This window comes from Variovorax sp. 22077 (assembly GCF_052044195.1).
GTDB lineage: Bacteria > Pseudomonadota > Gammaproteobacteria > Burkholderiales > Burkholderiaceae_C > Variovorax > Variovorax atrisoli.
Genome location: NZ_JBQEQC010000002.1, coordinates 96,236 through 206,891 on the forward strand (window position 1 = coordinate 96,236; position 110,656 = coordinate 206,891).

A 110,656-nucleotide genomic window follows, 5' to 3' on the forward strand; every position below is an offset into this window, starting at 1 on the left:
GGGGGGGGCGGGGGTGCGGCCTTCCCCCCTCCCCCCCCCCACCGCGGGCGCGACCGCCGGAGCCGGCCTGGGCGAAGAAGCCGGAGCCGGCGACAGCTCCGCCTGCACGAAGCGCTGCACGCCCGCATTGCGCTCGCGCAGCCCCGTCGCCCGCACCGCCTGCGCATAGGCCTGCGCCAACTCGCGCCGCGTGGCGGCATCGGGCTTCCAGTAGTTCAGCCGCACCGCGTCGAGCATGCGCTCCAGGGTCTGCGCGAAGGCCGCGCGGTTGTCGCCTTCCAACCATTCGCGCGTGCCCAGCCCATAGCGGTCGCGCACGTACACGTCGTGCAGCGACTGCCACTGGTCCTGCCGGACCGCCTGCGGCGCGGTGACCTGCCAGCCCCAGAGGAACTGCGCGGTCTTCAGCACCTGCAGCGTGCCGCTGTAGCCCTCGGCCTTCTGCGCCTCGATCCACTGCGGGTGCAGGTAGCGCGTCTGCATCTCGCGCGCGATGGCCCCGGCCGCCGTGTCGGTGCGCACCTCGGTGCCGTCGCGCAGGTTCTGCACGTACAGGGCCGGGTCCTTGCCGGTGAGATGCCGCACCGCCTGCGCGATGCCGCCGAGGTACTGGAACGGATCGTCGTTGGTCAGCACGCCGTACAGGTTGGAGCTGCGCGCCATCAGCGCCGCGTCCACCTGCGCGAGATTGCCGGCATACGCGCCCGGACGCGCTGCGCCGTCGAGGCCCTTGCCGTAGGCGTGGCCCATGCGATCCATGTAGAGCTGCGCCATCTGCGCGTCGCCGCCGCCGCGCTGCTGCTTCTTCCATACGTCGCTTGCGAGCGCGGCTTCCTCCAGCCCGGCGCCGTAGCTGCCCTGCTCGTTCGAGAACACGCGCGCCGTCGACCAGCGCTGCGCCTCGTCCGCGGCGGTGCCTTCCGAGCGAAGCCTGCGCGCCATCGCCTCGCTGTTGCGCGCCACCGCATTGCCGGGCTCTCGCAGCGCCGACACCTGCTGCACCGCTTCGTCGAGCCAGCGCATCACGGCCGGGAACTGGTCGCGGTAGGAGCCGGTGACGCTGACCAGCACATCGATGCGCGGCCGCTTCAGCTGCGACGCGGGAATGACCTCGATGCCCGCCATGCGCCCGCCCTCGTCCCAGCGAGGCTTCACGCCCATCGCGTAGAGGGCCTGGCTCTCCAGCACGCCCTGGTGGCGCGAGGCCTCGCCGGCCCAGAGGGTGAAGGCGATCTTCCCGGGCGGCTTGCCGGCATGCGTCTTCGTGTGCTGCGCGATCCAGGCATCCATGGCGGCGACGCCGGTCTCCCAGGCCGCGCGCGTGGGCACGCGGCTCGGGTCGAAACCGTAGAGGTTGCGCCCGGTGGGCAGGCTGTCGGGGTTGCGCACCGGGTCGCCGCCATAGCTCGACCTGAGGTAGCGGCCGTCGAGCGCAGTCAGCAGGCCCTCGATTTCCTCGTTGTGCGCGAGCACCTCGTCGAGCTTTAGCGCGCGCCCGGCCAGCTCCAGCAGCTTCTGCCGGTCGGCAGGCGTCCTGCCCATGGCGCTCGCGGCCTGCGCGTCGACGAGCGCCTGCTCCACCCAGCGCGCGGGCCGCGAGGCGGAGACGCTCTTCGCATCGATCAGGAAAGCCTCGTCGATGTCCTCGCCGAGTGCTTCGACCAGTGGCTTGCCGAGGATCTGCAGGATGGTCATGCGCCGGCGCTGCGCGTCGGGCGCCTGCCCGAAGGTCGCGAGGCCCAGCGGCTGCGCGGTCTGCGCGAGCTCGTCGAGGTAGGGATGCAGCACGGCGATGAAGCCCGCGAAATCGGCGCGGATGCGCGCGGGCGTCCAGCCCAGGTCGCGGTCGTAGCGGTGCTCGGCGAACTCGGCCGCGAGCTGCTTCTCCAGTGCGGTCTTCACGGCGCCCGGCGATAGCGTCTCCCACTCGTGCATGCGCTCGTGCATCTCCTGCACGCCGGGGCGGAAGCCGGCGGGCGCGAACAGCGGCGTCGAGTGGCTCACCATGGTCGCGCGGCCGCGCCGCTTGGCGGTGGTGGCCTCGCCGAGGTTGTCCATGATGTAGGGATAGACGTTGGGCAGGTCGCCGAGCGCGAGCAGCGGATCGTCCTGCACCGAGAGCCCGCGCTCCTTGCCCGCCGACCACTCGACCGTGCCGTGCGTGCCCACGTGCACCACCGCGCTGGCGCCGAAGCGCTGGCGCAGCCAGAGATAGGTCGCAAGGTAGCCGTGGCTCAGCGGAACGGCAGAGCGGTGATAGATCTGCCCGGCCTTGCCCACCACCTGCGTGCCGGGCTCGAAGCGCGGCGGCTGCCGCAGCACGACCACGTTGCCGAAGCGCACGCGCGGGATCACGAAGGACTGCTGGCCCGCCACGGCGCGCAGCATGGTCGACTTACCGGGCGGGCCCCAGTAGCTTTCGATGCGGCGCTGCGTTTCCTGCGGCAGCGCGCGGAACCATGCGAGATAGTCGGCCAGCGGCAGCGTGTCGGCGAGGTCCCTGTCGAGCAGCGGCTGCAGCTCGTCGCCCTGGCCCGCGGGGTTCGGGTAGTAGGCCCGCATCGTCGCCTGCACCTGGGCGATGAGCGCATCGGTGCCGGGCAGTTCGGTGGCGTAGCCGGCCGACTTCATCGCCGCCAGCATGTTGCTCACGCTGCGCGGCACGTTCAGGAAGGAGGCGCCGAAGTTGGCCTCGCCCGGCGGGTAGTTGTAGACCAGCATCGCCACGTGCCGCTCGGCCGGCGGCGTGCGCTGCAACCGCAGCAGCGCGGCGGCCTTAGCGGCCACGGCGTCGATCTGCGCGGGCAGCGGCTGCAGCGTGCCGCTCGCCGCATCGCGTGCGCTCACGAGCATCGGGTCGGTCATGCCGGCCAGCTCGCTCGGGCTGTAGTAGGAGGCGATGTCGGTCTGCGCGAGGCCGTCCCTGCTCCGCGCCCATTGGTCGGCGTCCATCGCCAGCGAGGGCAGCGTCTGCAGCACCGGCACGCCGATGCGCTCCAGCTCGGCCTTGCGCTCGTTGGGGCTGAAGACCAGCGATGCGTTGACGATGGCATCGGCCACGCGGCGTTCGCCGTCGTGCGTCATGCGGAAGAACAGATCCTTCTGCTGGCGCGGGCCGTAGAAGGCATAGGCGCGCAGGCCACGGGCCTCCAGCGACGCGATGAGCGCATCGAGCCAGGCGGTGTCGTCGCCGGCCAGCGTGGCGCTGTTGACGGCGATGGCGACCGTGCCGCTGCCCGCCAGCATTTCGATGGCTGCCACGTCCGTTTCGACGCGCGGCCAGCCGGGGTGGTAGATGCCGGCGAGCGGAAGCGGTACGGGTTCCGGCAGCCCCTGCATCATGCCCGGCTGCCGCAACGCCTTCATCGACGCGACCAGGTTGGCCGCGCCCGGAAAGCGCCAGAACTCGCGCAGCCGCTGGGCCCATGGGGCATCGACACCGCGCTGCGCCGCCAGCGGCGCCGCGGCGGTGGTCTGGCCCTTGGCCACCAGCGCGAACTCGCCGACCAGCACATAGGGCACCGTGCTGCGCGACACGGCATCGCCGAACCGCGCGGCGGCGGCCTGCGCCACGCTGACGTGCGGCGCGTCGATCACGAGCAGGCTGGCCCCGTCGATGGCCGCGGCCAGCGCCTCGGGCGAGTCCTGCGACGCCGATAGCACCTGCAGCGGCACCCCCGCCTCGCGCGCCGCCGCCTGCAGCCGCACCACGCGCGCCGGCGACACCAGCGAGGTGCTCAGCACGACGACGCGATTCGTCCCTTGCGGCTGCGCGTGCGCCGGGAGGAGGAATCCCGCCCCGCCGAGGAGGAGCCAGGCAAAAAGAAGAAGCCGGGTCACTTCCCGCCCGAGCCGGCCGGCTCCGCATCGGCCGGCACGTAGACCATCGTCCCGTCCTTCAGCCGCCAGGCGGTGCCGGCCTTCTCGCCATCGCCCTGCCCGGTCGCGCCGCTGGCCTTGAAGCGCGTGATCTTGCGGCCCTCGCGCGTCACGATCTCCATGTTCGGCTGGCCCTCGTTGCGGATGATCGTCACCTTGTCCTGCGCGAAAGGGTTCATGGGGTTGTTGATGACCGCGATCATCAGCATGCCGATCACCACCATGAACACGTCGATCAGGTTGATGGTGGAGAGCACCGGGTCGTCGTCGTCGCTGTCCAGGCTGCTCAATATCGAGAACTGGCGCCGGCTCATGAGAGGCGGTCCCGTGCATCGAGCACCGTCACCAGCTCGCGCATCAGCCAGCGGCGGCGCACGGTGTAGACCACGAAGGTGATCGAGGCGGAGGCCAGCGCCACGATCACGCTCGCGAAGGCCGGCGCCAGGCTCTGCGCCACGCCCTGCGATTCGCCCGAGGCCACGGCCACCAGCGCCGGGCCCATCGGGATCATGGTGGCGATCAGCCCCAGCATCGGCGCCACGCGGCTGCACAGCCGCACGCCCTCGAGCTGCTTGAGCACCACCAGTTCCATCTGCTCCTGGCTCGCGGCGACATGGCGTTGCAGCACCAGCGCGCGCAATGGATCGCGGCGGCGCTGCAGATACTCGATGGCGAACGCGCCAAGGCAGTAAACCGCATAGACGAAAGAAAGCAGCACGCCCAGCGTCACCGGCCAGAGAAACAGGCGCGCAAGCTCGAAGAGAACGGTGTCGAAGGCCAGCATCAGGTCGGCTCCGTGGAAGAAGAAGGTTTGTCGAACAGGTCCGAAGGCAGGCCCCAGCTTTCATCGAACACAAGCGACGCGAGCGGTTCGCGCTTCGCCCAGCGTTCGCGCTGCAGCATGGGCTCTTCATAGAACTGGTGCACGGGACCCAGGCACAGCAAGGCGATGGGCTCGGCGCCTTCGGGCAGGCCCAGAAGCACCGACACCTCGGCCGGATCGAACAGCGACACCCAGCCCATGCCCAGCCCTTCGGCGCGCGCCGCGAGCCAGAGGTTCTGGATGGCACAGGAGGCCGAGGCCAGGTCCATTTGCGGCAGCGTGCGGCGGCCGAACACGTGCTTCTCGCGTCCGTCCGCCAGAGTCACCACGAGCAGCTCTGCGGCGTCGAGCAGGCCCTGCACCTTGAGCCGCATGAATTCGTCTTCACGCTCGCCGAGCGCGCGGGCCGTAAGCACGCGTTCCTGTTCGACCACATGGTGCAACTGCTGGCGCAGCGCTTGGCCGCGAATTCGAATGAAGCGCCAGGGCTGCATGAAGCCGACGCTGGGCGCGTGGTGTGCTGCTTCCAACAGCCTTCGCAATATGTCGGGCTCCACCTGGCCGCCTGCGAAATGGCGCATGTCACGGCGTTCGTGGATGGCGCGGTAGACCGCCTCTTTGTCTTTTTTGGTGAAAGCCGGGGTAGTCACGCTGCTCTTTCGGAGTGGGTGCACAGGCCACCGGGTACTCCCCTGCGCGAATGTGCCCCGTCGGCGTGAGCGCGCCCCATGTCAATCCTCGATGCCGCGCTGCGCGGGAATGCCGGCCTTGAAGGCGTGCTTGACCAGCGTCATCTCGGTCACCGTGTCGGCCAGCTCGATGATCTCCGGCGGGCAGCGCCGGCCGGTGAGCGCCACGTGCACGTGCTTCGGCCGCGCGCGCAGGGTTTCGAGCACGCCTTCGAGCGGCAGCCAGCCGTAGATCAGCGGATAGGTGATCTCGTCGAGCACCACGAGGAAGAACTCGCCCGAGAGGATCGCCGCCTTCGCCTTCTCCCAGCCGTCGCGCGCGAGCTGGCCCGAGCGCTCCAGGTCCTGGCTCTTCCAGCTGAAGCCGTCGCCCAGCCCTTCGATGGGAATGCCGATCTGCTCGAACATGCGGTGCTCGCCGAAGCGCGCGGTCGGCACCTTCATGAACTGGTAGATCTTCACGGCCTTGCCGCGGCCGTGGGCGCGCAAGGCCAGACCGAATGCGGCCGTGCTCTTGCCCTTGCCGTCGCCGGTGTTAACGATGACGATGCCGCGGCGCTCGCCTTCCGGCTTCTCGTAGGGCTTTTCGCTGGGTGGGGTCTCAATTTGCATTTGTCGGTCTTTCAAGGCTGGCGAATGCGGGTTGCCGGACGCAGAGGGCGCGTTCGATCCCGCATCTCATAGGGGCAGCGCGATCCACTGCTCAGCCACGCGGTGCACGCGGATGCGATGGTCGAAGACCTGCTCCAGCGCGGCATGGGTGGCCGGGTCGTCGCAGGTGCCGTGGTGCACGACGCGGCCCTGGTCCATCACCACCATTTCGTCGGCGGCCAGGGCCATCGGCAGTTCGTGCAGCACGCTGACCACCGTGCGGCCCTCGGCGACGAGGGTGCGGACGATCTTCATCCAGTCGGCCTGGTGGGGCGGGTCGAGGTTGGCGAGGGGTTCGTCCATGAGCAGCGCCTCGGCTTCGACGGCGAGCGCCCGGGCGAGCAGCACGCGCTGGCGTTCGCCGCCGGAGAGCTGGCCCAGCGGACGGTCGCGCCAGTCCCAGGCCTGGGTGCTGCGCAGTGCGCGCTCGACGGCCTCGCGGTCGGCGGCGCCGGGTGTGGCGAGCCAGCGCTGGTGCGGCAGGCGGCCGAGCATGGCGACGTCGTAAACCATCAGGTCGTCGGCGCTGCCCTCGCCCGTCCCACTCTGGCCCAGCCACGAAAGACGGCGGGCGCGCACGCGGGCGGGCACCCTGTCCTGCACCTCGCCGAAGAGCCGCACTTCGCCGCGATGAGCAAGCAGCCCCGCCAGCGCCTTCAGCAGCGTCGACTTGCCTGCGCCGTTCGGGCCGACGATGCTGGTCCAGCGCGCGGCCCGCAGCTTCAGGTCGATGCCGTGCAGCACCTCGCTGGCGCCGAGCGTGGCGCTCAGCCGGTGCGCTTCCAGCGCGGCGTCGATGTCGTTGCTGCGGCTCATGCCACGCCGCTCCGCGCGCTGCGCCTGTGCATCAGCCACAGCAGGTAGCTGCCGCCCAGCACGGCCGTGAGCACGCCCACGGGCAGTTCCTGCGGCGCGATCAGCCAGCGCGCGAGCAGGTCGGCCGCCATCAGCAGCAACCCGCCCATCAGCGCCGACAGCACGATCAGCCGCGCATGCGTGGTCTTGACGGCCGAGCGCACCAGGTGCGGCGCCGCCAGGCCGACGAAGGCGATGAGCCCGGTCTGCGCCACGGCCGCACCGGTGGCCAGCGCCAGCACCACCACCAGCGCCGCGCGCATCGCTCCCAGCGGCAGGCCCAGGCTGCGCGCGGTGGCTTCGCCCAGCGCCAACCCGTCGAGCACCGGCGCCAGCGCCCAGCCCGCGAGCAGGCAGGCCGCGCCGACCATCGCCATCACCGCGCAGGCGCTCCAGCCGACGAGGCCAGTGCTGCCGAGAATGAAGCCCTGGATCGCCTGGAGGATGTCCGCCGATGCGATGGTGATGAGGTCCTTCGCCGCACCGAGCACCACGCCGACGATCACGCCCGCCAGCAGCAGCCGCAGCGTCTGCTGCACGCCGCGCGCCAGCATCAGCGTGAGCATCACTGCGAGCACCGCGCCCAGGAAGGCGGCGCCGGTGAGCCCGAGCCGCATCACCCACTGCATGCTCGCGGCCGAGCCGCCGAACATCAGCAGCGCCACCGCCACGCCGAGCGAGGCGCCGGAGGCGCTGCCCAGCAGGTACGGGTCTGCCAGCGGATTGCGAAAGAGCCCCTGCGCCACCGCGCCGGCCAGCCCCAGCAGCGCGCCCGCCAGCCAGGCGCCGAGCGTGCGAGGCAGGCGGATGTCCCACACGATCTGCAGCGCCACCGGGTCGTGGCGTGCGGCGAACAGGCTCTCGAAGCCGGTGCTGCCGATGCCCAGGCCCAGCAGCATCAGCGCCGCGCCCAGCACCAGCAGGCCGGCGCCGAGCAGCAGTACGCGGCGCAGATGGGCCGTGTGCCTGGCGGCAGCCGCATTCATCGCTTGCCGCCCTTCTCAACGATGCACTGCGCCATCAGCCGTGCCGCCTCGTCCATGCGCGGGCCGGGCCGCACGAGCACGTCGGACTGCTCGGCGCTGAAGCGGCAGATGCGGCCTTCGCGCACCGCGCGGATGCCAGCCCAGCCGGGCCGCTGCTCCAGCCCCTGCGCGCTGCGCACGCTGACCATGATGAGGTCGGGGTTCGCGCGCACCACGTACTCGGGGTTGAGCTTGGGGAACGGGCCCAGCGAGGCCGGCACGATGTTCTTCATGCCCAGCCGCGAGAGCGTCTCGCCGATGAAGGACGACTCGCCCGCCGCATACGGCGCGCTGTTGACCTCGAAGTACACGCGCATGCCCTTCGCCCCCGCGGGCACCGACTGCGCGGCGGCCGACACGCTGGCGTCGATCACGCGCCAGACCTTCGCTGCCTCGTGCGTGCCCAGCACCTGGTCGAGCTTGTCGAGCACGCGGCGCACGTCGGCGTGGCTCTTGGGTTCGAGCACCAGCACCTTCATGCCCAGTGCCTCCAGCCGCTGCGTGACGCGCGAGGACTTGGCCAGCAGCACCGCATCGGGCTTGAGCGCGACGATGGCCTCCACGTTCGGATCGATGCCGCCGCCGAGCTGCGGCAGTGCCTTCACCTGTTCGGGCGAATTGGAGTAGCGGTCCACGCCCACCAGCCGGTTGCAGGCCCCGAGCGCGCAGACCGACTCGGTGAGCGAAGGCAGCAGCGTGACGATGCGTTGCGGCGGCTGCGGCAGGCTCACCGACACGCCGCGCTCGTCGACCACGTCGAGCGCATGCGCGGCCAGCGCCACCAGGACGAGGCCGATCGCCGCGAGCGGATTGCGGATTTTCTTCATGCTCATGCGGCGGGCGCCTTCAGGCTCAGCGGCAGGCCGGCCGCCATGAGCGTGACGCGTCCGCATGCGGCGGCCACGTCCTGGTTGAGCCGGCCCAGGGCGTCGACGAAGGCGCGCGTCTCGCGGCCCATCGGTATCACGCCCAGGCCGATCTCGTTGCCGACCAGCACCACCGGGCCCGGCGCATCGCGCAGCGCGACCAGCAGCATCGCGATGTGCGTCGCGGGGGTGCGCGTCACGGGGCGGGCGTCTTCGATGGGCATCGGCATCAGCAGGTTGGTCAGCCACATCGTGAGGCAGTCGACCACCACCAGCGTCTCGGGCGTGCTCTGCGTGACGATGGCGCGCGCGAGCTCGACCGGCTCCTCGATGGTCCGCATGCCGGGCACGCGCTCGGCGCGGTCGGCCTGGTGGCGCACGATGCGCTCCTGCATCTCGTCGTCATACGCCTGGGCGGTCGCGATCAGCACGGCGCGGCGGGCACGGGCACCGGCCGCGAGCCAGTCGACGGCGCGCTGCTCGGCGCGGCGCGACTTGCCGCTCTTCTGGCCGCCGAGGATGAACTCGTGCACCACGGCTTCAGGCTTGGTCGAATGCAGCATGGCTCTCCAACTCGATGGGCATGGCGCCGAAAAGGCGCGCGGTGGCTTGCGGACTGGAGGCGAACCACGCATGGAAATAGCTCGCGCGCACCGGGCCATGCACGTACAGCGCCTCCCCGGCCCGCGCGCCCACGGCCTGCGCGGCACCGGGACGGGCGGTGCGCGCGGCCGGCACGAGCGGTGTCTCGCAGCTCGAATAGTGGAAGGTGTGTCCGCGCAGGACGTGGCCATCGAGCGAGAGCTGCTGGGGCCCCAGGCCCGAAAGCCGCTTCTGCATGGTCACCCGACCAGGCAGCAGGCCCCAGAGGCGGTGCACTTCACCACCGTCTTCCTGAAGAGCCAGTTCGTCGAAAAGCGCCATCATCCCGCCGCACTCGGCCCACACCGGCTTGCCGGCGGCGACGTGCGCAGCGAGCGATTCGCGCAGCGCCGTGCGGGCCGACAGCGCCGGAGCATGCAGCTCCGGATAGCCGCCAGGCAGCCAGACGGCGTCGCACGGCGGCAAGGCGTCGCCTGCGAGCGGCGAGAAGAAGCTCAACTCGGCACCGAGCGCCCCGAGCACATCGAGGTTTGCCGGATAGATGAACGAGAACGCTGCATCGCGTGCGATCGCGATGGTGCGGCCCGCGAGCAATGGCGGCACGGCTCGTGCCTCGTCGGATGCAAGGGCCTCGAAGCGCACCTGCGGCAGCTCGCCGACGGGCATGCGGCCCAGCGGCGTGTCGGCCAGCACGTCGGCGGCCGCATCGAGCCGCGACATCGCATCGCCCAGCTCCGTGGCGGCCACCAGGCCCAGGTGCCGTTCCGGCAGCGTGAAGCGGGCGTCGCGCGGCAAGGCGCCCAGCCATTGCGAAGGGTCGCGCAGCGCCTCCTGCAGCATGGCGCCGTGCCGTTCGCTGGCCACCCGGTTCGCCAGCACACCGGCCCAAGGCAGCCCGTCGCGGAAGTTCTGCAGCCCGTAGGCCAGCGCGCCGAAGGTGCCGGCCATTGCCTGCGCGTCGATCACCGCCAGCACCGGCACGCCGAAGCGCTGCGCAAGGTCGGCGGCGCTGGGATTGCCGTCGAAGAGACCCATCACGCCCTCGATGACCAGCAGGTCGCTCTCGGAGGCCGCCGCGTGCAGGCGCGCGCGGCAGTCGGCTTCGCCCGTCATCCAGAGGTCGAGCGAATGCACCGGTGCGCCGGTGGCGAGCGCCAGCCAGTGGGGATCGAGGAAGTCGGGCCCGCACTTGAAGGCGCGGACTCGCCGGCCCTGGCGCGCGTGCAGCCGGGCCAGCGCGGCCGCGACCGTTGTCTTGCCCTGCCCCGAGGCCGGGGCGGCCACCAGCACGGCGGCGCAGGAGGCCGCCGCGGCACCGGCGGCGCCGCCCGGCTGGAGTGCTTGGCTGCTTAGTGAGGCGTCCACTTGAGACCGACGTAGGCGGTACGGCCGGCATTGGCGTACAGCCGCGCGAACTGGTAGTCCTTGTTGCCCACATTGTCGACGCGCGCGACGAGGTTGATGTCGCGCGTGAGCTGGGTGGTGGCCGACAGGTTCAGCACGGTGTAGCCGCCGAGCTTCACGCTGTTGGCGGCGTCGTCGTAGCGGCGGCTGGAGGTCTGCACCTCCGCGCCCAGCGTCCAGCTCGCGATGCGCCAGTCGGCGCCCAGGGTAGCGTGGCGCTGCGCGCGGCGCGCGAGCAGGTTGTGGGTGGCGAGGTCGCGCGGATCCTGGAAGTCGAGGGAGCCGCGCAGCGTGACGTCGCCGATGCGGTGGCTGCCCGAGAGCGTGACGCCCTGGTAGCGCGCGCGGGCGGTGCTGGAGTAGCAGCCGAACGACGAAGCACAGCCCTTGGCCGAGCCGTCGAAAACGATCAGGTTCTGCACGCGGTTGGCGTATGCCACCACGCCCAGCTGGGTCGCGCCCTCGGTGTACTGCAGGCCCAGCTCGAGGTTGCGGCTCGATTCGGGCTTGAGCGTGGCCAGGCCGTATTCGCTGAAGCGCTGGTACAGCGTGGGCACGCGGAAGGCGGTGCCTGCCGAGGCCGTGAAGCGCAGCGACGGCGTGATGGCGTAGCCGTAGGCCGCGCTGCCGGTGGTCTTGCCGCCGAATTCGCTGTCCTTGTCGTGGCGCACGTGCAGCTGCAGCGAGTGCGGGCCCTGCACGAAGCCGTAGCCGAGCGAGATCGCGTCCTGCGAGCGGTCGCGCGCGAGCAGCTTCGAGGTGGTGGTGGGCGCGTTCTCCAGGGCGTCCTCGCGGCGCTCCAGCGTGGCGGTAACGAGGTGCGGGCCGAAGCGGAATTCGTTCTGGAAGAGGTAGCCGCGCAGGCGGGTCTCGGTACGGTAGAACGACGGCTGGGTCTTGTAGACCTGCTGCGAGTCGGTCACCTGCACGCGGGTGCTGTAGACGTCATTCCACTTGGCCGACCAGCTCAGGCCGGCGGTCTGCAGCTTGTTGCTCGAAATGTCGTTGGCGAACAGGAACGGCAGCTTGGTCCTGTAGGACACCGTTGCGTCGTAGCCGGCCTTGATGTCGCTGGAAAGCAGCGTGGCCTCGATGCGCTGGTCGGGCGTGATCTGGAAGCCCAGCTTCGCGTTGCCCGAAGTGCTGTTGTAGCCGTCGCGGTCGGGGCTGGTGAAGCCGTCCTTGGTCACGTTGCGCTTGCTCACGGGCTGCACGTTGTAGCCCTTGCTCTCTTCATGCGCCACGCCGAAGGAGTAGTCGAAGAGGCCCGACTTGCCGCTCACGCCGCCTTCGATCCTGCGCAGCCCCTTGCTGCCGAAGCCGATGCCGGCGTAGGGCGACACGCCCTCTTCTCCTCGCCTGGTGAAGAGCTGGATCACGCCGCCCACGGCGTCGGAGCCGTAGACAGCGGCGGCCGGGCCGCGCAGCACCTCGATGCGGTCGATCTGCGACAGCGGAATGCCTTCCCAGCCGGCGCCGCCGGTCGATTGCGAATCGATGCGCACGCCGTCGAGGTAGACGGCGGTGAAGCGCGTCTCGGCGCCGCGGATGAAGAGGCTGGTGGTGTTGCCCACGCCGCCGGAGCGCGAAATCTCGATGCCGGGCAGGCGCGAAAGCAGGTCGGCCACGCCGGTCGCACCGCTGCGCTCGATGGTCTCGCTGTCGACGACGGAGACGTCTCCCACGAGCTCCGACAACGCCTGAGGCGTGCGGTTGGCCGTGACCACCGTCTCGCGCAGGGTGGAAGCCTCCTGCGCATAGGCCATGCCGCCGAAGGCGGAAACCAGCGCCAGCGGCAGGCAGGCGTGGCGGAAGCGGCGCGCAGGAGCGCTACCGCGGAAAGAGCAAACACGGGAAATCATGAATCAAGCGAACGAACGTCAATACCCCTGGCCGGCCTCCCCGCCGGCGCCTGGGCGCAATGGCCGCGCATGCGTTCGTCATTCGATCCTCGACGCATGCGGCAGCCGCCTCGTTGGCCGGTATCCGGGCTGGCAGAACTACGCCTTGCCGCCTTCCCAGGCGCCTGTTTCAGGGCGCCCAGTGGCTCGATGGAAAGGTGTTGGCGCCTTGCGGCGCCGTCTGCTTGACCGTTGCGGGGGCAGCGCAGGCGGCTTCGGCCTTGTTCCGGTGCGAACCGGGGCTTCCACTCCTGCTTCCCGTTGAACTGCGCCGTGCGAACCACGGCGCGAGCACCAACGGGCGGAATTCTATGTCCTGCCATGCGCCCCTTAAGTCGAAAGTTGCGGCCCCGCTACCATCGACGACCATGATGCGGCCCGCCTCGATCTTCCTGAACCTGCGTTCGGCGCTGCAGCGGCTCTTCGGTGTCTCGGGCTGGCAGTCGATGCTTCTGTGGTCGATCGTGGCCGGACTGCTGGGCACGCTGGCGACCGAACTGTTCCGCGCAGCGCTCCTCGCCTTCGAGCACCTGGTGCTCGGTCCCGGCCAGGGGCTGGTCGCCATGGCGAAGCAGCTGCCATGGTGGGCGCGCATCGCCTGCCCCGCCCTGGGCGGGCTGGTGGCGGGGCTGCTGCTGGTGCTCGCGAAGCGCGTGGCTTCGCGCAGCGCCACTTCGGACTACATGGAAGCCATCGTGCTCGGCGACGGGCGCATTCCGGTGGCGCAGACGCTGGCGCGCAGCGCGTCGTCGCTGGTGAGCATCGGCACCGGCGGCTCGATCGGGCGGGAGGGCTCAATGGTGCAGCTGGCGGCGCTGGCCTCCTCGCTGCTCGGGCGGGTGTTCCGCTTTCCGGCCGAACGGCTGCGGCTGCTGGTGGCCTGCGGCGCGGCGGCCGGCCTGACGGCCGCCTACAACGCGCCCATCGCGGGCGCCTTCTTCGTCGCGGAGATCGTGCTGGGCTCCATCGCGATGGAGAGCGTGGGGCCGATCATCATCGCGTCGGTGGTGGCCAACGTCGCGATGCGGGCGCTGCCGGGCTACCAGCCGCCTTACAAGATGCCGCCGTTCCCGGAGATCCACGGCACCGAGGTCGTGCTGTTCTGCGTGCTCGGCGTGCTGCTGGGCTTCGCGGCGGTGGGCTTCCTGCGCGCGCTGCAGGGCAGCCGGGCGCTGTTCTCGCGGCTGCCGCTCGCGCTGCCGTGGAGGCTGGCGCTGGGCGGGCTCGTCATGGGTGCGGTGTCGGTGCCGATGCCGGAGGTGTGGGGCAACGGCTACAGCGTGGTGAATTCGGTGCTGCACACGCCATGGGCATGGACGCTGATCGCGCTGGTGCTGCTCGCCAAGGCGGTTGCGACGATGGCGACGGCCGGTTCGGGCGCCGTGGGCGGCGTGTTCACGCCGGCGCTCTTCTTCGGCTGCATGATCGGCGCGCTCTTCGGCCAGGGCGTACAGGCGCTGTGGCCGGCAGCGAGCTCGGCGCCGTTCGCCTATGCCATCGTCGGCATGGGCGCTTTCCTGGCGGGCGCCACGCAGGCGCCGCTGATGGCGATATTGATGATTTTCGAGATGACGCTGAGCTACCAGGTCATGCTGCCGCTGATGGCTGCGAGCGTCATCGCGTACTTCGTGGCGCGCTCGGCCAACGCGGGCTCGATGTACGAGATCACGCTGCATCGCAACGCCCAGCGCGACAACCAGATGCGCCTGCGCGGGCTGCACATGCGCGACCTGGTGCAGCCGGCCGAAACCGTGGTCGGCCCGCAGGCGGACCGCGAGGCGATGAGCAAGCTTTTCCTGCAGTACCCCGTCAAGTACCTGTACGTGGTGGACGCGGACAACCGCTACCTCGGGGTGGTGCCGCTCTCGTCGCTCGGTACCGCGCCGCCGGAGACGACGGCAGGCGCACTGCTCTCGCAGGCGATCCAGCCGGTCACTGCCGATACCGGTCTCGGCGAGGCGCTGCAGCGCTTCCTCGACCACCTGGGCGAGCGGCTTCCGCTGATCGAGAGCGCCGCCAACCCGGTGTTGCTGGGCGTGGTCGCCAAGAGCGCGCTGCTTGCCACCTACGTGCGGCTGAGCGAGGCCTGAAGCGACTCGCGAGGGGTTTGATCGGCGGGCGGCAAAGCCGCAGAATCCGGGCACGCCGGGCGCCGCGTCCGGCCTCGGCAGGACCGCCTCCCCGGGAAACTACAATCGCCAACCATGCCCGCCTCCAGCCCCATCGACCAGATCGCCGAGCGCGTCGAACGACTGCTCGTGCGTCACGAAGAGGTGCAGCGCACCAACGCGCTGCTGCAGGAACAGGTCGATGCGCTCACGCGCGAACGCGACGCACTGAAGTCGCGGCTCGTCGCGGCCCGCACCCGCCTCGACGCCCTGCTCGAACGGCTGCCGGCTGAACCACCTTCCGAAGACTCCCCCGCATGAAGCAGATTGAAGTACAGATCATGGGACAGAGCTATCTGCTCGGCTGTCCCGACGGAGGCGAGGCGCAGCTGCGCGAAGCCGTCGAACGCGTGGATGCCGCCATGTGCAAGATCCGCGATGCGGGAAAGGTCAAGGCCCGCGACCGCATCGCGGTACTGGCCTCGCTGAACCTCGCATTCGACCTTGCCGCGCAACAGGCAGCCGCCAGCGCGCCCGCCGCACCGGCGGCGCCAGCCGATACCACAGACACCGACCCGAAGGCCGCCCAGCTCATTCAAAGACTCGATCAGGCCCTGGCGGGCGATGGACATTTGCTCTGAGCGGGTTCCGCCGGCAGGGCTGCAGCGGTAAAATCCGAACTGTCTGCGGTGCGCGTTGGGCTTTATATGTCCTTGTTCCAATGCTCTACGGAGCCGGGCTTGGTAAATCGCTCGACGGGTGTGATCATCTCGCGTCAGATGAACCCGAAGTCCTGCTGCCCTCGCCCACCTGAACCCCGGTTCAGGATGCGAGTCCGGCGCCCACTTGCAGACACCTAATTCCGCCACGGCCCCTTGCACACATTGCTCGGGGCCGTTGCTTTTTGCGATACAGAATTTCCGTGAACGTCTCCAGCCTGCTCGATCCCCTCCTCATCGTCGAACTTGCCGCCCTCGGGCTCGGCACCGGTTTCCTCGCAGGCCTGCTGGGCATCGGCGGCGGCATGCTGATGGTGCCCTTCATCACGATCATCATGGGCCACCGCGGCGTGCCGGCCGACCTCTCGGTGAAGATGGCTATCGCGACCTCGATGGCGACCATCATCTTCACCTCGGTGTCGAGCGTGCGCGCGCATCACAAGCGCGGCGCGGTGCGCTGGGAGATCGTGCGGCGCCTCGCGCCCGGCATCGTCATCGGCAGCCTGGTGGGCAGTCTCGGCGTGTTCGCGCTGCTCAAGGGCACGGCGCTGGCGATCTTCTTCGCGCTCTTCGTGGGCTTCTCGGCCACGCAGATGTTCCTCGACAAGAAGCCCGCGCCCACGCGGCAGATGCCGGGCACCGGCGGCCAGCTCGCCGCGGGCGGTGCCATCGGCTTCATCTCGGGCCTGGTGGGTGCCGGCGGCGGCTTCATCAGCGTGCCGTTCATGACGTGGTGCAACGTGTCGATCCACAACGCGGTGGCGACCAGCGCGGCGCTGGGCTTCCCGATCGCGGTGGCGAACGTGCTGGGCTATGCGGTCAGCGGGCAGTCGGTGCAGGGCCTGCCGGCCGGCTCCTTCGGCTACATCTGGCTGCCCGCGCTGGCGGTGATCGCGCTGTGCAGCGTGCTGACGGCGCCCCTGGGCGCGAAGGCCGCGCACAGCCTGCCGGTGAAGAAGCTCAAGCGCGTGTTCGCGAGCATCCTCTACCTGCTGGCGGCCTACATGCTCTGGAAGGGCCTGCACGGCTGATCGACGCTCCGGCGGCCTCCTGCCGAGGCTACTGGATCCGCTGCTGCCGCCATTCGCGCGGCGAGCAGCCGAAACGCTCCTTGAACGCGCGGCTGAAATGCGCCGCGTCGTTGAATCCCCTGCCGTAGGCGATGTCGGCCACGGGCCGGCCCGCGAGGCGCGGCTCCAGCAGGTCGCGGCTGCAGGCCTCCAGCCGGCGCTCCCAGATGTATTGCGACGGCGTGAGCGGCTCGCTCCTGAACACGCGGTGGATGTGGCTGACCGACACGCCCAGCTCCGCGGCCAGCGTGCTCACCGAAAGCGAAGGGTCCGCAAGCTGCTCGTCGATGCGCCGCTTGACCCGCGCGAGGTGGTACGCCGTGAGGTTGCTCAGCGAGGGCGCGCTCGCCGCAGGCAGCGTCTGCAGTCCGGCCACCAGGATGTTCTGAACGCCGTTGGCCACCGCGAGGGCCGAGGCCGGCTGCAGCGTGTCGATGTCCTCGCGCAGCGTGCGGATCATTCCCAGCAGCAGGTGCCCCGCGCCCTCGCGGCCCGAAACGGTGGTGGCCGTGAGCGCCTGCGTATCGCGCAGCTCGCTGCGCAGACGCTCGCCGGGCAGCTTGAGCACGATCTGCTCGAATGATTCGTCGAACAGCAGCTGGTAGGGCCGCGTGCTGTCGTACAGCGCGAAGTCGCCGGCCGACAGCACCGCGTCGCGCCCGTCCTGCCGCACCACGCCCCGGCCGCGCGCCTGGATGCTCACGAGGAAGTAGTCGTCGCTCGAATGCGAGATGTGTCCCGGCGTGCGCATCACCTTCTGCGGGCTCGAGGTGACGACCGACACGTCGAGCCCCGGCAGCGTGTGCTGGCGGATGCTGCCCTCGAAATCGCCCGAATCGCCCTCGCGTACCGGGTCGCAGCCCAGCTGCACGTAGACGTTGCAGATCATGTCGGTCCAGTAGGCGAGCCGCTGGTCGCGCGGGACGGCGTCGGTACTGAGCAGCTGGGTCATCGGGGTTCCTCGGAAGGCCTCAGGGGCAGCGAACGGATGCAACGCTGGAACAAGAACGCCGCCAAACCGGGTCAAGGCGTTCAGGCGGCGCGAATCTACGCTTCAAGCAACCCGCATGCCACAGCGCAAACCCGGTGCCTGCGGTCCACGCCCCGTTACTTCGATTGCATCTGGAGAACTTTCATGCCGACCACCGTCCATCCCAAGCTGCGCGTTGCCGCAGTGCAGGCCGCCCCCGTGTTCCTCGACCTCGACGGCACCATCGAGAAGACCATCGACCTCATGGCGCAGGCCGCGAAACAGGGGGTGAAGCTCATCGCCTTTCCCGAGACCTGGGTGCCCGGCTACCCGTGGTGGATCTGGCTCGATTCGCCGGCCTGGGGCATGCAGTTCGTGCAGCGCTACCACGACAACTCGCTGGTCGTCGGCTCGGCCGAGTTCGAGCGCGTCGCGCAGGCGGCGCGCAGGCTCGGCATCTGGGTGTCGCTCGGCTACAGCGAGAAGGCGGCCGGCAGCCTCTACATCGCGCAGGCGCTCATCGACGACCAGGGCCGCACCGTGCAGACGCGGCGCAAGCTCAAGCCCACGCACGTGGAGCGCACGGTGTTCGGCGAGGGCGACGGCTCCGACCTCGCCGTGGTCGAGACACCGCTGGGCAACATCGGCTCGCTCTCGTGCTGGGAGCACCTGCAGCCGCTGAGCAAGTACGCGATGTATTCGCAGAACGAGCAGATCCACTGCGGCGCATGGCCGAGCTTCTCGCTGTACCGCGGCGCGGCCTACGCGCTGGGGCCCGAGGTCAACAACGCCGCGAGCCAGGTCTACGCCGCCGAGGGCCAGTGCTTCGTGATCGCGCCCTGCGCCACCGTGTCGAAGGCCATGAGCGAGCTGATGTGCACCGACGCCGGCAAGCAGCAGATGCTGCGCATCGGCGGCGGCTACGCGCGCATCTACGCGCCCGACGGCTCGCCGCTGGGCACCCCGCTGGCGGAAGACGAGGAAGGCCTGGTCGTCGCCGACATCGACCTCGGCATGATCTCGCTCGCCAAGGCCGCCGCCGACCCCAGCGGCCACTACTCGCGGCCCGACGTCACGCAACTGCTGCTCAACAAGACGCGCCGCGAGCCTGTCGTGGTGCAGCATGCGACGTCGCCTGAGCCCGAAGCCGGCATGCCCGAGCCCGTCGCCGCCTGAACCCTCGGAGCAAGCCATGGAATCCGCCATCGACGCGCACCTGAGGTGCCCCCGCACGCGCCACCGTCGCGTGGAAGACGACTACGTGCCGCCATACCCGGTGTGGTCGGCCCGCGCCCCTGTGTCGGTGAAGCAGGTCGTGATGGGCTACTTCGGCGTGCAGTCGCGAGGCCCCGAGATGCAGGGCCGCGCCTGCACCGCGCTGATGAAGATCGCTCGCGACTTCGCCCTGCCCGACGGCCCCGGCCATCACGACCTGACGCACCATGTCGACGCGCAGGGCTTCGACAACATGATCGCCATCGCCTACTGGAGCGACCCCGCCGCCTACGCCCGCTGGTGCGCGACGCCGGCCATCGACGCCTGGTGGTGCTCCGACGAGCGCCTCAGGGAAGGCCTCGGCTACTTCCGCGAGATCGCCTCGCCCCGCGTCGAGCACTTCGAGACCATGTTCAACACGCCCGACCGCTTCGAGGGCGTCGGCGTGGTGATGGGCGGCGTCAGCGGCGAGCTGCAGGAGCACGGCTACTGGGGTTCGATGCGCGACCGCATCCCGCTGTCGCAAACCGATGCGATGGCGCCCTCGGGCGCGCGGGCGGTGATCGCGGGCGCACCGGCTCCGGGGCAGCGCGTGCGCATCGCAGGGCACGAGAACATCGCGATGATCCGCTCCGGCCAGGAGTGGACCGACACCACCGGGCAGGAACGCAGGCTCTATCTCGAGGACATGGAGCCCGTGCTGCGCGAGGGCATGGACTTCCTGCGCGACCAGGGCCTGCCCATCGGCTGCTACAGCAACCGCTACATGAGCCACCTCGGCGCACTGGGCGCACCGCTGCAGAAGTCCTTCGGGCTGAGCTACTGGCGCTCGCTGGCCGACATGGAGCGCTGGGCCGAGTCGCATCCCACGCACGTCGCGATCTTCGGCAGCTTCATGCGCTACGTGCAGGCGCTGAACTTCCAGCTGCAGCTGCGCGTGTACCACGAGGTGTCGGTGCTCAAGGCCGACGAGCAGAGCTACGAGTACGTCAACTGCCACGCGGGCAGCGGGCTGATGAACGGACTCGAGCCAGCGACCGCCGGGGCCTGACCCGACGGCTCAGGCCGCGGGCTCAGGCTGCGAACAGCCCCTTGTGCTCGGTACGCAGCAGCGCCTTCTGCACCTTGCCCATGGCGTTGCGCGGCAGCTCGGGCACCACGAAGCAGCGCTTGGGGATCTTGAAGTTGGCAAGCTTCGACTTGAGCTCCGCCACGATGGCGTCGCCGTCCAGCGCCGCGCCCGCCTTCGGGATGACGATGGCCACGCCCACCTCGCCGAAGTCGGGGTGCGGCACGCCGACGACGGCGCTTTCGGCCACGCCCACCATCTCGTTGATGTAGCCCTCGATCTCGGCCGGATACACGTTGTAGCCGCCGCTGATGATCAGGTCCTTGCTGCGCCCGACGATGGTGATGTAGCCCCGGCCGTCGATCTTGCCCACGTCGCCGGTCTTGAAGAAGCCGTCGGCGGTGAACTCCTCCTTCGTCTTCTCGGGCATGCGCCAGTAGCCCGCGAACACGTTGGGGCCGCTGACCTCGATGTTGCCGATCTCGTCGGTGGTGCAGTCGCGGCCGCCGTCGTCGCGCACGCGCAGCTGCACGCCAGGCAGCGCGAAGCCCACGGTGCCGCCGCGGCGCTCGCCCTGCTCCGGCCGGTAGGGATTGGAGGTGAGCATGACCGTCTCGCTCATGCCGTAGCGCTCCAGGATGGTGTGGCCGGTGCGCTCGCGCCATTCGTCGAAGGTCTCGATGAGCAGCGGCGCCGAGCCCGCGATGAACAGGCGCATGTTGCGCACCGCCTCGCGCGTGAGCCCCGGCTCGGCCAGCAGGCGCACGTACAGCGTGGGCACGCCCATGAACACGGTGGCCTCGGGCAGCTTCTGCACGACGCGCTTCGGATCGAACTTCGCGAACCACAGGATCTTGCTGCCGTTGAGCAGCGCGCCGTGCAGCGCGACGAACAGCCCGTGCACGTGGAAGATGGGCAGCGCATGGATCAGCACATCGCCTTCGGTCCAGCCCCAGTAGTCCTTCAGCACCTCGGCGTTCGACAGCAGGTTGCCGTGCGTGAGCATCGCGCCCTTGCTGCGTCCGGTGGTGCCGCTGGTGTAGAGGATGGCGGCCATGTCGTCGGCCTTGCGCTGCGCGGGCAAGTGCTGGTCGCTGCACTGCGCGGCCACGTCGAGCAGCGTGCCGGTGCGGTCGTCGTCCAGCGTGAAGACGTGCTTCGTCCCCGCCGCGGTGGCGATGGGCGCGACCCACGAGGCGTTGCGGCTGGTACACACCACCACGGCCGGCTCTGCGTTGCCGATGAAGTATTCGATCTCTGCGCTCTGGTAGGCGGTGTTCAGAGGCAGGAACACGTAGCCCGCGCGCAGCGTGGCGAGGTACAGCAGCATCGCCTCGACCGACTTCTCGACCTGCACCGCGATGCGCGCGCCCTTCTCCAGCTTCAGAGCGTCGAGCAGGTTGGCGATCATGGCGCTGGCGCGTTCGAGGTCGCGCCAGGAATAGAACAGGCCGCTGTCGGTTTCGACGGCGATGCCGTCGAGGTCGGCAGGGAATGCCGCGCGCAGGGCGGCGAACAGGTTGGCGTTGGCGGACTTCTTCATTCGGACGATTGCTTGGCTTGGCTTCAGAAATTCGGGGTGCGCTTGGCAAGGAAGGCGGCGATGCCCTCGCGGTGTTCCGCGGAATCGGCGTAATCGTAGGCGGTGGCCAGCAGGCCGTGGGCCGAAGGTGCGCCGGCGCGCAGCACGGCGAAGGTGGCCTTGTGCAGGCGCGCGGCCTGCGGGGAGAGCGCGGCGATGCGCTCGGCGTGCGACTGGGCAGCGAGCGGAACTTCGTTGTCGGGCAGCACCTGCAGCAGAAAGCCTGCGTCGTACAGGCGCTGCGCACCATGCACGCCGGCGGCCAGCAGCATGTCGCGCGCGAGCACGTCGCCGATGGCGCCATGGACCAGCGCCGCTTCGCGCGGCGCCATCGGGAAACCGAGCTTGGCGATGGGCGCACCGAACTTCGCGGACGCGCCGGCCAGGCGGATGTCGCAGCAGCTCGCGATCTCGATGCCCGCGCCCATGCAGGCGCCCTCGATCTGCGCGACCAGCGGCAGCGGGCAGTCGAGCATCGCCTGCAGTGCAGCCCAGACCTCGTTCTCATGGAACTCGCGCAGGCTGGGCTCGCTGAAGCGGAACGACGGGTACTCGGAAATGTCTCCACCCGCGCAGAAGGCCCCGCCCTCGCCGCGCACGATCACGCAGCGTAGTGCGCTGTCGCCGTCGCTGCGCAGGCCGTCGAACACTGCGCGCAGTTCGCGCCACATGGCGCGCGTCATGGCGTTGAGGCGCCCCGCGTTCGACAGCGTGACGACCGCGATGGCGCCTTCGCGGCGCAGGGAGATGGCGCTTCCAGTCGTCATTCGAGCTTGGCGCCCGAGGCCTTCACCACCGCGGCCCAGCGCTTGATCTCGGCATTGACGAAGCTGCCGTAGGCGGTGGTGGTGAGGTTCGGGATCTCTGAACCGTTCTGGGCCCAGATGCCCTTCAGGTCGTCGGTGGCCAGCGACTTCTTCATGTCGTCGATGGCGCGCGCCTGCGTGTCGGCCGGCGTGCCCTTGGGCGCCCACAGGCCGTACCAGGTGGTCACGGTGTACTCGGGCAGGCCCACCTCGGCGGCGCATGGCACGTCGGGGAAGGCCGGGTTGCGCTTGGTGCCGGCCACCATCAGCGCCTTGATCCGGCCGCTCTTGATGTGCTGCGCCGAGGAGCCCAGGCCGTCGAACATCAGGTCGACGTTGCCCGAGATCAGGTCCGACAGCGCCGGGCCAGCGCCGCGGTACGGAATGTGCGTGATGAAGGTGCCGGTCTGGATCTTGAAGAGCTCGCCCGCCAGGTGGTGCGAGGTGCCGGAGCCGGCGGAACCGTAGTTGAACTTGCCGGGGTTGCGCTTCGCCAGCGCGATGAATTCCTGGATCGTGTTGGCCTGCACCCGCTTCGGGTTGATGACCACCACCTGCGGCACGTTGGCCAGCAGCATCAGCGGCACGAAGTCTTTCTCGATGTCGTAGTCGAGCCTCGGGTAGATGGACGGCGCGATCGCGTGGTGCACCGCGCCCATGAAGAGCGTGTAGCCGTCGGCCGGCGCCTTGGCGGCGATGCTGGCGCCCAGCGTGCCCCCTGCCCCGCCGCGGTTGTCGATGACCAGCGTCTGGCCCGCGACGCGCGAGAACTGCCCCGACAGCGGCCGCGCGAAGGCGTCCGTGCCGCCGCCGGCCGGGAACGGCACGATCATCGTCACGGGCTTGGTCGGCCAGCCCTGCTGGGCGCGCGCGGCACCGCACAGAACGGCCGCACCGGCGGCGGCCACGCGCAGTACGTCGCGGCGCTGAAAGCTTGGGTTCATTTGTCTCATCTCCTGTGTGTCGTTGTGGATCTTGCCGCCCCGTGCGGCTGCCGGCCGTTTTGCGCACCGGCTCTTTGCTCTGCTTCGACTTCCTCTACTTCTTCTACGTCCTCTGCTTGCTCTTTCGGCGGACCTCAGCCTTTCTTGAAATACAGGCTTTCCACGTCTCCCGATACTGCCACCCTGCCCTCGGCGAGCCAGGCGCGGTGCTTGTCCAGGCGCTTGAGGTCATAGAGGTAGTTGACCATGAGTCCGTAGGACTGCTTGTGCCCCTTGGGCGAAGGATCGCCCGCCCAGTTCAGGCGCTCGACGCGCGCGCCGTTGCCCAGGTGGAAGCGCGCCACCGGATCGGCCGGCGTGCCGTCGACCAGCGCGCGCCCGAGGTATTCGGCCGCAGCCTGCATCAGCCACTGGCGCAGCGGCGACTTGGCGTCGAAGCTGGCGGCGCCATCCGCCGCGGCGAGCAGCCGTTCGGCCGTGGGAGGCAGCGAGCCGACCAGGCGACCCAGCTCGGCCTCGCGCTTCTCGTCCAGGCGCGGCAGCAGGTCGGCTGCGTTCTTCACGAGCCAGGTGCGGAAGCCCGGAATGGGCGAGAGCGTGGCGAAGGTCTTCAGCCGCGGCAGCTCTTCCTGCAGCGTCTCGACCACGCGCTTGATGAGCGAGTCGCCGAAGCTCACGCCGCGCAGGCCGTTCTGCGTGTTGCTGATCGAATAGAAGATGGCCGTGGTGGCCCGGGCGGCGGGCACCGGCACCGCGGTTTCGTCGAGCAGCGGCGTGATGCCGTCGCTGATGCGGTCGACGAGCGCCACCTCGACGAAGATCAGCGGCTCGTTGGGCAGGCGCGGATGGAAGAAGCCGTAGCAGCGGCGATCGCTGTCGTCGAGCCGGTTCTTCACGTCGGACCAGCTCTTGATGTCGTGCACCGCCTCGTAGCGGATGAGCTTCTCGATCAGCGACGCCGGCGAATCCCAGTCGATGCGGCGCAGCTCGAGGAAGGCGACGTCGAACCAGGTGGAGAAGAGCTGCTCTAGCTCCGCGTCGAGCGCGAGCAGGCGCTTGTCGGCCTTCAGGCACGGCAGCAGGTCGGCGCGCAGGTCCACCAGGAAGCGCATGCCCTCGGGCTCGACAGCGAAGCGCTGCAGCAGGCGCATGCGCGGCGACACCAGCGCGCGGCGCAGGCGCAGCTCGGCCTGGCCCTCGTCGGGCGTGCCGACGGCTGCCTGGTGCTGGTCGCGTGCCGCCTTGAGCTTCTGCGCATCGGCGGCGAAATGCTCGCTCATGAGTGCCCAGTAGTCGCGGCGCTCGTCGGCCGTGGCGGCGCGGTAGGCGTCGGCAATGGCATGCGCGCGGCGGCCGCCCTCGACCTCGCTCACGCGCGGGTCGATCACGGCCTGCAGGTCGGCCAGCACACGGCGCAGCGCGCGCGGCGACAGGGCCTCGTCGGCCTTGCGCAGGGTGGCCTGCAGGCGTTCGGAGGTCGTGCGGACGCTGGGCTTGGGCGCATTGCGCGGAGCGCTCTTTGCCGCGCCCTCGGGCGCCATGGGCACTTTGGATTTCTCGCCAGAACGCAGCCGCGCCTGGAACCATTCGGTCGCACTCATCGGGGCACTCCAATGCTTGGAAGAATCGTCACGACATCACCCTGGACTTCTGCTGGCGCGCGACCTCGCGCAGCGCCTCGCGCTGGCGGGTCAGGTGCGTGCGCATGGCGGCGTCGGCGCCTTCGCTGTCGCGCGCCTTCAGCGCCGCGAACACGGCCAGGTGCTCCGACAGGCTCTGCTCGAGCCGCCCCGGCGCATGCAGCTGCTGCAGCCGGGCGAGCTTGAGGATCTTGCGCAGGTCGCCGATGACCTGGGCCAGCCACCTGTTGTCGGCCAGCTTGATGATCGCCTCGTGGATGATGTGATTGGTGGCGTAGTAGTCGTTGATGCGCTTGGCCCTGGCATGCCGCACGAGACGCTCGTGCAGCGCGTCGAGCTCCTGCAGCTCGGCGTCGCTGGCGTTGCGGGCCGCCTCGTAGGCGCAGCGGCCTTCGAGCAGCGCGATGACCGGGAAGATCTCGTCGAGGTCGCGCTCGGTCACCTCGTTGACGAAGCAGCCGCGGCGCGGCTCGTGGCGCAGCAGGCCCTCGGCCGTGAGCACCTTGAGCGCTTCGCGCAACGGCGTGCGCGAGATGGAGAGCCGCTCGCACAGGGCGATCTCGTCGACGAAGCTGCCGGGGGCCAGCGAGCCGTCGAAGATCTGCTCGCGCAGCGTGGCGGCGACTTCGTCGTGCAGGGAGTTGGGGACCAGGCGCATGGATCAGGGCCGCATAATTTCCTGTAATTACGCGTAATTCTGAGCCTGCCCACCGGCCGGCGCAAGTGCCGCGCGTCGAATGAGCGGCGGGTAGTTACCCTTAAGACAAAGGGCCCCGAGGGGCCCTTTTCGTGGAAGCTCAGGCGCGCGCGGCGGTGGCCGTCTTGCTGCCGGTGCGGCCGAACCACAACCACAGCCCGATGCCCGCGATGATCATCGGGATGCTCAGCCACTGCCCCTGGCTCAGGTTGAGCGCTCGCAGGCCGAGGAAGTCGTCGGGCTCGCGGAAGAACTCGGCCACGAAGCGCAGCACGCCGTAGCCGATGAGGAACACCGAGGCCACCTGCCCCTGCTTGCGCTCCTTGCGCGCGTAGAGCCACATCACGACGAAGAGCAGCAGCCCCTCCAGCAGGAACTGGTAGACCTGCGAGGGATGGCGCGGCAGCATCGATCCGCTCTGCGGAAACACCATGCCCCAGGGCAGGTCGGGGCTGCTGAAGCGGCCCCACAGCTCGCCGTTGATGAAGTTGCCCACGCGGCCGGCCGCGAGGCCCGTCGGCACGCAGGGCGAGACGAAGTCCATCACCTGCCAGAACGGCCGCTTGCGCGAGTGCGAGAACCACACCATCGCACCGATCACGCCGAGCAGCCCGCCGTGGAAGCTCATGCCGCCCTGCCACACGTAGAGGATCTCGAGCGGATGCGTGAGATAGAACTCGGGCTTGTAGAAAAGGCAATAGCCCAGCCGCCCGCCGACGATGACGCCCATCACGCCGAGGAAAAGAATGTCCTCGATGTCCCTGCGCTGCCACACGCCGGCATCCACCAGACGGCGGAAAGGCTCGTGCCGCAGGCGGCGCGTGCCGAGGAAATAGAACAGCGCGAAGGCGGCCAGATAGGTCAGGCCGTACCAATGGATGGCCACCGGCCCGATTTGCAGGGCGATGGGGTCGATATGCGGATACATGAGCATCCGCGGATTGTGCCCCGGCCGGATGTCGGGGCCGAGGCGGGGCTTTTCAGACGGGAATCAGCGCCCGAACTTCCACCACACGAGCCCCGCGACCACGGCCGGCACCGCGAAGATGAGCAGGAAGATCGGCAGTTCCTCCGCCACCGAATAGCCGGCCTTGATCACGCCCACGGCCATGTTGATGCCCGCGCCTACGAACCACGCCGGAATGAACCACCTGGCCGCCACGGCCAGCGCCGCCGAAGAGCCGTCGCCCAGCAGGCGCCCGGCCAGCAGGAACACCGCCAGCAGCACGAAGCCGCCGCCCATCACCAAGATCGTGTGCATGTCGCTCGTCCTCCTCGCGGCACCTTGCCCGATCAGCGCGTGGTGTAGCCGCCGTTGGCGAAGATCGTCTGGCCGGTGATCCACCAGCCCTCGGTGACGAGGAAGCGCACGATGGGTGCGATGTCCTCGATGTCGGTCAGGCCCTTCTTCGAGAACTTGCTGAGCGCGGCGGCGCTGCTGTGGTACTCCACGGCCTCCTTGCTCTCCTGGCCGTAGAAGAACGGCGTGTCCATGGGGCCGGGGCCGATGGCGTTGACCGAGATGCCGCGCTCGCCGAACTCCTTCGATGCGGCGCGCGTGTAGTGCTCCACCGCGGCCTTCGAGCCCGGGTAGATCGCATAGAACGGCGTGTAGGCCGCCAGCAGCGAACTCACCAGCGTGACGATGCTGCCGCCATCGGCCAGCGTGCGGCCGGCCTGCTGGATGAAGAAGAAGGCGGCCTTGGCATTGGCGTCGAAGCTCTTGTCGTAGTCGGCCTCGGTGACCTCGAGGATCGGCTTCTTGATGACCACGCCGGCGGTGTTGATCGCGATGTCGACCTGGCCGAAGTGCTTCACCGCCTTGTCGAACAGGCCGACGCAGTTGTCGACCACCGAGAGGTCGCCCTGCACCAGCAGCGTGTCGGCGCCCTTGGCCTTGAGTTCGGCGGCGGTCTTCTCGGCATCGCCGCGCGAGGCGTCGCTGTTGTAGTGGATGGCGATGCCCCGGGCGCCGCCATCGACCAGCTGGTGGCCGATGAGGGCGCCGAGGTTCTTGCCGCCGCCGGCGATGACGGCGACCTTGTTCTTGAGCGTACGTGCGGACATGGAATGACCTCCTTGGTTGAAGCTCGGATGTGTGACTGGAGCGGCCAGTCTATTGATCGCCTCCGCACAGATAAATAGGTCATTCAAGGCTAGACTGTTCAGAATTTCACGAACAATCCGATTCCTTTCCGCCTTTCCCTCTCCATGGACCGCATCGAGCTTCTCCAGGTCTTCGTGCGCGTGGCCGAAACCGGCAGCTTCACGCGCGCGGCCGACCGTCTGGGCCTTCCGCGCGCCAGCGTCACCACCGCCGTGCAGCAGCTCGAAACCCGCCTCGGAACCCGCCTGCTCCACCGCACCACACGCCGCGTGGGCCTCACGCCCGACGGCGAAGCGACGCTGGAGCGGGCTCGCGCGCTGGTGGCCGACATGGACGACATGGAGCAGCAGTTCCTCCCTGCGCGCGGCCAGGTGAGCGGCCGCCTGAAGGTCGACGTGCCCAGCCGCATCGCGCGGCTGCTGATCGCTCCGGCACTGCCGGACTTCTTCGAGCGGCATCCGGCGATCGAGCTCGAGCTCGGCTCGACCGACCGCGCCGTGGATCTCGTGCTCGAGGGCATCGACTGCGCACTGCGCGTGGGCCCGTTGACCAGCAGCAGCCTGGTGGCGAGGCCGCTGGGGCACTTCGCGCTGATCAACTGCGCGAGCCCGGCCTACCTGGAGCGGCACGGTACGCCGCGCACGCCTGCCGACCTGCCGGAACACCTGGCCGTCAACTACGCCTCGCCGACCAGCGGTCGCGCCGCGCCCTGGGAATGGCTCAGCGATGGCGAGATCGCGACGCTGCGCATGCGCAGCCAGGTGGCTGCGAACAATGCCGAGACCTACATCGCCTGCGCGCTGGCTGGCCTGGGCCTGATCCAGATCCCGGCCTACGACGTGCGCGAGCACCTCGCGGCCGGCGAACTCGTCGAGGTGCTGCCCGACGCGCGCGCCGAGCCGCTGCCGGTGCAATTGGTGTACCCGCACCGGCGCAACCTGTCGCGGCGCATGCAGGCCTTCGCGGGGTGGCTCGAAACGGTGCTGGCGGATGCGCTCGACAAGCCAGCGCCGCCTGCGCCGGGCCGGCCGCGAAAGGCGCGTTGACCGATCAATGGGACCGGCTCAGGGCTTCGACTGGGCCGCGCGTCCGTAGGGTGCGCTGCGGATGAACCTGAACTCGCCGTCGCGCAGTTCGTAGAACTCGACCACGTCCTTGCCGCTGCTGTTCGAGCTGTCGATGTCGCCCGCCTGAACCAGCAGCCGGCTCGACAGCCTGTAGATCAGTTCCTGGCCGTCTTCCTTATCGTACTGCGGCTTCAGCGGATACACGCTCATCAGCGCGAACGGCATGCTGATGGCATGGCCGGTGCTCGCATCGATCACCGCGCCCACGTTGCAGCCGCCCGTGCCGCAGCCCCATCGCGTGACGATGTAGCGGCCGGCGAAGCTGGGCTTTCCGGTGGCGATCGCCTCGCGCAGCCGGGTGCGGTAGCTGCGGGCGAAATCGCTGTCGAGCACCAGCGGATGGTTCTTGCCGGTGTAGGGGGCATCGGCCGGGTAGTCCTTGAACTGGGGCACTGTGGGCGGCGTCTGCGCCATGGCCGTCGACGCGCACAGCGCAGCGGCCGCCATGGCGGACCGCAGGCAACGGGCCAATCGGCTCTGTCTCTGGCTTTGTCTCTTCGTCATCGTTCGACCTCCTCTTCTCGATGCTCCGGACCGCCGCCGCGCTCGCGCACGAAGTCGACGAAGCGCGCAAGCGCCGGATCGACGGCCCCCTCGGGCCATACCAGGCTGGTCTCGCAGCCGGGCAGTTCCGGCGGACTGCGGCGTCGCGCGGCCGGCGCGAACTCCTCGGCGCGACGGTACACCACGCCCGCACGGCGGAACTGCGTGACGCTCTCGGGCACCCAGGCCACGCCGATGCCGCCCGAGACGAGGTTCACGATGGTCTGCATCTGTATGGCCTCCTGCCCGAGCTGCGGCGTGCGGCCGGCAGCGTGGTATAGGTCGAAGATGGCGTCGTGCAGCGAAGGCACGATGCGGCGCGGAAAGATCACCAGCGGCTCGGCCAGCACGTCGGCCAGCAGCAGCTTGCCGGTACGCGCGAGCGGGTGGCGCTCGGGCAGCGCCAGCACCAGAGGCTCCTGCGACACGGCGAGGCGCGCAAGGCCCGGCGGCGCGGCACCGGGCGAATGCAGCATCAGGCCGGCGTCGATCTCTCCGCGTGCGAAGGCTTCGAGCTGCACGTCGCCCGTAGCCTCGACCAGCTCCAGCGCCACCTCGGGGCACAGGGCGCGGAATTCGCGTACCCAGGCAGGCAGTTGCTCGAAGCCCACCGTCGAGACGAAGCCGATGCGCACGCGCCCCACCTGCCCCGCGGCCGCAGCGCGCGCCCGTGCTGGCAGCGCTGCGGCGCGCGCCAGCAGCTCGCGCACGTCGGGCAGCAACGCCTCGCCGGCGGGCGTGAGCGCCACGCGCCGGCGGGTGCGGTCGAACAGCACCACGCCCAGCGTCTTCTCGAGCTGGGCGATGGCCTGCGTGACCGGCGGCTGCGTCATGTGCAGCCGCTGCGCGGCGCGGCCGAAGTGCAGTTCCTCGGCCACGGCGACGAACTGGCGCCAGGCGCGCAGGTCGATGAGTGCTTCATTCATATGCCGAGCATATCAATCGATGATTGAAAATGGATTGGAAGCAATCAATCAGAAGTCCGATACTTGGGCTCCCCGATCTCCCCACGACCCAAGAGACACCATGGACACCAAGCCAATCCAGATCAACCGCCGCAGCGCCAACATCGTCGAAGGCAAGAGCCGCGCCCCCAACCGCTCGATGTTCTACGCCATGGGCTACGAGGAAGGCGACTTCAAGAAGCCGATGGTCGGCGTCGCCAACGGCCACAGCACCATCACGCCCTGCAACTCGGGCCTGCAGAAGCTGGCCGACGCGGCCATCGCAGGCATCGAGGAAGCCGGCGGCAACGCGCAGGTGTTCGGCACACCCACCATCTCCGACGGCATGGCCATGGGCACCGAGGGCATGAAGTACTCGCTGGTCAGCCGCGAAGTCATCTCCGACTGCATCGAGACCTGCGTGGGCGGCCAGTGGATGGACGGCGTGCTGGTGGTCGGCGGCTGCGACAAGAACATGCCCGGCGGCATGATGGGCATGCTTCGCGCCAACGTGCCCGCCATCTACGTCTACGGCGGCACCATCCTCCCGGGCAGGTACAAGGGCCAGGACCTCAACATCGTTAGCGTGTTCGAGGCCGTGGGCCAGAACGCCGCCGGCAACATGAGCGACGAGGACCTGAAGGAAATCGAGAAGCGCGCCATTCCCGGCACCGGTTCGTGCGGCGGCATGTACACCGCCAACACCATGTCGAGCGCCTTCGAGGCGCTGGGCATGTCGCTGCCCTACTCCTCGACCATGGCCAACCCGCACGACGAGAAGCAGAACTCGGCCAAGGAATCGGCCAAGGTGCTGATCGAGGCGATCAAGAAGGACCTGAAGCCGCGCGACATCGTCACCAAGAAGGCCATCGAGAACGCCGTGGCCGTCATCATGGCCACCGGCGGCTCGACCAACGCGGTGCTGCACTTCCTGGCCATCGCGCACGCCGCGGGCGTGGACTGGTCCATCGACGACTTCGAGCGCATGCGCAAGAAGGTCCCGGTGATCTGCGACCTGAAGCCTTCGGGCAAGTACCTCGCGGTCGACCTGCACCAGGCCGGCGGCATCCCGCAGGTGATGAAGGTGCTGCTGAACGCGGGCCTGCTGCACGGCGACTGCATCACCATCAGCGGCCAGACCATCGCCGAGGTGCTGAAGGACGTGCCGGACGTGCCGCGCGCCGACCAGGACGTGATCCGCACCATCGACAACCCGATGTACGACGAAGGCCACCTCGCGATCCTGAAGGGCAACCTGTCGCCCGAGGGCGCGGTCGCGAAGATCACCGGCCTGAAGAACCCCGTCATCACCGGCCCGGCGCGCGTGTTCGACGACGAGCAGTCGGCGCTCAAGGCGATCCTCGACGGCAAGATCAAGGCCGGCGACGTGATGGTGCTGCGCTACCTCGGCCCCAAGGGCGGCCCGGGCATGCCCGAGATGCTGGCGCCGACCGGCGCGCTGATCGGCGCTGGCCTCGGCGAGAGCGTGGGCCTCATCACCGACGGCCGCTTCTCCGGCGGCACCTGGGGCATGGTCGTGGGCCACGTGGCGCCCGAAGCGGCTGCCGGCGGCACCATCGCCTTCGTGAACGAGGGCGACTCGATCACCATCGACGCACACCAGCTCAAGCTCGAGCTGAACGTGCCCGAAGCCGAGATCGCCAAGCGCCGAGAAGGCTGGAAGGCGCCGGCTCCGCGCTACACGCGCGGCGTGCAGGCGAAGTTCGCGTTCAACGCATCGAGCGCAAGCTCGGGCGCGGTGCTCGACAAGTTCTGACCCCTGCATGAAACACCGGGGAACCGGCTTTGCCGGGCCCTGGTGTCGCCGCCCAGAGGGAATTGGCGAAGTGACGCGAAGTGCACGGAGCCTGGGGGCGACCCCATCTAAGCCATCATCCAGGCACCGTAGCCGAAGGCGATGAAGCCGAGGCCCACGATTGCGAGGATGCTGCGCGACTGGAAATCCATCGCCGGCGGCAGGCTCTGCACGAGAAAGTGCAGGATCGCGCCGGCGCCGATGGTCGTGAAGCCCGCGCCGAACTGCTTCATCGGGCTCGGATCGGGCCACAGGAACACGAGCGCGAAGCCGGCCAGGAAGACGAGGTTGGCGAGCACGGTACCGCGCGTGCGCCAGCGCTTCTGGCCTGGCGTGGCTTCGCGCGGCTGCGGCCGGGTGTAGATGCCCTGCTTCTCGCGCGCTTCACTGCGCGCCATGCCGATGAAGAACAGGCCGAACATCGCGGGAAAGGCTCCGAAGATGCCCAGCCCCCAGACGCCGCCCCACATGTTCTGGAAATCGGCCACCAGCGCCTGCGCGGGGTCGGCCACGCGGTAGCGCACTTCGACCGGGTCGCCCCATTCCTTGTCCGCCAGGCCGCCGCCAAGGCCTTTCACGCGGCGCTTCTGGCCATCGGGCGTGACGTATTCGACGACCGGCGCGCGCGACACCGTGACGCGGCCCTTGCTGTCCTTGCTCTGCTCGTCGACGAACTCCACCAGGCTGCCCTGCACGCTGGCAGTGCCGGCGATCGACTGGTAGCGGCTCCAGCCGAGCGAAGCAGCACCGTAAAGGCCCGCGCAGCCGATGACCAAGGCGCCCACTCCCACGGCCCAGAAGAAGTTCCTGAGCCACCCCACGACCCCGCCGATGGCCGGGCCGAGCACCAGCGAAAGTCCGAAGACGATCAGCGCGCGGGTGGTGGCTTCCTCGTCCATGGCACGCCTGCGTGATGCATTCGGTGCGAAGACCCGGGGCCGGGACGAGAGAGGCCGCTCAGCGGCGCGGGCGCTGCCCGTTCGTGGTCTTGATGCCCATGTTGTTCTTCTGCCGGTCGATGCGCTCCTGCTTGCGGCGGTTTTCGCGCTCGACGATCTTGCGCTTGGTGTAGCCCGACGAATCGGCCCAGGCCCACCACGCGACGGCCATTGCGAACGGCGACAGCACGATCCACCAGCTCCAGGTGGCGACCATGCCGATCTCGAAATACTTGAGGGCCAGAGCAAGCAGGCCCAATCCCAGAAACCACATCGCGAATCCCTCGGGGTTGTATTGGCAACGCATCCGGTGCCGTGCACGGCACTACCTACAATCGCGTTGAGACGAATGTAACTCAGCCCCTAACAATTACACCCATGAAAAGAGTCTTCCTGCCGGCAGTCCTGGGCCTCGGCCTCACCGTGCTCGCCGCGCCTGCCTTCGCCGATCTGGCGCTGGCCACGTCGAAGAACTGCATGAGCTGCCATGCGGTCGAGCGCAAGGTGCTCGGCCCCTCGTTCAAGGACGTGGCTGCCAAGTACAAGGACGACAAGGGTGCCGTCGACACCCTCGCCAACAAGATCATGAAGGGCGGCTCCGGCGTGTGGGGCCCGGTGCCCATGCCGGCGAACAACCAGGTCAGCGAGGCCGACGCGAAGAAGCTCGCGGCCTGGGTGCTGTCGACGAAGTAAGCCCGCCCCCGGGCATCGGCCGCGTCAGATCTGCGGGTTGATGTCCACCGGCACCGGCCGGCGCTCGATGCGGTCCTCTAGCTGGCCGATGTGCGCGGCCAGGGTGTTGTCGGTCTGGTCCGAGCGCAGGCGGATCGCCGTTTCGAGCTGCTCGAGCCGCGCGAGGATCGCCGACTGGCGCTCTGCGTTCTGCGCCATGTGCTTGTTTTCCTGCGCCTCCAGGAAGTTGCGCAGCTCGGTGAAGCGCGAGGCTTCCGCCTTGTCGGCCAGCTCGCGCTGGGCCTGCATTTCCTTGGTGTGGCGCTTGGTGTCGATCAGCACCGAGCTGTGCAGGTACAGCACGTAGACGAGGAAGAAGGCCGCCAGCACCGCGGTCAGCCCCAGCATGATCAGGCCCAGCGGGGCCGATACGGTCATGAAGCCCAGCCACACCTCGGTGGGCGTGGACAGCGTGCCCCAGTTGAGCGCGGCAAGCGCCACGATGAGCAGCACGACGACGAAAAGAAAAGCGGATCTCACGCCCATTGCAGGCCTCCTTCGGAAAGATCGAACACATCTGGGACCCGCGCGCTTCGAGGCGCACGGTGATCCGATGGTTTTACCTCAGCGAAGAGCCGCGTTCGGCGCAAATGGCCGCATAAACGGCCATGTCCTACAGCACTACTGCTCAATTCGTCTGCGACAACTGCTCCAGGATCGCAGGGTTCTGCCGGCACATCACATCGCTGCGCGATATGAGTGCCGTCTTCACCTGCTCACGTGCTTCGCACGCACCGGCCTGCGGCCGGATCCCGGATCAGTTCGTCTGCGACAACTGCTCCAGGATCGCAGGGTTCTCCAGCGTGGAGGTGTCCTGCGTGATCGCCTCGCCCTTGGCGATGCTGCGCAGCAGGCGGCGCATGATCTTGCCGCTGCGGGTCTTGGGCAGGTTGTCGCCGAAGCGGATGTCCTTGGGCTTGGCGATCGGGCCGATTTCCTTGGCGACCCAGTTGCGCAGCTCGTTGGCGATCTGCTTGGCTTCCTCGCCGGTCGGGCGGGCGCGCTTGAGCACGACGAAGGCGCACACGGCCTCGCCGGTCACGTCGTCGGGGCGGCCCACCACCGCGGCCTCGGCCACCAGGTCGGTCTTGGCGACCAGCGCCGATTCGATCTCCATCGTGCCCAGGCGGTGGCCCGACACGTTCAGCACATCGTCGATGCGGCCGGTGATGCGGAAGTAGCCGCGGTCGGCGCTGCGCACCGCGCCGTCGCCGGCGAGGTAGATCGTGCCGCCCATCTCCTCGGGGAAGTAGCTCTTCTTGAAGCGCTCGGGGTCGTTCCAGATCGTGCGGATCATCGAGGGCCAGGGCCGCTTGATGACCAGCATGCCGCCCGCGCCGTTGGGCAGGTCCTTGCCCGTCTCGTCGACGATGGCGGCCATGATGCCCGGCAGCGGCAGCGTGCACGAGCCCGGCACCAGCGGCGTGGCGCCCGGCAGCGGCGTGATGACGTGGCCGCCGGTCTCGGTCTGCCAGAAGGTGTCGACGATGGGGCAGCGCTCGCCGCCCACATTGCGGTGGTACCACATCCAGGCCTCGGGATTGATCGGCTCGCCGACCGAGCCGAGGATGCGCAGGCTGGTGAGGTCCCAGTTCTTCGGATGCACCTTCTCGTCGCCGTCGGCGGCCTTGATGAGCGAGCGGATCGCGGTGGGCGCCGTGTAGAACACGCTGACCTTGTGCTTCTCGATCATCTGCCAGAAGCGGCCCGCGTGCGGGAAGGTCGGGATGCCCTCGAACACCACCTGCGTCGCGCCGGCGGCGAGCGGGCCGTAGGCGACGTAGGTGTGGCCGGTGATCCAGCCGATGTCGGCGGTGCACCAGAACACGTCCTCGGGGCGGATGTCGAAGGTCCAGTCCATCGTGAGCTTCGCCCACAGCAGGTAGCCGCCGGTGGAGTGCTGCACGCCCTTGGGCTTGCCGGTGGAGCCCGAGGTGTAGAGGATGAAGAGCGGATGCTCGGCGTTGACAGCAACGGGCGCGCATTCGGTGCCCTGCCCCTTCAGCGCCTCGGTGAAGGTGATGTCGCGCCCCTCGACGCGGTTCCACGCGGTGGGCGTGCGCTCGTACACCAGCACGGTCTTGATCGACTCGCAGCCGCCCAGCGCGATGCCGTCGTCCACGATGGCCTTCAGCGGCAGTTCCTTGCCGCCGCGCAGCTGGTAGTTGGCGGTGATGACGGCCACCGCGCCCGCGTCGATGATGCGCTCCTGCAGCGCCTTGGCAGAGAAGCCGCCGAACACCACGCTGTGGGTGGCGCCGATGCGCGCACAGGCCTGCATGGCGACGACGCCCTCGATGGTCATGGGCATGTAGACGATGACGCGGTCGCCCTTCTTGATGCCGCGTGCCTTCAGCGCGTTGGCGAACTGGCTCACGCGCGCGAGCAGTTCCTTGTAGGTGACCTTGGTGACGGCGCCGTCGTCGGCCTCGAAGACGATGGCGGTCTTGTTCTCGACCGGGGTGCCGATGTGCCTGTCGAGGCAGTTGGCACTGGCGTTGAGTTCGCCGTCGCCGAACCACTGGTAGAACGGCGCATTCGATTCGTCGAGCGTCTTCGTGAAGGGCTTGGTCCAGTTCAGGTTGTCCTTGGCCAGGCGGGTCCAGAACCCCTCGAAATCCTGCTCAGCCTCCTTGCACAGGGCCTCGTAGGCGGCCATGCCGGAAATGCGCGCGCCCTGCGTGGCGCGGGCGTCCGGCGGGAAGACGCGGTTCTCGACCAGGACGGATTCAATGTTCTTCGATGCGCTGCTGCTCATGCTCTTTGTCTCCAGGATGGGTGCGGCCGTAATGTCGGCGGACCCACTTACGGGTCACTGACGGGTGCCATGTTAGAGCCTGTTCGATGGCCCTCTCGGGGTTATCACGAGTGCGTCACCGGGACACCCCTAGAATTCCCGGTCCTCCACAACCGCACTGCAGATGTCTGCTCCCGACCCTTTCGACACCCGGAACCCGCCCGTACCACGCCGTGGTTCGCCGCTTCGCCCCCTGCCCAAGCTGATCTTCGCGAGCCGCTGGCTGCAGCTGCCGCTGTACCTGGGCCTGATCGTGGCGCAGGCCGTGTACGTGGTGCACTTCCTGGTCGAGCTGCTGCATCTGGTGGAGGCCGCCTTCGGCTCCAAGGAGGCGCTGCAGGCGCTGATCACCAGCATCGGCTACAAGACCACGGCTCCCGTGGGCACGCTGAACGAGACGGTCATCATGCTCGTGGTGCTTGCGCTGATCGACGTGGTGATGATCTCCAACCTGCTCATCATGGTGATCGTGGGCGGCTACGAGACCTTCGTGAGCCGCATGGACCTCGAAGGCCACCGCGACCAGCCCGAGTGGCTGAGCCACGTGAACGCCTCGGTGCTCAAGGTGAAGCTGGCCACCGCCATCATCGGCATCAGCTCCATCCACCTGCTGAAGACCTTCATTAACGCCGACAACTACACCGACCGCGTGCTGATCGCGCAGACCGTGATCCACATCGCGTTCCTGTTCTCGGCGATGGCCATCGCCTACACCGACCGGCTGATGGCGCCCGCCCATCCGCCCGCCGACCCGCACTGATCTCCCCTAGCCCCGACCCTGGCCTGCCTGCGATGCAACGTCCCAGGCGGGCGGGTCGGAGAAGCGCTCGGCAAGGAAGTCGAGCATCGTGCGCAGCGTGGCCGGCATGTGCTTGCGCGAGGCGTACACCGCATACATGCCCACCACCTGCGGCTCGAAATCGGGGAAGAGCGGCACCAGCTCCCCGTCATGTACCCGCTGCGCAGTCAGGTAGGTCGGCAGCATCGCGATGCCCGCGCCGGCGCGCGCCAGCGACATCAGGCTGACCGCGTCGTTCGCCGACACGTTCCCGTCGACTGCCACCGACACCGGCTCGCCGTCGCTCTTTCGCGTGAAGTTCCAGAGGCTGCGGCCGAAATACGAATGCGTGAGGCAGTTGCGCTGCGCCAGTTCGTCCACGCGCTGCGGGTGACCATGCCGGGCCAGATAGGCCGGTGAGGCGCAGACCACCGAACGGCAGGTCGTGAGACGGCGTGCGATGAGGTTGGGGTCGATCTCGGCCGCGGTGCGGATCGCAAGGTCGATGCGCTCATCGACCAGGTTCACTGTGCGATCCAGCAGCACCAGGTCGACCATCACGGCCGGATGGAGCCGCACGTAGTCCGCGATCGCATCGGCCAGCTGGGCCTGCGCGAAGGAAGTGCCGGTGGTGATCCGAAGCTGCCCGCGCGGCGCCTCCGCCGGATGGCGCACCGCCGCCTGCATATCGCCGGTGAGCTCCAGCACCTGCCGGCATCGCGGCAGCAGTTCCTCGCCCGCCGCAGTGAGGCTCAGGCGGCGCGTCGTGCGGTGCAGCAGGCGCGCGCCGGTCCATTGCTCCAGCTCGGCGACATAGCGCGTGACGACCGGGCGGGACATGTCGAGCTTGTCGGCTGCTGCCGAAAGACTGCCCGAATCGACCACGGTGACGAACACGCGCATTGCGTTCAATCGGTCCATTCGAACGATTCTAGGAATAAACAAGCGCGTAAATCGAGGTATTTCTTTCGAAAGCAGAAACCTAAGATGCGGCTCATCCCATCCGATCTTTCACAGGAGTCACCATGAGCCACATCGCCATCATCGGCGCCACCGGACGTGCCGGCAGCCAGCTTCTCGAGGAGGCCCTGCGCCGCGGCCACACCGTCACCGCCATCGCCCGCAGGGCCAGCGCCAAGCTAGCGGGCCGTGCCAACGTGAAGGCCGTCGACCTCGACGCGCTCGACGGCGCAGCGCTCGAGAAGGCACTTGCCGGCCACGATGCAGTGTTCAGCGCAGCGCACTTCGCCACCGTGCCGCCCGCGGCCATCATCGAGCCGACGAAGCGTGCCGGCGTGAAGCGACTGCTGGTCGTCGGAGGCGCGGGCAGCCTGTTCGCGGCGCCCGGCCTGAAGGTGATCGACACGCCCAACTTCCCCGACGCGTACCGCGCCGAAGCCTCTGCCGGCGGCGTGTTCCTCGACACGCTGCGCAACGAGAAGGACCTGGACTGGACCTTCCTCTCGCCCTCGGCCGAATTCGTCGAAGGCGAGCGCACCGGCAAGTTCCGCCTGGGCAAGGACGACCTGCTCGTGAGCGCCGAAGGCCGCAGCTGGATCACCTTCCCGGACTACGCGATCGCGTTCATCGACGAACTGGAAAAGCCGGCGCATTCCCGCCAGCGCTACACCATCGGCTACTGAGCCGCAGGCAACAACAAAAAAAGGACCCTCGCGGGTCCTTGTTTGCTTGCGCTGGCCGGATCAACGCCCGGTCATGTTCTCCGGCACCACCCACTGGTCGAACTGCTCGGCCGTCAGGTGGCCCGAAGCGATCGCCGCCTCGCGCAGGCTGGTGCCTTCCTTGTGCGCCTTCTTGGCGATGAAGGCGGCCTTGTCGTAGCCGATGTGCGTGTTGAGCGCCGTCACGAGCATCAGCGAGCGCTGCACCAGCTCGGTGATGCGCTCGCGGTTGGGCTCGATGCCCACGGCGCAGTGGTCGTTGAAGCTCACCATGCCGTCGGCCAGGAGGCGCACGCTCTGCAGGAAGTTGTGCGCCACCATCGGACGGAACACGTTCAGTTCGAAGTTGCCCGAGGCGCCGCCGATGTTGATGGCGACGTCGTTGCCGAACACCTGCGCCGCCAGCATCGTCACGGCTTCGCTCTGCGTCGGGTTGACCTTGCCCGGCATGATCGACGAGCCAGGCTCGTTCTCGGGAATGCTCAGTTCGCCGATGCCGCTGCGCGGGCCGCTGGCGAGCCAGCGTACGTCGTTGGCGATCTTGTTCATGCTGGCAGCCAGCGTCTTCAGCGCGCCGTGGGCGTGCACCAGCGCATCGACGCTGGCCATGGCCTCGAACTTGTTCGGCGCGGTCACGAAAGGCAGGCCGGTGAGCTTCGCCAGTTCCGCTGCCACCTGTTCCGCATAGCCCTTGGGCGCGTTGAGGCCGGTGCCGACGGCCGTGCCGCCCAGCGCCAGTTCGCACAGGTGCGGCAGCGCGGCGCGCACATGTGCCTCGCCATGGGCGAGCTGGGCGACATAGCCCGAGAACTCCTGGCCCAGCGTGAGGGGCGTGGCGTCCTGCAGGTGGGTGCGGCCGATCTTCACGATGTCGGCGAAGTCCTTCGACTTCTGCTCCAGCGTGGCGCGCAGCTTGCCGATGGCCGGCAGCAGCTTGTGGGTGATGGCCTCGACGGCGGCCACGTGCATCGCCGTCGGGAACACGTCGTTGCTCGACTGGCTGCGGTTCACGTCGTCGTTGGGATGAACGAGGCGCCCTTCGCCGCGCTCGCCGCCGAGGATCTCGCTGGCGCGGTTGGCCAGCACCTCGTTGACGTTCATGTTGGTCTGCGTGCCAGAGCCGGTCTGCCAGACCACCAGCGGGAACTCGCCCGGGTGCTTGCCGCCGATGACTTCGTCGGCCGCGGCCACGATGGCCTGGGTCTTCTTCTCGTCCTGCAGGCCCAGCGCATGGTTGACCACGGCGGAGGCGCGCTTGACCTGGGCCAGCGCCTTGATGATCTCGCGCGGCTGCTGCTCGCCGGAGATGTCGAAGTTCTGCAGCGAGCGCTGCGTCTGCGCGCCCCACAGCTTGTCGGCCGGAACGTCGATCGGTCCGAAGGTGTCGCGCTCGGCACGGGTCTTGGGGGAAGTCGTCATGAGAAAAAGCTCCGCAGGATCGTGAAAGGTAGCGCCGCTTTCCGGCGCGACCCGAAGTATCGCCCCAATGAGAGTAGCTCTCATCTGACGAGGGCATTGCGCCGTCGCCGACACCGCCGGCCAGCGGCTCGCCTTGACCGCATCATGTCGAAAAGTTATAATCAACGCCTTCTGACGACCAGCAAGTCATGATGATGACGCCGCTGGTCAAGCCTGCACTACTCGCGGATCTCCGAATCCCGTCGCGGTGCAAGGTGCTCCCGCCGGGCCCTGCCCGGTAAACCGGCCGGATCTTTCCGGCTCCATTGCCACGTCACGCTCCTCCAGCCGGCGCCCCTCGACCAGGCCCGTCGCGCTGCGAATGAAGCATCCGGCGGGCACTGGCTTCGTCGCCCTGTCGTCTTCAGTGCCTGTCGGCCGCCCCTTCTTCTGACGGGCCGGGGCGTGGCTGCGCCGTTCCTTCGGGACGGCGAACTCTCAGTCAACCTTCAACCAAGGAGAGCCCCGACTTATGGCCAAAGGAATTCTCATCGACCATGTCTTCAAGGTGTTCGGCGACGAGCCCGAACAAGCCCTGGAGCTGGTCCGGCAAGGACTTTCGAAGAAGGAGATCCTGGCGCGCACCGGCCAGTCGATCGGCGTGTTCGACGCCACCTTCGAGATCCAGGCCGGAGAAATCTTCGTCATCATGGGCCTCTCGGGCTCGGGCAAGTCGACGCTGGTGCGCCTGCTGAACCGGCTGATCGAGCCGACCGCGGGCCGCATCGTGATCGACGGCGCGGACATCAACGAACATTCCGACATCAAGCTGCGCGCGCTGCGCCGCAAGGACATCAGCATGGTGTTCCAGTCGTTCGCGCTGATGCCGCACATGACGGTGCGCGAGAACACCGCGTTCGGCCTCGAGCTCTCGGGCACCGGCAAGAAGGAGCGCCTCGCGCAGGCCGACAAAGCGCTCGCGCAGGTGGGCCTGGCGGGCTGGGGCGACAGTTATCCCGACGAGCTCTCGGGCGGCATGCAGCAGCGCGTGGGCCTGGCGCGCGCGCTGGCATCCGATCCGTCGATCCTGCTGATGGACGAGGCTTTCTCGGCGCTCGATCCGATCATCCGCACCGAGATGCAGTCGGAGCTGCTGCGCCTGCAGCAGGAGCAGCGCCGCACGATCGTCTTCATCTCGCACGACCTCGACGAGGCAATGCGCATCGGCGACCGGATCGCGATCATGAAGGACGGCCAGGTGATCCAGGTCGGCACGCCCGACGAGATCCTGCGCAGCCCCGCCAACGACTACGTGCGCAGCTTCGTGCGCGGCGTGGACGCGGCGGCGGTGTTCAAGGCGGGCGACATCGCGCGCAAGCAGCTCACCGTGGTCAGCGAACATCCGGAGCGCGGCGCGCGTGCAGCGCTCAAGCAGCTGGAGGACCAGGACCGCGACTTCGCCTACGTGACCAGCCCGAACAAGCGCTACCTGGGAACCGTGTCGGCCGACACCCTGCGCGCCGCGCTCGACGGCCATTCGGGTCCGCTGGGGCTGCGCCACGCGTTCCTGAACGACCTCGGCACGATCGACGCCGATGCGCCCGTGGCGGGACTCTTCGGCCAGGTGGCCCAGGCGCCGTGCGCGATGCCGGTGGTGGCGGCCGACGGCCGCTTCTGCGGCGCGATCAGCAAGACGACGCTGCTGAAGTTCCTGGACCGCGACACGCCGCCCATCGACCCGGCGCACCAGCCGCAGCAACCCGTGGCCGCCACCGCCGACGCCGCCAACGCGGCCTGAACGAACTCGAAGGACACATCAGATGAACGACACCGCACTGTCTTCCGAACTCGCACCGCTGAACGACGCATCGACCGCGCTCGCGACGCCCTCGCCTGCGCCGATGCCTGTCGACCCGTGGGAAGCCCTGTCGGCCGCGCCCGACACCTCCGCGACCAGCGCCTGGCTCGACGCCCCCGCGCCGCTCGATGGCGCCCATCAGCTCGCCGGCCACGCGGATGCCGCCGGCGGGCTGCAGCTGCACCGCCTGTGGGACGGCTCGCTGCCGGTCGAATCCTGGATCAACAGCGGCCTGGGCTGGGTGGTCGAGCACTTCCGCCCCTTCTTCCAGACCGTGCGCCTGCCCATCGACGGCACGCTGAACTGGATCCAGGGCCTGCTCACCGGCCTGCCCACGCTGGCGATGATCGCGCTCATCGGCCTGCTGGCCTGGCAGTTCGCTGGCCGCGCGCTGGCCATCGGCACCACGGTGGCGCTGCTGCTGGTGGCCATGCTGGGCATCTGGCCGGAGGCGATGGTGACGCTGTCGCTGGTGCTGACCTCGCTGGTGTTCTGCATGGCCGTCGGCCTGCCGCTGGGCGTGCTGCTGGCCAGCAGCGACCGGGCCCAGCGCGTGATGCGCCCGGTGCTCGACGCGATGCAGACCACGCCGGCCTTCGTGTACCTGGTGCCGGTGGTGATGCTGTTCGGCATCGGCAACGTGCCGGGCGTGATCGTGACCATCGTCTTCGCGCTGGCGCCGCTGGTGCGCCTGACCAACCTCGGCCTGCGCCAGGTGCGCCCCGACCTGATCGAGGCTGCGCGCGCCTACGGCGCCTCGCCCTGGCAGATGCTGGTGAAGGTGCAGCTGCCGCTGGCCATGCCGTCGATCATGGCGGGCATCAACCAGGCGCTGATGCTGTCGCTGTCGATGGTGGTCATCGCTTCGATGATCGCGGTGGGCGGCCTCGGCCAGATGGTGCTGCGCGGCATCGGCCGGCTCGACATGGGCCTGGCCACCGTGGGCGGCCTGGGCATCGTGCTGCTGGCGATCTCGCTGGACCGCCTGACGCAGGCCATGGGCAAGTCGCGCCGCGGCGGCGGACGCCACTGGTGGCACACCGGGCCGGTGGGTTTCGCGCTTCGCCTGCTGCAGCGTGCCGTGGCGCCGTCGCGTACCGAGGCCAAGCCCGCGCCCGCCCTTTCCGCCCAGGTGCGATGAACGGAGGAACCCGCCACATGAACTTCGTCGGCAACAAGACCGGACTCATCGCCCGCGGCCTGCTCGCCCTAGCCTTCGTGGCCTCGGGCGCGGCCGCCCAGGCCTCCAACGACCTGCCCGGCAAGGGCGTCACCGTGCAGCCGCTGAAGAGCTCGCTTGCGGAAGAAGCCTTCCAGACGCTGCTGGTGATGCGTGGCCTGGAGAAGCTCGGCTACAAGGTCGAGCCCATGAAGGACCTGGAGCCCGCCACCGAGCACCTGGCCATCGCCAACGGCGACGCCACCTTCATGGCCAACCACTGGAGCCTGCTGCACGCAGACTTCTACAAGAACAGCGGCGGCGACGCCAAGCTGTGGCGCAAGGGCGTGTATTCCGCAGGTGCGGTCCAGGGCTACCTGATCGACCGCAAGACGGCCGAGCAGTACGGCATCACCAACATCGCGCAGCTGAAGGACCCGGCCATCGCGAAGCTGTTCGACACGGACGGCGACGGCAAGGCCGACCTCACGGGCTGCAACCCGGGCTGGGGATGCGAACTGGCCATCGAGAGCCACCTGACGGCCTACCAGCTGCGCGACACCGTCAGCCACCGGCAAGGCAGCTATGCCGCGCTGATGGCCGACACCATCGCGCGATTCAAGCAGGACAAGCCGGTGCTGTACTACACGTGGACGCCGTACTGGGTCAGCGCCGTGCTGCGCCCCGGCAAGGACGTGGTGTGGCTGCAGGTGCCGTTCTCGTCGTCGCAAGGCGACGGCGGCAACGTCGACACGCAGCTGCCCAACGGCCGGAACTACGGATTCCAGGCCAACGACGAGCAGATCGTTGCCAACCGGGCCTTCATCGAGAAGAACCCCGCCGCGGCGAAGCTCTTCGAGGTGATGAAGCTGCCGATCGGCGACATCAACGCCCAGAACCTGCGCATGAGCCAGGGCGCCAACACGCAGCAGGACGTGGAGCGCCATGCCGACGGGTGGATCCGGGCGCACCAGGAGCTGTTCGACGGCTGGGTCGAGCAGGCCCGTGCCGCGGCAAGGTAGGCGGGACGGGCGGCACGGGTGGGTCAGGCGGGGCAGGCGCCGCGGCTGAGATAATCGGGGGGCGTTTCCACACTCCTACAAAGCCCCCACCATGACGACCACGATCCAGCAGGCCGACCTGATCGAATCGATCAGCGCCGCGCTGCAGTACATCAGCTACTACCACCCCGCCGACTACATCGCCCACCTGGCCCGCGCCTACGAGCGCGAGCAGAGCCCGGCGGCCAAGGACGCCATCGCGCAGATCCTGACCAACAGCAAGATGAGCGCGACCGGCCAGCGCCCGATCTGCCAGGACACCGGCATCGTCAACGTGTTCCTCAAGGTGGGCATGGACGTGCGCTGGGGCGGCTTCACCGGCAGCCTGGACGACGCCATCAACGAAGGCGTGCGCCGCGGCTACAACCACCCCGACAACACGCTGCGCGCCTCGGTCGTGGCCGATCCGCAGTTCGACCGCAAGAACACCAAGGACAACACGCCCGCAGTGATCTTCACGGAGATCGTTCCGGGCGACAAACTTGAAGTCACCGTGGCCGCCAAAGGCGGCGGCAGCGAGAACAAGAGCAAGCTGGTCATGCTCAACCCCGGCGACAGCGTGGTCGACTGGGTGCTCAAGACCGTGCCCACCATGGGCGCCGGCTGGTGCCCGCCGGGCATGCTGGGCATCGGCATCGGCGGCACGGCCGAGAAGGCCGCGCTGATGGCCAAGGAAAGCCTGATGGACGACCTCGACATGCACGAGCTGCTGGCCAAGAAGAATTCCGGCGCCGAGCTGAGCAAGGTCGAGGCGCTGCGCGTCGAGCTGTACGAGAAGGTCAACGCGCTGGGCATCGGCGCGCAGGGCCTGGGCGGCCTGGCCACCGTGCTGGACGTCAAGATCCAGATGTACCCCACGCATGCGGCGAGCAAGCCCGTGGCGATGATCCCCAACTGCGCGGCCACGCGCCACGCGCACTTCGTGATGGACGGCAGCGGTCCGGTCTACCTCGAGGCGCCCTCTCTCGACCTGTGGCCCGAGGTGAACTGGGCCCCCGACGAGAAGAAGAGCAAGCGCGTCGACCTCGACAAGCTCACGCCCGCCGAAGTGGCGAGCTGGAAGCCCGGCGACACGCTGCTGCTCAACGGCAAGATGCTCACCGGCCGCGACGCCGCGCACAAGCGCATCCAGGGCATGCTGGCCAAGGGTGAGAAGCTGCCGGTCGATTTCACCAACCGCGTCATCTACTACGTCGGCCCGGTCGACCCGGTGGGCGACGAGGCCGTCGGCCCCGCCGGCCCCACCACCGCCACCCGCATGGACGGCTTCACCGAGATGATGCTGGCGCAGACCGGCCTGATCGCCATGATCGGCAAGGCCGAGCGCGGCCCGGTCGCCATCGAGGCCATCAAGAAGCACAAGAGCGCATATCTCATGGCCGTGGGCGGCGCCGCCTACCTGGTCAGCAAGGCCATCAAGACCGCCAAGGTGGTGGGCTTCGAGGACCTGGGCATGGAAGCCATCTACGAATTCGACGTGGTCGACATGCCGGTGACGGTGGCGGTCGACGCCGGCGGCACCAGCGCGCACATCACCGGCCCGGCCGAGTGGCAGAAGCGCATCGCCACGGGCGAGTACAAGACCATCATGATGGAAGAAGCCTGAGTTGAGCCCGGTAGGCGTCTTCGACAGCGGGGTCGGCGGGCTCAGCGTGCTGGCCGCGCTGAGGGCCGAACTCCCGCAGGAGCACTTCGTCTACTTCGCCGACACGGCCTATGCGCCCTACGGCGAGCGCGGAGACGCCTACGTGATCGAACGCTCGCGCGCGGTGGTTGAACACCTGCTGCGCGAGCACGGAATCAAGGCGCTGGTGGTGGCCTGCAACACAGCCACCACCGCCGCCATCCACCTGCTGCGGGCCGACCATCCCGACCTGCCGATCGTGGGGCTGGAACCCGGCCTCAAGCCCGCGGTGGCGGCAAGCCGCACCGGGCACGTCTCGGTGCTTGCCACGCGCGGCACGCTGGCCAGTGCGAAGTACGCAACCCTGCGCGCCTCCTTCGCGGGATCGGCCGACGTGCGGCCCGTACCCTGCGACGGGTTGGTGAAGGCCATCGAAGGCTTCGACTCGGCCGGCATCGCGGCGCTGGCCGAGCGCTACATGGCCAAGGCCGGCCCTTTCGGCGACGGCCCCGGCGAAGTCGACACGGTGGTGCTCGGCTGCACCCACTATCCGCTGGTGAAGGACGAGCTGGCCAAGCATGCGCCGGCCACACTGCGCTTCATCGACACCGGCGTGCCGGTTGCGCAGCAGACGCGGCGCCTGCTCGCATCGGCGGGCCGGCTTGCCGACGCCACCGAAGCAACCGGCGCCGCCGGGAGCCTGCTGCTGCAGAGCAGCGGCGACGTTGCGGTGCTCGAAGCCGCGGCTGCCAGGTGGCTCGGGCTTTCCGCAGCCGCCACGGCCTGAACCGAGCCATGCGCCTGCCGCTTCCGCGCCGCGCCGCCCTGTGGGCCTTCTTCCTCCTGGGCCTCTCGGTCGCCGGAGTGAGCCATGCGGCCTGCGAGAGCGGCCTTGCCGAGCGCATGCATGCCAAGCTGCACCCCAAACGCCAGCTCGACGAGCGGCTCGCAGCCTGCAAGGTGTGGCCGGCCTTTCCGGGGCGCAGCATCGTCGTGCTGCCGATGCCGCGCGAAACCACCGACCGCGGCGCCAAGGTATTCGACCTCGAGATCCTGCTGATCCAGCGCCCCGACAACGGCAACACCGAGCGCGACACCGTCATCGGCCGGCTCGTGCAGCCCGAGGCGCTCGACGAGGACGCCACCACCTCCATCCAGGACATCCGCATCGACACCTCGCGGTACGTGCTCTCGCCCGAGGCGCGCGCCTTCGGGCTGCGCGTGCGCTACAAGGGCAGCAACGGGCCCGGCAGCCCGCTGGCGAGCGAGACGGTGCGGCTGTACGTGCATCACGGCAAACAGCTGCGCCAGGTGCTGCAGGAGATCGAGCTCGACCACGATCATGGCGGCTGGGACTCCACCTGCACCGGCCACTTCGAGAAGCTGCGCACCATGCTCTCGGTCGGCAAGGGCAGCAGCAACGGCTTCGCCGACCTGCAGCTGTCTCGCACCTTGCTGCAAAGCCGCGCGCAGGAGCAGGAAGACCAGGGCTGCATCGAGAAGGCCCTGCCCCCGAAGTTCAACACCGTCACGCTGCGCTACGACGGCGAGCGCTTCAAGGTGCCGAAGTCGCTCCAGCAGCAGATTCCCTGACGGGAGGCTGATCCAGGGCCCGCTTTTTCACCGGGCCGTCACACAGAAGCACCAGCATGCGCGGTTTGTCAAAAAGTATTGCCGCGCACAATGAACTCCCTCCCCCAGCTTCGCATTCCCTTCAAGCCCCTGATCCTCGCCGGCGCCCTCGCGCTGGCCCTTGGCGCCTGCGGAGGCGGCGGTGGAAGCTCGGGGCTTGGCGGGATCTTTCCGCCAGTCAATTCGGCGCCGCCCGCTGCCCAGCCTCCCGCACAGCAACCCGCGCAGCCGCCGGCAACGCCCTCCGAGCCCGGCCAGTTCGTCTCCGAGGCGCGGTTCACGCCAAACGCGGGCACCACCGAAGGCTCGTCCGACGCATCGACCGCCATCGCGCTGCCCGACAACTTCATGATCGTCGCGGACGATGAAGCCAACGTGCTGCGCGTCTACCCGCGCGCCGGCGGCGCGGCGGTGAAGGAATGGAGCTACAAGCTCGACGGCCCCAAGCTCACCAAGGAACTCGACCTCGAGGCCGGCACGCGCATCGGCGACACGCTGTACCTCACCGGCTCCAACAGCAACAAGAAGGACGGCGCGGACGCCGCCTCCGACCGCTCGCACCTGTTCGCCGTCAAGGTCAGCGGCACCGGCGCGGCCACCGCGTTCGACTATGTCGGCCAGTTCGCGCTGCTCGAAGCGCAGCTCATCGCGTGGGATTCCGGCAATGCGCACGGCCTCGGCGCCAACCACTTCGGCTTTGCCGTATCGGCAGGGGCCGGCATCGCGCCTGAGCGGGTCGACGGCTTCTCCATCGAGGGCATGACCAGTTCGCCGGGCGACACCGCGCTATGGCTGGGCTTCCGTGCGCCGCAGACGGGCGGCACCGTACGCTCCAAGGCGCTGATCGTGCCGCTGCAGAACTACGCGGCGCTGGTCGCCGGCACCGCCACCCAGGCCGCGTTCGGTACGCCCATCGAGCTCGAACTGGGCGGCCGCGGCATCCGCTCGATCGACAAGGGCACCGATGGCAACTACCTGATCGTCGCCGGCCCGGCAGGCCCCGCGAGCCCGGACGCGGACCGCAACTTCGCGCTGTTCGCGTGGAACGGCAATCCCAGCAGCGCACCGGTCGAGCTGTCGAACGACCTCGATTCCCTGTCGAAGAAAACCGGCGGCAGCTTCGAGTCCGTCGTGGAGGTGCCGGGCCCCGTGAAGGCCGGCACGGTGGTCCAGCTGCTGCTGGACAACGGCGATACCAAGTGGGACGGCAAGACCGCCTCGAAGGACCTGCCGCCCGCCGACCAGAAATTCGACGGCTTCGTGGTCCGCCTGGGTGCACCCCTGGTCGACACCACGGCGCCGAAGCTGAAGAAGGCATCACTGGCGGACCTCGTCGGCGTGAACCTCGATGCATCGTGCACGCTGACGTTCAACGAAGCCGTGCGCCTGGGCTCGGGCAGCATCGTGCTGCACAAGGCCGACGGCAGCGTGGTCGAAACCTTCAACGCCAACAGCCCCGCCGCACGCCTGCAGGTGGCCTTCAACAAGCTGAAGCTGGTGCCGACCGCACTGCTGTCGGCAAGCAGCGGCTATTACGTCACGATCGACGGCAACGCCATCACCGATCCCGCAGGCAACGCCTTCCCCGGGATCGACGACGCGACGACGCTGAGCTTCACCACCACCGCTGGCGCCACCACGCTCGCCACCGGCGACCTGCTCTTCATGGCGGCCAACGCCGAGGCGCCCGACGCCTACGCCTTCGTGCTGCTGAAGGCGGTCAACGGCGGCACGAAGGTGCTCTTCACCGACCGCGACCGCAAGTCGGGCACCAACGAGTTCTCCGGCATCACCAACGAGACCGCCTTCTTCTGGACCGCCGACCGCAACCTGCCGGCAGGCACCATCGTGACGATCCAGACCGACGTGACCGGCAATCCGATCGCGGACAAGGGCTTCACGCTCGGTTCGCCGGGCGGCATCGGCAAGTCGGAAACCGTCTATGCCATTGCGGGCGGCACCATCGCCGGACTGGGCGACGGCGTAGCGGGACAGATCACCGCCGTCGGCGACTACCTCGCGACCATCACGCTGGGCGGCACCGCGGGCACCATTCCCGACGCCGTCACGACCGCAGGCACCGCCTTCAGCTTCACGGTGAGCCCCGCCAACCAGACCAACGCGATCTACACGGGTTCACTCGATCGCTCGGACCTGGCAGCCTTCGCGGCGCGCGTGAAGAACCCGGCGAACTGGACGGTGCGCTACGCACCGGAAGTCGGGTGGCCGCTGACCAACGACAGCCTGTTCGGCGACAAGCTGCCCTGATCGCCGGCGGTCAGGAGAAAGCGCGCTGCGCGGCCTGCAGGCCGCGCCATGCACGGAGTTGCGGAGTTGCGGAGTCCCGCCCGGGCAGGCGGGGGACTCTGCTCAGTGCAGATGGCGCGGACGGCGACCGCCGCCGTGACCACCGCCGCTGCCCGGCCCGCCCGTACCGCGCGGGCGTTTGCCGATTTCGAGCGAGTTCACGAGCGCGTCGAAACGGTCGCTGAACAGGCGGTCGATCTCGGCGACCACGCCGCCCAGCTCGGAGCCGTCGAAATGACGCTCCATGAGATTGACCACGTCTTCCACCAGGAGGTCGCGCTGCACCTGCATGATCGCGGCCGGATTCGGGCCGACGAACAACATCAGGAAGTCGTCGCGCGATTCTTCCTCGGGGTCGCCTTCTTCCTCGTCGAAGTCGGTGTCGTAGAAGGTGACCTCGATGGCCGCACCGCGCTCGGAAAGCTCGTTCAGGCCCATGCACATCTCGTCGAGCGCCTGGCGGAAGTCTTCGTCGCCGGCCACGGTCCAGCACATCTGGAGCATGTGGTCCTTCTGCTCGTAGCGGATGCCGGGCTCTTCCTCGTAGGAACTGGTCGCGCCATCGGCCAGCGACTTGGCGCCGGCGTACTTCCACAGCGGCTTGAGCGCTTCCTGGATCTGATCGAAGGTCACGTCCGAACGCAGCGGCACGTCGCCGTGCACATGAATTTCAAATGGAGCGTTGTAGCGAGGCATCTAATGCTCCCTTTTAAGTGTGGTACCCGGAACGGGGGTCGAACCCGTATGCCCCGATTAAGGAAGCGGCGGATTTTAAGTCCGATGTGTCTACCAATTTCACCATCCGGGCATCAGGTTGGACATCGACGATAACCCAAATAAAACAAGCCCCGGCAACGTCGGTTGGCGGGGCTTGGTGTTCGGGGTCGAATCAGTTTGAACCGAGAGGAGAGTGGAGGCGCGATCCGGAGTCGAACCGGACTAGACGGATTTGCAATCCGTTGCATAACCGCTTTGCTATCGCGCCACGCTGAAATACGAAATCGACCTAGCGAAAAAAAGGGAAGCTGGAGCTTCCCTTTTTCAAAACTGGAGCGGGAAAAGAGTCTCGAACTCTCGACCTCAACCTTGGCAAGGTTGCGCTCTACCAACTGAGCTATTCCCGCGTTTCGAGCCTTGAAGTATATACCAATTTTTCAAGGTCCCGCAACTTTTGCGACGCGTCGATCAGTGCTTGACCGAGCCTTCCGAAGCCGGTGCCGGCGTACGCTGCTTGGCCAGCTCAGCCATCGCAGCAGCGGATGCAGCCACCTCTTCGTCGGACAGCGGCTCGGGCATCTTCTCGAGGGCGATCTCGAGCACCTTGTCGATCCACTTCACCGGCACGATCTCGAGGCCGTTCTTCACGTTCTCGGGAATGTCCTGCAGGTCCTTGGCGTTCTCTTCCGGGATCAGCACGGTCTTGATGCCACCACGCAGCGCCGCCAGCAGCTTTTCCTTCAGGCCGCCGATGGCCGTGACCTCGCCTCGCAGCGTGATCTCGCCCGTCATCGCGACATCGCTGCGCACAGGGATGCCCGTGAGCGCCGACACGAAGGCCGTCGTCATCGCGGCGCCCGCACTCGGGCCGTCCTTTGGCGTCGCGCCATCGGGCACGTGGATGTGGATGTCGCGCTTCTCGAAGACCTCGTCCTTGATGCCCAGGCGGCGCGAGCGGCTGCGCACCACGGTGCGCGCGGCCTCGACCGACTCCTTCATCACGTCGCCGAGCGAACCGGTGCGGCTGATCACGCCCTTGCCGGGCATGGTGACCGCCTCGATCGTCAGCAGGTCGCCGCCGACTTCGGTCCACGCAAGGCCGACCACTTGGCCGACCTGGTTCTGCTTCTCGGCCAACCCGAAGGTGTACTTGCGCACGCCGAGGAAGTCGTTGAGGTTCTCGCCGGTGACGGTGACCTTCGGCGTGAGCTGCTTGAGCAGCAGGCCCTTCACCACCTTGCGGCAGATCTTCGACAGCTCGCGCTCGAGCGAGCGGACGCCGGCCTCACGCGTGTAGTAGCGCACGATGTCGCGCACCGCTTCTTCGGTGACCGCGAGCTCGTCGTCCTTCACGCCGTTGTTCTTCATCTGCTTGGGCAGCAGGTACTTGATCGCGATGTTGGTCTTCTCGTCCTCGGTGTAGCCCGAGAGGCGGATGACTTCCATGCGGTCCAGCAGCGCCGGCGGGATGTTCATCGAGTTCGAGGTGGCGACGAACATCACGTCGCTCAGGTCGAAGTCGACTTCCACGTAGTGGTCGCCGAAGGTGTGGTTCTGCTCGGGATCGAGCACCTCGAGCAGCGCGCTCGACGGGTCGCCGCGGAAGTCGGTGCCCAGCTTGTCGATCTCGTCGAGCAGGAACAGCGGATTGCGCGTGCCGATCTTGCTCAGGCCCTGCAGCACCTTGCCCGGCAGCGCGCCGATGTAGGTGCGGCGGTGGCCGCGGATCTCGGCTTCGTCGCGCATGCCGCCCAGCGCCATGCGGGTGTACTTGCGGCCGGTCGCCTTGGCGATCGACTGACCCAGCGAGGTCTTGCCCACGCCCGGAGGTCCAACGAGGCACAGGATCGGCGCCTTCACCTTGTCCACGCGCTGCTGCACCGCGAGGTACTCGAGGATGCGGTCCTTGACCTTCTCGAGGCCGTAGTGGTCGGCATTGAGCACCGCCTCGGCATTGGCGAGGTCGTGCTTGATCTTGGTCTTCTTGCTCCAGGGCAGGCCGACCAGCACGTCGATGTAGTTGCGCACCACGGTGGCCTCGGCCGACATGGGCGACATGAGCTTGAGCTTCTTGAGCTCGCCCTCGGCCTTCTTCAGGCCTTCCTTGGACATCTTCGCGAGCTTGATCTTCTTCTCGATCTCCTCGATGTCCGCGCCCTCTTCGCCTTCGCCGAGCTCCTTCTGGATGGCCTTGACCTGCTCGTTGAGATAGAAGTCGCGCTGGTTCTTCTCCATCTGGCGCTTCACGCGCCCGCGGATCTTCTTGTCGACGTTGAGGATGTCGACCTCGCGCTCGAGCTGCCCGAACAGGTTTTCCAGGCGCTCCTTGACGTCGTCGAGGTCGAGTACGGCCTGCTTGTTGTCGAGCTTGAGGGGCAGGTGCGCGGCGATGGTGTCCGCGAGGCGGCCCGGATCGTCGATGCTCGAGATCGAGGTGAGGATCTCGGGCGGAATCTTCTTGTTCAGCTTGACGTACTGGTCGAACTGCTGCATCACCGCGCGGCGCAGCGCCTCGACCTCGGTGCCCTTCTCGCCACCTTCGGGCGCCTCGACGGGCGTCACGTTGGCGGAGAAATGGGTCTCGCCGTCATCGATGCGGTTGACGCGGGCGCGCTGCTGGCCCTCGACGAGCACCTTCACGGTGCCGTCGGGCAGCTTGAGCATCTGCAGGATGGTCGAGACGCAGCCGACCTCGAACATGTCCTCGACGGAGGGCTCGTCCTTGGCCGCGGCCTTCTGGGCCACGAGCATGATGCGGCGCTCCGCCTCCATGGCCAGCTCGAGCGCCTTGATGCTCTTGGGGCGTCCCACGAACAGCGGGATCACCATGTGGGGAAACACCACGACGTCGCGCAGCGGCAGCAGCGGCAGGTCGAGGGCTTCGGGAGGCAAGGGGGTGTGGCCAGACATGCAAATCCTTCGCGTCTTAGGCTTTAAGCCTTTTTCGCCGCTTCGCGGTACACGAGCAGCGGGGGCTTGTTTTCGTCGATGGTCGATTCCTCGACCACCACCTTGTCGACATTGGTCGCGTTCGGCAACTCGAACATGGTGTCGATCAGCGACTGTTCAAGGATCGAACGCAGACCGCGTGCACCGGTCTTGCGGGCCAGCGCCTTGCGGGCGATCGCCTTGAGCGCCGCCGGACGAATCTCGAGGTCCACGCCTTCCATCTGCAGCAGCTTGGTGAACTGCTTGACCACCGCGTTCTTGGGCTCGGTGAGGATCTGCACCAGCGCGTCCTCGGAGAGCTCGGCGAGCGAGGCGACCACGGGCATGCGGCCCACCAGTTCGGGAATCAGGCCGAACTTGATCAGGTCCTCGGGCTCGACCTCGCGGAACACTTCCGTGAGGCTGCGCTGCTGCTTGCTCTTGACCGCTGCCCCGAACCCGATGCCCGAGGCCTCGGTGCGGTTTTCGATGACCTTCTCCAGGCCCGCGAACGCGCCGCCGCAGATGAACAGGATGTTAGTCGTGTCGATCTGCAGGAAGTCCTGGTTCGGGTGCTTGCGCCCGCCCTGGGGCGGCACGCTGGCCATGGTGCCTTCGATGAGCTTCAGCAGGGCCTGCTGCACGCCCTCGCCCGATACGTCGCGCGTGATGGAGGGGTTGTCGGACTTGCGCGAGATCTTGTCGATCTCGTCGATGTAGACGATGCCGCGCTGGGCGCGCTCGACTTCGTAGTTGCAGCTCTGCAGCAGCTTCTGGATGATGTTCTCGACGTCCTCGCCGACGTAGCCGGCTTCGGTCAGCGTGGTGGCGTCGGCCATCACGAAAGGCACGTCGAGCATGCGCGCCAGCGTCTGCGCCAGCAGCGTCTTGCCCGAGCCGGTGGGACCGATCAGCAGGATGTTGCTCTTGCTGAGCTCCACGTCGTCGCCCTTGGCCTTTTCCTTGTGGCGCAGGCGCTTGTAGTGGTTGTAGACGGCCACCGACAGCATGCGCTTCGCCGGCTCCTGGCCGATCACGTAGTTGTCGAGGTTGGCCTTGATCTCCAGCGGCGTCGGCAGGTCGCTGCGCGCTTCGCGCGCTTCCTCACCCGCCGGAAGCTCGTCGCGGATGATCTCGTTGCAAAGGTCGATGCACTCGTCGCAGATGAAGACCGAAGGGCCCGCGATCAGCTTCTTGACCTCGTGCTGGCTCTTGCCGCAGAACGAGCAATAAAGCGTTTTTTCGCTGGAGGAGCCTTTTTTATCGGCCATGGACATTTGCCTCGTTACAGGGTAGGGACAATGATAACTAAACAAAAACGGCGTTCCCCGTGTGGAAAACGCCGTCTTTTGCCATTTGGCGCCCTCGGCGCCGGCGTTTAACCGCGCTTGGTGACGACCTGGTCCACCAGGCCGTACTCCTTGGCCTCGTCAGCCGTGAGGAAATAGTCGCGCTCCGTGTCGGCCTTGACCTTTTCCAGCGGCTGGCCGGTGCGCTCGGCCAGGATACGGTTCATCTGGTCCTTTGTACGCAGGATGTCCCGTGCGTGGATCTCGATGTCCGTGGCCTGGCCGCGTGCGCCGCCGAGCACCTGGTGGATCATGATCTTCGAGTTGGGCAGCGAGAAGCGCTTGCCCTTCTCGCCGGCAGCCAGCAGGAAGGCGCCCATGCTGGCCGCGAAGCCCAGGCACATGGTCGAAACGTCGGGCTTGATGAACTGCATGGTGTCGTAGATGGCCATGCCGGCGCTCACGCTGCCGCCCGGGGAGTTGATGTAGAAGGAAATGTCCTTGTCCGGGTTCTCGCTCTCGAGGAACAGCAGCTGGGCCACCACGAGGTTGGCGGTCTGGTCGTTGACCTCGCCCACCAGGAAGACGATGCGCTCCTTGAGGAGGCGCGAGTAGATGTCATACGACCGCTCGCCGCGGCCCGATTGCTCGATGACCATCGGGATCATGCCGAGGGCCTGGATATCCTGTGCGCTCATGAATTTGCTCTCCGGGAAAAGGGATCGTTCGCTGTTTCTGGAATGTACGCCTTGAGTGAAATGGGGCTCGTGCCGCAAAGCACAAGCCCCATCGGCGTAGCGGGCGAAGACGGAGATCAGCCCTGCTGCTGAGCCATCAGCTCGTCGAACGAGACCGACTTTTCGTTGACCTTGGCCTTGCCCAGCACGAAATCGGTCACGTTGTTCTCGATGACCACGGCTTCGACTTCCGCCAGGCGGTTGTTGTCGCTGAAGTACCAGCGCACCACGTCGGCGGGCTTCTCGTAGCTGGCCGCGAGCTCGTCGATGTGGGCCTTGATCTGCTCGGGCTTGGCCTGCAGGTTGTTGACACGCACCAGCTCGGCGACCACCAGGCCCAGGCGCACGCGGCGCTCGGCTTGCGGGCGGAACACTTCGTCGGGGATCGGAGCCTTGTCGGCGTCCTTGATGCCGCGCTGCTTCAGCTCGGCGCGGGCGCCTTCGATCATGCGGTTGACTTCAGCCTGCACGCTGGCGTTGGGCAGGTCGAGCTCGGCGTTGGCGACCAGGGCATCCATGACGGCGTTCTTGTTGCGCGCCAGCAGGCGGAACTTCACCTCGCGCTCGAGGTTGCGCTTGATGTCGGCGCGCAGGCCTTCGACGGTGGCTTCGGCGATGCCGAGCGACTTGGCAAGCTGCTCGTTGACTTCGGGCAGGTGCGAGGCTTCGATCTTCTTCACGGTGACGAGGAAGTCGGCCTGCTTGCCGGCCACGTCCTTGCCGTGGTAGTCGGCCGGGAACGACAGCGGGAAGGTGCGGCTGTCGCCCGACTTCATGCCGCGCACGGCATCCTCGAATTCCTTCAGCATCTGGCCTTCGCCGACGACGAACTGGAAGTCTTCGGCCTTGCCGCCCTGGAAGGGCTCGCCGTCGATCTTGCCTTCGAAGTCGACGGTCACGCGGTCGCCGTCCTGGGCCACGGCGTCCTGGGCGCGCTGGGCGAAGGTGCGGCGCTGCTTGCGCAGGATGTCCAGGGTCTTGTCGATGGCGTCTTCACCGACTTCGGCCGACAGCTTCTCGACTTCGGCGCCCGACAGGTCGTTGATCTTGACGTCGGGGAACACTTCGAAGACGGCGTCGAAGGCCAGTTCGCCTTCGGGCGCGCCTTCCTTCTCGGTGATGCGGGGCTGGCCCGCGACGCGCAGCTTGGCTTCGTTGGCGGCCTGCGAGAAGGCCTCGCCGACCTTGTCGTTCATGACTTCGTAGTGCACCGAGTAGCCATAGCGCTGGGCCACGACGTTCATCGGCACCTTGCCGGGGCGGAAGCCGTCCATCTTGACGGTGCGCGCGAGCTTCTTGAGGCGCGAATCGACTTCGGACTGGATGGTGCCGACCGGCAGGGTCAGCGTGATCTTGCGTTCGAGCTTCTCGAGGGTTTCAACGGTCACGGTCATGATGTCTTCCTGGTGAGGGGCTGCCGCGCGATGCCTGTGTCTTTTGTCGATACGGATCAAAGACTTGCACGCGCTGGCGGGATTTAAGCGGAGGCACGCGTGTGCCGCCTGCAAAACTGGGCAACCTGCAATTCTAATCTGGCCGCAAAGCGGGTTTTCACGGGGTTGGAGCCGGGGCCCGGCGGCGGTCAGGTTCGTCCAATATTCGGCCCGTAGAGTGGCCGTGTCATCCTCCTGCACAGGAACGCACAGGAAAAATCTCATGCTCCAGCGAATGTTCGCCGCCCTCGCCTTCACCCTTGCCCTGGCACTGGGCCTGCCCTCGCTCGCGCAGGCCGGGACCGAGGCGGCCGCGCCGAAAGACCCCAGCATCCAGCAGATCTACGAAGCGGCCAACGGCGGGCGCATGTCCGATGCCGACGCCATGATCGCGAAGGTGCTGAAGGATCATCCCGACAGCGCGAAGGCCCATTTCGTCCACGCCGAACTGCTCGCGGCAGAAGGCAGGCTGCAGGACGCGAGAGGTGAGCTCGCGAAGGCGAAGAAGCTCTCACCCGGCCTCGATTTCGCCAGGCCGGAAGCCGTCGAACGGCTCACGAACAAGCTCGACTCGTCCGCGCCGCGATCCGTGAACACGCCTTCGCGCGTCAGCGAGTCCGCTCCCGCTCCCGCTCCCGCACCTGTGACAAGCGAAGGCAGGACGGGCTCCGTGCCGTGGATGCCGATCGCCCTCGTCGGCCTGCTGGTCGTGGGCTACCTGGCCTTCCGCAGCCGGGTGGCGCCGCCCGCGGCCGCGCCTTCGCCGTCGTACGGTCCCGTGCCCGGCGCACCCGGCGCGCAAGGCATGCCGGCGGGCTACGGAAGCTACGGTCCCGGCGGCAACTGGACGCCTGCGCCCCCGCCTTCGGCAAGCCCCGGCATGGGCCTCGGCTCAGCCCTCGCCACCGGTGCGGCCGTGGGCGTCGGCGCGGTGGTGGCGGAAGAAGCCGTGCGCCACTGGATGCACGGGCGCAGCGACAACGGCGTGTTCGACAGGAACGACAGCGGCACGACGACGCACGTGCCCGACAGCGGCAACACCGAGATGGGCCGAAGCCTCTGGCCCTCGTCGTCCACGCCCTCGACCTCGCAGGAGCCCGACCGCTTCGTCGACAACGACTTCGGCATCAAGGACACGAGCTCCTGGGACGACTCGAGCAGCAGCGGCGGCAGCTTCGACAGCGGCAGCAGCGACAACGACTGGTGAAGAAAACGAAGAGGCAGAAGGAAAAAGCCCCGCTCCTTTCGGAACGGGGCTTTTAGTCTGCTCGATAGAACGGGCTACGTGCAGGGCTGGTGCGCGGGGCCGGACTCGAACCGGCACGTTCTTGCGAACGTCAGGACCTAAACCTGGTGCGTCTACCAATTTCGCCACCCGCGCGATGCCAATCTTTTTTCAGGTGAATGCAAAAGCGGACGGGCTTTTCGCACCACGGATTTCCGTGGGCCAAAGACCATCCGCTTGAAATCGGTCAGCCGGCGATTTTAGACGCTAATCGGCCGCGTTTCCGGCTCGCGCTTCACACGGAATGCAGCGGCGTACATCGCAGGCAGCGCGAGCAGGGTCAGCACCGTCGCCACGATCAGTCCGCCCATGATGGCGACGGCCATCGGCCCCCAGAACACGCTGCGCGACAGCGGGATCATTGCCAGCACCGCCGCGGCGGCCGTCAGCACGATGGGCCGCAGTCGGCGCACCGCGGATTCGACGATCGCATCCCACGCCGGCACGCCCGCCGCGCGGTCGAGCTCGATCTGATCGATCAGGATCACCGCGTTGCGCTGGATCATTCCCATCAGCGCGATCACGCCCAGCAGCGCGACGAAGCCGAAGGGCCGGTTCAGCACCAGCAGCGCACCTGCCACGCCGGCGATACCCATCGGACCGGTGATGAACACCAGCAGCGAGCGGCTGAAGCTGTGCAGCTGCAGCATCAGCAGCGTGAACACCAGGAACAGCATGATCGGCACGCCCGCCACGATGGAGGCGGAGCCCTTGCTGCTTTCCTCCACCGCGCCGGCCACCTCGATGCGGTAGGCGCCCTGCCCGGCCGCGACCCAGCCGGCCTCGAGCTCGCGCAGCTTCGGCAGCAGCTGCGCGGTCACGGTGGCGCCCTGCAGGCCCTCGACCACGTCGCCCTGCACGGTGATGGCGTAGTCGCGGTTCTCGCGCCACATCACGCCCGGCTCCCAGGTGAACACCGGCTTGGCGATCTGCGTGAGCGGAATCGAGCGGCCCGAGGCCGTCGGGATGTAGGCGTTGCCGATGTCGGAAATGGCCTGGCGCTCGTCGGGCGCCTGGCGCAGCACGATGTCGATCAGCAGGTCGTTCTCGCGGTACTGGCCCACCGTCGTGCCGCTGAACATGGTCTTGGAAGCCTGCGCGATGGCCTGGCTCGTCACGCCCAGGGCGCGCGCCTTGGCCTGGTCGATCTCGAGGCGGATCACCTTCACCGACTCGTTCCAGTTGTCGTTCACGCCGCGCATGTTGGCGTTGTCGCGCAGCACGGCCTTCACCTCGTCGGCATGGCCGCGCAGCAGCGCCGGGTCGGGGCCGATCACGCGGAACTGGACCGGGTAAGGCACCGGCGGGCCGTTGGGCAGCAGCTTGACGCGGCCGCGCACCTCGGGGAATTCCTGCGCCAGCAGCTGCGGCAGCCTGATGCGCAGGGTCTCGCGCACCTTCAGGTCCGTGGGCAGCACGATGAGCTGCGACACGTTGGTCTGCGGGAACACCTGGTCCAGCGGCAGGTAGAAGCGCGGCACGCCCGAGCCGATCCAGGTGCTGACGGTGCTCACGCCGGCCTCCTGCATGATGCGCTTCTCGACGCGCTTGGCCACCTCCTCGTTCGCGGCGAACGAGGTGCCTTCTGGGAACCAGATGTCGACCAGGATCTCGGGCCGGCTCGAATCCGGGAAGAACTGCTGCTGCACCTTGCCCATGCCGAAGATGCCCAGCGCGAAGATCAGCACCGTGGCGCCGATGGTCATCCAGCGGTGCTGCACGCACCAGTTCACCGTCTTGCGGAAGGCGTTGTAGAACGGCGAGTCGAAGAGCTCGTGCGGCGTCGCGTCGGGAGTGGACTGGCCAGGCGACTCCGTCGCAGCCGCGTGCGGCTTCACCTTGAGCAGCAGCGTGCCGAGGTAGGGCACGAAGTACACCGAGACGATCCACGACAGCACCAGCGCGATCACCGTCACCGCGAAGATCGCGAAGGTGTATTCGCCCGTCACCGACTTGGCGATGCCGATGGGCAGGAAGCCCGCCGCCGTGATGAGCGTGCCCGTGAGCATCGGCTTGGCCGTCACGTCGTAGGCGAAGGTGGCGGCGCGGACCTTGTCGTAGCCCTCTTCCATCTTCCGCACCATCATCTCGACCGCGATGATCGCGTCGTCCACCAGCAGGCCCAGCGCGATGATGAGCGAGCCCAGCGATATCTTGTGCAACCCGATGCCGAAGTAGTTCATGGCCAGGAAGGTCACGGCCAGCACCAGCGGAATGGTGATCGCCACCACCAGCCCCGGGCGCATGTCGATGTACCAGCCGAAGCGTCCGCCCTTGTGCAGGCCGAGCGAGACGATGCTCACGCCCAGCACGATGGCCACGGCCTCGATCAGCACGCCCACGAACTCGTTGACCGAGCTGGCCACCGCCACCGGCTGGTCCTGCACCTGCGCCAGCTTCACGCCGGCCGGCAGCCGCTGCCCGATGGTCACGGCCGTGGCCTTCAGCGCCTTGCCCAGCGCGATGATGTCGCCGCCCTTGGCCATCGACACGCCCAGGCCGATCACTTCCTTGCCCTGGTGGTGCACCTTGACCGAAGGCGGATCGATGTAGCCGCGATGGATGTCGGCGATGTCGCCGAGCTTGAGCTGGTTGCCAGAGCTGCCGCGGATGGGCATCTCGCGCAGCTGGTCGACGCTGGTGAACTGCCCCGCGACGCGCACCTGCACCACGTCCGCCGGCGACTGGATCGTGCCCGCGCTCTCCACCGCGTTCTGCGAGCCGAGCTGCGAAAGCACCGCGTTGAAGTCGAGCCCCAGCTGGGCCAGGCGCTTCTGCGAGATCTCGATGTAGATCTTCTCGTCCTGCACGCCGAACTGGTCGACCTTGGCCACGTCCTTCACGCGCAGCAGCTGCTGGCGCACGTCGTCGGCCATCGTCTTGAGCTCGGCGTAGCTGAAGCCCTCGCTCTCCAGCGCGTAGATCACGCCATAGACGTCGCCGAAGTCGTCATTGAAGAACGGCCCCTGCACGCCTGCCGGGAGCGTGGCTCGCATGTCGCCGATCTTCTTGCGCACCGTGTACCAGACGTTGGCCACCTCGGTGGATTTCGACGAATCCTTGATGTTGAAGATGATCTGCGACTCGCCGGGCTTCGAGTAGCTGCGGATCTTGTCGGCGTATGGGGCCTCCTGCAGCGTGCGTTCGAGCTTGTCGGTGACCTGCTCGGCCACCTGCTGCGCGGTGGCGCCGGGCCAGTAGGTGCGCACCACCATCGCACGGAAGGTGAAGGGAGGGTCCTCGTCCTGCCCGAGCTGGAAGTACGCGAATGCGCCCAGCACCATCAGCACCACCATCAGGTAGCGCGTGAGGGGCGCGTGGTCCAGCGCCCATTTGGAGAGATTGAAGCCGGAAGGCTTGTCGGTGGGGTTCGCTGCGCCGCCGCTCATTTGGCGGCACCCGATGCGATCTCCTTGTTCGTCGCAGCGACAGCCGTGACGGGCTGTGCCGACTCCTTCGCACCGGCATTGGCGGCGGCCGCGGCCGCCTCCCTGGACTGGTAGATGGTGACCTTCTGCCCCGGCGACAGCACGTGCACGCCGGCCGCCACGACCATCATGCCGGGCGAGATGCCGCCGGCGATCACGGCTTCGTTGCCGTCGGCGGTGGCCACCTGCACGGACTGCGAGCGCACGGTCATGGTCGACTTGTCGAGCACCCACACGGCCGTGCCCTTGCCTTCCTGGCGCAGCGCGCTCGTCGGAAGCTTCATCACGGGAGCGCTGGAGTGCGCGAGCGCCTGCGGGCGCGCATAGACCGTGGCCCCGAGCGGCGGCGCGGTGGCGGCGTCGATCGCGACCTTGACCGAGTAGGTGCGCGTGACCGCGTCGGCGCTGGCCGCTACTTCTCGCACCTGGCCCTGCAGTTCATTGCCTCCGGACCAGCCGCGCACCGTGACGGGCGAGCCGGTCTTGATCAGCGTGGCGCGGTCTTCGGGCACTGCGAACACCACGTCGCGCGCGCCGTCCTGGGCGATGCGCACCACCGGCGTACCGGCCTGCACCACCTGGCCCGGCTCGGCCTCGATGGCGGTGACGATGCCGGCCACGTCGGCCACCAGCGTCGTGTAGTTGGCCTGGTTGCCCTGCGATGCGAGCTGCGCCTGGGCCTGTTCGAGCTGGGCCTGCGCGGCCTTCCAGGTGGTTTCGCGGCGCTCCAGCTCGGCGCCGCTGATGAAGTTCTGGGCCCGCAGTTCGGTGTAGCGCTTGAGGTCGGCGGCAGCGAGGTCGCGATTGGTGAGCGCAGCGGCCTGCTGGGCGCGTGCGGCTTCGGCGGCCAGGCGATAGTCCTGCGGATCGAGCTGGGCCAGGACCTGGCCGGCCTGCACGTGCTGGCCGAGCTCGGCCTGGCGCTTCGTAATCTTGCCTCCCACGCGGAAGCCCAGGCGCGATTCGACGCGGGCTCGCACCTCGGCCGAGAACTCGGGCTGGGCATCGAATTCGCTGGTCCCCACGGTCACGAACTTGACCGCCCGGACCGGATCTTCGGCCGCGGGCTTCGGAGAGCAGCCGGCCAGAAGCACGGCGGGAAGCAGCAGCCAGGCGGCGCTGCGCACACGGAACGGGGAGACGGTGGAGGCGGTCATGAGACACCCTGGATAGGACGAACCGAGTCATTACTGACCCACTGGTTAGTAATCTAGGGTAAACGTGAACCAGTGTCAATGACCCGTTGGTCACTAGGACACCCCCCACCGAAAAAATCTAGGTGCGCTGGCCCATCTCAACGAGGCGGTTGTCAGGAAGCTCGAAGTAGTCCGATGCCCGTCCCGCATTGCGCTGCAGCCAGCCGAAGAGCGCACGCCGGACCGGGTTCATGCCGGGCAGATTCTCCTCGCCCACCGAGGCGCGCGAGACGAAGTACGAGGTCTTCATCGAATCGATCGCCAGCGTCTTCTGGTAGGCCAGGATGCGGATGAATTCCGGCACGTCGGGCCGCTCCATGAAGCCGTGGCGCGCCGTGACCATCCAGATGCCCTCCATCAGCTGCTCGGCCTCGATGCGGATGCGCGCGTCGACGCGCGGCGTATCGCAGGCCAGCACGCGCAGCACGATCACCTGCTCGTGCAGCACCTGGTTGTGCTTGAGGTTGTGCAGCAGCGCATGCGGCACCGCCGTCGCGTCGGGGTTCAGGAACACGGCCGTTCCGCTCACCCGGTGCGGCATGTGCTGCGCCAGCGACTCGACGAAGGGCCGCAGCGGCAGGCTCTCGGCGGCGGCCGCTTCCAGGCCCAGCCGGCGCCCCTTCGCCCAGGTGGTGAAGAGCACCATCACCACGGCCGCCACGGCCAGCGTGAGCCAGCCGCCCTCGGCCACCTTCAGGCTGTTGGCGATCACGAAGGTCAGGTCGACCACCGCGAAGGCCGCCACGCCGATCACCACCGCCACCTTGTTCCAGCGCCACAGCCCCCAGGCCACGATGCCGGCCAGCAGCGTGGTCGTCACCATGGTGATCGACACCGCGATACCGTAGGCCGCCGAAAGCGCCCCCGAGCTCCTGAAGCCCAGCACCAGCAGCAGCACGCCCACCATCAGCAGCCAGTTGACCGTCGGCACGTAGATCTGCCCGATGGCCGTGCCCGAGGTCTGGATCACCCGCATGCGCGGCAGGTAGCCCATGCGCATCGCATGCGCCGTGAGCGAGAACGCGCCCGAGATCACCGCCTGCGAGGCGATCACCGTCGCCATCGCGGCGAGCACCACCATCGGCAGCACGCCCCACGAGGGAAAGAGCCGGAAGAACGGGTTGTCGATGGCCGCCGGGTTCGCCAGCACCAGCGCCCCCTGCCCGAAGTAGTTGAGCACCAGGCCCGGCAGCGCGATGAAGAGCCACGCAAGGCGGATCGGGCGGGCGCCGAAGTGCCCCATGTCGGCATACAGCGCCTCGCCGCCCGTGAAGGCCAGGAACACCGCGCCCAGCACCGCCAGCGACTGCGCCCGGTGCTCGACCAGGAAGCCCAGGGCACGGCGCGGATCGAGCGCGGCGAGCACCTGCGGCTGCTGCAGCACCTGCCACGCGCCGGCCGCCGCCAGCACGATGAACCACAGCAGCATGACCGGCCCGAAGATCTTGCCCACCGTGCCGGTGCCCTTCTTCTGCACCATGAAGAGCGCGATCAGGATCGCCACCGTGATCGGCAGCACCGCACGCTGCAGCACCGGCGCCTGCACCTCCAGCCCCTCGACCGCCGACAGCACCGAGATGGCCGGCGTGATCAGGCTGTCGCCGTAGAACATGGCCGCGCCCACGAGGCCCAGCAGCCCGATGACGTTCCACACCCAGGGCTTCGTCTTAGGCCCGGACACGGCGCTTCGCGCGAGCGCCTGCAGCGCCAGGATGCCGCCCTCGCCGTCGTGGTCGGCGCGCAGCACGAACACCACGTACTTCAGCGTGACCACGAACATCAGCCCCCAGAAGATCAGCGAGAGCAGGCCCAGCACCGAATCGGGCGTGAACGGCACGCCGTGCTCGGGGTTCATCGTCTCCTTGAAGGCGTACAGCGGCGAGGTGCCGATGTCGCCGAACACGACGCCCAGCGCTGCGACCATGAGCGCCGGCCCCGCCGGGTGCGCCGCCTCGCCGTACGCTGAAACCTGTGGCCCGGAAGCCGGAGCGGATGCTTTCATGAAGCGGGAGTTCGTAGTGGCGACGCTGCGAGCATAGTGCCGGGGCATTGCATCGTGGCTGACAATCGTGGCGTGTCCGCCACTCCCCAACACGCCGCGCCGCCGGCGCACTACGAAAACTTTCCCGTAGCCTCGTGGCTATGTCCGCCGCACCTGCGCCCGCCCATCGCGGCGATCTACCACTTCGCGCGCACCGCGGACGACATCGCCGACGAAGGCAGCGCCTCGCCCGCCGAGCGCCTGGCCGACCTGCTCGCCTACCGGGAAGAACTCGCAGCCGCAGCCCGCGGCGAAGTGCTGCCCGAATCGCGCTGGCCCCACGTCTTCGGCCCGCTGGCCCACAGCATCGCCCAGCATGGCCTGCCCGAAGGCCTGCTCGCCGACCTGCTGAGCGCCTTCGTGCAGGACATCGAGAAGACCCGCGACCGCAGCACCTACGCCGACCGCGCCGATCTGCTCGACTACTGCCGCCGCTCCGCCAACCCCGTCGGGCGCCTCCTGCTGCACCTGTACGGCGTGCATGACGCACAGGCCCTGGCGCAGAGCGACGCCATCTGCAGCGCGCTGCAGCTCATCAACTTCTGGCAGGACCCGAGCGTCGATCTGCCGCGCGGCCGCTTCTACTTTCCGCTGACCGACTGCGACCGGCGCGGCCTCTCGCCCGAGAACTTCAAGGTCTTCGCGCCGCTCTCGCGCGCGGAGCCTCCGCAGGAAGCTATCAATCTCATAGCAGTGATGTGTTACTGGGCGCGCGAGCTCATGACCGAGGGCGCGCCGCTCGTGCACCGGCTGCCCGGTCGCGCCGGCTGGGAGCTGCGCCTCGTGGTGCAGGGGGGGCTGCGCATCCTCGACAAGATCCAGGAGCTGGGCTTCGACACCTTCAGCCAGCGCCCCACCATCGGCAAGCTCGACGCTCCGGTGCTGCTCTGGAAGGCCGTGCGGATGCGGAGACAATCACGCCCCATGAAAGCAGCGCCTCCCCGATGACCCCCGAGCAATACGTGCAAGACAAGGCCGCCGCCTCGGGCAGCAGTTTCTATTACGCCTTCCTGTTCCTTCCCAAGCCGCGCCGCGCCGCGATCACGGCCTTCTATGCCTTCTGCCGCGAGGTCGACGACGTGGTCGACGAGGTCAGCGACCCGGGCGTGGCCGCCACCAAGCTCGCCTGGTGGCGCACCGAGGTCTCGCAGTCCTTCGCGGGCACGCCGCGCCATCCGGTCATGCAGGCGCTGATGCCGCACGCCGCGGCCTACGGCATCGAGGCGCGCCAGCTCAACGAGGTGATCGACGGCTGCCAGATGGACCTCGATCAGACGCGCTACCTCGACTTCCAGGGCCTCGCGCGCTACTGCCACCTCGTGGCCGGCGTGGTCGGCGAGGTCGCCGCCCGCATCTTCGGCCAGACCGAAGCCCAGACCACCGCCTACGCCCACAAGCTGGGCCTGGCGCTGCAGCTCACCAACATCCTGCGCGACGTGGGCGAGGACGCCATGCGCGGTCGCATCTACCTGCCGGTCAACGAGCTGCAGAAGTTCGACGTGAAGGCGCACGAGATCCTGAACCGCGTGCACTCCGAGCGCTTCGTCGAACTCATGAAGTTCCAGGCCGCGCGCGCCCACGCCGCCTACGACGAAGCGCTCGCCCTCCTCCCGCTGGCCGACCGCCGCTCGCAGAAGCCCGGCCTGATGATGGCCAGCATCTACCGCACCCTGCTGCGCGAGATCGAACGCGACAACTTCCAGGTGCTCAACCAGCGCGTGAGTCTGACGCCGGTGCGCAAGTTCTGGCTGGCTTGGAAGGTACAGGCGTTAGGGCGTATCTAGCACCCGGCCCGATGAATGCATCCGAACTTTCGCATGTCGGCCTCTTCAGGGCGATCCTGAACTTCGACCCGAAGGCCGACCTTTTCCACGAACTGCTCTGCCCCTGGATGGAAAGCGAGCGCGGCTGGCTGACCGCGTTCGCACAGCAGACGTCGCCGGAGCCGATTGCCATCGAAGACTCCTGGCGCCTTTATGCGCTCTCGCGCATCAACCAGATCTTGCTGATGGCTTTTCAGCGGGGAATCTACGAAGGTTGGGAAGGGCCGACGCTCACCTTGCCCGAGTACCTCGCGTTCATGACCGGCCTGGGTTTTCGCGTAGTTGACGAGTCCGCCTACTCGCCCTTTTTTCACGAGATCGTCGACATCGTCGAAGCTGTTCCTCTGCGGCCTCGCAACGACTACATCGATATCGAACGGATCGATTGGCCCGCACTGGTGCTTGGCTCCATGATGTTCTCACGCGCCGGTGTCGCCGTTTCCTGTCTGGCCGGTACGCTGAATCCTGAAATCGCGACGTCATCAACGCTCTTCTGGGCGCATCGACGCAAGTTTCGCCGCTGTGAGGATCTGGCAGACGGCTGGGGCTCCAACTCGCAATGGCGAACGCAATTCAGGCGTGACTACGTCGTGGGCGACAAGCTGCTCTTCAACGCAGATGGCAAGTTCGACTTGAGCGATCGCGATTTCGCGATGCGCGAGGATGGTTTGACAAGAAGCGAGCGCATCGAGCTGTTGACGTACAGGTGCTTCGTGAGGTGTGCTAAGCCGGACGACGATCTGGACCCCTACTACGACCGCGTGCTGCTTCCGCGCGACTTTCAATGAGCACGACCGCCGTCATCGGCGCCGGCTGGGCCGGCCTCGCCTGTGCGGTGGAGGCCACGCGGCTCGGCCATGCCGTGACGCTGTTCGAGGCGGCGCACATGCCGGGCGGGCGAGCGCGGCGGGTCGACGACATGCACGGGCTGGCGCTGGACAACGGCCAGCACATCCTGATCGGCGCATACACCGCAACGCTGCAGCTGATGCGCGATGTGGGCGTCGACGTCGAAGGCGCGCTGCTGCGGCTGCCTCTTTCGCTGCGTTTCGCCGACGGCGGCGGGCTGAAGCTGCCGCGGCTGCCTGCGCCGCTCGATCTGCTGGCGGGCATTTTCACGGCGCGGGGCTGGACGTGGCGCGACAAGTCGTCGCTGCTGCGCACCGCCATCGGCTGGAGGCTCTCGGGCTTTCGCTGCGGCCGTGCCGCGACGGTTGCCGATCTTTGCGCCGGGCTCACTCCGCGCGTGATGCGGGAGCTGATCGAGCCGCTTTGCGTTTCCGCGCTCAATACGCCCGTCGCGCAGTCGAGCGGCGAGGTCTTCCTGCGTGTGCTGAACGACGCACTCTTCAGCGGAAGCGGCGGCGCCGACCTGTTGCTGCCGCGGGCGGATCTCGGAGCGCTGCTGCCCGATGCCGCGATCCGCTGGCTGACGCGGCACGGCGCCGAGGTACATATCGGCACGCGCGTGCGTGCCATCGCATCGAAGGCGGGGCAGTGGCTGCTCGATGGTGAAGCCTTCGATCGGGTCGTGCTGGCCTGCGCGCCATGGGACGCGGCGCGCCTTGTCCGCAGCTCGGGCCTGCCGGCGGACCGCTGGTGCGAGACCACGGAGGCGCTGCGCTTCGAGGCCATCGCGACAGTCTACGTGCGCGGCGCCAAGCCGCTGGCCGAGCCGATGCTCGCGCTTCGCAGCGATCCGGCCACGGCACCGGCCCAGTTCGCCTTCGACAGGAGCCAGCTCGGCGGCCTGCAGGGCGTGCTCGCGATGGTGGTGAGCGCGAACGAGGCGTCGCGCGAGGTGCTGGAAGCGCAGGTCATCGCGCAGGCCGAAGCCCAACTGGGCCAGTCGAATCTGGAGCTGGTGCAGACGGTGATCGAGAAACGCGCCACCTTCGCCTGCACGCCCGGCCTCGCGCGGCCGCCCTCGACCATCGCACCGGGCCTGCAGGCCTGCGGCGACTACGTCGAAGGCCCCTACCCCGCCACGCTCGAAGGCGCGGTGCTCAGCGGTCTCGCCGCCGCCAGATCACTGGATTGACCACATGACGACCGAACTGCGCTACCTCGATTTCGACTACAGCGAGGACACCGAGGGCCACGGCACCTTCGACGCCATGGCATCGACCTCGCCCGACAAGACACCCGAGGTGCGGGCCGAAGTCGCGCAGGTGCTCGCGTGGGCCGAGGCCGCGTTTCCCGATGCGCGCGGCGCCCTCGAAGACGGCGGCACGTGGGACTACGACCTGCAGGAATCGAGCGAGGACGATCCGCGCTACGAGACCATCACCCTCTCGATCAGCGGCACCGCCGACTTCTGCGCGGCGCTGCGCGAACGCTTCGGGATCGACTGAAGCAGAAGGAAGGCCGGGCTCAGGCTGCCTTGTTGCGCAGTCTCAGCAGGCTCAGCCCCAGCAGCACGAAGGCCGCGCCCGACACCTTGTTGAAGATGCGCGTGCGGCGCACGTCGGAAAGCTGCTTGCGCAGCAGGCGCGCCAGCAGCACGTAGAACGAATGCGCGATCACCGACGCTGCTGCGAAGGTGCCGGTCAGTACCGCGAACTGCGTGAGCATCGGCGCGTCCTGCGTGAGGAACTGCGGGAACAGCGCGGAGAAGAAAAGAATGCCCTTGGGGTTGGTCAGCGCTACCGTCATCCCGTGGCCGAAGAGGCGCCAGCTCGATCGCGGTGCCGCGCCGCCCTGGCCGCCCTGCACGTCGGCGAACACGCTGCCCTGGCTGCGCCACTGCTTGATGCCCAGGTAGATCAGGTAGGCCGCACCAGCCAGCTTCAGCACCATGAAGGCATGGGCCGAGGTGGAGAGCACCACGCCCAGCCCGGCCATGGCGGCAGCGGACACCATGAAGAGCCCCGCCGCATTGCCCAGCGAACTGATCATCGCCCGTCGCGGGCCCACGCTCATCGAGTTCGAGACCGCCAGCAGCACGGCCGGTCCGGGAGTGAACGCAACGAGCAGCGTGACACCGCAGAAGATGAGCCAGTTGGAGAGATGCACTTCGGGTTTCCTGTCCGGCGCGAGGCCGCGGAGGGTGGGACAACAGCCGGGAAACTATAGTCAGCCCCGCGCGCGGCCGCAGACGCCGCGAGCAATACCCCTCACCACTCCCCGACCTGCATCCCGAAAGACATCCCTCATGGTCACCTGCTACCTGCGCTACATCGTCGATCCCTACAAGCTGAAGGAATTCGAGCACTACGGCAGGCTCTGGATCCCGCTCGTCGAGAAGTTCGGCGGCAAGCACCACGGCTACTTCCTGCCCTCGGAAGGCGCGAACAACGTCGCGCTGGCGATGTTCAGCTTTCCGAGCCTGGCCGACTACGAAAAGTACCGCGCCGATTCGATGCAGGACGCGGAGTGCCAGGCCGCGTTCAGGTACGCGGAGGAGACGCGCTGCATCCTCAGCTACGAACGCAGCTTCTTCAGACCTGTATTCGGCTGACCCCCAAGGCTTCGCGCACTTCGTTTCGCGACGTCCCCTTTGCAGGGTGCGACACCTGCGGCCCGGCAAAGCCGGTTCCGCGAGGTTTTGAAAGACGCGCTGCTCTTGTCGGACTGGTGGCGTCTCAGCCGTCGAGCGCCATGCACAGGGCGTGCAGGTTCGGCACGATCAGCTGCGGCCGCGCGCCGTGCACCCAGGGGCGTTCGTCGCGCACCAGCCAGGCGGCCTGCATGCCGGCGTTGAGCGCGCCGACCACGTCGAGCTCCGCATCGTCGCCCACGTGCAGCACGTCCTTGGGCAGCAGGCCGACCGATGCGGCGGCGGCGCGGAAGATGGGCGCGTGCGGCTTGCCGCTGCCGAAGGCCCGCGCATTGAAGGCGGTGCGGAACCAGCGGCCGACGCCCGTCTTGTGGATGTCGGCGTTGCCGTTGGAAATGGCCACCAGCGGATAGCGTTCACTGAGCCACTTCAGCGCGGGCAGCGCGTCGTCGTACAGCGTCACGCGCTGGCGCTCGGCGAAGAAGGCATCGAAGGCCGGTTCGGCCAGCGCCGGGTCTTCCCCCGCGCGGGTGAGTGCGGTGCGGATCGACTCCCGGCGCAGCGCGCTCAGGTCGTGCGCGAGGTCGGAACGCTCCTTTGCAGTGGCTTCGCGCAGCTCGCGCAGAATGCCCGGGGTCATCAGCAGCGTGGCGGTCTTGGGCGCCTCGCGCAGCAGCCACTGGTGCAGCACGGCCTCGGCGCGTTCGATGGTGGGCCAGATCGGCCAGAGGGTGTCGTCGAGGTCCAGCGAGATCGCCGAAATGCGCTTGAGCTCGAGAGGCTTGAGATCGAGAGGCGCGGCGCCCGCTGGCACCGGGGAAGCGGAAGTCATGCCGCAGAATACCGCATGCCTTCGATCCAAGAGAACGCCACTCCGAGTACCCCCGGTTCCCTTCGCACCGCAGTGCTCTGGTGCAACCTGGGCTCTCCCGACGCCCCCACCGCCGCCGCGGTACGCCCCTACCTCGCCGACTTCCTGGGCGACCCGCGCGTGGTCGAGATCCCGAAGGCGCTGTGGGCGCTGATCCTGCACGGCATCATTCTTCGCACGCGCCCGGCCAAGTCGGCCGCCAAGTACGCGAGCATCTGGATGCGCGAAGGCTCGCCGCTGAAGGTGTGGACGCAGAAGCAGGCCACCCTGCTTGCCGGCTGGCTCGGGGAGCGCGGCCATCGCGCGACCGTGCGCGACGCGATGCGCTACGGCAGCCCTTCCATTGCCTCGCGGCTCGACGCGCTGCAGGCCGAAGGCGTCGGCCGCGTGCTGGTGCTGCAGGCCTATCCGCAGTACTCGGGCACCACCACCGCGAGCGTGATCGACGCGGTGAACGCCTGGAGCAGCAGGCAGCGCCGCGTGCCCGAATTCCGCTTCGTCAACGACTACCACGACGACCCAGCCTACATCGAGGCGCTCGCGCAGAGTATCGAGAAGCACTGGAAGACCGAAGGCCGCGGCCAGGTGCTCCTCATGAGCTTCCACGGCATTCCCGCACGCAACATCGCGCTGGGCGATCCGTACCAGGCGCAGTGCCTCGAAACGGCCCGCCTCCTAGCCGCGCGCCTGGGCCTGTCGGACGCGCAGCACCGTGTGACCTTCCAGTCGCGATTCGGCCGCGCCAAGTGGCTGGAGCCCTACACCGAGCCCACGCTGCGCGAGCTCGGTGCGTCCGGCGTGAAGCGCGTGGACGTGGTGTGCCCTGGCTTTCCGGCCGACTGCCTCGAGACCCTGGAAGAAATCGCCATGGAAGGCCGCGAAGCCTTCCTGCACTCGGGAGGCGAAGCCTTCAGCTACATCCCCTGCCTGAACGACAGCCCCGCATGGATCACCGCGCTCGCGGGCATCGCCGAACGCAACCTCGCCGGCTGGCCCACGCAAACGGTGCCCGCAGCCCGATGAAGAAGGACCTGCACGAAGCCAACCGGCTCTCATGGAACGCGGCCACCGTCGCGCACAACAGCCACAAGGGCGACCAGGCCACCTTCTTCCGCCAAGGCGGCTCCACGCTCTTTCCCGAAGAAGCCGGCCTGCTCGGCGACGTGAAGGGCCTGTCGGTGCTGCACCTTCAGTGCAACGCGGGTCAGGACAGCCTGAGCATCGCGCGTCTGGGCGCCGACGTGACGGGCGTGGACATCTCCGACGAAGCCGTCGACTTCGCAGCGCGGCTATCGCTGCAGTCGGGCATTGCCGCGCGCTTCGTGCGCTCGGACGTCTACGACTACTTCCGTGACGCACAGGTGCGCGGCGAGCGCTTCGACATCGTGTTCTGTTCGTACGGCACGCTTTGCTGGCTTTCCGACATCGCTGCATGGGCACGCGGCGTGGCGCAGATGCTCAAGCCCGGCGGGCGCTTCGTCATCGTCGAATTCCACCCCTTCGCGCTGGTGTTCGATCCGGCCTGGAAGTTCCACTACGACTATTTCAACGACGCCGCCGTGCCCGAAGAGGGCGTGGGCGACTACGTGGCGGAGTCCGGCGACGGCCTGGTGCGCGAAGGTTACGAGCGCGGCGTGGAGAACTTCAGCAACCCGTACCCGAGCTTCGAGTTCACCTGGGGTGTGGGCCAGGTGACGACCGCGCTGTCGCAGGCCGGCCTCGTCATCGAGCTGCTCGACGAGTATCCGTACGCCAACGGCTGGAAGCCCTTCGAGGGCATGCGCGACATCGGCGGGCGCCGCATGGCACCGCCCGAGGGCATGCCGCGCATTCCGCTCATGTATTCGATCTCCGCCCGCAAGCCATGAAACATCTCCGCGCCCGGTGCCTCGCCGGCCTGATCCCGCTGCTGCACCTGCTGCCCTGCCCGGCCGCAACCGCGGACGTACCCAAGGGCGTATGGGAAGGCACGCTCGGGACCAAGGCCATCGTGGCCTGCTTCAACGCGGAGTTTCCGAGCGGGAGCTACTTCTACAGGCAGTACAAGAAGCCGATCCCGCTGAGCCGCATCGAGAAGGACAGCTTCTGGCACGAAGCTGGCGACACCGGCCTCTGGTCGCTCGAGCCTGCCAGGGGCAACACGCTCACCGGCACCTGGAAGAGCGTGAAAGGAACACCCGTCACGCTGCCGATCAAGCTCGACCTTGCCGACGCCACGGGCGGCGACAGGGCCTGCGGAAGCGAAGGCTATGCAGGCCAGCTCGAGACGCCGCCGAAGATCGAGATCGGAAAGAAGGAGGAGTTCGCAGCCGGCCGCAGCTTCCGCCGGCTGCGCTTCGCCGGGCAGGAAACCATCGAGCTCTCCGGCCCCGAGCCCACGCTGGCGGCCATCAACCGCGAACTGCGGCGCGACTTCGACACCAGCAAGGACGCGGTCACGGAATACTTCGACAAGCGCCGCGAGTTCCTCGGCCGCGTCGGCGTGCCGGCGGAGGACGAGAACACCGCCGACCCCGAGTACTGGACCTCGCAGTGGCTCAGCATCCGCAACTACACCTGGGCGGCCGGCATGGGCCGCTCGGGCATCTCATGGTTCTACCGCACATGGGACCTGCAGACCGGCAGGCAGATCGACCCGTGGTCCTGGTTCGGACTGCGCTCGCTGTCGAAGGCCCGCCCGGCCGAAGGCCGGATATCCGGCACCGGAGGCGCCTCTATGACACCGAAGCTGCGCCGCTTCCTGTTCCGCCATGCGGGCATCGATCCCTCGAAGGCCGAGGACAACTGCCGGTCGAACTACGAAGAAGGCGCCTACTACGACCTCACGCTGGAAGCCAAGGGCATGCGCTTCGCCCAGCCCGCCTACGGCAACGGTTGCGAGATCGAGATCGAAGTGCCCTACACCGAGCTCGACCCCGTGCTCACGCCAGTGGGCAAGGCGGCGGTGCGGCGCATCATCGAATCGGCGAAGTAGCGCCGCTGATTCAGGCCGGCGGCCTGCGCGCCAGCAGCGCCTCGATCGCGGCCTCCATCTCGGCGTACTCCCCTTCGCCGAAGTGCTGCCGCATCACCTGCCCGTTGCTGTCGGCCAGGTAGAAGGCCGGCCAATACTGGTTGTTGTAGGCCTTCCAGGTGGCAAAGCCGTTGTCCTGCGCCACCGGGTAGCGGATGCCGAAGCGCTGGATCGCGTCCTGCACGTTGCGCGTCGACTTCTCGTAGGCGAACTCGGGCGAATGCACGCCCACCACCACGAAGCCCCGCTCCTTGTATTTCTCGTACCAGCTCACGACGTAGGGCAGCGTGCGGATGCAGTTGATGCAGGAGTAGGTCCAGAAATCGACCAGCACCACCTTGCCCGCCAGGCCCTGCATGGTGAGCGGCTCCGAGTTGAGCCATTTGTCGATGCCCGTGAATTCGGGCGCCTTGCCGTAGTCCCGCAGGCCCGGCGACGCAGCCAGCGCGCTACGCACCGGCCATGCGCCGCCCGCAGCGGCCGCGAGCGCCGAGGAGCCGATGGCGAGCCCCGAGAACGCCCTTCTGGACAACATCTTCATGATCGCGAACCTCGCTCGAGTGTCAGACCGAAAGCGGTCAGGCGCGATTGTTCGCGGCGCACGCCCCGCGTGCGCATGTGTCACGGCAATTTGAAGTTTGTCCCGGCGGCGTGACGGCCTGCCCGGATCAGAACTTGCCCAGGTAATCCAGCTTGCCGATGGGCATGCCCTTGTGGCGCAGCACGTCGTAGGCGGTGGTCACGTGGAAGAAGAAGTTCGGCAGCGCGAACTGCAGCAGGTAGCGCTGCGCCGTGAAGGTCGCCTCGCCTTCGCGGGTCTTGATGGTCACGGCGCGATCCTCGTGGCCGTCGATCAGGGCGCGATCGACGCCGGCCAGGAAGTCGTGTGTCTTCGCGATGCGCGCGACCAGGTCGTCCCAGGTCTTTTCCTCGTCGGGAAAGCTCGGCGCCGCGATGCCGGCGATGCGGGCCGTGCCGAGCTTGGAGGCATCGCTCGCACGCTGGATCTGGCCGACCAGCGTGAGCATGTCGGGCGCCAGCCGCGCATCGACCAGCGAGGCCGGGTCGATACCGTTGGCCTTCGCATGCGCGAGGCTCTTGTCGAGGATATGGGTGAGCTGGCCGAGTCCGCGCGTGAAGACAGGCACGGACAGGTCGTACATCGAGAGCGCCATGGTGTTCGAGGCCTTGTCTCGGCCTTGTGGTTGAGGTGGGCGGCGATTGTCACGCCGCCGCAGCCTCAGCGGCCGGCCGCCCGGATAAACCCCTCGACGGGATCAAGTTGTTCGGGCACGTTGAGCGCGGGCGCGTGACCGCAGGCAGGAACTTCGATCACCTGCAGCCTGCCGGCCGCGCCGGGGCCGCGCCGCTTCATTTCCTCGACCACGCCGGGCAGCACCAGGTCGGACTCGGCTCCGCGCAGGCACAGCACGGGCACCTCGATGGCGTCGTAGTGCGGCCAGATCAGGTAGTCGTTGTCGTGTGCGCTGAACTGCCGGACCATGGCCGGGTCGTAGTGCGGCGTCACGCGGCCGTCGGGCAGGCGGCGCGTGGAGGTCTCGGTCAGGCGGCGCCACTGCGCGTCGCTGAGCCAGCCGTAGGGCTTGTAGACCGTACGGAAGAAGGCCTCCAGCTCGGCCACCGTGTCGAAGGCCGGCGGATTGCCCGCGTAGGCGCGGATGCGCTCGATGGCGGGCTGCGCCAGCTCCGGTGCGTTGTCGTTGAGCACCAGGCTCGCGATGCGCGCCTTCATGCGCGGCTCGAAGAGGCCCGAGGCGCATACGGTGCCGATGGCGCCGCCCATCGAGGTGCCGACCCAATGCACGCGCCCCAGCCGCAGCTCGTCGCACAGCGCGTTGGCGATGCGCGCATAGAACGCGAGCGTGTATTCCTCGTCGGGCAGCGGGCTCCACTGGCTCAGGCCGCGGCCGATGGTGTCGGGGCAGATCACGCGGAAACCGCGCGAGGCGAAGTGCTGGGCCAGTTCGTCCATGTCGCGGCCTGTGCGTGCAAGGCCGTGCCAGGCGATGACCACGGGCTCCTCGGGCGTACCCCATTCGAGCCAGTGGATCTCGCGGCCCTCGAGCCGGGCGTAGCGGGAGAGTGGAATCTGGTTGTCGCTCATCGCGCTGCCCTTGCTCGCAGTTTTCCGACGATGCCGGTGGGAAAGTAATAGACGGAGAGCACGAACAGCAGGCCCAGCCACAGCAGCCAGCGGTCGGGCGACAGCAGCGCGGCCAGCCATGGCAGGCCGCTTGCGGCCTCGTTGCCGATGCGAAGCAGGTCCTGCAGGTAGCTCTGCGCCACCACGAAGAGCACCGCGCCGATGGCCGCGCCGTAGATGGTGCCCATGCCGCCGATCACCACGATCAGCAGCACGTCGATCATGATCTCGAAGCTCAGCGAGGTGTCGGGCCCGTTGTAGCGCAGCCAGATCGCGAGCATCGCGCCGGCCAGCGTGGCGAATAGCGCCGACAGCACCGCGGCCGTGGTGCGGTAGACCACCACGCGGTAGCCGATGGCCTCGGCGCGGAACTCGTTCTCGCGGATCGCCTGCAGCACACGGCCGAAGGGCGAGTTCACGATGCGCAGCAGCGCCAGCACCAGCACCACCGCCGCCACGAACAGCAGGTAGTAGCAAAGCAGCCGGCCGTCGAGCGAGACGCCGAGGAAAGGCTCTTCGGCGAACTCGAAGCTCGGCGAGATCAGCTCGGGCAGCTTGAAGGTCAGGCCGTCCTCGCCGCCGGTGAAGTCCGACATCTGCGAGGCCAGCGTCTGGAAGGCCGAAGCCACGGCCAGCGTGATCATCGCGAAGAAGATCGCGCGCACCCGCAGCGAGAACAGGCCGATGGCGAACGAAAGCACCAGCGAGATCGCCAGCGAAGCGCCCAGCCCCACGAGCACCGCGCCCCAGTTGGGCCCGAGCCGCGAGGCAGAGATGGCGATGCCGTAGGCACCGATGCCGAAGAACATGGTGTGCGCGAAGCTCACGATGCCCGTGTAGCCCAGCAGCAGGTCGAAGCTGGCCACCAGCACCACGAACACCAGAATCTTGGCCGCCACGCTCAGCGCCTTCACGCCCGGGAAGATGAACGGCGCGAAGGCCAGCGCGACGAACACCGCGATCAGCAGCACCGCCAGCAGGCGGCTGCGGGGCATGTCGTTGGAGAGAAGTCGTTTCAGGAACATGTGGTCTTCTCCCCCTTCAGCGGTTGGCCACCGGGTACACGCCCTGCGGGCGCCACAGCAGCACGGCCACCATCAGGAAGATGCTCGCGAACTGTGTGAGCGTGGGCAGCAGGAAGCCCACGTAGTTGGTCATCAGCCCCACCAGCAGCGCGCCGATGAGTGCCCCACCCGTCGAGCCCAGCCCGCCGATGATGATCACGATGAAGATCAGCACGTTGACCTGCGCGCCCATCTGCGGCACCAGGTTCTGCTGGAAGAGGCCCCACATCACGCCGCCCAGCCCGGCAAGCGCGCTGCCGACCACGAACACGCCGACGAAGAGCCGCCCGATGCGGTAGCCCAGCGACTCGACCATCTCGCGGTCCTGCACGCCGGCGCGGATCAGCAGGCCGATCTTTGTTCGGCCCAGCGTCCATGCGAGCACGCCGAACACCACCACGCCCACGGCCACCGCGAGCAGGCGGTACTTGCTGATGGCCGCATCGCCCACCAGCAGCGAGCCGCGCAGTGCCTCGGGCAGCGGCAGCGGAACCTGCGCCGGGCCCCAGATCACCTTGATGAGCTCCTCGCCGATGATCATGCCGCCCATGGTGATGAGGATCTGCTTCAGGTGCTGGCCGTACACCGGCCGCACGATGAAGCGCTCAAAGGCGAAACCGATCGCGCCCGCCACCGCCATCGCGGCCAGCATTGCCGGGAACACCGCCACGAGGTTTCGCCACAGCTCGCCCGAACCGGTCCAGTCGCCCATGAGGCCGAGCACGCTGCTGGCTACGAAGGCGCCCAGCGCGATGAACACGCCGTGGCCGAAGTTCAGCACGTCCATGAGGCCGAACACCAGCGTGAGGCCCGAGGCGATGATGAAGATGATCATGCCCATGGCCAGCCCCGCCACCGTGAGCGTGAGCCAGGTGGAGAAGGAGCCGGTGAGCGGCAGCGCGACGAGCGCGAGCACCGGCGCGAGCAGCAGGGGCCGCCAATCGAAGTCGAGCGTCTTCATTGCTGCACTCCCTCTTGCCCCCTCTCCCGCTTGCGGGAGAGGGTTGGGGTGAGGGCCGGCGGCACCGATGCGAGGACATGGCCGTTGCACAGGCCGCCTGCCCTCACCCTAGCCCTCTCCCGCAAGCGGGAGAGGGAACAAGACACGGAATACGTCATAGCGCGAGACCCAAGAGAGATTGCTGCAATTGCGCGTCCGCAGAAAACTCCGCCATGGAGCCCGCATGCACCACGCTTCCGTTGTCCATCACCGCGACGGTGTCGCCCAGCCGCTGGGCGAAGTTGATGTTCTGCTCCACCAGCAGGATGGTCACGCCGCTGCGCTTGAGCTCTGCGAAGGCGTCGATCATGTTGTTGATCATCACGGGCGCCAGGCCCTTGCTGGGCTCGTCGATGATGAGCAGCTCGCGCGGCTCCACGATGGCACGCGAGACGGCCAGCATCTGCTTCTGCCCGCCCGAGAGCTTGCCCGCCGGGTGGTTCCAGAACTTCTCGACCGCGGGGAAGAGCTTGAAGATCCACTTCAGCCGCGTGTCGTCGATCTGCGCCGCGTTCTTCGCGCCGCGCGCGGCCAGCAGCATGTTCTCCTTCACCGTGAGGTCGGAGAAGATGCCCATGTTCTCGGGCACGTAGGCAATGCCCAGCCCGGCGATCTGCGGCGTGTGCTGGGCGGTGATTTCTTTCTCGCCGAAGCGCACCCTGCCCTGCGACGCATGCCACAGGCCCATGATGGTCCGCAGCGTGGTCGTCTTGCCCGCGCCATTGCGGCCGAGCAGCATGGTGAGCTGCCCGCGCGGCACGGCGAGGTCGACGCCGTGCAGGATGTGATACGCCCCGATGTGCGTGTGCACGCCCTCGAGGGTCAGCAGATTGTTCGCGCTCATGCGGCCTCCTTCGAAACGCCCAGGTAGGCCTCCTGCACCACCGGCGAGGCGATCACCTCGGCCGGCTCTCCGTCGGCCACCAGCGTGCCGTTGTGCAGCACGATGATGCGGTCGGCGAGTTCGCGCACCACGTCCATCTTGTGCTCGACAAGCAGAATGGTCTTGGTCTTGTCCTTCTTGAGCTTGCGGATCAGGTCGAGGATGACGGGCGCCTCGGCCGCGTTCATGCCGGCCGTGGGCTCGTCGAACATGAAGACCTTGGGCTCCAGCGCCATCAGGAGCGCCACTTCCAGCTTGCGCTGATCGCCGTGCGGCAGGCTCGCCACCGTGGCGTGCTCGCGCGACTTCAGCGCCACGTCGGCCAGGATCTGGTCGGCGCGCTCGGTCAGCGCCCTGTGGTCGCTCCAGATGCTCCACAGGTTGAGCCCGCGCCGGTGCGCGCCTTCGCGCGTGGCCTGCACCGCGAGGCGCACGTTCTCCAGCACCGTGAGGTTGGGGAACAGGTTGGTCAGCTGGAACGCCCGCCCCAGCCCCGCGTGCGTGCGCGCGGAGGGGGACAGGCCCGACAACGACTGCCCGTCGAGCGACACGGTGCCCGCACTCGCCTTGAGCTGGCCCGAGATCAGGTTGAAGTAGGTGGTCTTGCCCGCGCCGTTGGGGCCCACGATGGCCGTCAGCGTGCCGGGCGCGAAGGCGCAGCTCACGCTGTTGACGGCCACGTGCCCACCGAAGCGGATGGTCAGATCTCGGGTCTCAAGCATCGTCGTTGGTCATTGCGAATCGGAAAACAGGAAAGAAGACCGGCCTCAACAGGTGCCGATCACGTAGTAGTTGGGCCCCGTCTGCTTCAGCGTGGTCGTCACGTAGATGTTCCACAGCCCCATCGACTGGTTCGAGCCGTACGCATAGGTCAGGCCGTACAAGGCATAGGCGCGCCCGGCGATGGTGTGCGTGTAGTTGCTCGCGGTGTAGCAGGTGCCGCCGCTGCCGCCTCCGGTGGTGGTGCCGGTGGCGGCCGACGACATCGCGCCCTCGACGTTGCTCGCGTTCAGCGCGGCCACGGTCCAGCTGTAGGTGGTCGAGGCGGCCAGGCCGGTGTCGGTGTAGCTGGTGGCAGTCACCGGCGAGGCGTTGACCTTGCTGCCGCCGCGGTACACGTTGTAGCCGCTGGCGCCGCTCACTGCGTTCCAGGCGATCACCATGCTGCTGGCGGTGGCGCCCGACGTGCCCACGCCGGTCGGCGCCGGCAGGCCGCTGCCGCCCGAGGAGCCGGTGACGCGGTCGATCATCGCCTTCATGGCAGCCATCTGCGGGCCCGACTTCTTCGCATAGTTGGCGTTGTCGTAGCCCCACCAGTCCCAGCAGCTGTTGGTGGCGGCCGTGCTGGTCTGCGGATAGATCAGCACGATGTTGTTGGTGTCGGCCCAGCGGTTGTAGCCGGTCTTGCGAACGTACTGGTCGCCCACGTCGGTGTAGTTCTGCTTGCAGCCGTGCAGCACCAGGTGCACGCGGCACGAGGTGGTGGTGCAGGCCTGCGGCACGTAGATCCAGCCGGTCGCGGCCATGCCGTGGCCGCTGACGAACTCCGACTGGTTGAACTCGGTGAAGGTGCCGCCGAGCGTGCCGTTGTTGCGCGGGTTCAGCGGGCCGTACAGCTGCGTGAGGATCTCTCCCGCGAGGTCGAAGCCGCAGTTGTTGATGTAGGGGGCTGCAGTGGTGCTGCAGGCGCTGCCGTAGTCGTCGGTGACCATCGCGTGGCCCGCGCCGATGTTGTTCTTGTAGACGACGTTGGCCGCGGGCACGAAGCTCTGGTAGTAGGTCTTGAGGTCGTCCATCACCGCCTGCTTGACGGTGTTGTCCGAGGTGCCCGAGAACATGTAGACCTTGGAGCCGCTCATGTTCGACACCGGGTCGATCGCACCGCTGGCAGCCCAGCTGTTGGTGGTGCTCACGAGCGAGGACACCGGGATGCTGGTGCTGTGCGTCATGCAACGCCCCGTGGCGTTGAGCACCGAACCTTCGGCGCAGTAGTACGGGCCGCCCGCCACCACGCCCGCGCCGCGCTTGAACGTGGCGGAGTACGCCACGTGCAGCTGCACGGCCATGAAGCCGCCGGCCGACAGTCCCGACACGCTCACCTCCGCCGGATTGGCACCGAGCGCGGGCAGCGGCACGGCCGCCTGCGCGGCGTGCGCAGCCGCCGTCATCGCCGCGGCTGCGGCGAGCGCCTTCCAGTTCTTCCACTTGTTCCATTTCATCGCTGGCATCGCTGTCTCCTTGTGTTGTGGGTATCGAACGCTTGCTTTGCTGACTGACGAATCGAATCGGCCGGGGGAACAACATGCCGCCGCGAAGAAGGACGCAGGCTGGCGCTTCGCCCGGCGGCCATCCGGGGCGAAACTGAAATTAATTCGAGGAACACCGCGGAACCGGCTTTGCCGGGCCGCAGGTGTTGCCCCCGGCAGGGGGTTGGCGTAGCGACACGAAGTGCGCGCGTAGCCTGGGGGCGAGTTCTTACCTCTTGTTCTTGATCGGGATGTCCATCTCTTCAGGCTTGATCTCGTGCACCAGCTCCGGCACGCCCCAGGCGAACGCCGGGTCGACCTTGATCTTGAAGTGGTACATCGACTGCATCGCCTGGTGGTCTTCCTTGCGGAAGGTCATCTTGCCCTTGGGCGTGTCGAAGCTCATGCCTTCCATCGTGCTGATGAGCTTGTTGGTGTTGGTGTCGCCGTTGGTCTTCTTCAGCGCGGTCACCACCGCCATCGCGGCCGAGAAGCCCCCGGCCGTGAAGAAGTCGGGCGGCGTCTTGAATTCCTTGTAGTGGGCCGAGACCATCGCCTCGTTCACCGGGTTCTTCGGGATGCCGAAGTAGTAGTAGGCCGCGCCTTCCATGCCTGGCAGCGCCTTGTAGGCGGCCATGGCCGGCAGGATGTTGCCGCCGGTGGCGATCTCGATGCCGTAGCGCTTGAGGTCGAGGTCGACGATCTTGAACGGGTTGCCCGCGCCGGCCCAGACGATCCAGATGATCTTGCGGCCCGGCTGGTCCTTCAGCTTGTCGATCAGGCGCTGCGCGCCGGCGGTGAAGTCGGTGGTGGCGGGCGGCAGGTATTCCTCGTGGACCAGCTTGGCCTTCTTGAGCGCGGCACCGAAGGCCTTCACGCCGTCGCGGCCGAAGGCGTTGTCCTGCGCCAGCGTGGCGACGGTGACGCCGGGCTTGTCGATGGCCACCGCGTTGGAGATCGCGTCCTGGCTCGAATTGCGGCCGGTGCGGAAGATGTACTTGTTCCACTTGTCGCCGGTGATCGAGTCGGCCACCGCGGGCTCGACGATCAGGATCTTCTTGTACTCCTCGGCCACCGGCAGCATCGCCAGCGCCACGCCCGAGGCCGTCGGGCCCACGGCCAGCGCGGCCTTGTCGTCGGAATACGCGGCGGCCAGCAGCGACTTGCCCAGGTCGGGCTTGCCCTGGTCGTCCTTCTCGATGACCACCAGCTTCTTGCCCGCCACGGTCATCGTGCCGCCGGTCGCGTAGTCCAGGCCCATCATGAAGCCGGTCTGGGTCTGCTTGCCGTAGGCTTCTAGCGCGCCGGTCTTGCTGTAGATGTGGGCGATGCGGATTTCGTTGGACTGTGCCCAGGCCGGAGCGGTGGCTGCGGCACAGGCGGCGAGCGCGGCCAGGGCGACGAGGTGGCGACGGTTCATTCTTTGTCTCCTGAAAAAGGTGACTGAATATTGCACAGTTCGTGCCACCCGCTAAGCCATTGATAACAAACGTTTCTCCATTCGAGAGAAGCGCTCTCCGGCTGAATTCAGAACACTCGCAGTGTCTGAATTTCAGTCGGATGTCTGATTTTCAGTCAGGGTTTTCGAGGAGGCCTGACGCTGGGCGATCCACTGCTCGAACTGGCGCTCGGCCTGCTGGCGGAACTCGTTGCGCGCATGGTTGCAGGCGGCGTGCGCGAGCCGCCGGTGCTTCGAGGAGCGCACCCCGCCGAAGGTCGAATCCACCAGATGCTCGATGGTGGCCGACTCCGGCCGGCCCGCCGGCTCGTCGAAGTCCATCGGCAGCCCGCACCAGTGACAGTTGGGGCCGAAGGTGGAACGCAGGGCCTTGACGCTCACAGGTCCGCGTACTCCAGGATCTCCTGACCCATCAGCGTGCAGTCGTTGCCCGACACGCAGTAGATGAGCCGCATGCGGTACTGCCCCTTGTAGATGCTGCCCCAGACCTCGAGCACCTTGAACTGCTGCTTCTTGTTGGCCGGATTGCGGATCGGCGGCAGCTCCTTCACGTCGGGGCTGATGCGGATGCGGTCGTCCTCGCCGAAGTGGAAGGTCAGCAGCTTCTTTGCGCGGGAGACGGCTTCGCCGGAACACTGCGGCGCGGCGTTGGCCATGCCGGCGACTGCGCAGAGGCCAAGACAGGCGGCGATACGGACGAGGGCCTTCTTCATCGGATGTGGCGTCGGGGTTGTGGGATGGGGCGGGAGTATCGCTCGGGCTCAGTGTTCAGGCCCTGCAGGCTCCACCCAGTAGAGCTGCTTGTGACAACGTGCCTCGTAGACTCGCCGGTAGTAATCGGCAACCCGGCGGCTCTCGTATTCGCGCATCAGAATGCGATTTCCGTTGTCGTCCAGCCGAAAAAGACGGCAGTGCTGCAGGTGCTTTGTGAAGGCCGGAGACTTCGTCCTCAGCAACTCCACCATGTGCGCATCAACGTGCATCTTGAAATCTCTGAGCTTCAGAAAATCCAGCACGGCCTCGATCTCCAGTGATTCCAGATAGATATTGAACCAATCGATGGAAGTGTGGCGCTCGAGGGTGATCTTGTGTCCCCATGGGAGCTCGAAGAACCATAGTTCTACGGGTCCCGGCGCATCCCAGTCGGGGGGATGGTCCGAATGCCTTTCACCAAACCGACTGCTGAAGTCCGCCGGCGACATCTCGATGGAGATCAATCGCTCGCCAAGCTCGATGTCCGCCCGATCTATCCTGCGCATTGCAAGCAGCGGATTCACGTCGATTGCTCCTGACTCGTCATCCGCTCATAGAGCGTCGCGCGCGAAATGCCCAGCAGCCGCGCAGTCGCCAGCTTGTTGCCGCCGGTGGACGCCATTGCCGCGGCGATCGCCTTGCGTTCCAGCTCGGCCACCTGCTGCGACAGCGGCCGCAGCAGCGCGGCCTGCTCGTCGGCATCGTGGCTGGTCTGCAGGGTGGCAGGCAGCTCGATCTGCTCCAGCCCGGCTTCGCGCAGGATGCGTTCGAGCTGCACGGCGTCAATGCGCTGCGAGTCGCTTCGCATCGTCACCTGCTCCAGCACGTTGCGCAGTTCGCGGATGTTGCCGCGCCAGTGCTGGCCGGCGAGCAGCGCGAGCGCGTCGGGCGTGAGTTCGGGGGGCGCTTCGCCGCTGCGCAGCGCCATGTCTTCGCCCAGCGCCTCGACGAGCGCGGGGATGTCGGCGCGCCGCTCGCGCAGCGGCGGCACACGCAGCGGGAGCACGTTGAGGCGGTAGTACAAGTCTTCGCGGAACTGGCCGCGGCGCACGAGTTCGGGCAGGTCGCGCGAGGTGGCGGCGATCACGCGGGCGTCGAAGGGTACGAGCTTGTTTGAGCCCAGCGGCTCGATCTCGCCCTCCTGCAGCGCGCGCAGCAGCTTGGCCTGCAGGCCCAGCGGCATGTCGCCGATCTCGTCGAGGAAGAGGCTCCCGCCATCGGCCAGCTTGAACTTGCCTTCCCGGCCCTTGCGGTCGGCGCCAGTGAAGGCGCCGGGCGCGAAGCCGAAGAACTCGGCTTCCAGCAGCGTGTCGGGCACGGCCGCGATGTTGACGCTGACGAACTGGCCCCTGGCCCGCGCCGACGAGGCATGGATCGCATGCGCGAGCAGCTCCTTGCCGGTGCCGGTCTCGCCCAGCAGCAGCACCGGGCTCGTCGATTGCGCCGCGCGCCGCGCATGCCGCTTCACCTCCACCGCCGCCGGACTGCTGCCGATGAAGCTCGCGAAGGTGTACTTGGAGCGACGCTGGCCATCACCCGAGTGCTGGTAGAGCGGGTTGTTGCGCTGGCTCGCGAGTTCGCGGCGGGCGTCGTCGAGGTCGCGCTGCAGCAGCGCGAACTTGCTGATGAGCGGCTGCAGCGTGGTCTCGGGCTGGTCGAAGAGCACGATGCCGATCGCACCGATGACCTTGCCCATGCCGCCCTCCCCGCCACCGCGCTCTTCGCGCAGCGGAATGCGGCTGACGACGAAGGTGCCGGCCTTGTTGGTCAGCAGGTCGACCAGGATGGGCTCGCCGGTCTCGAGCACGCGCCGCATCTGGGTGTTGGGGATCACGTCCTCCACCATGTGGCCCATGAACTCGTCGATGGACGAGAAGCCCAGCGCGGGCAGGAAGCGCCGGTAGCCTTCGTTGACCCACACGATGCGCCCGGTGCTGTCGACCAGGAACATGCCCTGGCTGATGCTCGAAAACAAATGAAACATCGAGCGCGCGGCGAGCGCGAGAATGCCCTCGGCATCGAGAGGCAGCGAGGGTGTTGCGGTGGAGGCTGCAGGCATGTCGGGATCGTAGCGCGGGCCGGGCCCGCCCCTTAAGTCTTAAGGATTCGCTTCGACGGGCACGGTCCGGCAAAGACCTTCAGGAAACCTTAAGTTAATCAATCGTTTGATTTTGTGCGTGGTGTAATGCCGGGCATGAACGCGAGAGATCCGATCACCCAAGCACCTCGCCGCGCACCGCGCGCAGACGGTGCCGAGGCACGCCACCGGCTGCTCCACACCGCCTTGAGGCTGTTCGCGCAGAAGGGCTTCGCAAAAACCTCCACGCGCGAGATCGCCCGCGAGGCCGAGGTCAACATCTCGGCCATCAGCTACTACTTCGGCGACAAGGAGGGGCTCTATGCGGCCACCTTCAGCGAACCGATGGGCGGCGACTCCAGCGACCTCATCGCCGCCTGCAACGTGCCCGGCCAGCCGCTCGAGGCCACGCTGCGCAGATGCATGGTGTTGATGATCGATCCGCTCAAGCAGGGCGAGATCGTGCGGCAGTGCATACAGCTGCACATGCGCGAGATGCTGGAGCCCACGAGCCGCTGGGCCGAGGAGCTGGAGCGCGACATCAAGGGGCCGCACCGCGCCATCGCCGAGCTGCTGTGCCGCCACCTGAAGGTGGAGCGCCCCGACGACGACATCCATCGCCTGACCTTCGCGATCACCGGATTGTCGATGCAGCTCTACGTGAGCCAGGACTTCATCGAGGCCCTGCGCCCGTCGCTGCTGCGCACGCCGCGCGCCATCGACACATGGGCCGATCGCCTCACTTCCTACGCGCTGGCGCTGGTCCAGACCGAAGCGGCGCGCAGGCAGGCCGAGAGAAAGCAGAAGAAACAATGAGAAAACTCCGATTCAGATCCAGGCTGACGGCCGTCCTCTGCATGGGGATCGGCATCGGCCTCTCGGGCTGCTCGCTGACGCGTCCGCCCGCGCAGGTCGAAGCGCCGGTACCCGCGCAATGGCGCGCGCCCCTGCCCCATGGCGGCTCGCTGGCCTCGCTGGCCAACTGGTGGAGCCAGCTCGACGATCCGCTGCTGGTCGAACTCATCGCCGCCGCCGAGGCCGCGAGCCCCAACGTCGCGAGCGCCGCCGCGCGCGTGGCCGAGGCGCGCTTCACGCGTGTGCAGGCCGGTGCGGCGCTGCTGCCCAGCCTCGACGGCACCGCTTCGGCAAGCCGCGGGCCGGTGGGCGTTTCCGGCGGCAGCCCATCTGGCGCGGGCACCGGTGCAGGCTCAGGAAGCAGCAGCAGCGGCGGACTCTCTTCCAGCACGCCGATCACCACGCTGCAGGCGGGCCTGCAGTCGAAGTGGGAAGTCGATCTGTTCGGCCGCCTGCGCGCCGACCGCGACGCGGCCGAGGCCAAGCAGAACAGCGCCAACGCCAAGTGGCACGACGCCCGCGTGGCGGTAGCGGCGGAAACCGCCAACGCCTATTTCGCCGAACGCGCCTGCCAGCAGCAGCTTCGCGTGTCGGAGGCCGATGCACGCTCGCGTGCCGAGACTTCGCGGCTCACCGACCTGTCGGCAAAGGCCGGCTTCACCGCGCCCGCCGATGCGGCCCTTGCACGCGCCAGCGCATCCGATGCATCGGGCCGGCTCACGCAGCAGCGCGCCCAGTGCGCCGTGCAGCGCAAGGCGCTGGTCGCGCTCAGCGGCATCGACGAGGCCACGCTCGAAGGCAAGCTCGCCGCCGCGCCGGCGCAGCGCGCTCTGCCGGCCGTGGGCAGCATCGCGAGCGTGCCGGCCGAGGCGATCTCGCAGCGCCCCGACGTGTACGCGGCCGAACTCGGCGTGGCCTCCGCGAGCGCGGACGTGGGTTCGGCCGAGGCCGAGCGTTATCCCAAGCTCACGGTGTCGGGCTCCATCGGCCGCTCGCAGTACCGCGTGAGCGGCGTGCGCCAGTCGCTCGAGACCTGGACCGTGGGCCCCGTCGCGCTGACGGTGCCGCTGCTCGACGGCGGCTCGCGCAAGGCGAACGTCGATGCGGCCAAGGCACGCTATGCCGAGGCCGTGTCGCTCTACCGTGCCAACGTGCGGCAGGCCGTGCGCGAGGTCGAGGAGGCACTGGTCAATCTCGACGCTACCGACACCCGCACGGCAGACGCCGATGCCGCGGTGAAGAACTACCAGGCCTCCTTCGACGCCACGCAGGCGCGCTACAGCACCGGTCTCGCAAGCCTGTTCGAGCTGGAAGACTCGCGCCGCACGCTGTTCTCGGCACAGACCGCGCGCGTCTCGCTGCAGCGCGAGCGCACCGAGGCATGGGTGGCGCTGTACCGCTCGATGGGCGGCGGCTGGAATCGCCAGGCCGCGCAGAGCCCCTCTTTCGAATCGTCCTCAATGACCACATCCCCGGCCGCGAAGGTCGCGACGTCGCCATGAAAACAATGAAGCGTTCCACTCTCGCCATCGCGCTGATCGCGCTGGTCGTCGTCATCGCGGCGATCTTCTTCATGAGGGGCGGCAAGCCCTCGGGCAAGGCCGGCGACCAGGTCGCGGCAACCAAGGGAAAGGACGGCGCCGCGGCCCCCAAGCCCGCGCTGACCGTCACCGTCGCCAAGCCAGAGCCCACCGAGCTGATGCTCACGCTCGCGGCCAACGGCAACGTGGCCGCGTGGCAGGAGGCAGTCATCGGCTCCGAGTCCAACGGCCTGAAGCTGGCCGAAGTGCGCGTGAACGTGGGCGATACGGTGAAGAAGGGCCAGGTGCTCGCCGTGTTCTCGCCCGAGACGGTGCAGGCCGACATCGCGCAGGCACGCGCCTCGCTGGCCGAGGCCCGCGCCACCGCGGCCGACGCCGCCGGCAACGCGGCGCGCGCACGCACGCTGCAGGCCACGGGCGCACTCAGCCAGCAGCAGATCAACCAGTACCAGACCACCGAGCAGACCGCCAAGGCGCGCGTTGAAGCGGCCGAGGCCGTGCTGGCCGCGCAGCAGGTTCGCGGCCGCAACACCCAGGTGCTGGCACCCGACGACGGCGTGATCTCGGCGCGCACCGCCACAGTGGGCAGCGTGGTCGCGGCGGGCACCGAGCTCTTCCGGCTGATCCGCCAGGGCCGCCTCGAATGGCGCGCCGAGGTGACCTCGGCCGAGCTGAGCCGCGTCGCGGTCGGCACCACTGCCTTCGTGGTGAGCGCCAGCGGCGCGCAGGTGCGCGGCAAGGTGCGCAGCATCGCGCCCACGGTCGATCCGCAGACGCGGGCGGCGCTGGTGTACGTGGACCTGCCCAACGTGCAGCAGAACACCGGCGTCAAGGCCGGCATGTTCGCGCGCGGCGACTTCGAACTCGGCCGCAGCACGGCACCGACGGTGCCGCAGGCCGCCGTGGTGCCGCGCGACGGCTTCAACAACGTGTTCATCCTGAAGCCCGACAACAAGGTGGCGCAGATGAAGGTGCAGATCGGCCGGCGGCTGAACGACCGCATCGAGATCACCAGCGCGCTGCCCGAGGGTGCCCAGGTGGTGGTGCAGGGCGCGGGCTTCCTCAACGACGGCGACCTGGTGCGCGTGGTCGATGCGCCCTCGCCTCCTTCATCCGCCGCGGCCCAGCCCGCCAGGCCGGCGGCATCCGACGCTGCGGCGAAGTAAGCAATGCAAAGGACACGCCCATGAACGTTTCCGCCTGGTCCATACGCAACCCGATTCCGGCGGTGATGCTGTTCGTGCTGCTCACCTTCGGTGGGCTGCTGTCGTTCAACGCGATGAAGGTGCAGAACTTTCCGGACATCGACCTGCCGACCGTGACGGTCTCGGCCTCGCTGCCCGGCGCCGCGCCTTCGCAGCTGGAGACCGACGTCGCGCGCAAGCTCGAGAACTCCATCGCCACGGTGCAGGGCCTCAAGCACATCACCACCAAGGTGCAGGACGGCGCCGCCACGCTGATCGTCGAATTCCGCCTCGAGAAGCCCGTGCAGGAGGCGGTCGACGACGTGCGCTCCGCCGTGCAGCGCGTGCGTGCCGACCTGCCGGCCGACGTGCGCGACCCCGTGGTCACCAAGCTCGACTTCGCGGCGCAGCCGGTGCTGGCCTTCACCATCGCCTCCTCGGCCATGGATGCCGAGGCGCTGAGCTGGTTCGTCGACAACGACGTCACCAAGAAGCTGCTCGCGCTGCCCGGCGTGGGTGCGGTGAACCGCGTGGGCGGCGTCACGCGGCAGGTTCACGTCGACCTCGATCCGGCCAAGCTGCAGGCGCTGGGCGCCACCGCGGCCGACATCTCGCGCCAGCTGCGGCAGGTGCAGACCGAGAGCGCGGGCGGTCGCTTCGACCTGGGCGGCAGCGAGCAGCCGGTGCGCACCATGGCCACGGTGAAGTCGGCCGACCAGCTCGCCGACATGCAGATCGCGCTGAGCGACGGCCGCCGCATCCGCCTCGACCAGGTGGCGCGCGTGAGCGACACCATCGCCGAGCCGCGCGCTGCCGCGCTGCTCAACGGCAAGCCCGTGGTGGGCTTCGAGGTGGCCCGCAGCCGCGGCGCCAGCGAGGTGGAGGTGGGCCATGCAGTGATGAAGGCGCTGGCCGACATGCGTGCCGCGCGCCCGGACATCGAGCTGACCGAGGCCTTCAACTTCGTCGAGCCGGTGGAAGAGGAATACAACGGCTCGCTGCACCTGCTGTACGAGGGCGCCATCCTCGCGGTGGTGGTGGTGTGGCTGTTCCTGCGCGACTGGCGCGCCACCTTCGTCTCTGCCGTGGCGCTGCCGATGTCGGTGATACCGGCCTTCATCGGCATGCACCTGCTGGGCTTCTCGGTGAACGTGATCTCGCTGCTGGCGCTGTCGCTGGTGGTCGGCATATTGGTGGACGACGCGATCGTGGAGGTCGAGAACATCGTGCGCCACCTGCGCATGGGCAAGACGCCCTACCAGGCGGCCATGGAAGCGGCCGACGAGATCGGGCTGGCGGTGATCGCCACCACCTTCACGCTGATCGCGGTGTTCCTGCCCACGGCCTTCATGAGCGGCGTGGCCGGCAAGTTCTTCAAGCAGTTCGGCTGGACGGCCTCGCTCGCGGTGTTCGCGTCGCTGGTGGTGGCGCGGGTGCTCACGCCGATGATGGCGGCCTACATGCTCAAGCCGGTGGTCACGGCCGAGACGGAGCCGGGCTGGATGCGCTGGTACATGCGCGCCGTGACCTGGAGCACGCACAACCGCTTCAAGACGATGGTGCTGGCCACCCTCTTCTTCTTCGGCTCGCTGGCGATGATCCCGCTGCTCAAGACCGGCTTCATTCCGCCGGACGACAACTCGCAGACGCAGATCTACCTGTCGCTGCCGCCGGGCTCCACGCTGGCGCAGACCACGGCGGCGGCGGAGGAAACCCGCAACCGCGTGATGAAGATCCAGCACGTGCGCAGCGTCTACACCACGGTGGCCGGCGGCAGCGCGGGCGGCGACCCGTTCGCGAACTTCGGCACGCCCGAGACACGCAAGGCGACGCTCACCATCAAGCTCGACCCGCGCGGCGACCGGCCGCGCAAGCAGGTGATCGAGAACCAGATCCGCGCGGCGCTCGAGACGCTGCCCGGCGTGCGCAGCACGGTGGGCCTGGGCGGCTCGGGCGAGAAGTACATCCTGGCGCTCACGGGCGAGGACCCGGTGGCGCTGTCGAGCGCGGCCAGCGCGGTGGAGAAAGACCTGCGCACCATCCCCGGCCTGGGCAACATCACCTCGACCGCGAGCCTGATTCGTCCCGAGATCGCCGTGCGCCCCGACTTCGCGCGCGCCGCCGACCTGGGCGTGACCAGTTCGGCCATCGCCGAGACGCTGCGCGTGGCCACGCTGGGCGACTACGACCAGTCGCTGGCCAAGCTCAACCTCGCGCAGCGTCAGGTGCCGATCCTGGTGAAGCTCGAGGACTCCGCGCGCACCGACATCGACCTGCTGGGGCGTCTGTCCGTGCCCGGCACGCGCGGGCCGGTCATGCTGAACCAGGTGGCATCGCTGAGCATGGAAGGCGGCCCGGCGGTGATCGACCGCTACGACCGCTCGCGCAACGTGAACTTCGAGATCGAGCTCTCTGGCGTGGGCCTGGGCGACGCGAAGGACGCGGTGCAGAAGCTGCCGTCGATCCAGAACCTGCCGCCGGGCGTGCGCATCGCCGAGGTGGGCGACGCGGAAGTGATGACCGAGCTGTTCGCCAGCTTCGGCCAGGCCATGCTCACGGGCGTGCTGTGCATCTACATCGTGCTGGTGCTGCTCTTCAAGGACTTCCTGCACCCGGTGACCATCCTGTGCGCGCTGCCGCTCGCGCTGGGCGGCGCCTTCGTGGGCCTGCTGATCGGGCAGAAGGCGCTGTCGATGCCTTCGCTGATCGGGCTGATCATGCTGATGGGCATCGCCACGAAGAACTCCATTCTCCTGGTGGAGTACGCCATCGTGGCGCGCCGCGACCACGGCATGAACCGCTGGGATGCCCTGCGCGACGCCTGCCACAAGCGCGCGCGCCCCATCATCATGACCACGCTGGCCATGGGCGCGGGCATGCTTCCCATTGCGGTGGGCTTCGGTGCGGCCGACTCCAGCTTCCGCTCGCCGATGGCGATGGCGGTGATTGGCGGCCTGATCACCTCCACCGTGCTGAGCCTCCTGGTGGTGCCGGCCGTCTTCACCTACGTCGACGACATCGAGCACTGGATCAAGCGGACGGTGCGCAGGCTGCGCGGGCAGCCGGCGGATCCGCACATCGACGACGACCTGGTCGAGACGCCCGCGCCGGGGCGGTAGCAAGAAGCTGCTGCGCAAACAAAAAAAGCTGCGGCAATGCCGCAGCTTTTTTTTGGCCAGGCCTCGAACGAAGCCTTCGGAAGATCAGGCGTCCATCTGCGCCAGTTTCGCCAGCTTGCGTTCGCTCATGCGCTTGGCAAGGCGCGGCAGGACCAGCACGGCCACCACGATGACGACCAGGGCGATCGACATCGGGCGCTGGAAGAACACCGCCGCGCTGCCCTCGCCGATCGACATCGCGTTGCGCAGCTGCGCTTCGGCCAGCGGGCCGAGGATCATGCCGACCACCACGGGAGCGGTCGGGAAGTCGAAGCGGCGCATCACCACACCCAGCAGGCCGATGGCGTACAGCAGGAACAGGTCGAAAGCGCTCTGGCGCATGCCGTAGGCACCCACCGTCGCGAAGATCAGGATGCCGGCGTAGAGCTGGGGCTTCGGGATCTTCAGCAGCTTCACCCACAGGCCGACCATCGGCAGGTTCAGCACCAGCAGCATCACGTTGCCGATGTACAGCGACGCGATCAGCGCCCACACCAGCGCGGCGGAGGTGGTGAAGAGCTGCGGCCCCGGCTGGATGCCGTAGTTCTGGAACGCGCCCAGCAGGATGGCGGTGGTGTTCGAGGTCGGAATGCCCAGCGTGAGCAGCGGGATCAGCGCGGCCGTCACCGTGGCGTTGTTGGCGGCCTCGGGGCCGGCCACGCCTTCGATGGCGCCGGTGGTGCCGAACTCGGCCTTGGCCGCCTCGTCCTTGGCCAGCTTCTTCTCGGTGGCGTAGCTCAGGAAGGTCGGGATCTCTGTGCCGCCGGCCGGAATGCAGCCGAAGGGCGTGCCGATGGCGGTGCCGCGCAGCCAGGCCGGGATGGAGCGCTTCCAGTCGCGCCTGGACATGTGCACGCGGCTGAGCTTGTTCTGCCCTTCCACCACGCGGCCTTCGTACAGCACGGCGTACAGCACCTCGGCCACGGCGAACAGGCCCACGGCCACCAGCACGATCTCGATGCCGTCGAGCAGTTCGGGGATGCCGCCGGTGTAGCGGCCCTGGCCCGAGATCTGGTCGAGGCCGATGCAGCCTGCGGCAAGGCCGACGAACAGCGCCGTCATGCCGCGCAGCGTGCTCTTGCCGAGCACCGCGCTCACCGTGGTGAAGGCCAGCAGCATCAGCATGAAGTATTCCGGCGGGCCGAGCTTGACCGCGAAGTCGGCCACGAAGGGCGCGAACAGCGTGACGATGACGGTGGCGATGGTGCCGGCCACGAAGGAGCCGATGGCGGCCGTGGCGAGCGCCGCGCCCGCACGGCCGCTCTTGGCCATCTTGTTGCCCTCCATTGCCGTCACCATGCTGGCGGTTTCGCCGGGCGTGTTCAGCAGGATGGAGGTGGTCGACCCGCCGTACATGGCGCCGTAGTAGATGCCCGAGAAGAAGATCATCGAGGCCGTGATGTCGACCTTGCCGGTGATCGGCAGCAGCATGGCCACCGCCACGGCCGGGCCGATGCCGGGCAGCACGCCGACGGCCGTGCCCAGGGCGCAGCCGACCAGGCACCACAGGAGATTGACGGGGGTGATGGCGGCCGCGAAGCCGGCCATCAGGGCGTTGAAGATTTCCATGTCAGATCCAGCCGGTCGAAGTGAGGCCAGGCAGGTTGATGGCCAGGAATTGCGTGAACATCCAGAACACCGGGGCGGAGATCACGGCGCCGGTGACGAAGTCGGTCGCCCAGGTGCGCGGCGAATTGACGCCGGCCTGCCCGCTCGCTCGGCGCAGGCCCTGCACCGCCAGCAGGTAGCACAGCGTGCAGCTCAGGATGAAGCCCAGCGTGGTGATGAGCGCCGCGTTGAGCAGCAGGCCCGCCGACACCCAGATGAAGCCGGGCCAGTAGGCATGCTCGGCGCCCGACGGCGCATCGAGTTCGCGAAAGCCGCCGGTGCGCGCCTCCCACAGGATCCAGGCGCCGCACAGCACGAGCACCACGGACACCAGCCAGGGCAGGAAGTTGGGACCGACGCCGCCGTAGCCCGCGTCGGAGGAAATGCCGATGGCGCCGAAGGCCAGCGCCACGCCGGTCAGCAGCACGCCGGCGCCGACAAGGGTTTGGGGCCACGTCGCCGCGGGTTGCGGCGAGGCCGAGGAGTCTGGAGTTGTCATTTTTTGCTCCCGCATCGAGGGGAAAGAGAGCCCCTTCGGCAAGAAACACCGAGGAGCCGGCTTCGCCGGGCCTCGGGTGTTGACCCCGAAGGGGGGAAGGCGCGCGCGACACGAAGTGCGCGCAGCCTGGGGTAGAACCAGGTTCAGACCATGCCGGACTTCGTCATGATCGCGCGCAGGTTCGCGAAGTCGTCGTCCACGAACTTGGCGAAGGCGTCGCCCGAGAGCACCGCCGCCGTCCAGTCGTTCTTCTTGAGCGATTCGGCCCACGAGGCGCTCTTCATCGCGGCCAGCACCATGTCGGTCAGCGCCTTGCGCTGCTCGGCCGAGATGCCGGGAGCGCCGTAGACGCCGCGCCAGTTGCCGATCTCGACGTCGATGCCCTGCTCCTTCAGCGTAGGCACGTCGACGCCCGGCAGGCGCTGGGCGGAGGTGACGGCGATGGGCTTCATCTTGCCGGCGGCGATGTACTCGGCGAACTCGCTGTAGCCGCTGCCGCCGACGGTGACGTTGCCGCCCAGGACGGCGGCGGTCGCCTCACCGCCCCCACGGAAGGCGACGTAGTTGATCTTGGACGGATCGGCGCCGACCTTCTGCGCGATCATCGCCGCGGCGATGTGCTCGGTGGAGCCGCGCGAACCGCCGCCCCACTTGACGCTGCCCGGGTCCTTCTTGAGCTGCTCGACCACGTCCTTCATAGTCTTGAACGGCGAGTTGGCCGGCAGCACGAACACGTTGTATTCGGTGGTCAGGCGCGCGATGGGCGTGGCCTGCGAAAGGTTGACCGGCGGCTTGCCGGTGATGATGCCGCCCAGCATGACCGAGCCCATGACCATCAGCGCGTTGGCGTCGCCCTTGGAGCCGTTGACGAACTGGGCCAGGCCCAGCGCGCCGGCGGCGCCGCCCTTGTTGTCGTAGGTGACGGTGTCGGCCACCTTGGCGTCGGTCAGCGCCTTGCCCAGCGCACGGCCGGTGGTGTCCCAGCCGCCGCCCGGGTTGGCGGGGATCATCATCTTGACGTTGGCGGCCGCGCGCGCCGACAGTGGCAGCGCTCCCACGGCGGCCATGGCGGCCAGTGACTTCAGAAAGGTGTCGCGACGCATGCTTGGGTCTCCTGATTGGAAGTAACTTGAAAGGAAGCTGACTTGTAGCTGAGCGCTATCATGCGCCGCCCCGCTGTCAGTTGGCTGTCCGCCAGACTGGGGAAAACACCAAAGTACGCACCCCGAAGCCCCACGTATGAAGCTGCTGCTGGTCGAAGACGACCCCACGATGCAAATCACCCTGCAGCGCACCCTCGGGCGCCGCCGCATCGACGTGCGCGTCTGCGGAGACGGCGCCCAGGCCGTCACCCAGTGGCGAGCCATCGAACCCGACGTGGTCGCCCTCGACCTGAGCCTGCCGAACCTGGACGGCCTGCAGGTGCTGGCCCAGGCCCGCGCCGAAGGTTTGCGCACACCGGTGCTGCTGCTGACCGCGCGCGGCACGGTGGGCGACCGCATCGTCGGCCTGAACGCCGGCGCCGACGACTACCTGCCCAAGCCCTTCGACCTCGACGAACTGGAAGCGCGCATCCGCGCGCTGCGCCGCCGCAGCCACGGCGCCACCGGGCCGGACGCGGGCCTGAACCCGCAGGAGATCGGCGGCCTGCGCTTCGAGCCCGACAACGGCGCCATCTACAACCGCGCCGAGCTGCTCGAGCTCACCCCGCGCGAACTGGCCCTGCTGAAGGCGCTGATGATGAAGCCCGGCCACGCAGTGACCAAGGAGCGCCTGTTCGAACTGGTGTTCCCGGGCGAGACCGACGTGCAGTACGAGGCCATCGAGGTGGTGGTGTACCGGCTTCGCAAGAAGCTGGTCGGCACCGGCGCCGTGCTGATGACGATGCGCGGACTCGGCTATCTGCTGCGCCCTGAAGCATGACAAACCCCCAGGCTGCGCGCACTTCGTGTCGCCTCGCCAACACTCTTGCAGGGGACAGCGCCTGCGGCCCGGCGAAGCCGGTTCCGCGGCGTTCGCCGGCCTGCGCGCGCATTCGATGATCCGCGCGATCTCGTTGCGCGCGCGGCTGCTGATCGGCATCCTCGCGCCGGTCACGGTGTTCATCGTGATCAACAGCGTGAGCCTGTACCGCCAGAGCCTGGCGGCAGCCACCACCGCCTACGACCGCACGCTGCTGGCCTCGGCCAAGACCATCGGCGAGCAGCTCGACGTGGAGGGCTACGACGACATGGCTCGGCTGCGCGCCATCGTGCCCTACTCCGCGCTGGAGGCCTTCGAGGCCGACAACCGCAGCCGGCTCTTCTACCGGGTCTCGGCACTCAACGGCGAGATGATCTCGGGCTTCGCGGAGCTGCCCTTCTGGCACGGCCGCATCCCTGACCGCAGCGCCTACGCGGCCCTGGTCGACTTCTACGACGCGCAGTTCCGCAACCAGCCGGTGCGCGTGGCGGTGCTCCTGCAGCCCGTCGCCGGCGCCACCGGCCGCGGCATGGCCGTGGTGCAGGTGGCCGAGACGCTGGAGATCCGCGAGACGCTGGCGCGCAAGCTGCTCATCGACACGCTGTGGCGCCAGTTGCTGCTGATGGGCGTGATCGCGCTGGTGACCGTGTTCGTGGTGCAGCGCGCCACCCGGCCGGTGCGCGAACTGGGCGAGGCGATCGAGAAGCGCCAGGCCGACGACCTCTCGCCCATCGACGCCCCCGACGCGCCGCGCGAACTGCGCCCGCTGATCGACGCCACCACCCAGGTCATGGGCCGGCTGCAGCGCCTGCTGGACCACCAGAAGCGCTTCGTGCGCGACAGCGCCCACCAGCTGCGCACGCCGCTGGCGGTGCTCAAGGCGCAGGTGCAGTCCGCGCAGCGCGGCGACGTGGTGCCGGAGCAGGCGCTGGACGAGATCAGCGGCACCGTCGACCGCGCGACCATGCTGGCCAACCAGATGCTGTCGCTCGCCAAGGTGGAACAGCTGCGGCAGCAGCCGGAATCGGTGACGCTCGATTTCGCCGAGGTGGCACGCGACATCGCGCTCGACCTGTCGCCGCTGGTGGCCGACAAGGCGCTCGACTTCGAGCTCGCCGTCGACGAGCCCGTGCCGGTGCGTGCCCACCAGTGGATGCTGCAGGAGCTCACGCGCAACCTGCTGCACAACGCGATCAAGCAGAGCCCGCCGGGCGCCGCGCTTTCGGTGGCGGTGCGCGCGGAGGGCGCCGACGCGGTGCTGGTGGTGAGCGACGGCGGCCCCGGCATCTCGCCCGAGCTTCGCCAGCGCCTGTTCGCGCCCTTCTCGGCGGGCAGCACCTCCAGCGGCTCGGGGCTGGGTCTGGCGATCTGCCGCGAGATCGTGCTGGCGCTGGACGGGCACATCAGCCTGGACAACCGTACCGAGCCCGACGGCAGCGGACGGATCGTCGGGCTGGACGCCGTCGTGCGCCTTCCGCTCGCGTCGCCGCAGCCGGTGCCGTCGCGGCACAATGCCTGACCTCCACTCCTCGAATTTCATGGACCGTCTGCGCATCGACAAATGGCTCTGGGCCGCCCGCTTCTTCAAGACGCGCTCGCTGGCTGCGGAGGAAATCGGCAAGAACCGCGTGCAGGTGAACGGAGACGTCGCCAAGGCCTCGCGCGAGGTCAAGGCGGGCGACACCGTCGCGATGCGCATGGGCCCGCTGACGCGGACCGTCACGGTGCGCGGTCTCAGCGGCCAGCGCGGGCCGGCGCCGGTGGCGCAGCAGCTCTACGAGGAAACGGCGGAGAGCCTGGCGGCGCAGGCCGCCTTCCGCGAGATGCGCCGCGCGGGCATCGAACCGGCACTGACCATCGAGCAGGGCCGCCCCACCAAGCGCGACCGGCGCGAGCTCGACGGCGCGGTGCGCCAGCATGCCGAGTGGGACAACCGCTGGAGCGCATCGCTGCCCGAGGACGACGAGTCCTGAGCAATCGCTTAACCTGCGGGCTTCGTCGTTCCCTTCCCAACACGGAGTCCAGCTACATGGCCAGCTTCAAGAAGTACCGCGTCGGCGGCAAGTTCAAGCTCTCCCACATCGACCCCGACGACACGCCCTTCTGCGAAGGCGACGAGAACGCCCAGCGCGTCGAGCTCGATGCCCTCGCCGTGGAGCTCGACGAGCTGCAGGATCTGCTGAACGCCGAGGGCAAGCGCAAGCTGCTGCTGGTGCTGCAAGGCATGGACACCAGCGGCAAGGACGGCACCGTTCGCTGGGTGTTCTCGCGCACCTCGCCGCTGGGCGTGCGCGTGACCGCATTCAAGGCCCCGACGGTGGACGAGCGCGCGCGCGACTACCTCTGGCGCTGCCATGCCGTGGTGCCGCGCACCGGCGAGATCATGGTCTGGAACCGCAGCCACTACGAGGACGTGCTGGTGCCCGTTGTCGAAGGCTGGATCGACAAGGCCGAGGCGAAGCGCCGCTACGCACAGATCAACGACTTCGAGCGCCTGCTGACGGAAACCGGCACGGTGGTCGTCAAGTGCATGCTGCACATCGACAAGGACGAGCAGCGCGAGCGCCTGCAGGCCCGCATCGATACGCCCGGCAAGCAATGGAAGTTCAGCATGGACGACCTGTCGGTGCGCACCAAGTGGAGCGCCTACCAGCAGGCCTACCAGAACGCCCTGGTGGCCACGTCGAGCGACCATGCGCCGTGGCACGTGGTGCCGGCCAACAGCAAGCGGCACCGCAACGTGATGATCGCCCAGCTGCTGGTGAAGACCATGCGGCAGATGAAGCTCAAGCCGCCCGCGCCCGATCCGGCGCTCAAGGGAATGATCGTCAAATGAAAAACGGGCCCGCATCGCGGGCCCGTTTGCCTTGCCGAGGGAGGGAAGCCGCCGGACTCAGGAGCGGCGTATCGCCGCCTGTGCCAGCACGCGGCACTTGCCGAACTCGCAGCGCACCGCCCAGGTTCCGCCGTTGTCGCAAGGCACGTTGTAGCTCTCGTAGCCGGGGCCCTTGGCCGTCAGCTCGGCACGCGGCTGGATGTTGCAGCGGCCGGCCTTGGCCAGCGCTTCAACGTTGTAGGTGTCGACGCCGGTGCGGCGCGGCTTGACGATCACGCCCGGATCGAAGGTGTTGCCGTAGAAGGTGTCGCGCACGTTCGGGTCGAGGTTGCGGTAGCCGCGCTTGGCCATGCAATGCACGATGGCGATCTGCTGATGATCGGCGATGAGTTCGGAACTCGGGCGGCCGTTCCAGTCGATGACGGCCGCCGTGATGCCGGTGTACGACGCCGCGGCGACGATGCCCTGCCCGTACACAGTGATCAGGCCCACGCCCAGGGCGCCCCACATGGCGTCGCCGGTTTCGCTGCGGGCGGTGATGCGGTTGGCGGCGGTGCGGCAGTCGGCCACGTCCTGGTCGTAGCGCACCTTGTCCACGCCTTCCATGGCCACCATCGGCACATAGGAAGTCCCCCTGCCCGTTCCGGGTTCGGTGGGGGTGGTCGGAGCGCTGGCGCAACCGGCCAGGGCCACGGCGGCGAACGCAATGCTCAGCAGCAGCTTCATGCAATCCCTCGTCTTCTTCGCGATAGTTGCGGGGATTTAACCATACATATAGTTACTCTTGAATCGTCTTGTCGTGAATGCACGACGGCCGGCGCCGCGCAAGCGGCATGCGACGATGAAGGGCGCAGGCACCGCCCCACCCATGAAGATCCACACTCCCGTCCAGCGCCTTTGCCAGTTCCTCGCGGGCTGTGCGTTGGCCATCCATTCGCTCTCCGCCATCGCCCAGACGCCGGCCGAGCTGGCCCGCAAGAACGCATGCATGGCCTGCCACGGCCTCGTGCACAAGCAGGTGGGCCCGGGCTTCGCGCAGATCGCCGAGCGCTATCGCGGCGATGCGGAGGCGGCCGCGCGGCTGGCCGGGAAGATTCGCAATGGCAGTGTCGGCACCTGGGGCCGCGTGATCATGCCGAGGCAGACCCAGGTGTCGGAGGCCGACGCGCAGGTGCTGGCGCAGTGGATCCTCTCGCAACCCGTCCCGCGGTGAGGCCATCCGGGCTCACCCGATGGGCCGGTTGGTAACAAAGTGAGAAAATAGGTTACATAAACCTCCGCGCCGGCCCGGGTCGCGGCACTTCCAGCATCCCTTGAACTACCGCCCCGCACCCTTCTTCGCCTCCGTGGTGCTCGTTCTCTCGATCGCACTGCTGGGCATCATCGGCGTCTACCTGGTCGGGGCGACCGGCGTGCGGCAATCCGACGCGCTCCTGCACATGACGCACGCCGACTGGCAGGTGCAGGACGCCTCGGGCTTCAGCACGCCGCCGGCCCGGCAGGACAGTGGCGCGCTGCCGCACGACTGGAAGAAGATCGAGCTTCCGCTGGCCCTGCCCATCGCGCTCCTGAGCCAGGCCGGGAACACCTCCACCAGCACCACACGCACGACCTGGATCAGGCTCGGCACCCGCGGCCTGCCGGCCGGCGCCGGCCCCTGGGCGCTGTACGGCGCGCGCATCAAGACCGACGGCACCATCGCCGTCTATGCCGATGGCCAGTTGGTTCATCGCGCGCAGCAGTCGGGCCCGCTGTGGAACAGCACCCGCACGCCGCTGTGGGTGCAGCTCGACGGACATGGCGCCGGCGGCAACGCGCCGCCTGCGGAGATCCTCCTGCGCCTGGAGCACACCCATAGCGCGCAGGTGGCGCTGTCCTCGCTGTGGATCGGCCCGGTGGATGCGCTCAGGGGCCGCCACGGCATGCGCCAGTGGCTGCAGCAGGAACTGCCCGCGATGCTGGGCGCGGCCTTCATGGCGGTGGGCGTGTTCGCCCTCTTCGTGTGGTTCAGGCGCCGCGACGAGACCGGCTACCTGCTGTTCTTCAACCTCTCGGCCACCTCGTTCATGCGGGGGCTGCACTTCTACGTGGGCCTGCCAGTGCTCAACGACTGGTTCGCGTGGCTGACCGTCAACTCGCTGTTCTGGCTGGTGATGGTCGTGCACTTCTTCCTGCGCCAGCTTCATGGGCGGCAGCTCGTGTGGCTGACCCGCGGCGTCGTCGTGACTACCACGGCCATCGGCATCGTCACGATTCCCGGTCTTGCCATCGTGCAGAACACGCCCCAGGTGACGCCGCTGATCTACGCGATCGCCGCGATGATGGGCACCGCCGTTTGCCTCGTGGGCGGCGTCAGTGCCTGGCGCCGCTCCAGCGAAGGACGGCTGGTGGCGGTGGGCATCGGCGTCTGCGTGCTGCTGGGCGTCACCGACTGGCTGTTGCAGAACAACTTCATCAGCCCCGAAGGCTGGTATCTCGGCGCGTACACGAACGCGGCCACCTTCATCGTGTTCGGCGTGCTCATGTACCGCCGCTACGTGCACGCCATCGGCGAGGTCGAGGAGCTCAACGCGAACCTCGCGCACCGCCTGCAGGTGCGCGAGGCCGAGCTCGAGCTCAGCCACCGCAGGCTGCGCGAGGTCGAGCGCCTGCAGACCATCAGCGACGAGCGCCAGCGGCTGATGCAGGACATGCACGACGGGCTGGGCTCCTCGCTGATCAGCGCCATCCGCTCGGTGGAGGGCGGCGGCATGAGCGACGACAAGGTCTCGCAGATCCTCAAGAGCTGCCTGGACGACTTGAAGCTCACGCTCGATTCGCTGGAGCCGATCGAGGCCGACCTGCTCGTGCTGCTGGCCACGCTGCGCTACCGGCTCGAGCCGCGACTCGAAGGCACGGGCGTCTCGCTGCGCTGGGAGGTGCAGGAGCTGCCCGCGCTGGAGTGGCTCGATCCGTCGAGCGCGCTGCACATCCTGCGCATCGTGCAGGAGAGCATCTCCAACATCCTGCGCCACACGCGGGCGACCGAAATCCGCGTGGGCACCTCGCTGGGTGACGGCGGCGTGCGCGTGACCATCGAGGACAACGGACAAGGCTTCGACATCGACAAGGCCATGGCCGCATCTTCGGGCCGGGGCCTGCAGAACCAGCGCCGGCGCGCACGCTCGATCAACGGCACCGTCAGCTGGGAGCCGCTGCCGAGGGGAACGCGCTTCGTGCTGTGGCTGCCGCTGCGGCGCCAGGCTCAGGCGGCCTGACGCACGGGCACGACCGACGCGCGGGAGACGATCCCGCGCAGGTCGGCCCCGGCCTCCAGCGTGCCCATCACGCCGGCATGACGGCCACCCAGGCGCGATTCGACGAAGCGCTGCGCAACCGCGCCATCGCTGTGCTTCAGCATCTCGCTCGCCTGCAGCGCAAGCGCCATGCGCGTCACGATCGCGCGTGCGTTGCCCTCGTCGATCGCGCCCGCGGCAAGGTCGTCGCGCAGCGCGGCAACGAACTTCGCGTGCGCGACGTTGGCCTGTGCCTGCGGCGGCGAAACCTCGTCCATGAAGACCTCGAGCGCGCCCTTCTCGCGTCCCAGTGCGCGCAGCACGTCCATGCACATCATGTTGGTCGTGCCTTCCCAGATCGAATTGAGCGGCGCCTCGCGGTACAGCCTGGCGATCGGGTTCTCCATGATGAAGCCGTTGCCGCCGTGCACCTGCAGCGCCTCGTAGACGAAGTACGTCGCCCTCTGGCAGTTCCAGTACTTGGCCACCGGCGTTGCCACGCGTGCAAGAAGCCGCTCGCGTTCGTCCGACGCCATGCCGTCGGTCGCGCACGCCACGCGCATTGCGCAAAGCATGGCCGCTTCGCTCTCCAGCGCGAGGTCCGCGAGCACGTTGGTCTGCATCGGCAGGTCGGCCATGCGGCGGCCGAAGCCGTCGCGCGTCGATGCGTGGCCGATCGCCAGCGTCAGCGCCTGGCGCATCAGGCCCGCCGAGCCGACGGCGAAGTCCAGCCGCGTGAGGTGCGCATGCGAGAGGATCTCGCCGATGCCGCGCCCCTCCTCGCCGACCAGCATCGCCCACGTCTTGTTGAACTCGACCTCGCTCGATGCGTTGGAGCGGTTGCCGCACTTGTCCTTCAGGCGCTGCACCGCGACGCGGTTGGCACTGCCGTCGGGCAGGAAGCGCGGAACGAAGAGGCAGCTCACGCCGGACCTGGTTTGCGCGAGCGTATAGAAGCCATCGGAAGTGGGCACCGAGAAGAACCACTTGTGGCCGGTGACGCTGTAGACCTGCACGCCGTTCTCGGTTCCGACGAAGGTGGCGGTGGTCTGCGTCTGGCGCAGGTCGGAGCCGCCCTGCTTCTCGGTCATCGCGTAGCCGATCACCGCGCCCATCTTGTGCGAAAGCGGAAGGCGGCGCGGGTCGTACTTTCCGGAGAGCGTCTTCTCTCTCCAGAGCGCGAACTCGGGCCTTCCCTCGAAGCCGGCGCATGCGGCATACGCCATGCCCGTGGGGCAGCCCGTGCCGTTCTCGACCTGGTTCCACAGGTAGCTGAGCACGGCGCGTGCGAAGTGGCCCGAGCTTTCGCTCGTGGTCCATGCAAGCCCGGGCACGCCATGCGCGAAAGCCAGGCTCATGAGCTGGTGCCATGCGGGATGGAACTCGACCCAGTCGAGCCGGTTGCCGAAGCGGTCGTGCGTGCGCAGCTGCGGGTTGTGCTCGTTGGCCAGCCGCGCAAGATCCTGCACCTGCTCGTCGCCCGCCAATGCACCGACGGCCATCGCATGCGGAATGCTCCATGGTGCATGGTGCTCCACCAGCCCGCGTAGCGCCACGTCGTCGATGAACGCGTTGTGGCCGATGCATGGCTCGGCCTGGTTGAATACCTTGTGCGTTTCGACGCCATCGGCAAGCGAAAACTGAAACGCCAGTTCGGTGCTCTCGAGAGGCATGTTCATGAAGGTCTCCAATGAGCGGCGGCAAGATGGCTCCGCCGCGAAGCATGTTGAGGCATTCGCCGCCGTTCGTGAATCTGATCTTTCCCGCAGCGGCTGCGGGCCATGCAGGGGCCGCCGAATGGCACACCGCTTGCTTGATTTCCGCATCGAGGCTGGAGGCTTTCCGCATCCACCAAGATCGCGCTGTAATCACCGCAACGAGACGGCCTTGCTCACCATTCAGGTGCCATCGATCGGTTCGACGACGCTGGCGGGATGTGTGGCAACCGCCGATGCAAACGGAGGTTTTCATTGGCCAAGCTGGACCCTCTGAACACGTCGCGCTACTGGCATGCATCCGGAATCCCCGGCATGGACATGCTGCATGCCGACTTCACAACGCACGAGTACGCGCCGCACGTGCACCATTCCTTCGTGATCGCGGTCACCGAAGTGGGAGGCGCAGAATTCAAGAGTCGCGGGCGCACGGGCATCGCGCATCAGCAGGCGCTGCTCGTCTTCAATCCTTCCGAGCCCCACTCGGGCCGCATGGGCGGCAGCGCGCGCTGGCGGTACCGTGCCCTCTACCTCGCAGACCCGGGCATCAGGCATTTGATGTCGACGCTGGGCATCGACCAGACCCGATACTTTGGTTCCAACATCTACGACGACCCCGAACTCATCGCCTGCTTCCTGGAGTTGCACCGCGCCTTCGATGGAGACAGCGGCCAGTGGGACCCGCTGCGGCAGCAGGAACTGTTCGTCCATAGCTTCGGCACGCTCTTCCAGAACCATGCGCAGCCGGGACAGCGCGTGCTTCCTGTGCCGGCAGATGCGAACGTGCTCGCGCCGGTGCTCGAGTTGCTGCGCGACGCGTTCGCCGAGCGGCTGACGCTCGAGCAGATGGCGTCGGCCGCCGACCTCACGCCCTTCCAGCTGATCGGCGCATTCAACCGCACGATCGGCCTGACGCCTCACATGTACCTGACGCAGCTGCGGCTCAGGGCCGCAATCGGCCTTCTCACCGCGGGCCGCCCGCTCATCGAGGCCGCGGTGGCGAGCGGCTTCTACGACCAGAGCGCACTCACGCGGCATTTCAAGCGCACCTTCGGCATGACGCCGCTGCAGTACGTGCGCGCGCGGATCAACTGACAGCCTGATCGCCGCCCCCCTCGCGATGCACGCCGAGGGGTTCGCACCCTTCCCTTCACAAGCCTCTGGCAGCTGAACGCCGCGCCGGCCACGTGCCGCGCGCGAATGCATTCGCACGCCCGGCTGGAATTCTTCGGCCCACTTTTTTGCGGATTGCTGCTGTGCCGCAATTTTTGCCAATACGGGTTCGGGCGCCCCCTCTATCGTGCAACTAAATGGTTTCGGCCAGAGCAGATTAATCAGTTCGTTTTCAATAGCTTTCAACCCACAGGTGACCCATGCAAAACGTTGATCGCGGCATTACTGGTTCTTCCCTCGCAGGTTCCGCAATCCTGCTGGAAATAGGCGCCGAATACGGAGTCATTGAATTCCTCCAGAAATCGCCGGTCGTGGATGCCGCCGCGGCATCCCGTTCCTGCGGCATCAAGGAGTCGGTCATTTCGGCGTACCTCGATTCGCTGAGCAAGGCCGGCATCATCGAAGACCTCGGCACCAAGGCGCCGGCGACCTACAAGGTGGGAAGCAACTTCGACGAGCTGATCAACGAGGTCGGCTATCTCTCGTGGGCGCTTCGCGCCTGCGCGCCGCTGATCAACAACGCGAAGGAGTTCTCCGAGAACAACGAGGAGGCGCAGGCCAAGTACCCGCGCAGCGGCGGCCTGGTGGCGCGCACCTCGAAGTGGATGGGCGAGAAGTCGTTCTATCCCCAGCCGGAGAACGCCATCGTCGCGATGGCACCAAAGAAAATCGTGGATCTTGGATCGGGCTCCGGCGGCTTCCTGATCCGCATGCTGCGCAAGATCCCGGGCTCCACCGGCGTGGGCATCGACCTGAGCCCGTCGGCCACCGAGCAGGCGGTGCAGGCAGCGCGCGAGGCCGGCATGAGCGACAGGCTCCAGTTCGTGACCGCACCCATCCAGGTGCTCGTGGAGGACGCCTCCCTCATCAAGGACGCGGACATCATCCACGCCGGCTTCGTCATGCACGACCTTCTTCCCGCGGAAGAAGAAACGCTGGATTCGTTGCTGCGCGCCTGCTGCGCCCATGCCATCAAGGGCACGCTGATCATCGTCGACGCGATTCCGGTCGCCCAGTCGAATTGGGAAAAACCGTTCGCCGCCGCATTCAATCATCTGCACAACCATTTCATGTCCAGAAGGCTCCTGAGCGAGGAGGAATGGACGGAAAAGCTTTTCCGCGCGGGATTTTCAAACGTCAGGATCGAAGTACTCGACCACCCTGGAGGGCGCATGTTGATGGCAAGCAAGTAACCCACCCCACCCTTTGAAACACGAGCAATCGAATTTTCCCCTTGGTATTTTTTCAACCCACTGTGATTAGGAGCAAGAAATGAGCGTGACCATTTCCGATCTGGTTGACAGAGTCAAAAATCATCGGTGCTATTCACACCCGATTTTCAAGAATTGGGCCAAAGTCGAACCGGAGCCGCCCGTCGTCGGCGCGCTGTTCCATCAGATCCAGAGCTTCTGCGCCTCGACGCGGCCGGGCTGGAGCTTTCCCGATGCGCTGAAGAAGCACGGCCTGCACAAGCAGAGCGAGCTGCTCGAGGAAATCGTCGAGAGCGAATCGGGCCACGGACCCGAACTCGCGACGATGGCCGGCTTCATCGTGAACCAGTCGGCCGACCAGCCCGTCTTCGCGGACCTCTACAACCAGGAGAAGGTCGAGGCGAAGCTGAAGGCTTTCTCCGACCAGCTGCTCGGTTCGCTGCCGGGCTACGACATGGAGACCGGGCTGACCACGCAGGTGCGCAAGGCCATCGGCGTGTTCGACCACCGCAAGCTGACGGACATCGAGAACACCTACCGCAACCTCGGCACCACGCTGGCGCTGGAGATGATCTCGAACCAGCAGCTGATCCCGGGCGAGAAGTACTGCCTGGTGGACAGCGGCATCTACAACGCCGACCTCGAAAAGCCCGAGATGCACTACCTGCTGGAGCACTGGGGCGAAGTCGGCGCCGAGCAGCACCATGAGCAGAACGCGCGCACCGCGGTCGAGCTCGCGCTGAAGACGGAATACGCCCACCTGGTCATCGAAGGCGCGGACGATTTCCTCGATTCGCTGACCGGCCTCTGGGACGTCCTGGACGCGGCGCTGCTGCAGTCGGGCGTCGCGACGCAGAAGAAGGTGGCCTACGTCTAGCAGCGCCCGCGGCTGAGCAACCTCGGGAACGCCAGATGGTCGCCTATCTGATCGGCCGGATGTCCATCGTGAATCCGGACCAGTACAACCGATACAAGCAACTCACGCCCGGCATTGTCGAGAAATTCGGCGGCAGGTTCCTGACGCGGGGAGGCGAGCGCATGCACCTGGAAGGCGCTCCCGATGACAGGCGAGTGGTTCTTGTCGAGTTCAAGACCGCGGACGCGGCGAGGAAGTTCTACGAGTCGCCCGAGTACACCCACGCAAGAGGGTTGCGCAAGGACGCCGCGGTCGACATGCAGCTCATGGTGATCGAAGGTTTCGAAGAGCCGCCGCTACTACGGCCCTAGCCCGTCGCCTTCGCCATGTCCGTGCTTCAGACGATTCACAACAAACCGAAGGATGCGACCGATGGAGACTCGGTCGCATCAAGCAGAACATGACGACAACCATCGCACTACCGGCTGCATCGAAGAGCAGCCTCTTCTCTTTCGTCGCGCTCCTGCTGGGCGCGGCGGCATTGGCGCTGGGCGGCGTGTTCCTGCGCCACAGCGAACTGCCGCCGACCGCGAGCGCGGTCTACCGGGTCGCGCTCGCGATTCCGATCTTCTTCCTGCTCGACTTGCTCTCGGCAAGGGCCGAGCCGGCGCCTGCAGGCGCGCAGCAACCCGCGCAGAAATCCACGCCAGGCATTCCCTTCAAGCTCATCCTCGTGGGTTTCATCTTCTCGGGAAACCTCGCGCTCTACCACTGGTCGATGACGCTGACCACGCTGGCCAACTCCAACCTGCTGGCCAACCTGGCGCCGATCTTCGTGGTGCTCGGCTCCAGGATCTTCCTCGGCAAGAGGTTCAAGCCGGGCTTCCTGTTCGGCATGCTGTTCGCGCTGACCGGCGCATTCATCCTCATCGGCCACCGGCTCGACTTCGGCTCCAGCTACATGGCAGGCAACCTGCTGGGGCTGCTCACCGCGGTCTTCTACGGCTCCTATCTGCTGGCGGTGAGCCTCGTGCGCTCCAACTACCGGACGATGACCGTCATGGCATGGAGCAGCGTCGGCACCTTCATCGTGCTGCTGCCGATCACGCTGCTGCGCGGCGAATCGCTGGTGCCGCACACGCTCCACGGCGTGCTGATGCTGGTGGCGCTCGCCGTGGTGTCGCACGTCGGCGGCCAGGGCCTGATCGCCTATGCGCTGGCCAAGCTGCCGGCAGCGATGTCGTCGATCACGCTGCTGATACAGCCCGTCATCGCGACGGTGTTCGGCGCCTACCTCTTCCACGAGTACCTGAGCGTCACCGAGTTCGTGGGTGCCGTGATCATCCTCGCCGGCATCGTGACGGCCCGGCGATTCTCCTGAGCGGCAACCCGCAAGCAAGCAACCCAGCATTCCGCACAACCGAGGAATCCATGTCCCAGTATCTTTGCCACATCGAACCCGAGCGCCTCCAGTTCGAGGCCGACGTCATCGCGCGCAGGCCGAATGCAGTTCTTCTCGACAAGTCTTATTTCTATCCGGGAGGCGGCGGGCAGCTGGCGGATCGCGGCACGCTGCAATGGAACGGCAGCACCGTGAAGATCGACCGCATCGAGATGGAAGGCAAGAACGCCTGGCACGTCTTCGACGAGGCGGACATCGGCAAGGCTCCTGGCGAGAAGGTGGTCGCCAGCGTGGACCCCGACTTCCGCCTCATGATGTGCCAGCTGCACACCGGCCTGCACATCCTCAATGCGCTGGTCTACCAGCGCTTCGAAGGCTCGCTGGTCACCGGCGTGCAGATGGCCGCCGACGGCACCGCCCGCATCGACTTCGACCTGCCCGCGGTCGACAACAACGAACTGCGCAAGCTCGAGCCGGAGCTCAACAGCCTGATCTCCGACGGCCTGCAGGTGAATGCGGTCTACCTCGATTCCACCGCGCTCGCACGCGAGCCGGGCGTGCTGCGCAGCCGCTCGGTCGCGCCGCCTCCGCAGGAGGACGGCACCACCCGCATCATCGAGATCGTGGGCCTCGATCGCCAGGCCTGCGGCGGCACGCATCTCTCGAAGACTTCGCAGTCGGCGCCGCTGCGCATCATGAAGATCGAGAACAAGGGCCAGCACAACCGGCGAATCCGGATCGGGCTGGTGAAGTAGACCGATTCAACGCGCACAGGGAGGCGAGACATGACCGTCGAAGCGGCTTCTGCCCGCCCGCTGCCCGAGGGCTTTCTCCCGCCGAACTGCACCTACACGGAGCAGGACTGGCCCGTGCTGGCGCGGCTGTGGTTTCCCCTGGTGCGCGCGGACGATCCGCTCGCGAAACCGCGGCAGGTCGTGCTGCTGAACCTGCGGCTGGCCGTCTACCGAATGCCCGAGGGCATCCGCATCGGCCGCGACATGTGCCCGCACCGCGGATTGCCGCTGAGCAGCGGGCGAATCGAAGGCGAAGAACTCGTCTGCGCCTACCACGGCCTGCGCTTCGCATCGGACGGCAGCTGCAGCAAGGTTCCGGAGAAGCTGGCGCCCAAGACACCGGACTGTTTCAGGATCACTGCGTTTCCGGCCGTCGAGCGGCACGGACTTATCTGGACCTGCCTCATACCCGAAGACGAAGCTGTGATTCCTGAAATTGCTTCGGGCGCCGTGGTGCATGGTCTGGTCGACGAGACATTCGATTTCAAACTTTCAAACGATCTCCTTGGCGATTCACAAATCGATCTTGCCATTAACGAATACAGAAGACTCATCAATGAGATGAGTAAGGCGAGTACGCTTCAGCCGCTTCCGGCTTCTCGAAGCTGATTCTTCGTCGATCGAAATTTTCGCCAATATCGCGGCGACCTTCCCTGTCATGC

The 110,656-nt window shown here is 67.7% G+C and carries 102 protein-coding genes, 4 tRNA genes and 1 riboswitch; of the genes, 46 read left to right on the forward strand and 60 right to left on the reverse strand.

Annotated elements, in window-relative coordinates; genetic code table 11:
* From cobN to ACTJLF_RS02980, 11 genes are all read right to left on the reverse strand, one after another.
* The coding region (cobN, locus tag ACTJLF_RS02930; RefSeq protein WP_440882451.1) for a cobaltochelatase subunit CobN at nucleotides 1-3,744 on the reverse strand (3,744 nt) is incomplete at its 3' end.
* A gap of 92 nt (nucleotides 3,745-3,836) precedes the next feature.
* On the reverse strand, nucleotides 3,837-4,193 hold the full coding sequence (locus ACTJLF_RS02935) for a DUF2149 domain-containing protein (protein WP_019652376.1): 357 nt from the start codon (nucleotides 4,191-4,193) through the stop codon (nucleotides 3,837-3,839).
* On the reverse strand, nucleotides 4,190-4,663 hold the full coding sequence (locus tag ACTJLF_RS02940; RefSeq protein WP_440882452.1) for a MotA/TolQ/ExbB proton channel family protein: 474 nt from the start codon (nucleotides 4,661-4,663) through the stop codon (nucleotides 4,190-4,192). The genes ACTJLF_RS02935 and ACTJLF_RS02940 overlap by 4 nt, the downstream gene beginning before the upstream one ends.
* Nucleotides 4,663-5,352 (reverse strand): 5,6-dimethylbenzimidazole synthase, encoded by a 690-nt coding sequence (gene bluB / locus ACTJLF_RS02945; RefSeq protein ID WP_440882453.1) that lies wholly within the window; start codon nucleotides 5,350-5,352, stop codon nucleotides 4,663-4,665. Before bluB ends, ACTJLF_RS02940 begins: the two co-directional genes overlap by 1 nt.
* Before the next feature lie 81 nt (nucleotides 5,353-5,433).
* Nucleotides 5,434-6,003 (reverse strand): cob(I)yrinic acid a,c-diamide adenosyltransferase, encoded by a 570-nt coding sequence (cobO, locus tag ACTJLF_RS02950; protein WP_019652373.1) that lies wholly within the window; start codon nucleotides 6,001-6,003, stop codon nucleotides 5,434-5,436.
* 66 nt (nucleotides 6,004-6,069) lie between these two features.
* Nucleotides 6,070-6,858 (reverse strand): ABC transporter ATP-binding protein, encoded by a 789-nt coding sequence (locus tag ACTJLF_RS02955; protein ID WP_440882454.1) that lies wholly within the window; start codon nucleotides 6,856-6,858, stop codon nucleotides 6,070-6,072.
* Nucleotides 6,855-7,883, reverse strand: a complete 1,029-nt coding sequence (locus ACTJLF_RS02960) for a FecCD family ABC transporter permease (protein WP_019652371.1) — start codon at nucleotides 7,881-7,883, stop codon at nucleotides 6,855-6,857. Before ACTJLF_RS02960 ends, ACTJLF_RS02955 begins: the two co-directional genes overlap by 4 nt.
* Nucleotides 7,880-8,755: an ABC transporter substrate-binding protein gene (locus ACTJLF_RS02965; RefSeq protein ID WP_440882455.1), complete on the reverse strand. Its 876-nt coding sequence runs from the start codon at nucleotides 8,753-8,755 to the stop codon at nucleotides 7,880-7,882. Before ACTJLF_RS02965 ends, ACTJLF_RS02960 begins: the two co-directional genes overlap by 4 nt.
* Nucleotides 8,752-9,351, reverse strand: coding sequence for a bifunctional adenosylcobinamide kinase/adenosylcobinamide-phosphate guanylyltransferase (locus ACTJLF_RS02970; protein WP_126182007.1), 600 nt, complete (start codon nucleotides 9,349-9,351; stop codon nucleotides 8,752-8,754). Before ACTJLF_RS02970 ends, ACTJLF_RS02965 begins: the two co-directional genes overlap by 4 nt.
* A complete protein-coding gene (locus ACTJLF_RS02975) occupies nucleotides 9,329-10,756 on the reverse strand; it encodes a cobyrinate a,c-diamide synthase (RefSeq protein WP_440882456.1) in 1,428 nt (475 codons plus the stop codon). Before ACTJLF_RS02975 ends, ACTJLF_RS02970 begins: the two co-directional genes overlap by 23 nt.
* Entirely contained in the window at nucleotides 10,741-12,657 is a 1,917-nt protein-coding gene (locus ACTJLF_RS02980) for a TonB-dependent receptor domain-containing protein (protein ID WP_440882457.1), read from the reverse strand. The genes ACTJLF_RS02975 and ACTJLF_RS02980 overlap by 16 nt, the downstream gene beginning before the upstream one ends.
* Before the next feature lie 98 nt (nucleotides 12,658-12,755).
* A riboswitch (cobalamin riboswitch) is annotated at nucleotides 12,756-13,009 on the reverse strand.
* A gap of 55 nt (nucleotides 13,010-13,064) precedes the next feature.
* Here ACTJLF_RS02980 and ACTJLF_RS02985 point away from each other — a divergent pair.
* The 4 genes from ACTJLF_RS02985 (at nucleotide 13,065) to ACTJLF_RS03000 (ending at nucleotide 16,554) form a co-directional block, all read left to right on the forward strand.
* A complete protein-coding gene (locus ACTJLF_RS02985) occupies nucleotides 13,065-14,786 on the forward strand; it encodes a ClcB-like voltage-gated chloride channel protein (RefSeq protein ID WP_440882458.1) in 1,722 nt (573 codons plus the stop codon).
* A 114-nt stretch (nucleotides 14,787-14,900) separates the two neighbouring features.
* Entirely contained in the window at nucleotides 14,901-15,125 is a 225-nt protein-coding gene (locus tag ACTJLF_RS02990) for a hypothetical protein (RefSeq protein WP_019652365.1), read from the forward strand.
* Entirely contained in the window at nucleotides 15,122-15,445 is a 324-nt protein-coding gene (locus tag ACTJLF_RS02995; protein ID WP_019652364.1) for a cell division protein ZapA, read from the forward strand. The genes ACTJLF_RS02990 and ACTJLF_RS02995 overlap by 4 nt, the downstream gene beginning before the upstream one ends.
* 281 nt (nucleotides 15,446-15,726) lie before the next feature.
* A complete protein-coding gene (locus tag ACTJLF_RS03000) occupies nucleotides 15,727-16,554 on the forward strand; it encodes a sulfite exporter TauE/SafE family protein (protein WP_126182011.1) in 828 nt (275 codons plus the stop codon).
* Between the two features lie 28 nt (nucleotides 16,555-16,582).
* Here the strand turns inward: ACTJLF_RS03000 and ACTJLF_RS03005 are convergent, their stop codons facing one another.
* Nucleotides 16,583-17,545, reverse strand: coding sequence for a helix-turn-helix domain-containing protein (locus tag ACTJLF_RS03005; RefSeq protein WP_132751164.1), 963 nt, complete (start codon nucleotides 17,543-17,545; stop codon nucleotides 16,583-16,585).
* Nucleotides 17,546-17,728: 183 nt separating this feature from the next.
* On the opposite strand from ACTJLF_RS03005, the gene ACTJLF_RS03010 reads away from it, so the two are divergent.
* Nucleotides 17,729-18,739 (forward strand): carbon-nitrogen hydrolase family protein, encoded by a 1,011-nt coding sequence (locus ACTJLF_RS03010; RefSeq protein WP_132751165.1) that lies wholly within the window; start codon nucleotides 17,729-17,731, stop codon nucleotides 18,737-18,739.
* Nucleotides 18,740-18,755: 16 nt separating this feature from the next.
* Nucleotides 18,756-19,829 (forward strand): phenylacetaldoxime dehydratase family protein, encoded by a 1,074-nt coding sequence (locus tag ACTJLF_RS03015; protein WP_132751166.1) that lies wholly within the window; start codon nucleotides 18,756-18,758, stop codon nucleotides 19,827-19,829.
* 22 nt (nucleotides 19,830-19,851) lie between these two features.
* Here ACTJLF_RS03015 and ACTJLF_RS03020 read toward each other — a convergent pair whose 3' ends face one another.
* The 8 genes from ACTJLF_RS03020 to ACTJLF_RS03055 all read right to left on the reverse strand — a co-directional run bounded on the left by ACTJLF_RS03020 (nucleotide 19,852) and on the right by ACTJLF_RS03055 (nucleotide 27,583).
* Entirely contained in the window at nucleotides 19,852-21,390 is a 1,539-nt protein-coding gene (locus ACTJLF_RS03020) for a malonate--CoA ligase (RefSeq protein ID WP_440882459.1), read from the reverse strand.
* Nucleotides 21,391-21,413: 23 nt separating this feature from the next.
* On the reverse strand, nucleotides 21,414-22,196 hold the full coding sequence (locus tag ACTJLF_RS03025) for an enoyl-CoA hydratase/isomerase family protein (RefSeq protein ID WP_354408936.1): 783 nt from the start codon (nucleotides 22,194-22,196) through the stop codon (nucleotides 21,414-21,416).
* Nucleotides 22,193-23,179, reverse strand: a complete 987-nt coding sequence (locus ACTJLF_RS03030; protein WP_354408939.1) for a Bug family tripartite tricarboxylate transporter substrate binding protein — start codon at nucleotides 23,177-23,179, stop codon at nucleotides 22,193-22,195. The genes ACTJLF_RS03025 and ACTJLF_RS03030 overlap by 4 nt, the downstream gene beginning before the upstream one ends.
* Before the next feature lie 134 nt (nucleotides 23,180-23,313).
* Complete coding sequence (locus ACTJLF_RS03035) at nucleotides 23,314-24,780, reverse strand: malonyl-CoA decarboxylase (RefSeq protein WP_440882460.1); 1,467 nt, start codon at nucleotides 24,778-24,780, stop codon at nucleotides 23,314-23,316.
* A 28-nt stretch (nucleotides 24,781-24,808) separates the two neighbouring features.
* Nucleotides 24,809-25,477, reverse strand: a complete 669-nt coding sequence (locus ACTJLF_RS03040; protein ID WP_019652355.1) for a GntR family transcriptional regulator — start codon at nucleotides 25,475-25,477, stop codon at nucleotides 24,809-24,811.
* Nucleotides 25,478-25,616: 139 nt separating this feature from the next.
* Nucleotides 25,617-26,450, reverse strand: coding sequence for a prolipoprotein diacylglyceryl transferase (gene lgt / locus ACTJLF_RS03045; RefSeq protein ID WP_019652354.1), 834 nt, complete (start codon nucleotides 26,448-26,450; stop codon nucleotides 25,617-25,619).
* Between the two features lie 57 nt (nucleotides 26,451-26,507).
* Nucleotides 26,508-26,777: a hypothetical protein gene (locus ACTJLF_RS03050; protein WP_019652353.1), complete on the reverse strand. Its 270-nt coding sequence runs from the start codon at nucleotides 26,775-26,777 to the stop codon at nucleotides 26,508-26,510.
* A gap of 32 nt (nucleotides 26,778-26,809) precedes the next feature.
* Complete coding sequence (locus ACTJLF_RS03055) at nucleotides 26,810-27,583, reverse strand: SDR family oxidoreductase (protein WP_440882461.1); 774 nt, start codon at nucleotides 27,581-27,583, stop codon at nucleotides 26,810-26,812.
* Between the two features lie 144 nt (nucleotides 27,584-27,727).
* Between ACTJLF_RS03055 and ACTJLF_RS03060 the strand changes: the two genes are divergently transcribed.
* The gene (locus ACTJLF_RS03060) at nucleotides 27,728-28,669 is read left to right on the forward strand and encodes a LysR family transcriptional regulator (RefSeq protein ID WP_019652351.1); all 942 of its coding nucleotides are present in this window, start codon (nucleotides 27,728-27,730) and stop codon (nucleotides 28,667-28,669) included.
* A gap of 18 nt (nucleotides 28,670-28,687) precedes the next feature.
* Here the strand turns inward: ACTJLF_RS03060 and ACTJLF_RS03065 are convergent, their stop codons facing one another.
* Together ACTJLF_RS03065 and ACTJLF_RS03070 are read right to left on the reverse strand one after the other, a co-directional pair.
* Nucleotides 28,688-29,254: a hypothetical protein gene (locus ACTJLF_RS03065; protein ID WP_440882462.1), complete on the reverse strand. Its 567-nt coding sequence runs from the start codon at nucleotides 29,252-29,254 to the stop codon at nucleotides 28,688-28,690.
* A complete protein-coding gene (locus ACTJLF_RS03070) occupies nucleotides 29,251-30,219 on the reverse strand; it encodes a LysR family transcriptional regulator (protein ID WP_132798036.1) in 969 nt (322 codons plus the stop codon). The genes ACTJLF_RS03065 and ACTJLF_RS03070 overlap by 4 nt, the downstream gene beginning before the upstream one ends.
* A gap of 100 nt (nucleotides 30,220-30,319) precedes the next feature.
* On the opposite strand from ACTJLF_RS03070, the gene ilvD reads away from it, so the two are divergent.
* Nucleotides 30,320-32,014 (forward strand): dihydroxy-acid dehydratase, encoded by a 1,695-nt coding sequence (gene ilvD, locus ACTJLF_RS03075; protein ID WP_019652348.1) that lies wholly within the window; start codon nucleotides 30,320-30,322, stop codon nucleotides 32,012-32,014.
* A gap of 107 nt (nucleotides 32,015-32,121) precedes the next feature.
* Here ilvD and ACTJLF_RS03080 read toward each other — a convergent pair whose 3' ends face one another.
* Together ACTJLF_RS03080 and ACTJLF_RS03085 are read right to left on the reverse strand one after the other, a co-directional pair.
* On the reverse strand, nucleotides 32,122-32,952 hold the full coding sequence (locus ACTJLF_RS03080; RefSeq protein ID WP_440882463.1) for a DUF3592 domain-containing protein: 831 nt from the start codon (nucleotides 32,950-32,952) through the stop codon (nucleotides 32,122-32,124).
* A gap of 58 nt (nucleotides 32,953-33,010) precedes the next feature.
* Nucleotides 33,011-33,265: a TIGR04438 family Trp-rich protein gene (locus ACTJLF_RS03085; protein WP_019652346.1), complete on the reverse strand. Its 255-nt coding sequence runs from the start codon at nucleotides 33,263-33,265 to the stop codon at nucleotides 33,011-33,013.
* Between the two features lie 104 nt (nucleotides 33,266-33,369).
* On the opposite strand from ACTJLF_RS03085, the gene ACTJLF_RS03090 reads away from it, so the two are divergent.
* The gene (locus ACTJLF_RS03090) at nucleotides 33,370-33,684 is read left to right on the forward strand and encodes a c-type cytochrome (protein ID WP_019652345.1); all 315 of its coding nucleotides are present in this window, start codon (nucleotides 33,370-33,372) and stop codon (nucleotides 33,682-33,684) included.
* Between the two features lie 24 nt (nucleotides 33,685-33,708).
* Here the strand turns inward: ACTJLF_RS03090 and ACTJLF_RS03095 are convergent, their stop codons facing one another.
* Nucleotides 33,709-34,209: a LapA family protein gene (locus ACTJLF_RS03095; protein WP_126182024.1), complete on the reverse strand. Its 501-nt coding sequence runs from the start codon at nucleotides 34,207-34,209 to the stop codon at nucleotides 33,709-33,711.
* A gap of 271 nt (nucleotides 34,210-34,480) precedes the next feature.
* Complete coding sequence (gene acs, locus ACTJLF_RS03100; RefSeq protein WP_145758599.1) at nucleotides 34,481-36,481, reverse strand: acetate--CoA ligase; 2,001 nt, start codon at nucleotides 36,479-36,481, stop codon at nucleotides 34,481-34,483.
* A 163-nt stretch (nucleotides 36,482-36,644) separates the two neighbouring features.
* Between acs and ACTJLF_RS03105 the strand changes: the two genes are divergently transcribed.
* Nucleotides 36,645-37,280, forward strand: coding sequence for a YqhA family protein (locus ACTJLF_RS03105; protein ID WP_126182026.1), 636 nt, complete (start codon nucleotides 36,645-36,647; stop codon nucleotides 37,278-37,280).
* A gap of 6 nt (nucleotides 37,281-37,286) precedes the next feature.
* On the opposite strand, the gene ACTJLF_RS03110 is transcribed toward ACTJLF_RS03105, so the two are convergent.
* Nucleotides 37,287-38,219, reverse strand: a complete 933-nt coding sequence (locus ACTJLF_RS03110) for a LysR family transcriptional regulator (RefSeq protein WP_019652341.1) — start codon at nucleotides 38,217-38,219, stop codon at nucleotides 37,287-37,289.
* 104 nt (nucleotides 38,220-38,323) lie between these two features.
* On the opposite strand from ACTJLF_RS03110, the gene ACTJLF_RS03115 reads away from it, so the two are divergent.
* Nucleotides 38,324-38,941 (forward strand): NAD(P)-dependent oxidoreductase, encoded by a 618-nt coding sequence (locus ACTJLF_RS03115; protein ID WP_440882464.1) that lies wholly within the window; start codon nucleotides 38,324-38,326, stop codon nucleotides 38,939-38,941.
* Nucleotides 38,942-39,001: 60 nt separating this feature from the next.
* On the opposite strand, the gene fumC is transcribed toward ACTJLF_RS03115, so the two are convergent.
* Nucleotides 39,002-40,399 (reverse strand): class II fumarate hydratase, encoded by a 1,398-nt coding sequence (gene fumC, locus ACTJLF_RS03120; protein ID WP_440882465.1) that lies wholly within the window; start codon nucleotides 40,397-40,399, stop codon nucleotides 39,002-39,004.
* Nucleotides 40,400-40,910: 511 nt separating this feature from the next.
* On the opposite strand from fumC, the gene proV reads away from it, so the two are divergent.
* The 7 genes from proV (at nucleotide 40,911) to ACTJLF_RS03155 (ending at nucleotide 49,980) form a co-directional block, all read left to right on the forward strand.
* Complete coding sequence (proV, locus tag ACTJLF_RS03125) at nucleotides 40,911-42,176, forward strand: glycine betaine/L-proline ABC transporter ATP-binding protein ProV (protein ID WP_184603679.1); 1,266 nt, start codon at nucleotides 40,911-40,913, stop codon at nucleotides 42,174-42,176.
* 22 nt (nucleotides 42,177-42,198) lie between these two features.
* Nucleotides 42,199-43,377 carry a glycine betaine/L-proline ABC transporter permease ProW gene (gene proW, locus ACTJLF_RS03130; RefSeq protein ID WP_440882466.1) on the forward strand — a complete coding sequence of 393 codons (1,179 nt, stop codon included), beginning with the start codon at nucleotides 42,199-42,201 and terminating at the stop codon, nucleotides 43,375-43,377.
* A 17-nt stretch (nucleotides 43,378-43,394) separates the two neighbouring features.
* On the forward strand, nucleotides 43,395-44,417 hold the full coding sequence (gene proX / locus ACTJLF_RS03135; protein ID WP_132798048.1) for a glycine betaine/L-proline ABC transporter substrate-binding protein ProX: 1,023 nt from the start codon (nucleotides 43,395-43,397) through the stop codon (nucleotides 44,415-44,417).
* Between the two features lie 91 nt (nucleotides 44,418-44,508).
* The gene (locus tag ACTJLF_RS03140; protein ID WP_019652335.1) at nucleotides 44,509-46,062 is read left to right on the forward strand and encodes a fumarate hydratase; all 1,554 of its coding nucleotides are present in this window, start codon (nucleotides 44,509-44,511) and stop codon (nucleotides 46,060-46,062) included.
* A 1-nt stretch (nucleotide 46,063) separates the two neighbouring features.
* Entirely contained in the window at nucleotides 46,064-46,867 is an 804-nt protein-coding gene (gene murI / locus ACTJLF_RS03145; protein ID WP_440882467.1) for a glutamate racemase, read from the forward strand.
* A gap of 8 nt (nucleotides 46,868-46,875) precedes the next feature.
* Nucleotides 46,876-47,673, forward strand: coding sequence for a hypothetical protein (locus ACTJLF_RS03150; RefSeq protein ID WP_019652333.1), 798 nt, complete (start codon nucleotides 46,876-46,878; stop codon nucleotides 47,671-47,673).
* A 90-nt stretch (nucleotides 47,674-47,763) separates the two neighbouring features.
* On the forward strand, nucleotides 47,764-49,980 hold the full coding sequence (locus ACTJLF_RS03155; protein WP_440882468.1) for an Ig-like domain-containing protein: 2,217 nt from the start codon (nucleotides 47,764-47,766) through the stop codon (nucleotides 49,978-49,980).
* 102 nt (nucleotides 49,981-50,082) lie between these two features.
* Here ACTJLF_RS03155 and ACTJLF_RS03160 read toward each other — a convergent pair whose 3' ends face one another.
* The 8 genes from ACTJLF_RS03160 to tig form a co-directional block, all read right to left on the reverse strand.
* A complete protein-coding gene (locus ACTJLF_RS03160) occupies nucleotides 50,083-50,715 on the reverse strand; it encodes a DUF6806 family protein (protein ID WP_019652331.1) in 633 nt (210 codons plus the stop codon).
* 20 nt (nucleotides 50,716-50,735) lie between these two features.
* Nucleotides 50,736-50,827, reverse strand: a tRNA-Leu gene (locus ACTJLF_RS03165).
* A 103-nt stretch (nucleotides 50,828-50,930) separates the two neighbouring features.
* A tRNA-Cys gene (locus tag ACTJLF_RS03170) sits at nucleotides 50,931-51,004 on the reverse strand.
* Between the two features lie 63 nt (nucleotides 51,005-51,067).
* Nucleotides 51,068-51,143 (reverse strand) — tRNA-Gly (locus ACTJLF_RS03175).
* A gap of 61 nt (nucleotides 51,144-51,204) precedes the next feature.
* Nucleotides 51,205-53,646, reverse strand: a complete 2,442-nt coding sequence (gene lon, locus ACTJLF_RS03180; RefSeq protein WP_019652330.1) for an endopeptidase La — start codon at nucleotides 53,644-53,646, stop codon at nucleotides 51,205-51,207.
* Nucleotides 53,647-53,669: 23 nt separating this feature from the next.
* Nucleotides 53,670-54,935 (reverse strand): ATP-dependent Clp protease ATP-binding subunit ClpX, encoded by a 1,266-nt coding sequence (gene clpX / locus ACTJLF_RS03185; RefSeq protein ID WP_026346146.1) that lies wholly within the window; start codon nucleotides 54,933-54,935, stop codon nucleotides 53,670-53,672.
* Between the two features lie 107 nt (nucleotides 54,936-55,042).
* On the reverse strand, nucleotides 55,043-55,651 hold the full coding sequence (gene clpP, locus ACTJLF_RS03190) for an ATP-dependent Clp endopeptidase proteolytic subunit ClpP (RefSeq protein ID WP_019652328.1): 609 nt from the start codon (nucleotides 55,649-55,651) through the stop codon (nucleotides 55,043-55,045).
* A gap of 116 nt (nucleotides 55,652-55,767) precedes the next feature.
* Nucleotides 55,768-57,084, reverse strand: coding sequence for a trigger factor (gene tig / locus ACTJLF_RS03195; protein WP_440882469.1), 1,317 nt, complete (start codon nucleotides 57,082-57,084; stop codon nucleotides 55,768-55,770).
* A 262-nt stretch (nucleotides 57,085-57,346) separates the two neighbouring features.
* Between tig and ACTJLF_RS03200 the strand changes: the two genes are divergently transcribed.
* Nucleotides 57,347-58,330: a tetratricopeptide repeat protein gene (locus ACTJLF_RS03200; protein ID WP_440882470.1), complete on the forward strand. Its 984-nt coding sequence runs from the start codon at nucleotides 57,347-57,349 to the stop codon at nucleotides 58,328-58,330.
* 87 nt (nucleotides 58,331-58,417) lie between these two features.
* Here ACTJLF_RS03200 and ACTJLF_RS03205 read toward each other — a convergent pair.
* The 4 genes from ACTJLF_RS03205 to ACTJLF_RS03220 form a co-directional block, all read right to left on the reverse strand.
* Nucleotides 58,418-58,504: transfer RNA gene (locus ACTJLF_RS03205), tRNA-Leu, on the reverse strand.
* 104 nt (nucleotides 58,505-58,608) lie between these two features.
* Complete coding sequence (locus tag ACTJLF_RS03210) at nucleotides 58,609-61,797, reverse strand: efflux RND transporter permease subunit (protein WP_019652326.1); 3,189 nt, start codon at nucleotides 61,795-61,797, stop codon at nucleotides 58,609-58,611.
* Nucleotides 61,794-62,993 carry an efflux RND transporter periplasmic adaptor subunit gene (locus ACTJLF_RS03215; RefSeq protein ID WP_440882471.1) on the reverse strand — a complete coding sequence of 400 codons (1,200 nt, stop codon included), beginning with the start codon at nucleotides 62,991-62,993 and terminating at the stop codon, nucleotides 61,794-61,796. The genes ACTJLF_RS03210 and ACTJLF_RS03215 overlap by 4 nt, the downstream gene beginning before the upstream one ends.
* Before the next feature lie 118 nt (nucleotides 62,994-63,111).
* A complete protein-coding gene (locus ACTJLF_RS03220) occupies nucleotides 63,112-64,956 on the reverse strand; it encodes a potassium transporter Kup (RefSeq protein WP_126182355.1) in 1,845 nt (614 codons plus the stop codon).
* Nucleotides 64,957-65,106: 150 nt separating this feature from the next.
* Between ACTJLF_RS03220 and hpnC the strand changes: the two genes are divergently transcribed.
* Genes hpnC through ACTJLF_RS03245 form a run of 5 tightly spaced genes read left to right on the forward strand, consistent with a single transcriptional unit; the run spans nucleotide 65,107 to nucleotide 69,250 of the window.
* Nucleotides 65,107-66,021: a squalene synthase HpnC gene (gene hpnC, locus ACTJLF_RS03225; RefSeq protein ID WP_440882472.1), complete on the forward strand. Its 915-nt coding sequence runs from the start codon at nucleotides 65,107-65,109 to the stop codon at nucleotides 66,019-66,021.
* Complete coding sequence (gene hpnD / locus ACTJLF_RS03230; protein WP_145758615.1) at nucleotides 66,018-66,857, forward strand: presqualene diphosphate synthase HpnD; 840 nt, start codon at nucleotides 66,018-66,020, stop codon at nucleotides 66,855-66,857. The genes hpnC and hpnD overlap by 4 nt, the downstream gene beginning before the upstream one ends.
* 11 nt (nucleotides 66,858-66,868) lie before the next feature.
* On the forward strand, nucleotides 66,869-67,684 hold the full coding sequence (locus ACTJLF_RS03235) for a hypothetical protein (RefSeq protein WP_440882473.1): 816 nt from the start codon (nucleotides 66,869-66,871) through the stop codon (nucleotides 67,682-67,684).
* Nucleotides 67,681-68,937, forward strand: coding sequence for a hydroxysqualene dehydroxylase HpnE (gene hpnE, locus ACTJLF_RS03240; protein ID WP_132798069.1), 1,257 nt, complete (start codon nucleotides 67,681-67,683; stop codon nucleotides 68,935-68,937). The genes ACTJLF_RS03235 and hpnE overlap by 4 nt, the downstream gene beginning before the upstream one ends.
* 4 nt (nucleotides 68,938-68,941) lie before the next feature.
* Entirely contained in the window at nucleotides 68,942-69,250 is a 309-nt protein-coding gene (locus ACTJLF_RS03245) for a hypothetical protein (RefSeq protein ID WP_184603700.1), read from the forward strand.
* 19 nt (nucleotides 69,251-69,269) lie between these two features.
* Here ACTJLF_RS03245 and ACTJLF_RS03250 read toward each other — a convergent pair whose 3' ends face one another.
* Entirely contained in the window at nucleotides 69,270-69,911 is a 642-nt protein-coding gene (locus ACTJLF_RS03250; RefSeq protein ID WP_132798071.1) for a LysE family translocator, read from the reverse strand.
* Between the two features lie 139 nt (nucleotides 69,912-70,050).
* On the opposite strand from ACTJLF_RS03250, the gene ACTJLF_RS03255 reads away from it, so the two are divergent.
* The gene (locus tag ACTJLF_RS03255) at nucleotides 70,051-70,356 is read left to right on the forward strand and encodes an NIPSNAP family protein (RefSeq protein WP_354408996.1); all 306 of its coding nucleotides are present in this window, start codon (nucleotides 70,051-70,053) and stop codon (nucleotides 70,354-70,356) included.
* Nucleotides 70,357-70,480: 124 nt separating this feature from the next.
* On the opposite strand, the gene ACTJLF_RS03260 is transcribed toward ACTJLF_RS03255, so the two are convergent.
* The gene (locus ACTJLF_RS03260; protein WP_132751249.1) at nucleotides 70,481-71,227 is read right to left on the reverse strand and encodes an HAD family hydrolase; all 747 of its coding nucleotides are present in this window, start codon (nucleotides 71,225-71,227) and stop codon (nucleotides 70,481-70,483) included.
* Between the two features lie 15 nt (nucleotides 71,228-71,242).
* On the opposite strand from ACTJLF_RS03260, the gene hemH reads away from it, so the two are divergent.
* From hemH to ACTJLF_RS03275, 3 genes are read left to right on the forward strand one after another with little or no spacing between them, the layout of a single operon-like run.
* Entirely contained in the window at nucleotides 71,243-72,289 is a 1,047-nt protein-coding gene (gene hemH, locus ACTJLF_RS03265; RefSeq protein ID WP_440882474.1) for a ferrochelatase, read from the forward strand.
* Nucleotides 72,286-73,134 carry a class I SAM-dependent methyltransferase gene (locus tag ACTJLF_RS03270; protein ID WP_440882475.1) on the forward strand — a complete coding sequence of 283 codons (849 nt, stop codon included), beginning with the start codon at nucleotides 72,286-72,288 and terminating at the stop codon, nucleotides 73,132-73,134. Before hemH ends, ACTJLF_RS03270 begins: the two co-directional genes overlap by 4 nt.
* On the forward strand, nucleotides 73,131-74,240 hold the full coding sequence (locus tag ACTJLF_RS03275; RefSeq protein ID WP_132798077.1) for a hypothetical protein: 1,110 nt from the start codon (nucleotides 73,131-73,133) through the stop codon (nucleotides 74,238-74,240). The genes ACTJLF_RS03270 and ACTJLF_RS03275 overlap by 4 nt, the downstream gene beginning before the upstream one ends.
* 10 nt (nucleotides 74,241-74,250) lie before the next feature.
* On the opposite strand, the gene ACTJLF_RS03280 is transcribed toward ACTJLF_RS03275, so the two are convergent.
* The 13 genes from ACTJLF_RS03280 to ACTJLF_RS03340 form a co-directional block, all read right to left on the reverse strand.
* A complete protein-coding gene (locus ACTJLF_RS03280) occupies nucleotides 74,251-74,814 on the reverse strand; it encodes a thioredoxin family protein (RefSeq protein ID WP_020722924.1) in 564 nt (187 codons plus the stop codon).
* Between the two features lie 133 nt (nucleotides 74,815-74,947).
* Complete coding sequence (locus tag ACTJLF_RS03285; RefSeq protein WP_019652312.1) at nucleotides 74,948-75,454, reverse strand: DUF1993 domain-containing protein; 507 nt, start codon at nucleotides 75,452-75,454, stop codon at nucleotides 74,948-74,950.
* A 65-nt stretch (nucleotides 75,455-75,519) separates the two neighbouring features.
* Entirely contained in the window at nucleotides 75,520-76,404 is an 885-nt protein-coding gene (locus ACTJLF_RS03290) for an alpha/beta fold hydrolase (protein ID WP_440882476.1), read from the reverse strand.
* A complete protein-coding gene (locus ACTJLF_RS03295; RefSeq protein WP_126182047.1) occupies nucleotides 76,401-77,468 on the reverse strand; it encodes a branched-chain amino acid ABC transporter permease in 1,068 nt (355 codons plus the stop codon). The genes ACTJLF_RS03290 and ACTJLF_RS03295 overlap by 4 nt, the downstream gene beginning before the upstream one ends.
* 16 nt (nucleotides 77,469-77,484) lie before the next feature.
* A complete protein-coding gene (locus tag ACTJLF_RS03300; RefSeq protein WP_019652309.1) occupies nucleotides 77,485-78,468 on the reverse strand; it encodes a branched-chain amino acid ABC transporter permease in 984 nt (327 codons plus the stop codon).
* A 154-nt stretch (nucleotides 78,469-78,622) separates the two neighbouring features.
* A complete protein-coding gene (locus ACTJLF_RS03305) occupies nucleotides 78,623-79,351 on the reverse strand; it encodes an ABC transporter ATP-binding protein (protein ID WP_440882477.1) in 729 nt (242 codons plus the stop codon).
* On the reverse strand, nucleotides 79,348-80,112 hold the full coding sequence (locus tag ACTJLF_RS03310; protein WP_019652307.1) for an ABC transporter ATP-binding protein: 765 nt from the start codon (nucleotides 80,110-80,112) through the stop codon (nucleotides 79,348-79,350). Before ACTJLF_RS03310 ends, ACTJLF_RS03305 begins: the two co-directional genes overlap by 4 nt.
* 45 nt (nucleotides 80,113-80,157) lie before the next feature.
* Complete coding sequence (locus ACTJLF_RS03315) at nucleotides 80,158-81,618, reverse strand: extracellular catalytic domain type 2 short-chain-length polyhydroxyalkanoate depolymerase (RefSeq protein WP_145758622.1); 1,461 nt, start codon at nucleotides 81,616-81,618, stop codon at nucleotides 80,158-80,160.
* 247 nt (nucleotides 81,619-81,865) lie between these two features.
* The gene (locus ACTJLF_RS03320) at nucleotides 81,866-83,056 is read right to left on the reverse strand and encodes a substrate-binding domain-containing protein (protein WP_019652305.1); all 1,191 of its coding nucleotides are present in this window, start codon (nucleotides 83,054-83,056) and stop codon (nucleotides 81,866-81,868) included.
* Nucleotides 83,057-83,188: 132 nt separating this feature from the next.
* Nucleotides 83,189-83,476: a hypothetical protein gene (locus ACTJLF_RS03325; protein WP_145758623.1), complete on the reverse strand. Its 288-nt coding sequence runs from the start codon at nucleotides 83,474-83,476 to the stop codon at nucleotides 83,189-83,191.
* Nucleotides 83,473-83,808 (reverse strand): hypothetical protein, encoded by a 336-nt coding sequence (locus ACTJLF_RS03330; protein WP_440882478.1) that lies wholly within the window; start codon nucleotides 83,806-83,808, stop codon nucleotides 83,473-83,475. The genes ACTJLF_RS03325 and ACTJLF_RS03330 overlap by 4 nt, the downstream gene beginning before the upstream one ends.
* A gap of 48 nt (nucleotides 83,809-83,856) precedes the next feature.
* Nucleotides 83,857-84,372, reverse strand: a complete 516-nt coding sequence (locus ACTJLF_RS03335; protein WP_440882479.1) for a hypothetical protein — start codon at nucleotides 84,370-84,372, stop codon at nucleotides 83,857-83,859.
* Entirely contained in the window at nucleotides 84,369-85,907 is a 1,539-nt protein-coding gene (locus tag ACTJLF_RS03340; protein ID WP_132798085.1) for a sigma-54 interaction domain-containing protein, read from the reverse strand. Before ACTJLF_RS03340 ends, ACTJLF_RS03335 begins: the two co-directional genes overlap by 4 nt.
* A 135-nt stretch (nucleotides 85,908-86,042) precedes the next feature.
* Between ACTJLF_RS03340 and ACTJLF_RS03345 the strand changes: the two genes are divergently transcribed.
* The 4 genes from ACTJLF_RS03345 to ACTJLF_RS03360 are packed head-to-tail and all read left to right on the forward strand — an operon-like array spanning nucleotide 86,043 to nucleotide 92,624.
* The gene (locus ACTJLF_RS03345) at nucleotides 86,043-86,741 is read left to right on the forward strand and encodes a TetR/AcrR family transcriptional regulator (protein WP_260310032.1); all 699 of its coding nucleotides are present in this window, start codon (nucleotides 86,043-86,045) and stop codon (nucleotides 86,739-86,741) included.
* Nucleotides 86,738-88,282: an efflux transporter outer membrane subunit gene (locus tag ACTJLF_RS03350; RefSeq protein WP_440882480.1), complete on the forward strand. Its 1,545-nt coding sequence runs from the start codon at nucleotides 86,738-86,740 to the stop codon at nucleotides 88,280-88,282. The genes ACTJLF_RS03345 and ACTJLF_RS03350 overlap by 4 nt, the downstream gene beginning before the upstream one ends.
* A complete protein-coding gene (locus tag ACTJLF_RS03355; protein ID WP_019652299.1) occupies nucleotides 88,279-89,487 on the forward strand; it encodes an efflux RND transporter periplasmic adaptor subunit in 1,209 nt (402 codons plus the stop codon). The genes ACTJLF_RS03350 and ACTJLF_RS03355 overlap by 4 nt, the downstream gene beginning before the upstream one ends.
* Before the next feature lie 20 nt (nucleotides 89,488-89,507).
* Nucleotides 89,508-92,624: an efflux RND transporter permease subunit gene (locus tag ACTJLF_RS03360; RefSeq protein WP_440882481.1), complete on the forward strand. Its 3,117-nt coding sequence runs from the start codon at nucleotides 89,508-89,510 to the stop codon at nucleotides 92,622-92,624.
* Nucleotides 92,625-92,708: 84 nt separating this feature from the next.
* On the opposite strand, the gene ACTJLF_RS03365 is transcribed toward ACTJLF_RS03360, so the two are convergent.
* The 3 genes from ACTJLF_RS03365 to ACTJLF_RS03375 all read right to left on the reverse strand — a co-directional run bounded on the left by ACTJLF_RS03365 (nucleotide 92,709) and on the right by ACTJLF_RS03375 (nucleotide 95,873).
* A complete protein-coding gene (locus ACTJLF_RS03365; RefSeq protein ID WP_126182054.1) occupies nucleotides 92,709-94,232 on the reverse strand; it encodes a tripartite tricarboxylate transporter permease in 1,524 nt (507 codons plus the stop codon).
* A 1-nt stretch (nucleotide 94,233) separates the two neighbouring features.
* Nucleotides 94,234-94,770, reverse strand: coding sequence for a tripartite tricarboxylate transporter TctB family protein (locus ACTJLF_RS03370; RefSeq protein WP_184603717.1), 537 nt, complete (start codon nucleotides 94,768-94,770; stop codon nucleotides 94,234-94,236).
* A gap of 143 nt (nucleotides 94,771-94,913) precedes the next feature.
* A complete protein-coding gene (locus tag ACTJLF_RS03375) occupies nucleotides 94,914-95,873 on the reverse strand; it encodes a Bug family tripartite tricarboxylate transporter substrate binding protein (protein ID WP_019652295.1) in 960 nt (319 codons plus the stop codon).
* Between the two features lie 136 nt (nucleotides 95,874-96,009).
* On the opposite strand from ACTJLF_RS03375, the gene ACTJLF_RS03380 reads away from it, so the two are divergent.
* The 4 genes from ACTJLF_RS03380 to ACTJLF_RS03395 all read left to right on the forward strand — a co-directional run bounded on the left by ACTJLF_RS03380 (nucleotide 96,010) and on the right by ACTJLF_RS03395 (nucleotide 99,568).
* Nucleotides 96,010-96,693 (forward strand): response regulator, encoded by a 684-nt coding sequence (locus ACTJLF_RS03380; RefSeq protein ID WP_132751261.1) that lies wholly within the window; start codon nucleotides 96,010-96,012, stop codon nucleotides 96,691-96,693.
* Between the two features lie 115 nt (nucleotides 96,694-96,808).
* Nucleotides 96,809-98,251 (forward strand): sensor histidine kinase, encoded by a 1,443-nt coding sequence (locus ACTJLF_RS03385; protein ID WP_440882482.1) that lies wholly within the window; start codon nucleotides 96,809-96,811, stop codon nucleotides 98,249-98,251.
* Between the two features lie 19 nt (nucleotides 98,252-98,270).
* Nucleotides 98,271-98,705, forward strand: a complete 435-nt coding sequence (locus ACTJLF_RS03390; protein WP_132798099.1) for an RNA-binding S4 domain-containing protein — start codon at nucleotides 98,271-98,273, stop codon at nucleotides 98,703-98,705.
* A 56-nt stretch (nucleotides 98,706-98,761) separates the two neighbouring features.
* Nucleotides 98,762-99,568, forward strand: a complete 807-nt coding sequence (locus ACTJLF_RS03395) for a PPK2 family polyphosphate kinase (RefSeq protein WP_132751262.1) — start codon at nucleotides 98,762-98,764, stop codon at nucleotides 99,566-99,568.
* Nucleotides 99,569-99,625: 57 nt separating this feature from the next.
* On the opposite strand, the gene ACTJLF_RS03400 is transcribed toward ACTJLF_RS03395, so the two are convergent.
* Complete coding sequence (locus tag ACTJLF_RS03400) at nucleotides 99,626-100,294, reverse strand: hypothetical protein (protein ID WP_019652290.1); 669 nt, start codon at nucleotides 100,292-100,294, stop codon at nucleotides 99,626-99,628.
* Between the two features lie 142 nt (nucleotides 100,295-100,436).
* Here ACTJLF_RS03400 and ACTJLF_RS03405 point away from each other — a divergent pair, with 142 nt between their 5' ends.
* Both ACTJLF_RS03405 and ACTJLF_RS03410 read left to right on the forward strand, forming a co-directional pair.
* Complete coding sequence (locus ACTJLF_RS03405) at nucleotides 100,437-100,781, forward strand: c-type cytochrome (RefSeq protein WP_440882483.1); 345 nt, start codon at nucleotides 100,437-100,439, stop codon at nucleotides 100,779-100,781.
* A gap of 100 nt (nucleotides 100,782-100,881) precedes the next feature.
* On the forward strand, nucleotides 100,882-102,825 hold the full coding sequence (locus tag ACTJLF_RS03410) for an ATP-binding protein (protein ID WP_440882484.1): 1,944 nt from the start codon (nucleotides 100,882-100,884) through the stop codon (nucleotides 102,823-102,825).
* On the opposite strand, the gene ACTJLF_RS03415 is transcribed toward ACTJLF_RS03410, so the two are convergent.
* Nucleotides 102,813-104,522, reverse strand: a complete 1,710-nt coding sequence (locus ACTJLF_RS03415; RefSeq protein ID WP_440882485.1) for an acyl-CoA dehydrogenase family protein — start codon at nucleotides 104,520-104,522, stop codon at nucleotides 102,813-102,815. The genes ACTJLF_RS03410 and ACTJLF_RS03415 overlap by 13 nt on opposite strands.
* Here ACTJLF_RS03415 and ACTJLF_RS03420 point away from each other — a divergent pair.
* From ACTJLF_RS03420 to ACTJLF_RS03455, 8 genes are all read left to right on the forward strand, one after another.
* Nucleotides 104,521-104,835 (forward strand): hypothetical protein, encoded by a 315-nt coding sequence (locus ACTJLF_RS03420; protein WP_440882486.1) that lies wholly within the window; start codon nucleotides 104,521-104,523, stop codon nucleotides 104,833-104,835. The genes ACTJLF_RS03415 and ACTJLF_RS03420 overlap by 2 nt on opposite strands.
* Nucleotides 104,814-105,653 carry a helix-turn-helix domain-containing protein gene (locus tag ACTJLF_RS03425; protein WP_440882487.1) on the forward strand — a complete coding sequence of 280 codons (840 nt, stop codon included), beginning with the start codon at nucleotides 104,814-104,816 and terminating at the stop codon, nucleotides 105,651-105,653. Before ACTJLF_RS03420 ends, ACTJLF_RS03425 begins: the two co-directional genes overlap by 22 nt.
* A 278-nt stretch (nucleotides 105,654-105,931) precedes the next feature.
* Entirely contained in the window at nucleotides 105,932-106,924 is a 993-nt protein-coding gene (locus ACTJLF_RS03430; protein ID WP_026346142.1) for a class I SAM-dependent methyltransferase, read from the forward strand.
* 79 nt (nucleotides 106,925-107,003) lie between these two features.
* Nucleotides 107,004-107,819, forward strand: coding sequence for a hypothetical protein (locus ACTJLF_RS03435; RefSeq protein ID WP_019652284.1), 816 nt, complete (start codon nucleotides 107,004-107,006; stop codon nucleotides 107,817-107,819).
* 35 nt (nucleotides 107,820-107,854) lie between these two features.
* Nucleotides 107,855-108,169, forward strand: a complete 315-nt coding sequence (locus tag ACTJLF_RS03440) for a DUF1330 domain-containing protein (RefSeq protein ID WP_126182059.1) — start codon at nucleotides 107,855-107,857, stop codon at nucleotides 108,167-108,169.
* Nucleotides 108,170-108,258: 89 nt separating this feature from the next.
* On the forward strand, nucleotides 108,259-109,179 hold the full coding sequence (locus ACTJLF_RS03445) for a DMT family transporter (RefSeq protein ID WP_440882488.1): 921 nt from the start codon (nucleotides 108,259-108,261) through the stop codon (nucleotides 109,177-109,179).
* A 50-nt stretch (nucleotides 109,180-109,229) separates the two neighbouring features.
* The gene (locus ACTJLF_RS03450) at nucleotides 109,230-109,955 is read left to right on the forward strand and encodes an alanyl-tRNA editing protein (RefSeq protein WP_440882489.1); all 726 of its coding nucleotides are present in this window, start codon (nucleotides 109,230-109,232) and stop codon (nucleotides 109,953-109,955) included.
* Between the two features lie 30 nt (nucleotides 109,956-109,985).
* Complete coding sequence (locus ACTJLF_RS03455) at nucleotides 109,986-110,603, forward strand: Rieske 2Fe-2S domain-containing protein (RefSeq protein WP_440882490.1); 618 nt, start codon at nucleotides 109,986-109,988, stop codon at nucleotides 110,601-110,603.
* Nucleotides 110,604-110,656 lie beyond the last annotated feature (53 nt).

What these genes read in the sequence shown, in the direction of transcription:
- ACTJLF_RS03340 (WP_132798085.1), bottom strand. Translation starts at nt 85,907, where the DNA reads ATGCCTGCAGCCTCCACCGCAACACCCTCGCTGCCTCTCGATGCCGAG.
- ACTJLF_RS03090 (WP_019652345.1), top strand. Translation starts at nt 33,370, where the DNA reads ATGAAAAGAGTCTTCCTGCCGGCAGTCCTGGGCCTCGGCCTCACCGTG.
- ACTJLF_RS02990 (WP_019652365.1), top strand. Translation starts at nt 14,901, where the DNA reads ATGCCCGCCTCCAGCCCCATCGACCAGATCGCCGAGCGCGTCGAACGA.
- ACTJLF_RS03320 (WP_019652305.1), bottom strand. Translation starts at nt 83,056, where the DNA reads ATGAACCGTCGCCACCTCGTCGCCCTGGCCGCGCTCGCCGCCTGTGCC.
- ACTJLF_RS02965 (WP_440882455.1), bottom strand. Translation starts at nt 8,755, where the DNA reads ATGAGCATGAAGAAAATCCGCAATCCGCTCGCGGCGATCGGCCTCGTC.
- ACTJLF_RS03255 (WP_354408996.1), top strand. Translation starts at nt 70,051, where the DNA reads ATGGTCACCTGCTACCTGCGCTACATCGTCGATCCCTACAAGCTGAAG.
- ACTJLF_RS03450 (WP_440882489.1), top strand. Translation starts at nt 109,230, where the DNA reads ATGTCCCAGTATCTTTGCCACATCGAACCCGAGCGCCTCCAGTTCGAG.
- ACTJLF_RS03390 (WP_132798099.1), top strand. Translation starts at nt 98,271, where the DNA reads ATGGACCGTCTGCGCATCGACAAATGGCTCTGGGCCGCCCGCTTCTTC.
- ACTJLF_RS03080 (WP_440882463.1), bottom strand. Translation starts at nt 32,952, where the DNA reads ATGGACGAGGAAGCCACCACCCGCGCGCTGATCGTCTTCGGACTTTCG.
- ACTJLF_RS03300 (WP_019652309.1), bottom strand. Translation starts at nt 78,468, where the DNA reads ATGAAGACGCTCGACTTCGATTGGCGGCCCCTGCTGCTCGCGCCGGTG.
- ACTJLF_RS03380 (WP_132751261.1), top strand. Translation starts at nt 96,010, where the DNA reads ATGAAGCTGCTGCTGGTCGAAGACGACCCCACGATGCAAATCACCCTG.
- ACTJLF_RS02940 (WP_440882452.1), bottom strand. Translation starts at nt 4,663, where the DNA reads ATGCTGGCCTTCGACACCGTTCTCTTCGAGCTTGCGCGCCTGTTTCTC.
- ACTJLF_RS03330 (WP_440882478.1), bottom strand. Translation starts at nt 83,808, where the DNA reads ATGAAGAAGGCCCTCGTCCGTATCGCCGCCTGTCTTGGCCTCTGCGCA.
- ACTJLF_RS03105 (WP_126182026.1), top strand. Translation starts at nt 36,645, where the DNA reads ATGTCTGCTCCCGACCCTTTCGACACCCGGAACCCGCCCGTACCACGC.
- ACTJLF_RS03015 (WP_132751166.1), top strand. Translation starts at nt 18,756, where the DNA reads ATGGAATCCGCCATCGACGCGCACCTGAGGTGCCCCCGCACGCGCCAC.
- ACTJLF_RS03360 (WP_440882481.1), top strand. Translation starts at nt 89,508, where the DNA reads ATGAACGTTTCCGCCTGGTCCATACGCAACCCGATTCCGGCGGTGATG.
- ACTJLF_RS03065 (WP_440882462.1), bottom strand. Translation starts at nt 29,254, where the DNA reads ATGACGAAGAGACAAAGCCAGAGACAGAGCCGATTGGCCCGTTGCCTG.
- ACTJLF_RS03370 (WP_184603717.1), bottom strand. Translation starts at nt 94,770, where the DNA reads ATGACAACTCCAGACTCCTCGGCCTCGCCGCAACCCGCGGCGACGTGG.
- ilvD (WP_019652348.1), top strand. Translation starts at nt 30,320, where the DNA reads ATGGACACCAAGCCAATCCAGATCAACCGCCGCAGCGCCAACATCGTC.
- ACTJLF_RS03435 (WP_019652284.1), top strand. Translation starts at nt 107,004, where the DNA reads ATGAGCGTGACCATTTCCGATCTGGTTGACAGAGTCAAAAATCATCGG.
- ACTJLF_RS03050 (WP_019652353.1), bottom strand. Translation starts at nt 26,777, where the DNA reads ATGCACACGATCTTGGTGATGGGCGGCGGCTTCGTGCTGCTGGCGGTG.
- ACTJLF_RS03420 (WP_440882486.1), top strand. Translation starts at nt 104,521, where the DNA reads ATGAAGGTCTCCAATGAGCGGCGGCAAGATGGCTCCGCCGCGAAGCAT.
- ACTJLF_RS03430 (WP_026346142.1), top strand. Translation starts at nt 105,932, where the DNA reads ATGCAAAACGTTGATCGCGGCATTACTGGTTCTTCCCTCGCAGGTTCC.
- ACTJLF_RS03070 (WP_132798036.1), bottom strand. Translation starts at nt 30,219, where the DNA reads ATGAATGAAGCACTCATCGACCTGCGCGCCTGGCGCCAGTTCGTCGCC.
- ACTJLF_RS03095 (WP_126182024.1), bottom strand. Translation starts at nt 34,209, where the DNA reads ATGGGCGTGAGATCCGCTTTTCTTTTCGTCGTCGTGCTGCTCATCGTG.
- ACTJLF_RS03405 (WP_440882483.1), top strand. Translation starts at nt 100,437, where the DNA reads ATGAAGATCCACACTCCCGTCCAGCGCCTTTGCCAGTTCCTCGCGGGC.
- ACTJLF_RS03375 (WP_019652295.1), bottom strand. Translation starts at nt 95,873, where the DNA reads ATGCGTCGCGACACCTTTCTGAAGTCACTGGCCGCCATGGCCGCCGTG.
- ACTJLF_RS03280 (WP_020722924.1), bottom strand. Translation starts at nt 74,814, where the DNA reads ATGTTGTCCAGAAGGGCGTTCTCGGGGCTCGCCATCGGCTCCTCGGCG.
- lgt (WP_019652354.1), bottom strand. Translation starts at nt 26,450, where the DNA reads ATGCTCATGTATCCGCATATCGACCCCATCGCCCTGCAAATCGGGCCG.
- ACTJLF_RS03220 (WP_126182355.1), bottom strand. Translation starts at nt 64,956, where the DNA reads ATGGTCGCAGCGCTGGGCGTCGTGTTCGGCGACATCGGCACCTCGCCG.
- ACTJLF_RS03260 (WP_132751249.1), bottom strand. Translation starts at nt 71,227, where the DNA reads ATGACTTCCGCTTCCCCGGTGCCAGCGGGCGCCGCGCCTCTCGATCTC.
- tig (WP_440882469.1), bottom strand. Translation starts at nt 57,084, where the DNA reads ATGACCGTGACCGTTGAAACCCTCGAGAAGCTCGAACGCAAGATCACG.
- ACTJLF_RS03310 (WP_019652307.1), bottom strand. Translation starts at nt 80,112, where the DNA reads ATGCTTGAGACCCGAGATCTGACCATCCGCTTCGGTGGGCACGTGGCC.
- ACTJLF_RS03160 (WP_019652331.1), bottom strand. Translation starts at nt 50,715, where the DNA reads ATGCCTCGCTACAACGCTCCATTTGAAATTCATGTGCACGGCGACGTG.
- ACTJLF_RS03200 (WP_440882470.1), top strand. Translation starts at nt 57,347, where the DNA reads ATGCTCCAGCGAATGTTCGCCGCCCTCGCCTTCACCCTTGCCCTGGCA.
- ACTJLF_RS03155 (WP_440882468.1), top strand. Translation starts at nt 47,764, where the DNA reads ATGAACTCCCTCCCCCAGCTTCGCATTCCCTTCAAGCCCCTGATCCTC.
- ACTJLF_RS03030 (WP_354408939.1), bottom strand. Translation starts at nt 23,179, where the DNA reads ATGAACCCAAGCTTTCAGCGCCGCGACGTACTGCGCGTGGCCGCCGCC.
- ACTJLF_RS03060 (WP_019652351.1), top strand. Translation starts at nt 27,728, where the DNA reads ATGGACCGCATCGAGCTTCTCCAGGTCTTCGTGCGCGTGGCCGAAACC.
- proX (WP_132798048.1), top strand. Translation starts at nt 43,395, where the DNA reads ATGAACTTCGTCGGCAACAAGACCGGACTCATCGCCCGCGGCCTGCTC.
- ACTJLF_RS03025 (WP_354408936.1), bottom strand. Translation starts at nt 22,196, where the DNA reads ATGACGACTGGAAGCGCCATCTCCCTGCGCCGCGAAGGCGCCATCGCG.
- ACTJLF_RS02980 (WP_440882457.1), bottom strand. Translation starts at nt 12,657, where the DNA reads ATGATTTCCCGTGTTTGCTCTTTCCGCGGTAGCGCTCCTGCGCGCCGC.
- proV (WP_184603679.1), top strand. Translation starts at nt 40,911, where the DNA reads ATGGCCAAAGGAATTCTCATCGACCATGTCTTCAAGGTGTTCGGCGAC.
- lon (WP_019652330.1), bottom strand. Translation starts at nt 53,646, where the DNA reads ATGTCTGGCCACACCCCCTTGCCTCCCGAAGCCCTCGACCTGCCGCTG.
- ACTJLF_RS03140 (WP_019652335.1), top strand. Translation starts at nt 44,509, where the DNA reads ATGACGACCACGATCCAGCAGGCCGACCTGATCGAATCGATCAGCGCC.
- ACTJLF_RS03020 (WP_440882459.1), bottom strand. Translation starts at nt 21,390, where the DNA reads ATGAAGAAGTCCGCCAACGCCAACCTGTTCGCCGCCCTGCGCGCGGCA.
- ACTJLF_RS03085 (WP_019652346.1), bottom strand. Translation starts at nt 33,265, where the DNA reads ATGTGGTTTCTGGGATTGGGCCTGCTTGCTCTGGCCCTCAAGTATTTC.
- ACTJLF_RS03365 (WP_126182054.1), bottom strand. Translation starts at nt 94,232, where the DNA reads ATGGAAATCTTCAACGCCCTGATGGCCGGCTTCGCGGCCGCCATCACC.
- hemH (WP_440882474.1), top strand. Translation starts at nt 71,243, where the DNA reads ATGCCTTCGATCCAAGAGAACGCCACTCCGAGTACCCCCGGTTCCCTT.
- fumC (WP_440882465.1), bottom strand. Translation starts at nt 40,399, where the DNA reads ATGACGACTTCCCCCAAGACCCGTGCCGAGCGCGACACCTTCGGACCG.
- ACTJLF_RS03210 (WP_019652326.1), bottom strand. Translation starts at nt 61,797, where the DNA reads ATGAGCGGCGGCGCAGCGAACCCCACCGACAAGCCTTCCGGCTTCAAT.
- ACTJLF_RS03010 (WP_132751165.1), top strand. Translation starts at nt 17,729, where the DNA reads ATGCCGACCACCGTCCATCCCAAGCTGCGCGTTGCCGCAGTGCAGGCC.
- ACTJLF_RS03445 (WP_440882488.1), top strand. Translation starts at nt 108,259, where the DNA reads ATGACGACAACCATCGCACTACCGGCTGCATCGAAGAGCAGCCTCTTC.
- ACTJLF_RS03245 (WP_184603700.1), top strand. Translation starts at nt 68,942, where the DNA reads ATGACGACCGAACTGCGCTACCTCGATTTCGACTACAGCGAGGACACC.
- ACTJLF_RS03115 (WP_440882464.1), top strand. Translation starts at nt 38,324, where the DNA reads ATGAGCCACATCGCCATCATCGGCGCCACCGGACGTGCCGGCAGCCAG.
- ACTJLF_RS03235 (WP_440882473.1), top strand. Translation starts at nt 66,869, where the DNA reads ATGAATGCATCCGAACTTTCGCATGTCGGCCTCTTCAGGGCGATCCTG.
- ACTJLF_RS03355 (WP_019652299.1), top strand. Translation starts at nt 88,279, where the DNA reads ATGAAAACAATGAAGCGTTCCACTCTCGCCATCGCGCTGATCGCGCTG.
- ACTJLF_RS03400 (WP_019652290.1), bottom strand. Translation starts at nt 100,294, where the DNA reads ATGAAGCTGCTGCTGAGCATTGCGTTCGCCGCCGTGGCCCTGGCCGGT.
- ACTJLF_RS02985 (WP_440882458.1), top strand. Translation starts at nt 13,065, where the DNA reads ATGATGCGGCCCGCCTCGATCTTCCTGAACCTGCGTTCGGCGCTGCAG.
- clpX (WP_026346146.1), bottom strand. Translation starts at nt 54,935, where the DNA reads ATGGCCGATAAAAAAGGCTCCTCCAGCGAAAAAACGCTTTATTGCTCG.
- clpP (WP_019652328.1), bottom strand. Translation starts at nt 55,651, where the DNA reads ATGAGCGCACAGGATATCCAGGCCCTCGGCATGATCCCGATGGTCATC.
- ACTJLF_RS03295 (WP_126182047.1), bottom strand. Translation starts at nt 77,468, where the DNA reads ATGTTCCTGAAACGACTTCTCTCCAACGACATGCCCCGCAGCCGCCTG.
- ACTJLF_RS03285 (WP_019652312.1), bottom strand. Translation starts at nt 75,454, where the DNA reads ATGGCGCTCTCGATGTACGACCTGTCCGTGCCTGTCTTCACGCGCGGA.
- ACTJLF_RS02995 (WP_019652364.1), top strand. Translation starts at nt 15,122, where the DNA reads ATGAAGCAGATTGAAGTACAGATCATGGGACAGAGCTATCTGCTCGGC.
- ACTJLF_RS03110 (WP_019652341.1), bottom strand. Translation starts at nt 38,219, where the DNA reads ATGGACCGATTGAACGCAATGCGCGTGTTCGTCACCGTGGTCGATTCG.
- ACTJLF_RS03440 (WP_126182059.1), top strand. Translation starts at nt 107,855, where the DNA reads ATGGTCGCCTATCTGATCGGCCGGATGTCCATCGTGAATCCGGACCAG.
- hpnE (WP_132798069.1), top strand. Translation starts at nt 67,681, where the DNA reads ATGAGCACGACCGCCGTCATCGGCGCCGGCTGGGCCGGCCTCGCCTGT.
- ACTJLF_RS03345 (WP_260310032.1), top strand. Translation starts at nt 86,043, where the DNA reads ATGAACGCGAGAGATCCGATCACCCAAGCACCTCGCCGCGCACCGCGC.
- ACTJLF_RS03040 (WP_019652355.1), bottom strand. Translation starts at nt 25,477, where the DNA reads ATGCGCCTGGTCCCCAACTCCCTGCACGACGAAGTCGCCGCCACGCTG.
- ACTJLF_RS03055 (WP_440882461.1), bottom strand. Translation starts at nt 27,583, where the DNA reads ATGTCCGCACGTACGCTCAAGAACAAGGTCGCCGTCATCGCCGGCGGC.
- ACTJLF_RS03150 (WP_019652333.1), top strand. Translation starts at nt 46,876, where the DNA reads ATGCGCCTGCCGCTTCCGCGCCGCGCCGCCCTGTGGGCCTTCTTCCTC.
- ACTJLF_RS03385 (WP_440882482.1), top strand. Translation starts at nt 96,809, where the DNA reads ATGATCCGCGCGATCTCGTTGCGCGCGCGGCTGCTGATCGGCATCCTC.
- ACTJLF_RS03290 (WP_440882476.1), bottom strand. Translation starts at nt 76,404, where the DNA reads ATGAGCGACAACCAGATTCCACTCTCCCGCTACGCCCGGCTCGAGGGC.
- ACTJLF_RS03215 (WP_440882471.1), bottom strand. Translation starts at nt 62,993, where the DNA reads ATGACCGCCTCCACCGTCTCCCCGTTCCGTGTGCGCAGCGCCGCCTGG.
- ACTJLF_RS02935 (WP_019652376.1), bottom strand. Translation starts at nt 4,193, where the DNA reads ATGAGCCGGCGCCAGTTCTCGATATTGAGCAGCCTGGACAGCGACGAC.
- ACTJLF_RS03455 (WP_440882490.1), top strand. Translation starts at nt 109,986, where the DNA reads ATGACCGTCGAAGCGGCTTCTGCCCGCCCGCTGCCCGAGGGCTTTCTC.
- ACTJLF_RS02970 (WP_126182007.1), bottom strand. Translation starts at nt 9,351, where the DNA reads ATGCTGCATTCGACCAAGCCTGAAGCCGTGGTGCACGAGTTCATCCTC.
- ACTJLF_RS03395 (WP_132751262.1), top strand. Translation starts at nt 98,762, where the DNA reads ATGGCCAGCTTCAAGAAGTACCGCGTCGGCGGCAAGTTCAAGCTCTCC.
- cobO (WP_019652373.1), bottom strand. Translation starts at nt 6,003, where the DNA reads ATGCAAATTGAGACCCCACCCAGCGAAAAGCCCTACGAGAAGCCGGAA.
- ACTJLF_RS03315 (WP_145758622.1), bottom strand. Translation starts at nt 81,618, where the DNA reads ATGCCAGCGATGAAATGGAACAAGTGGAAGAACTGGAAGGCGCTCGCC.
- ACTJLF_RS02960 (WP_019652371.1), bottom strand. Translation starts at nt 7,883, where the DNA reads ATGAATGCGGCTGCCGCCAGGCACACGGCCCATCTGCGCCGCGTACTG.
- ACTJLF_RS03035 (WP_440882460.1), bottom strand. Translation starts at nt 24,780, where the DNA reads ATGAGTGCGACCGAATGGTTCCAGGCGCGGCTGCGTTCTGGCGAGAAA.
- proW (WP_440882466.1), top strand. Translation starts at nt 42,199, where the DNA reads ATGAACGACACCGCACTGTCTTCCGAACTCGCACCGCTGAACGACGCA.
- ACTJLF_RS03275 (WP_132798077.1), top strand. Translation starts at nt 73,131, where the DNA reads ATGAAACATCTCCGCGCCCGGTGCCTCGCCGGCCTGATCCCGCTGCTG.
- ACTJLF_RS03350 (WP_440882480.1), top strand. Translation starts at nt 86,738, where the DNA reads ATGAGAAAACTCCGATTCAGATCCAGGCTGACGGCCGTCCTCTGCATG.
- ACTJLF_RS03270 (WP_440882475.1), top strand. Translation starts at nt 72,286, where the DNA reads ATGAAGAAGGACCTGCACGAAGCCAACCGGCTCTCATGGAACGCGGCC.
- ACTJLF_RS02955 (WP_440882454.1), bottom strand. Translation starts at nt 6,858, where the DNA reads ATGAGCCGCAGCAACGACATCGACGCCGCGCTGGAAGCGCACCGGCTG.
- acs (WP_145758599.1), bottom strand. Translation starts at nt 36,481, where the DNA reads ATGAGCAGCAGCGCATCGAAGAACATTGAATCCGTCCTGGTCGAGAAC.
- ACTJLF_RS03005 (WP_132751164.1), bottom strand. Translation starts at nt 17,545, where the DNA reads ATGACCCAGCTGCTCAGTACCGACGCCGTCCCGCGCGACCAGCGGCTC.
- ACTJLF_RS03415 (WP_440882485.1), bottom strand. Translation starts at nt 104,522, where the DNA reads ATGAACATGCCTCTCGAGAGCACCGAACTGGCGTTTCAGTTTTCGCTT.
- hpnD (WP_145758615.1), top strand. Translation starts at nt 66,018, where the DNA reads ATGACCCCCGAGCAATACGTGCAAGACAAGGCCGCCGCCTCGGGCAGC.
- ACTJLF_RS03305 (WP_440882477.1), bottom strand. Translation starts at nt 79,351, where the DNA reads ATGAGCGCGAACAATCTGCTGACCCTCGAGGGCGTGCACACGCACATC.